The 110,780-nt window shown below is 32.3% G+C and carries 159 protein-coding genes, 1 tRNA gene, 1 other RNA gene and 8 pseudogenes (2 of these 169 only partly in view); 130 read left to right on the plus strand and 39 right to left on the minus strand.

What is annotated here, in order from left to right; all coding sequences use genetic code 11:
- The 3 genes from ACM595_RS12515 to ACM595_RS12525 form a co-directional block, all read left to right on the plus strand.
- On the plus strand, positions 1-467 hold the end of the coding sequence (locus tag ACM595_RS12515; RefSeq protein ID WP_002483893.1) for a gluconeogenesis factor YvcK family protein. Its footprint begins 532 nt before the window's first position; 467 of the gene's 999 nt are visible here — the last part of the coding sequence; its start codon lies beyond the left edge, outside the window; the stop codon is at positions 465-467.
- 38 nt (positions 468-505) lie between these two features.
- The gene (whiA, locus tag ACM595_RS12520) at positions 506-1,450 is read left to right on the plus strand and encodes a DNA-binding protein WhiA (RefSeq protein ID WP_002483892.1); all 945 of its coding nucleotides are present in this window, start codon (positions 506-508) and stop codon (positions 1,448-1,450) included.
- Positions 1,451-1,688: 238 nt separating this feature from the next.
- On the plus strand, positions 1,689-2,534 hold the full coding sequence (locus ACM595_RS12525; protein ID WP_002483891.1) for a YitT family protein: 846 nt from the start codon (positions 1,689-1,691) through the stop codon (positions 2,532-2,534).
- Between the two features lie 115 nt (positions 2,535-2,649).
- On the opposite strand, the gene ACM595_RS12530 is transcribed toward ACM595_RS12525, so the two are convergent.
- From ACM595_RS12530 to ACM595_RS12540, 3 genes are all read right to left on the minus strand, one after another.
- Positions 2,650-3,051 (minus strand): Ltp family lipoprotein, encoded by a 402-nt coding sequence (locus tag ACM595_RS12530; protein ID WP_309474016.1) that lies wholly within the window; start codon positions 3,049-3,051, stop codon positions 2,650-2,652.
- A 2-nt stretch (positions 3,052-3,053) separates the two neighbouring features.
- Positions 3,054-3,176, minus strand: a complete 123-nt coding sequence (locus ACM595_RS12535; protein ID WP_306505247.1) for a hypothetical protein — start codon at positions 3,174-3,176, stop codon at positions 3,054-3,056.
- Positions 3,177-3,626: 450 nt separating this feature from the next.
- Positions 3,627-3,698 (minus strand) — tRNA-Arg (locus ACM595_RS12540).
- Positions 3,699-3,851: 153 nt separating this feature from the next.
- On the opposite strand from ACM595_RS12540, the gene clpP reads away from it, so the two are divergent.
- Positions 3,852-4,436 (plus strand): ATP-dependent Clp endopeptidase proteolytic subunit ClpP, encoded by a 585-nt coding sequence (gene clpP, locus ACM595_RS12545; protein ID WP_002483889.1) that lies wholly within the window; start codon positions 3,852-3,854, stop codon positions 4,434-4,436.
- Positions 4,437-4,501: 65 nt separating this feature from the next.
- Here clpP and ACM595_RS12550 read toward each other — a convergent pair whose 3' ends face one another.
- Both ACM595_RS12550 and ACM595_RS12555 read right to left on the minus strand, forming a co-directional pair.
- Positions 4,502-4,705: a hypothetical protein gene (locus ACM595_RS12550; protein ID WP_041079701.1), complete on the minus strand. Its 204-nt coding sequence runs from the start codon at positions 4,703-4,705 to the stop codon at positions 4,502-4,504.
- A gap of 23 nt (positions 4,706-4,728) precedes the next feature.
- Positions 4,729-5,625: a TIGR01777 family oxidoreductase gene (locus tag ACM595_RS12555; protein ID WP_041079700.1), complete on the minus strand. Its 897-nt coding sequence runs from the start codon at positions 5,623-5,625 to the stop codon at positions 4,729-4,731.
- Positions 5,626-6,478: 853 nt separating this feature from the next.
- On the opposite strand from ACM595_RS12555, the gene ACM595_RS12560 reads away from it, so the two are divergent.
- Positions 6,479-7,126 (plus strand): DUF4887 domain-containing protein, encoded by a 648-nt coding sequence (locus ACM595_RS12560; protein WP_041079698.1) that lies wholly within the window; start codon positions 6,479-6,481, stop codon positions 7,124-7,126.
- A 114-nt stretch (positions 7,127-7,240) separates the two neighbouring features.
- Here ACM595_RS12560 and ACM595_RS12565 read toward each other — a convergent pair whose 3' ends face one another.
- Positions 7,241-7,468: a hypothetical protein gene (locus tag ACM595_RS12565; RefSeq protein WP_041079697.1), complete on the minus strand. Its 228-nt coding sequence runs from the start codon at positions 7,466-7,468 to the stop codon at positions 7,241-7,243.
- Positions 7,469-7,844: 376 nt separating this feature from the next.
- Here ACM595_RS12565 and ACM595_RS12570 point away from each other — a divergent pair, with 376 nt between their 5' ends.
- From ACM595_RS12570 to ssrA, 12 genes are all read left to right on the plus strand, one after another.
- Complete coding sequence (locus ACM595_RS12570; RefSeq protein ID WP_041079696.1) at positions 7,845-8,873, plus strand: sugar-binding transcriptional regulator; 1,029 nt, start codon at positions 7,845-7,847, stop codon at positions 8,871-8,873.
- A 40-nt stretch (positions 8,874-8,913) separates the two neighbouring features.
- Positions 8,914-9,921, plus strand: coding sequence for a type I glyceraldehyde-3-phosphate dehydrogenase (gap, locus tag ACM595_RS12575; protein WP_011303589.1), 1,008 nt, complete (start codon positions 8,914-8,916; stop codon positions 9,919-9,921).
- Between the two features lie 131 nt (positions 9,922-10,052).
- Positions 10,053-11,243: a phosphoglycerate kinase gene (locus ACM595_RS12580; RefSeq protein WP_011303588.1), complete on the plus strand. Its 1,191-nt coding sequence runs from the start codon at positions 10,053-10,055 to the stop codon at positions 11,241-11,243.
- A 79-nt stretch (positions 11,244-11,322) separates the two neighbouring features.
- Positions 11,323-12,084: a triose-phosphate isomerase gene (gene tpiA / locus ACM595_RS12585; protein WP_041079695.1), complete on the plus strand. Its 762-nt coding sequence runs from the start codon at positions 11,323-11,325 to the stop codon at positions 12,082-12,084.
- A 1-nt stretch (position 12,085) separates the two neighbouring features.
- Positions 12,086-13,603: a 2,3-bisphosphoglycerate-independent phosphoglycerate mutase gene (gene gpmI, locus ACM595_RS12590; RefSeq protein ID WP_041079694.1), complete on the plus strand. Its 1,518-nt coding sequence runs from the start codon at positions 12,086-12,088 to the stop codon at positions 13,601-13,603.
- Positions 13,604-13,794: 191 nt separating this feature from the next.
- Positions 13,795-15,099, plus strand: coding sequence for a surface-displayed alpha-enolase (gene eno, locus ACM595_RS12595; RefSeq protein WP_011303585.1), 1,305 nt, complete (start codon positions 13,795-13,797; stop codon positions 15,097-15,099).
- Positions 15,100-15,591: 492 nt separating this feature from the next.
- Positions 15,592-16,053, plus strand: a complete 462-nt coding sequence (locus tag ACM595_RS12600) for a hypothetical protein (RefSeq protein ID WP_041079693.1) — start codon at positions 15,592-15,594, stop codon at positions 16,051-16,053.
- Between the two features lie 68 nt (positions 16,054-16,121).
- The gene (gene secG / locus ACM595_RS12605) at positions 16,122-16,355 is read left to right on the plus strand and encodes a preprotein translocase subunit SecG (RefSeq protein ID WP_011303582.1); all 234 of its coding nucleotides are present in this window, start codon (positions 16,122-16,124) and stop codon (positions 16,353-16,355) included.
- A gap of 133 nt (positions 16,356-16,488) precedes the next feature.
- Entirely contained in the window at positions 16,489-17,229 is a 741-nt protein-coding gene (locus tag ACM595_RS12610) for an alpha/beta hydrolase (RefSeq protein ID WP_115347497.1), read from the plus strand.
- Between the two features lie 38 nt (positions 17,230-17,267).
- A complete protein-coding gene (rnr, locus tag ACM595_RS12615) occupies positions 17,268-19,658 on the plus strand; it encodes a ribonuclease R (RefSeq protein ID WP_041079691.1) in 2,391 nt (796 codons plus the stop codon).
- Positions 19,659-19,680: 22 nt separating this feature from the next.
- On the plus strand, positions 19,681-20,145 hold the full coding sequence (smpB, locus tag ACM595_RS12620; protein ID WP_011303579.1) for an SsrA-binding protein SmpB: 465 nt from the start codon (positions 19,681-19,683) through the stop codon (positions 20,143-20,145).
- A 106-nt stretch (positions 20,146-20,251) separates the two neighbouring features.
- Positions 20,252-20,612: a transfer-messenger RNA gene (gene ssrA / locus ACM595_RS12625) on the plus strand.
- Between the two features lie 161 nt (positions 20,613-20,773).
- Here ssrA and ACM595_RS12630 read toward each other — a convergent pair.
- The 4 genes from ACM595_RS12630 to ACM595_RS12645 form a co-directional block, all read right to left on the minus strand.
- On the minus strand, positions 20,774-21,832 hold the full coding sequence (locus ACM595_RS12630; RefSeq protein ID WP_075100165.1) for a tyrosine-type recombinase/integrase: 1,059 nt from the start codon (positions 21,830-21,832) through the stop codon (positions 20,774-20,776).
- 58 nt (positions 21,833-21,890) lie between these two features.
- Positions 21,891-22,850 carry a DUF5067 domain-containing protein gene (locus ACM595_RS12635; protein ID WP_270892731.1) on the minus strand — a complete coding sequence of 320 codons (960 nt, stop codon included), beginning with the start codon at positions 22,848-22,850 and terminating at the stop codon, positions 21,891-21,893.
- Between the two features lie 103 nt (positions 22,851-22,953).
- The gene (locus ACM595_RS12640; RefSeq protein ID WP_270892732.1) at positions 22,954-23,370 is read right to left on the minus strand and encodes an ImmA/IrrE family metallo-endopeptidase; all 417 of its coding nucleotides are present in this window, start codon (positions 23,368-23,370) and stop codon (positions 22,954-22,956) included.
- 15 nt (positions 23,371-23,385) lie between these two features.
- Positions 23,386-23,733: a helix-turn-helix domain-containing protein gene (locus ACM595_RS12645; protein WP_419744317.1), complete on the minus strand. Its 348-nt coding sequence runs from the start codon at positions 23,731-23,733 to the stop codon at positions 23,386-23,388.
- Positions 23,734-23,924: 191 nt separating this feature from the next.
- On the opposite strand from ACM595_RS12645, the gene ACM595_RS12650 reads away from it, so the two are divergent.
- The 65 genes from ACM595_RS12650 (at position 23,925) to ACM595_RS12970 (ending at position 64,159) form a co-directional block, all read left to right on the plus strand.
- Complete coding sequence (locus ACM595_RS12650; RefSeq protein ID WP_419744318.1) at positions 23,925-24,155, plus strand: helix-turn-helix domain-containing protein; 231 nt, start codon at positions 23,925-23,927, stop codon at positions 24,153-24,155.
- Positions 24,156-24,174: 19 nt separating this feature from the next.
- The gene (locus ACM595_RS12655) at positions 24,175-24,864 is read left to right on the plus strand and encodes a BRO family protein (RefSeq protein ID WP_419744319.1); all 690 of its coding nucleotides are present in this window, start codon (positions 24,175-24,177) and stop codon (positions 24,862-24,864) included.
- A 7-nt stretch (positions 24,865-24,871) separates the two neighbouring features.
- Positions 24,872-25,189 (plus strand): DUF771 domain-containing protein, encoded by a 318-nt coding sequence (locus ACM595_RS12660; RefSeq protein WP_419744320.1) that lies wholly within the window; start codon positions 24,872-24,874, stop codon positions 25,187-25,189.
- A gap of 12 nt (positions 25,190-25,201) precedes the next feature.
- Complete coding sequence (locus ACM595_RS12665) at positions 25,202-25,408, plus strand: hypothetical protein (RefSeq protein ID WP_419744321.1); 207 nt, start codon at positions 25,202-25,204, stop codon at positions 25,406-25,408.
- 1 nt (position 25,409) lies between these two features.
- Positions 25,410-25,568 (plus strand): hypothetical protein, encoded by a 159-nt coding sequence (locus ACM595_RS12670; RefSeq protein ID WP_174605023.1) that lies wholly within the window; start codon positions 25,410-25,412, stop codon positions 25,566-25,568.
- A 76-nt stretch (positions 25,569-25,644) separates the two neighbouring features.
- Entirely contained in the window at positions 25,645-26,136 is a 492-nt protein-coding gene (locus ACM595_RS12675; protein ID WP_145441197.1) for a siphovirus Gp157 family protein, read from the plus strand.
- The gene (locus ACM595_RS12680) at positions 26,137-26,781 is read left to right on the plus strand and encodes an ERF family protein (protein WP_145441195.1); all 645 of its coding nucleotides are present in this window, start codon (positions 26,137-26,139) and stop codon (positions 26,779-26,781) included.
- Positions 26,778-27,218: a single-stranded DNA-binding protein gene (gene ssb / locus ACM595_RS12685; RefSeq protein WP_419744322.1), complete on the plus strand. Its 441-nt coding sequence runs from the start codon at positions 26,778-26,780 to the stop codon at positions 27,216-27,218. The genes ACM595_RS12680 and ssb overlap by 4 nt, the downstream gene beginning before the upstream one ends.
- Positions 27,219-27,231: 13 nt before the next feature.
- Complete coding sequence (locus tag ACM595_RS12690; protein ID WP_174605022.1) at positions 27,232-27,900, plus strand: putative HNHc nuclease; 669 nt, start codon at positions 27,232-27,234, stop codon at positions 27,898-27,900.
- 35 nt (positions 27,901-27,935) lie between these two features.
- Positions 27,936-28,163, plus strand: a complete 228-nt coding sequence (locus tag ACM595_RS12695) for a helix-turn-helix transcriptional regulator (RefSeq protein ID WP_419744323.1) — start codon at positions 27,936-27,938, stop codon at positions 28,161-28,163.
- A complete protein-coding gene (locus ACM595_RS12700) occupies positions 28,135-28,923 on the plus strand; it encodes a phage replisome organizer N-terminal domain-containing protein (RefSeq protein WP_069796340.1) in 789 nt (262 codons plus the stop codon). The genes ACM595_RS12695 and ACM595_RS12700 overlap by 29 nt, the downstream gene beginning before the upstream one ends.
- 11 nt (positions 28,924-28,934) lie before the next feature.
- The gene (locus ACM595_RS12705) at positions 28,935-29,720 is read left to right on the plus strand and encodes an ATP-binding protein (RefSeq protein ID WP_069796339.1); all 786 of its coding nucleotides are present in this window, start codon (positions 28,935-28,937) and stop codon (positions 29,718-29,720) included.
- Positions 29,717-29,878 (plus strand): hypothetical protein, encoded by a 162-nt coding sequence (locus ACM595_RS12710; RefSeq protein WP_256107960.1) that lies wholly within the window; start codon positions 29,717-29,719, stop codon positions 29,876-29,878. The genes ACM595_RS12705 and ACM595_RS12710 overlap by 4 nt, the downstream gene beginning before the upstream one ends.
- Positions 29,879-30,100 (plus strand): DUF3269 family protein, encoded by a 222-nt coding sequence (locus ACM595_RS12715; RefSeq protein ID WP_069796338.1) that lies wholly within the window; start codon positions 29,879-29,881, stop codon positions 30,098-30,100.
- A 10-nt stretch (positions 30,101-30,110) separates the two neighbouring features.
- A complete protein-coding gene (locus ACM595_RS12720) occupies positions 30,111-30,554 on the plus strand; it encodes a RusA family crossover junction endodeoxyribonuclease (protein WP_069796337.1) in 444 nt (147 codons plus the stop codon).
- On the plus strand, positions 30,514-30,717 hold the full coding sequence (locus ACM595_RS12725; RefSeq protein ID WP_069796336.1) for a hypothetical protein: 204 nt from the start codon (positions 30,514-30,516) through the stop codon (positions 30,715-30,717). Before ACM595_RS12720 ends, ACM595_RS12725 begins: the two co-directional genes overlap by 41 nt.
- A 13-nt stretch (positions 30,718-30,730) precedes the next feature.
- A complete protein-coding gene (locus ACM595_RS12730) occupies positions 30,731-31,111 on the plus strand; it encodes a hypothetical protein (RefSeq protein WP_419744324.1) in 381 nt (126 codons plus the stop codon).
- On the plus strand, positions 31,112-31,834 hold the full coding sequence (locus tag ACM595_RS12735) for a DUF3310 domain-containing protein (protein WP_419744325.1): 723 nt from the start codon (positions 31,112-31,114) through the stop codon (positions 31,832-31,834).
- The gene (locus tag ACM595_RS12740; protein WP_419744326.1) at positions 31,835-32,140 is read left to right on the plus strand and encodes a DUF1140 family protein; all 306 of its coding nucleotides are present in this window, start codon (positions 31,835-31,837) and stop codon (positions 32,138-32,140) included. It begins immediately after the preceding gene.
- A 298-nt stretch (positions 32,141-32,438) separates the two neighbouring features.
- Positions 32,439-32,624 carry a Lar family restriction alleviation protein gene (locus ACM595_RS12745; protein ID WP_061050556.1) on the plus strand — a complete coding sequence of 62 codons (186 nt, stop codon included), beginning with the start codon at positions 32,439-32,441 and terminating at the stop codon, positions 32,622-32,624.
- A 5-nt stretch (positions 32,625-32,629) separates the two neighbouring features.
- Positions 32,630-32,839 carry a hypothetical protein gene (locus tag ACM595_RS12750; protein WP_419744327.1) on the plus strand — a complete coding sequence of 70 codons (210 nt, stop codon included), beginning with the start codon at positions 32,630-32,632 and terminating at the stop codon, positions 32,837-32,839.
- 58 nt (positions 32,840-32,897) lie between these two features.
- On the plus strand, positions 32,898-33,038 hold the full coding sequence (locus tag ACM595_RS12755; protein WP_419744493.1) for a hypothetical protein: 141 nt from the start codon (positions 32,898-32,900) through the stop codon (positions 33,036-33,038).
- 6 nt (positions 33,039-33,044) lie between these two features.
- Entirely contained in the window at positions 33,045-33,320 is a 276-nt protein-coding gene (locus tag ACM595_RS12760; RefSeq protein WP_419744328.1) for a hypothetical protein, read from the plus strand.
- Positions 33,321-33,334: 14 nt separating this feature from the next.
- Positions 33,335-33,673 (plus strand): hypothetical protein, encoded by a 339-nt coding sequence (locus ACM595_RS12765; RefSeq protein WP_150873668.1) that lies wholly within the window; start codon positions 33,335-33,337, stop codon positions 33,671-33,673.
- A complete protein-coding gene (locus ACM595_RS12770; protein ID WP_419744329.1) occupies positions 33,674-33,898 on the plus strand; it encodes a hypothetical protein in 225 nt (74 codons plus the stop codon).
- The gene (locus ACM595_RS12775; protein ID WP_419744330.1) at positions 33,888-34,073 is read left to right on the plus strand and encodes a hypothetical protein; all 186 of its coding nucleotides are present in this window, start codon (positions 33,888-33,890) and stop codon (positions 34,071-34,073) included. The genes ACM595_RS12770 and ACM595_RS12775 overlap by 11 nt, the downstream gene beginning before the upstream one ends.
- Before the next feature lies 1 nt (position 34,074).
- Positions 34,075-34,299: a hypothetical protein gene (locus tag ACM595_RS12780; protein ID WP_419744331.1), complete on the plus strand. Its 225-nt coding sequence runs from the start codon at positions 34,075-34,077 to the stop codon at positions 34,297-34,299.
- Positions 34,296-34,832, plus strand: coding sequence for a dUTP diphosphatase (locus ACM595_RS12785; protein WP_419744332.1), 537 nt, complete (start codon positions 34,296-34,298; stop codon positions 34,830-34,832). The genes ACM595_RS12780 and ACM595_RS12785 overlap by 4 nt, the downstream gene beginning before the upstream one ends.
- Positions 34,833-34,871: 39 nt before the next feature.
- The gene (locus tag ACM595_RS12790; protein ID WP_419744333.1) at positions 34,872-35,186 is read left to right on the plus strand and encodes a hypothetical protein; all 315 of its coding nucleotides are present in this window, start codon (positions 34,872-34,874) and stop codon (positions 35,184-35,186) included.
- A gap of 4 nt (positions 35,187-35,190) precedes the next feature.
- Positions 35,191-35,472, plus strand: coding sequence for a DUF1381 domain-containing protein (locus ACM595_RS12795; RefSeq protein ID WP_419744334.1), 282 nt, complete (start codon positions 35,191-35,193; stop codon positions 35,470-35,472).
- Between the two features lie 2 nt (positions 35,473-35,474).
- Entirely contained in the window at positions 35,475-35,606 is a 132-nt protein-coding gene (gene rinB, locus ACM595_RS12800; protein ID WP_128424744.1) for a transcriptional activator RinB, read from the plus strand.
- A 115-nt stretch (positions 35,607-35,721) separates the two neighbouring features.
- On the plus strand, positions 35,722-36,162 hold the full coding sequence (locus tag ACM595_RS12805) for a transcriptional regulator (RefSeq protein WP_129334821.1): 441 nt from the start codon (positions 35,722-35,724) through the stop codon (positions 36,160-36,162).
- Positions 36,163-36,336: 174 nt separating this feature from the next.
- Positions 36,337-36,771, plus strand: coding sequence for a helix-turn-helix domain-containing protein (locus ACM595_RS12810; RefSeq protein ID WP_129334822.1), 435 nt, complete (start codon positions 36,337-36,339; stop codon positions 36,769-36,771).
- Positions 36,752-38,032: a PBSX family phage terminase large subunit gene (locus ACM595_RS12815; RefSeq protein ID WP_419744335.1), complete on the plus strand. Its 1,281-nt coding sequence runs from the start codon at positions 36,752-36,754 to the stop codon at positions 38,030-38,032. The genes ACM595_RS12810 and ACM595_RS12815 overlap by 20 nt, the downstream gene beginning before the upstream one ends.
- Before the next feature lie 11 nt (positions 38,033-38,043).
- On the plus strand, positions 38,044-39,579 hold the full coding sequence (locus ACM595_RS12820) for a phage portal protein (protein WP_419744336.1): 1,536 nt from the start codon (positions 38,044-38,046) through the stop codon (positions 39,577-39,579).
- Positions 39,580-39,585: 6 nt separating this feature from the next.
- Entirely contained in the window at positions 39,586-40,548 is a 963-nt protein-coding gene (locus ACM595_RS12825) for a minor capsid protein (protein ID WP_419744337.1), read from the plus strand.
- Between the two features lie 12 nt (positions 40,549-40,560).
- Positions 40,561-40,701 (plus strand): hypothetical protein, encoded by a 141-nt coding sequence (locus tag ACM595_RS12830; protein WP_164972029.1) that lies wholly within the window; start codon positions 40,561-40,563, stop codon positions 40,699-40,701.
- An 11-nt stretch (positions 40,702-40,712) separates the two neighbouring features.
- Entirely contained in the window at positions 40,713-40,916 is a 204-nt protein-coding gene (locus tag ACM595_RS12835; protein WP_129334825.1) for a hypothetical protein, read from the plus strand.
- 249 nt (positions 40,917-41,165) lie between these two features.
- A complete protein-coding gene (locus tag ACM595_RS12840; protein ID WP_419744338.1) occupies positions 41,166-41,798 on the plus strand; it encodes a DUF4355 domain-containing protein in 633 nt (210 codons plus the stop codon).
- A gap of 16 nt (positions 41,799-41,814) precedes the next feature.
- Positions 41,815-42,726: a phage major capsid protein gene (locus ACM595_RS12845; RefSeq protein ID WP_419744339.1), complete on the plus strand. Its 912-nt coding sequence runs from the start codon at positions 41,815-41,817 to the stop codon at positions 42,724-42,726.
- A gap of 15 nt (positions 42,727-42,741) precedes the next feature.
- Complete coding sequence (locus tag ACM595_RS12850; protein ID WP_419744340.1) at positions 42,742-43,011, plus strand: hypothetical protein; 270 nt, start codon at positions 42,742-42,744, stop codon at positions 43,009-43,011.
- Position 43,012: 1 nt separating this feature from the next.
- Positions 43,013-43,348: a phage head-tail connector protein gene (locus ACM595_RS12855; protein ID WP_145461878.1), complete on the plus strand. Its 336-nt coding sequence runs from the start codon at positions 43,013-43,015 to the stop codon at positions 43,346-43,348.
- Positions 43,345-43,647: a hypothetical protein gene (locus tag ACM595_RS12860; RefSeq protein ID WP_186311669.1), complete on the plus strand. Its 303-nt coding sequence runs from the start codon at positions 43,345-43,347 to the stop codon at positions 43,645-43,647. Before ACM595_RS12855 ends, ACM595_RS12860 begins: the two co-directional genes overlap by 4 nt.
- Positions 43,647-43,994 (plus strand): HK97-gp10 family putative phage morphogenesis protein, encoded by a 348-nt coding sequence (locus ACM595_RS12865; protein ID WP_270912313.1) that lies wholly within the window; start codon positions 43,647-43,649, stop codon positions 43,992-43,994. Before ACM595_RS12860 ends, ACM595_RS12865 begins: the two co-directional genes overlap by 1 nt.
- A gap of 11 nt (positions 43,995-44,005) precedes the next feature.
- Complete coding sequence (locus ACM595_RS12870; protein WP_419744341.1) at positions 44,006-44,395, plus strand: hypothetical protein; 390 nt, start codon at positions 44,006-44,008, stop codon at positions 44,393-44,395.
- Positions 44,396-44,454: 59 nt separating this feature from the next.
- Complete coding sequence (locus ACM595_RS12875) at positions 44,455-45,003, plus strand: phage major tail protein, TP901-1 family (RefSeq protein ID WP_419744342.1); 549 nt, start codon at positions 44,455-44,457, stop codon at positions 45,001-45,003.
- 67 nt (positions 45,004-45,070) lie between these two features.
- A complete protein-coding gene (locus tag ACM595_RS12880; protein WP_129334833.1) occupies positions 45,071-45,436 on the plus strand; it encodes a tail assembly chaperone in 366 nt (121 codons plus the stop codon).
- 41 nt (positions 45,437-45,477) lie between these two features.
- A complete protein-coding gene (locus tag ACM595_RS12885; RefSeq protein WP_129334834.1) occupies positions 45,478-45,822 on the plus strand; it encodes a hypothetical protein in 345 nt (114 codons plus the stop codon).
- A 17-nt stretch (positions 45,823-45,839) separates the two neighbouring features.
- Positions 45,840-49,610: a phage tail protein gene (locus ACM595_RS12890; protein WP_419744343.1), complete on the plus strand. Its 3,771-nt coding sequence runs from the start codon at positions 45,840-45,842 to the stop codon at positions 49,608-49,610.
- Positions 49,611-49,621: 11 nt separating this feature from the next.
- On the plus strand, positions 49,622-50,569 hold the full coding sequence (locus tag ACM595_RS12895; RefSeq protein WP_419744344.1) for a phage tail domain-containing protein: 948 nt from the start codon (positions 49,622-49,624) through the stop codon (positions 50,567-50,569).
- A gap of 8 nt (positions 50,570-50,577) precedes the next feature.
- The gene (locus tag ACM595_RS12900) at positions 50,578-52,041 is read left to right on the plus strand and encodes a DUF7643 domain-containing protein (RefSeq protein ID WP_419744345.1); all 1,464 of its coding nucleotides are present in this window, start codon (positions 50,578-50,580) and stop codon (positions 52,039-52,041) included.
- Positions 52,041-53,909, plus strand: coding sequence for a M14 family metallopeptidase (locus tag ACM595_RS12905; RefSeq protein WP_174605011.1), 1,869 nt, complete (start codon positions 52,041-52,043; stop codon positions 53,907-53,909). Before ACM595_RS12900 ends, ACM595_RS12905 begins: the two co-directional genes overlap by 1 nt.
- Before the next feature lie 12 nt (positions 53,910-53,921).
- Entirely contained in the window at positions 53,922-55,139 is a 1,218-nt protein-coding gene (locus tag ACM595_RS12910) for a BppU family phage baseplate upper protein (RefSeq protein ID WP_419744346.1), read from the plus strand.
- A gap of 13 nt (positions 55,140-55,152) precedes the next feature.
- Positions 55,153-55,776, plus strand: coding sequence for a poly-gamma-glutamate hydrolase family protein (locus ACM595_RS12915; RefSeq protein ID WP_174605009.1), 624 nt, complete (start codon positions 55,153-55,155; stop codon positions 55,774-55,776).
- Positions 55,777-55,835: 59 nt separating this feature from the next.
- Positions 55,836-57,743, plus strand: a complete 1,908-nt coding sequence (locus ACM595_RS12920; protein ID WP_419744347.1) for a glucosaminidase domain-containing protein — start codon at positions 55,836-55,838, stop codon at positions 57,741-57,743.
- 57 nt (positions 57,744-57,800) lie between these two features.
- Complete coding sequence (locus tag ACM595_RS12925) at positions 57,801-58,235, plus strand: hypothetical protein (RefSeq protein ID WP_419744348.1); 435 nt, start codon at positions 57,801-57,803, stop codon at positions 58,233-58,235.
- Positions 58,219-58,608: a hypothetical protein gene (locus ACM595_RS12930; protein ID WP_419744349.1), complete on the plus strand. Its 390-nt coding sequence runs from the start codon at positions 58,219-58,221 to the stop codon at positions 58,606-58,608. Before ACM595_RS12925 ends, ACM595_RS12930 begins: the two co-directional genes overlap by 17 nt.
- Before the next feature lie 41 nt (positions 58,609-58,649).
- Positions 58,650-59,753 carry a BppU family phage baseplate upper protein gene (locus ACM595_RS12935; protein WP_129334844.1) on the plus strand — a complete coding sequence of 368 codons (1,104 nt, stop codon included), beginning with the start codon at positions 58,650-58,652 and terminating at the stop codon, positions 59,751-59,753.
- 10 nt (positions 59,754-59,763) lie between these two features.
- The gene (locus tag ACM595_RS12940; RefSeq protein ID WP_270892773.1) at positions 59,764-60,090 is read left to right on the plus strand and encodes a hypothetical protein; all 327 of its coding nucleotides are present in this window, start codon (positions 59,764-59,766) and stop codon (positions 60,088-60,090) included.
- 1 nt (position 60,091) lies between these two features.
- Positions 60,092-60,229 carry an XkdX family protein gene (locus ACM595_RS12945; protein WP_270892774.1) on the plus strand — a complete coding sequence of 46 codons (138 nt, stop codon included), beginning with the start codon at positions 60,092-60,094 and terminating at the stop codon, positions 60,227-60,229.
- A gap of 41 nt (positions 60,230-60,270) precedes the next feature.
- Entirely contained in the window at positions 60,271-60,786 is a 516-nt protein-coding gene (locus ACM595_RS12950; RefSeq protein WP_419744350.1) for a phage holin, read from the plus strand.
- Between the two features lie 11 nt (positions 60,787-60,797).
- A complete protein-coding gene (locus ACM595_RS12955) occupies positions 60,798-62,612 on the plus strand; it encodes a CHAP domain-containing protein (RefSeq protein WP_369087495.1) in 1,815 nt (604 codons plus the stop codon).
- Positions 62,613-62,955: 343 nt separating this feature from the next.
- Positions 62,956-63,267: a DUF3467 domain-containing protein gene (locus tag ACM595_RS12960; RefSeq protein WP_174605002.1), complete on the plus strand. Its 312-nt coding sequence runs from the start codon at positions 62,956-62,958 to the stop codon at positions 63,265-63,267.
- On the plus strand, positions 63,254-63,649 hold the full coding sequence (locus ACM595_RS12965; protein WP_239466229.1) for a hypothetical protein: 396 nt from the start codon (positions 63,254-63,256) through the stop codon (positions 63,647-63,649). The genes ACM595_RS12960 and ACM595_RS12965 overlap by 14 nt, the downstream gene beginning before the upstream one ends.
- A gap of 99 nt (positions 63,650-63,748) precedes the next feature.
- Entirely contained in the window at positions 63,749-64,159 is a 411-nt protein-coding gene (locus ACM595_RS12970; RefSeq protein WP_270892776.1) for a YolD-like family protein, read from the plus strand.
- A 204-nt stretch (positions 64,160-64,363) separates the two neighbouring features.
- On the opposite strand, the gene ACM595_RS12975 is transcribed toward ACM595_RS12970, so the two are convergent.
- The 3 genes from ACM595_RS12975 to ACM595_RS12985 are packed head-to-tail and all read right to left on the minus strand — an operon-like array spanning position 64,364 to position 66,568.
- A complete protein-coding gene (locus ACM595_RS12975; RefSeq protein WP_419744351.1) occupies positions 64,364-64,891 on the minus strand; it encodes a hypothetical protein in 528 nt (175 codons plus the stop codon).
- A 9-nt stretch (positions 64,892-64,900) separates the two neighbouring features.
- Entirely contained in the window at positions 64,901-66,007 is a 1,107-nt protein-coding gene (locus ACM595_RS12980) for a tyrosine-type recombinase/integrase (protein WP_419744352.1), read from the minus strand.
- Positions 66,008-66,016: 9 nt separating this feature from the next.
- Positions 66,017-66,568, minus strand: coding sequence for a helix-turn-helix domain-containing protein (locus ACM595_RS12985; RefSeq protein ID WP_419744353.1), 552 nt, complete (start codon positions 66,566-66,568; stop codon positions 66,017-66,019).
- A 182-nt stretch (positions 66,569-66,750) separates the two neighbouring features.
- Between ACM595_RS12985 and ACM595_RS12990 the strand changes: the two genes are divergently transcribed.
- From ACM595_RS12990 to ACM595_RS13065, 16 genes are all read left to right on the plus strand, one after another.
- On the plus strand, positions 66,751-66,969 hold the full coding sequence (locus ACM595_RS12990) for a helix-turn-helix domain-containing protein (protein WP_247919267.1): 219 nt from the start codon (positions 66,751-66,753) through the stop codon (positions 66,967-66,969).
- Positions 66,970-66,981: 12 nt separating this feature from the next.
- Positions 66,982-67,125: a hypothetical protein gene (locus tag ACM595_RS12995; protein WP_419744354.1), complete on the plus strand. Its 144-nt coding sequence runs from the start codon at positions 66,982-66,984 to the stop codon at positions 67,123-67,125.
- 1 nt (position 67,126) lies between these two features.
- Positions 67,127-67,441, plus strand: coding sequence for a hypothetical protein (locus tag ACM595_RS13000; RefSeq protein ID WP_419744355.1), 315 nt, complete (start codon positions 67,127-67,129; stop codon positions 67,439-67,441).
- Between the two features lie 87 nt (positions 67,442-67,528).
- Complete coding sequence (locus ACM595_RS13005) at positions 67,529-68,347, plus strand: primase alpha helix C-terminal domain-containing protein (protein WP_419744356.1); 819 nt, start codon at positions 67,529-67,531, stop codon at positions 68,345-68,347.
- Positions 68,348-68,362: 15 nt separating this feature from the next.
- On the plus strand, positions 68,363-69,880 hold the full coding sequence (locus ACM595_RS13010) for a VapE domain-containing protein (protein WP_419744357.1): 1,518 nt from the start codon (positions 68,363-68,365) through the stop codon (positions 69,878-69,880).
- 271 nt (positions 69,881-70,151) lie between these two features.
- Complete coding sequence (locus ACM595_RS13015) at positions 70,152-70,511, plus strand: pathogenicity island protein (RefSeq protein WP_069820718.1); 360 nt, start codon at positions 70,152-70,154, stop codon at positions 70,509-70,511.
- 55 nt (positions 70,512-70,566) lie between these two features.
- The gene (locus tag ACM595_RS13020) at positions 70,567-70,794 is read left to right on the plus strand and encodes a hypothetical protein (protein ID WP_210128838.1); all 228 of its coding nucleotides are present in this window, start codon (positions 70,567-70,569) and stop codon (positions 70,792-70,794) included.
- A 33-nt stretch (positions 70,795-70,827) separates the two neighbouring features.
- Positions 70,828-71,028, plus strand: coding sequence for a hypothetical protein (locus ACM595_RS13025; RefSeq protein WP_210128839.1), 201 nt, complete (start codon positions 70,828-70,830; stop codon positions 71,026-71,028).
- The gene (locus ACM595_RS13030) at positions 71,015-72,067 is read left to right on the plus strand and encodes a phage capsid protein (RefSeq protein ID WP_419744358.1); all 1,053 of its coding nucleotides are present in this window, start codon (positions 71,015-71,017) and stop codon (positions 72,065-72,067) included. Before ACM595_RS13025 ends, ACM595_RS13030 begins: the two co-directional genes overlap by 14 nt.
- A 233-nt stretch (positions 72,068-72,300) precedes the next feature.
- A complete protein-coding gene (locus ACM595_RS13035) occupies positions 72,301-72,837 on the plus strand; it encodes a pathogenicity island protein (RefSeq protein ID WP_142855079.1) in 537 nt (178 codons plus the stop codon).
- Positions 72,834-73,148 carry a hypothetical protein gene (locus ACM595_RS13040; protein WP_142855078.1) on the plus strand — a complete coding sequence of 105 codons (315 nt, stop codon included), beginning with the start codon at positions 72,834-72,836 and terminating at the stop codon, positions 73,146-73,148. Before ACM595_RS13035 ends, ACM595_RS13040 begins: the two co-directional genes overlap by 4 nt.
- Entirely contained in the window at positions 73,145-73,480 is a 336-nt protein-coding gene (locus ACM595_RS13045) for a sigma-70 family RNA polymerase sigma factor (protein WP_142855076.1), read from the plus strand. Before ACM595_RS13040 ends, ACM595_RS13045 begins: the two co-directional genes overlap by 4 nt.
- Positions 73,481-73,689: 209 nt before the next feature.
- Positions 73,690-73,905 (plus strand): hypothetical protein, encoded by a 216-nt coding sequence (locus tag ACM595_RS13050; protein ID WP_419744359.1) that lies wholly within the window; start codon positions 73,690-73,692, stop codon positions 73,903-73,905.
- Positions 73,895-74,359 (plus strand): DUF2335 domain-containing protein, encoded by a 465-nt coding sequence (locus tag ACM595_RS13055; protein ID WP_419744360.1) that lies wholly within the window; start codon positions 73,895-73,897, stop codon positions 74,357-74,359. Before ACM595_RS13050 ends, ACM595_RS13055 begins: the two co-directional genes overlap by 11 nt.
- A 155-nt stretch (positions 74,360-74,514) precedes the next feature.
- Positions 74,515-74,706: a hypothetical protein gene (locus ACM595_RS13060; protein ID WP_069819941.1), complete on the plus strand. Its 192-nt coding sequence runs from the start codon at positions 74,515-74,517 to the stop codon at positions 74,704-74,706.
- A gap of 9 nt (positions 74,707-74,715) precedes the next feature.
- Positions 74,716-75,126 carry a YolD-like family protein gene (locus ACM595_RS13065; protein WP_419744361.1) on the plus strand — a complete coding sequence of 137 codons (411 nt, stop codon included), beginning with the start codon at positions 74,716-74,718 and terminating at the stop codon, positions 75,124-75,126.
- 28 nt (positions 75,127-75,154) lie between these two features.
- On the opposite strand, the gene ACM595_RS13070 is transcribed toward ACM595_RS13065, so the two are convergent.
- From ACM595_RS13070 to ACM595_RS13080, 3 genes are all read right to left on the minus strand, one after another.
- Positions 75,155-75,643, minus strand: coding sequence for an AAA family ATPase (locus ACM595_RS13070; RefSeq protein ID WP_002455578.1), 489 nt, complete (start codon positions 75,641-75,643; stop codon positions 75,155-75,157).
- A gap of 182 nt (positions 75,644-75,825) precedes the next feature.
- Positions 75,826-76,329 (minus strand): hypothetical protein, encoded by a 504-nt coding sequence (locus ACM595_RS13075; protein ID WP_048787477.1) that lies wholly within the window; start codon positions 76,327-76,329, stop codon positions 75,826-75,828.
- A complete protein-coding gene (locus ACM595_RS13080) occupies positions 76,322-76,843 on the minus strand; it encodes a hypothetical protein (RefSeq protein ID WP_037554460.1) in 522 nt (173 codons plus the stop codon). Before ACM595_RS13080 ends, ACM595_RS13075 begins: the two co-directional genes overlap by 8 nt.
- A 401-nt stretch (positions 76,844-77,244) precedes the next feature.
- Between ACM595_RS13080 and ACM595_RS13085 the strand changes: the two genes are divergently transcribed.
- Both ACM595_RS13085 and ACM595_RS13090 read left to right on the plus strand, forming a co-directional pair.
- Complete coding sequence (locus ACM595_RS13085; RefSeq protein WP_069793631.1) at positions 77,245-78,072, plus strand: hypothetical protein; 828 nt, start codon at positions 77,245-77,247, stop codon at positions 78,070-78,072.
- 544 nt (positions 78,073-78,616) lie between these two features.
- Positions 78,617-79,009: a sigma-70 family RNA polymerase sigma factor gene (locus ACM595_RS13090; RefSeq protein WP_309498302.1), complete on the plus strand. Its 393-nt coding sequence runs from the start codon at positions 78,617-78,619 to the stop codon at positions 79,007-79,009.
- On the opposite strand, the gene ACM595_RS13095 is transcribed toward ACM595_RS13090, so the two are convergent.
- Positions 78,985-79,386 carry a hypothetical protein gene (locus ACM595_RS13095; protein ID WP_115338636.1) on the minus strand — a complete coding sequence of 134 codons (402 nt, stop codon included), beginning with the start codon at positions 79,384-79,386 and terminating at the stop codon, positions 78,985-78,987. The genes ACM595_RS13090 and ACM595_RS13095 overlap by 25 nt on opposite strands.
- Positions 79,387-79,879: 493 nt before the next feature.
- Between ACM595_RS13095 and ACM595_RS13100 the strand changes: the two genes are divergently transcribed.
- On the plus strand, positions 79,880-80,404 hold the full coding sequence (locus ACM595_RS13100; protein ID WP_041079671.1) for a hypothetical protein: 525 nt from the start codon (positions 79,880-79,882) through the stop codon (positions 80,402-80,404).
- A gap of 91 nt (positions 80,405-80,495) precedes the next feature.
- On the opposite strand, the gene ACM595_RS13105 is transcribed toward ACM595_RS13100, so the two are convergent.
- Positions 80,496-80,702, minus strand: a complete 207-nt coding sequence (locus tag ACM595_RS13105) for a hypothetical protein (RefSeq protein ID WP_115338635.1) — start codon at positions 80,700-80,702, stop codon at positions 80,496-80,498.
- 119 nt (positions 80,703-80,821) lie between these two features.
- Here ACM595_RS13105 and ACM595_RS13110 point away from each other — a divergent pair, with 119 nt between their 5' ends.
- The 5 genes and pseudogenes from ACM595_RS13110 (at position 80,822) to hxlB (ending at position 82,923) form a co-directional block, all read left to right on the plus strand.
- A complete protein-coding gene (locus tag ACM595_RS13110; protein ID WP_002455580.1) occupies positions 80,822-81,013 on the plus strand; it encodes a hypothetical protein in 192 nt (63 codons plus the stop codon).
- Between the two features lie 9 nt (positions 81,014-81,022).
- A pseudogene (locus ACM595_RS13115) lies at positions 81,023-81,148 on the plus strand (YolD-like family protein); the annotation flags it as partial.
- Positions 81,149-81,316: 168 nt separating this feature from the next.
- Positions 81,317-81,966 (plus strand): annotated as a pseudogene (locus ACM595_RS13120) (alcohol dehydrogenase catalytic domain-containing protein); the annotation flags it as partial.
- A 105-nt stretch (positions 81,967-82,071) separates the two neighbouring features.
- Positions 82,072-82,376 (plus strand): annotated as a pseudogene (locus tag ACM595_RS13125) (3-hexulose-6-phosphate synthase); the annotation flags it as partial.
- A 2-nt stretch (positions 82,377-82,378) separates the two neighbouring features.
- Positions 82,379-82,923 (plus strand): annotated as a pseudogene (gene hxlB, locus ACM595_RS13130) (6-phospho-3-hexuloisomerase).
- Positions 82,924-82,996: 73 nt separating this feature from the next.
- Here hxlB and ACM595_RS13135 read toward each other — a convergent pair.
- Positions 82,997-83,821, minus strand: coding sequence for a hypothetical protein (locus ACM595_RS13135; protein ID WP_115343884.1), 825 nt, complete (start codon positions 83,819-83,821; stop codon positions 82,997-82,999).
- An 83-nt stretch (positions 83,822-83,904) separates the two neighbouring features.
- On the opposite strand from ACM595_RS13135, the pseudogene ACM595_RS13140 reads away from it, so the two are divergent.
- A pseudogene (locus tag ACM595_RS13140) lies at positions 83,905-84,090 on the plus strand (histidine phosphatase family protein); the annotation flags it as partial.
- Positions 84,091-84,546: 456 nt separating this feature from the next.
- Here the strand turns inward: ACM595_RS13140 and ACM595_RS13145 are convergent.
- From ACM595_RS13145 to ACM595_RS13155, 3 genes and pseudogenes are all read right to left on the minus strand, one after another.
- Positions 84,547-84,903 carry a DoxX family protein gene (locus tag ACM595_RS13145; RefSeq protein ID WP_037538935.1) on the minus strand — a complete coding sequence of 119 codons (357 nt, stop codon included), beginning with the start codon at positions 84,901-84,903 and terminating at the stop codon, positions 84,547-84,549.
- A gap of 358 nt (positions 84,904-85,261) precedes the next feature.
- Positions 85,262-85,582 (minus strand): annotated as a pseudogene (locus ACM595_RS13150) (hypothetical protein).
- A 315-nt stretch (positions 85,583-85,897) separates the two neighbouring features.
- Entirely contained in the window at positions 85,898-87,070 is a 1,173-nt protein-coding gene (locus tag ACM595_RS13155) for an IS256-like element IS256 family transposase (protein WP_000195429.1), read from the minus strand.
- 242 nt (positions 87,071-87,312) lie between these two features.
- On the opposite strand from ACM595_RS13155, the pseudogene ACM595_RS13160 reads away from it, so the two are divergent.
- The 7 genes and pseudogenes from ACM595_RS13160 (at position 87,313) to ACM595_RS13190 (ending at position 91,729) form a co-directional block, all read left to right on the plus strand.
- Positions 87,313-87,780 (plus strand): annotated as a pseudogene (locus ACM595_RS13160) (PepSY domain-containing protein).
- Positions 87,781-88,035: 255 nt separating this feature from the next.
- Positions 88,036-88,407, plus strand: coding sequence for a VOC family protein (locus tag ACM595_RS13165; RefSeq protein ID WP_002483880.1), 372 nt, complete (start codon positions 88,036-88,038; stop codon positions 88,405-88,407).
- A gap of 433 nt (positions 88,408-88,840) precedes the next feature.
- Positions 88,841-89,236 (plus strand): annotated as a pseudogene (locus ACM595_RS13170) (CHAP domain-containing protein); the annotation flags it as partial.
- A 289-nt stretch (positions 89,237-89,525) separates the two neighbouring features.
- A complete protein-coding gene (locus ACM595_RS13175) occupies positions 89,526-89,849 on the plus strand; it encodes a DMT family transporter (RefSeq protein ID WP_069821837.1) in 324 nt (107 codons plus the stop codon).
- Positions 89,850-90,051: 202 nt separating this feature from the next.
- Complete coding sequence (locus ACM595_RS13180) at positions 90,052-90,750, plus strand: DUF4396 domain-containing protein (protein WP_228160997.1); 699 nt, start codon at positions 90,052-90,054, stop codon at positions 90,748-90,750.
- A gap of 161 nt (positions 90,751-90,911) precedes the next feature.
- Positions 90,912-91,232: an alpha/beta fold hydrolase gene (locus ACM595_RS13185; protein ID WP_228160998.1), complete on the plus strand. Its 321-nt coding sequence runs from the start codon at positions 90,912-90,914 to the stop codon at positions 91,230-91,232.
- Positions 91,233-91,264: 32 nt separating this feature from the next.
- The gene (locus ACM595_RS13190; RefSeq protein WP_228160999.1) at positions 91,265-91,729 is read left to right on the plus strand and encodes an alpha/beta fold hydrolase; all 465 of its coding nucleotides are present in this window, start codon (positions 91,265-91,267) and stop codon (positions 91,727-91,729) included.
- A 344-nt stretch (positions 91,730-92,073) separates the two neighbouring features.
- On the opposite strand, the gene ACM595_RS13195 is transcribed toward ACM595_RS13190, so the two are convergent.
- Positions 92,074-92,244: a hypothetical protein gene (locus tag ACM595_RS13195; protein ID WP_002483874.1), complete on the minus strand. Its 171-nt coding sequence runs from the start codon at positions 92,242-92,244 to the stop codon at positions 92,074-92,076.
- A 231-nt stretch (positions 92,245-92,475) separates the two neighbouring features.
- The gene (locus ACM595_RS13200) at positions 92,476-92,703 is read right to left on the minus strand and encodes a CsbD family protein (protein WP_002483873.1); all 228 of its coding nucleotides are present in this window, start codon (positions 92,701-92,703) and stop codon (positions 92,476-92,478) included.
- Between the two features lie 445 nt (positions 92,704-93,148).
- Between ACM595_RS13200 and ACM595_RS13205 the strand changes: the two genes are divergently transcribed.
- Genes ACM595_RS13205 through ACM595_RS13215 form a run of 3 tightly spaced genes read left to right on the plus strand, consistent with a single transcriptional unit; the run spans position 93,149 to position 93,754 of the window.
- Positions 93,149-93,361, plus strand: coding sequence for a DUF2975 domain-containing protein (locus ACM595_RS13205; protein ID WP_115338631.1), 213 nt, complete (start codon positions 93,149-93,151; stop codon positions 93,359-93,361).
- Positions 93,318-93,530 (plus strand): hypothetical protein, encoded by a 213-nt coding sequence (locus tag ACM595_RS13210; RefSeq protein WP_164548939.1) that lies wholly within the window; start codon positions 93,318-93,320, stop codon positions 93,528-93,530. Before ACM595_RS13205 ends, ACM595_RS13210 begins: the two co-directional genes overlap by 44 nt.
- An 11-nt stretch (positions 93,531-93,541) precedes the next feature.
- Entirely contained in the window at positions 93,542-93,754 is a 213-nt protein-coding gene (locus ACM595_RS13215; RefSeq protein ID WP_037538931.1) for a helix-turn-helix domain-containing protein, read from the plus strand.
- Between the two features lie 247 nt (positions 93,755-94,001).
- Here the strand turns inward: ACM595_RS13215 and ACM595_RS13220 are convergent, their stop codons facing one another.
- Entirely contained in the window at positions 94,002-94,274 is a 273-nt protein-coding gene (locus ACM595_RS13220; protein ID WP_419744362.1) for a hypothetical protein, read from the minus strand.
- 103 nt (positions 94,275-94,377) lie between these two features.
- Positions 94,378-94,854, minus strand: coding sequence for a MepB family protein (locus ACM595_RS13225; protein ID WP_419744363.1), 477 nt, complete (start codon positions 94,852-94,854; stop codon positions 94,378-94,380).
- A 174-nt stretch (positions 94,855-95,028) separates the two neighbouring features.
- Here ACM595_RS13225 and ACM595_RS13230 point away from each other — a divergent pair, with 174 nt between their 5' ends.
- Together ACM595_RS13230 and ACM595_RS13235 are read left to right on the plus strand one after the other, a co-directional pair.
- A complete protein-coding gene (locus tag ACM595_RS13230; protein WP_011303567.1) occupies positions 95,029-95,844 on the plus strand; it encodes an alpha/beta hydrolase in 816 nt (271 codons plus the stop codon).
- A gap of 107 nt (positions 95,845-95,951) precedes the next feature.
- Entirely contained in the window at positions 95,952-96,134 is a 183-nt protein-coding gene (locus ACM595_RS13235) for a hypothetical protein (RefSeq protein ID WP_041079644.1), read from the plus strand.
- Positions 96,135-96,204: 70 nt separating this feature from the next.
- Here the strand turns inward: ACM595_RS13235 and ACM595_RS13240 are convergent, their stop codons facing one another.
- Positions 96,205-96,405 carry a helix-turn-helix domain-containing protein gene (locus tag ACM595_RS13240; protein ID WP_011303566.1) on the minus strand — a complete coding sequence of 67 codons (201 nt, stop codon included), beginning with the start codon at positions 96,403-96,405 and terminating at the stop codon, positions 96,205-96,207.
- A gap of 213 nt (positions 96,406-96,618) precedes the next feature.
- Between ACM595_RS13240 and ACM595_RS13245 the strand changes: the two genes are divergently transcribed.
- Positions 96,619-97,005, plus strand: a complete 387-nt coding sequence (locus ACM595_RS13245) for a VOC family protein (protein WP_115343883.1) — start codon at positions 96,619-96,621, stop codon at positions 97,003-97,005.
- Positions 97,006-97,085: 80 nt separating this feature from the next.
- On the plus strand, positions 97,086-97,526 hold the full coding sequence (locus ACM595_RS13250; protein ID WP_115338627.1) for a GNAT family N-acetyltransferase: 441 nt from the start codon (positions 97,086-97,088) through the stop codon (positions 97,524-97,526).
- Positions 97,527-97,753: 227 nt separating this feature from the next.
- On the opposite strand, the gene vraX is transcribed toward ACM595_RS13250, so the two are convergent.
- The gene (vraX, locus tag ACM595_RS13255; protein ID WP_002483865.1) at positions 97,754-97,918 is read right to left on the minus strand and encodes a C1q-binding complement inhibitor VraX; all 165 of its coding nucleotides are present in this window, start codon (positions 97,916-97,918) and stop codon (positions 97,754-97,756) included.
- A gap of 408 nt (positions 97,919-98,326) precedes the next feature.
- On the opposite strand from vraX, the gene ACM595_RS13260 reads away from it, so the two are divergent.
- Entirely contained in the window at positions 98,327-98,557 is a 231-nt protein-coding gene (locus tag ACM595_RS13260; protein WP_011303563.1) for a hypothetical protein, read from the plus strand.
- A gap of 76 nt (positions 98,558-98,633) precedes the next feature.
- On the opposite strand, the gene ACM595_RS13265 is transcribed toward ACM595_RS13260, so the two are convergent.
- The 5 genes from ACM595_RS13265 to tsaT all read right to left on the minus strand — a co-directional run bounded on the left by ACM595_RS13265 (position 98,634) and on the right by tsaT (position 101,726).
- A complete protein-coding gene (locus ACM595_RS13265; protein WP_002483863.1) occupies positions 98,634-98,810 on the minus strand; it encodes a hypothetical protein in 177 nt (58 codons plus the stop codon).
- A gap of 571 nt (positions 98,811-99,381) precedes the next feature.
- Positions 99,382-100,347 carry an arsenic resistance protein gene (locus ACM595_RS13270; RefSeq protein ID WP_115338626.1) on the minus strand — a complete coding sequence of 322 codons (966 nt, stop codon included), beginning with the start codon at positions 100,345-100,347 and terminating at the stop codon, positions 99,382-99,384.
- 116 nt (positions 100,348-100,463) lie between these two features.
- A complete protein-coding gene (locus ACM595_RS13275) occupies positions 100,464-100,598 on the minus strand; it encodes a hypothetical protein (RefSeq protein ID WP_011303560.1) in 135 nt (44 codons plus the stop codon).
- A gap of 121 nt (positions 100,599-100,719) precedes the next feature.
- The gene (locus ACM595_RS13280; protein WP_037538920.1) at positions 100,720-100,968 is read right to left on the minus strand and encodes a hypothetical protein; all 249 of its coding nucleotides are present in this window, start codon (positions 100,966-100,968) and stop codon (positions 100,720-100,722) included.
- 575 nt (positions 100,969-101,543) lie between these two features.
- Positions 101,544-101,726 (minus strand): type II toxin-antitoxin system toxin TsaT, encoded by a 183-nt coding sequence (gene tsaT, locus ACM595_RS13285; RefSeq protein ID WP_011303557.1) that lies wholly within the window; start codon positions 101,724-101,726, stop codon positions 101,544-101,546.
- Between the two features lie 255 nt (positions 101,727-101,981).
- Between tsaT and ACM595_RS13290 the strand changes: the two genes are divergently transcribed.
- From ACM595_RS13290 to ACM595_RS13300, 3 genes are all read left to right on the plus strand, one after another.
- Complete coding sequence (locus ACM595_RS13290; RefSeq protein WP_069825758.1) at positions 101,982-102,479, plus strand: hypothetical protein; 498 nt, start codon at positions 101,982-101,984, stop codon at positions 102,477-102,479.
- A 68-nt stretch (positions 102,480-102,547) separates the two neighbouring features.
- Positions 102,548-102,754 (plus strand): TM2 domain-containing protein, encoded by a 207-nt coding sequence (locus tag ACM595_RS13295; protein ID WP_002483856.1) that lies wholly within the window; start codon positions 102,548-102,550, stop codon positions 102,752-102,754.
- A gap of 367 nt (positions 102,755-103,121) precedes the next feature.
- Entirely contained in the window at positions 103,122-103,337 is a 216-nt protein-coding gene (locus ACM595_RS13300) for a YozE family protein (protein WP_037538918.1), read from the plus strand.
- A 12-nt stretch (positions 103,338-103,349) separates the two neighbouring features.
- Here ACM595_RS13300 and ACM595_RS13305 read toward each other — a convergent pair whose 3' ends face one another.
- The 5 genes from ACM595_RS13305 to ACM595_RS13325 all read right to left on the minus strand — a co-directional run bounded on the left by ACM595_RS13305 (position 103,350) and on the right by ACM595_RS13325 (position 107,539).
- Positions 103,350-103,586 carry a hypothetical protein gene (locus ACM595_RS13305; RefSeq protein ID WP_011303554.1) on the minus strand — a complete coding sequence of 79 codons (237 nt, stop codon included), beginning with the start codon at positions 103,584-103,586 and terminating at the stop codon, positions 103,350-103,352.
- 538 nt (positions 103,587-104,124) lie between these two features.
- Complete coding sequence (locus ACM595_RS13310) at positions 104,125-105,420, minus strand: CitMHS family transporter (protein WP_041079632.1); 1,296 nt, start codon at positions 105,418-105,420, stop codon at positions 104,125-104,127.
- 182 nt (positions 105,421-105,602) lie between these two features.
- Complete coding sequence (locus ACM595_RS13315; RefSeq protein ID WP_069825759.1) at positions 105,603-105,869, minus strand: hypothetical protein; 267 nt, start codon at positions 105,867-105,869, stop codon at positions 105,603-105,605.
- Positions 105,870-106,100: 231 nt separating this feature from the next.
- A complete protein-coding gene (locus ACM595_RS13320; RefSeq protein WP_419744364.1) occupies positions 106,101-106,637 on the minus strand; it encodes a GNAT family N-acetyltransferase in 537 nt (178 codons plus the stop codon).
- A 476-nt stretch (positions 106,638-107,113) separates the two neighbouring features.
- Positions 107,114-107,539: an organic hydroperoxide resistance protein gene (locus tag ACM595_RS13325; protein ID WP_011303551.1), complete on the minus strand. Its 426-nt coding sequence runs from the start codon at positions 107,537-107,539 to the stop codon at positions 107,114-107,116.
- Positions 107,540-107,697: 158 nt separating this feature from the next.
- Between ACM595_RS13325 and aroD the strand changes: the two genes are divergently transcribed.
- Positions 107,698-108,417 carry a type I 3-dehydroquinate dehydratase gene (gene aroD, locus ACM595_RS13330; protein ID WP_194375895.1) on the plus strand — a complete coding sequence of 240 codons (720 nt, stop codon included), beginning with the start codon at positions 107,698-107,700 and terminating at the stop codon, positions 108,415-108,417.
- A 66-nt stretch (positions 108,418-108,483) separates the two neighbouring features.
- Positions 108,484-109,023 carry a nitroreductase family protein gene (locus ACM595_RS13335; RefSeq protein ID WP_002483850.1) on the plus strand — a complete coding sequence of 180 codons (540 nt, stop codon included), beginning with the start codon at positions 108,484-108,486 and terminating at the stop codon, positions 109,021-109,023.
- 99 nt (positions 109,024-109,122) lie between these two features.
- Here ACM595_RS13335 and ACM595_RS13340 read toward each other — a convergent pair whose 3' ends face one another.
- A complete protein-coding gene (locus ACM595_RS13340; protein WP_011303549.1) occupies positions 109,123-109,443 on the minus strand; it encodes a thioredoxin family protein in 321 nt (106 codons plus the stop codon).
- A 142-nt stretch (positions 109,444-109,585) separates the two neighbouring features.
- Here ACM595_RS13340 and ACM595_RS13345 point away from each other — a divergent pair, with 142 nt between their 5' ends.
- The 3 genes from ACM595_RS13345 to ACM595_RS13355 all read left to right on the plus strand — a co-directional run.
- Positions 109,586-109,942 (plus strand): arsenate reductase family protein, encoded by a 357-nt coding sequence (locus ACM595_RS13345; RefSeq protein ID WP_011303548.1) that lies wholly within the window; start codon positions 109,586-109,588, stop codon positions 109,940-109,942.
- A gap of 172 nt (positions 109,943-110,114) precedes the next feature.
- Positions 110,115-110,495: a glycine cleavage system protein GcvH gene (gene gcvH, locus ACM595_RS13350; protein ID WP_002483847.1), complete on the plus strand. Its 381-nt coding sequence runs from the start codon at positions 110,115-110,117 to the stop codon at positions 110,493-110,495.
- Positions 110,496-110,760: 265 nt separating this feature from the next.
- A protein-coding gene (locus tag ACM595_RS13355; protein WP_011303546.1) for a toprim domain-containing protein crosses the window boundary here: on the plus strand, positions 110,761-110,780 show its 5' portion. 373 nt of this gene lie beyond the right edge of the window; only the first 20 of its 393 coding nucleotides appear in the window; it begins with the start codon at positions 110,761-110,763; the stop codon falls past the right edge of the window.

The raw sequence follows: 110,780 nt of genomic DNA on the forward strand, positions 1-110,780 counted from the left end.
ATTTAATTGTTATGGGGCCAGGTTCTTTATATACAAGTGTCATTTCAAATTTATGCGTAAAAGGTATCGCAGATGCATTACTTAAAGTAGATGCCCCTAAATTGTATGTTTCAAATGTAATGACACAGCCAGGTGAAACGAATAATTATTCTGCTGTCGATCATGTCAATGCTATCCATGATCACATGGGTGCGAAATGTATTAACTATGTTATTTGTAGCACGCAAAATTTTCACGGTAATGTATTAGAACGCTATAGAGAAGAAAATGCAGAACCTGTAAAATGCAACACGACAGATATGGAAGCACAGAATATTAAAGTCTTTACACATCCTGATTTAGTAGAAGTGTCTTCAGAAGATTACGTGCGCCATAACACTGAAGTACTTTCAAAAATGATCTATGAAATCGCTATGAGAGAAACGGCGACAATTGAGTTTAATCGAGATAAAGATCATAACGAATAAGCCAGACAATAAACTTATAAGAAGGGACTGATTGAATCATGAGCTTTGCATCAGATATGAAAAATGAACTTACTAGAATTGAAGTAGATGAAAAAAATGCAAAAGCAGAGCTCAGTGCGCTTATTCGAATGAATGGTGCACTCAGTCTATCCAATCAACAGTTTGTTATTAACGTTCAAACCGAAAATGCAACAACAGCAAGACGGATTTATTCGTTAATAAAAAAAGTGTTTAATGTGGAAGTGGAACTACTCGTACGCAAGAAAATGAAATTGAAAAAGAATAATATCTATATTTGTCGTATTAAGGCAAGAGCCAGAGAAATATTAGATGATTTAGGTATTTTAAAAAATGGTGTCTTTACCCATGAAATCGATGAAACTATGATTCATGATGATGAAATGCGTCGCAGTTATTTGAGAGGTGCCTTTCTAGCTGGTGGTTCTGTCAATAATCCAGAAACGTCATCTTATCATTTAGAGGTTTTTTCGTTATATGAAGACCATTCTGAAGGTATCACACAATTAATGAATGCATATGAATTAAATGCAAAACATCTAGAACGTAAGAAAGGCAGCATTGCTTACTTAAAAGAAGCAGAAAAAATATCCGATTTTTTAAGTTTGATAGGTGGTTATCAAGCACTTTTGAAATTTGAAGATGTTCGTATTGTTCGAGATATGAGAAATTCTGTGAATCGATTGGTTAATTGTGAGACAGCCAATTTAAATAAAACTGTAAGCGCAGCCATGAAACATGTAGAAAGTATACATTTAATTGATAAAGAAATTGGTTTAGACAACCTTCCAGATAGATTGCGTGAGATCGCAAAATTAAGAATTGAGCATCAAGAAGTTTCATTAAAAGAATTAGGTGAAATGATGTCCACGGGAAAAATATCTAAATCTGGTGTGAATCATAGATTAAGAAAGTTAAATGAGATGGCTGATAAATTAAGAAGCGGTGAGCCTATCGAACTATAGCACATAAGGTGTATCATCAGTTTTGCATGGTTATCTCTTAATTTGAAAAAGAATTAAGTGTAAATTGAATTTCTTCTAGTCACACATAAAATAAATATGCTAATATAATGAAAAGTATGAATTTCAATTAATGACGCCTCATGGAGGTGTCTTTTTTAATATTTAGGCATTACTTGATGAATATTGAACATATTATTTATAAACCATAATAATAAAATAGTGAAAAGGGAGGGTATTTATGAAAAATTTGATAAACAAGCATTATAAAAACATTATATTCTGTTTAATTGGTACATTCATAAATGCGATTGGCGTAAACTGTTTTTTACTTGGATCAAACCTAGGTGATGGCGGCACAGTAGGGATATCATTATCTCTTATGTATGCATTCGGTTTATCGCCAGCGTGGACCTCATTTATTATCAATACCGTTGTCGTATTTGTAGGGTGGAAATTTTTAAGTAAAACGGTAGCGGTCTACACCGTTATTTCCAACACTGCGTTGTCTCTATTTTTACATTTAACTGAAAATATTAATCTAGGTGTAGATAATTTTGTTATTAATTCTTTATTTGGGGGCGCTGTGATTGGTATCGGTGCAGGGCTAGTAATTTCTACTGGTAGTACACTGGGTGGTACATCAGTCATTGCGAAAATTGTAAATAAATATTCCGAGATCAAAACGTCACAAGGAATTTTTATACTAGATGCGCTCGTTGTTCTTTCATTCTTAATGGTACTACCATTAGAAAATGTGCTGTTTACGATTATTATGTTATTTGTTACGGAACGTGCCACGTCCTTCATTATCGAAGGTTTCAATCCGAAAAAAGCAGTTACAGTGATTTCTAGCAAAAGTGATTTAATTAGTGATAAAATCAATGCGTTTACCGGTAGAGGGTCAACCATATTAACTGGTAAAGGTGGTTATGGAAAGTCAGAAACACATATGTTGTACGTCGTTGTACCGCAATCACAAGTTACAAGAGTCAAGAAACTGGTAAATGAAGTGGATGAAAATGCATTCCTAGTGATTCACGATGTACGTGATGTTTTAGGCAGTACCTTTATAAATATGAATTAAGAGGCAAAAAAAAACGATATTTCGGTTTCAATACCGAAATATCGTTTCTTTAATGTTAAGTTTAATTAAGTCCCATCAACAATAATTAAAGTTGAATTAGGGCTTTAGAAGTTCACTATTTATCTAATTGATCAATAGCGTATTGCGCTTGTTCGTCCGTGAATCGTTCAATATCTGATGTTAATTTATTGTATATTGCATCGTTTGACATATCCTGTGTATCAGCATAATCTTTAGCTTTTTCGAGAGCATTCTTTTTATAATTCGCTTTTAAATTATCTACTGCGTATTGTGCATCTGATTCTTTAAAACCATCAGCTTCAGACGTTAATTGATTATAGATGCCATCTTTTGACATGTGCATAACGTTCGAATAGGTTTTCGCTTTATTTAATGCAGATTTTTCTTCTCTAGAAGCACTACTGTTGTTTGAATTGTTTGATGAATTATCATTAGTGTCTACGTTGCCTAGGTTTGCAGTACATGCTGAGATGCCTATAATGATAATTACTAACAAAATTAAACAACCGCAACCAGATCCACAACCCCAAAACCAACCTTTACTAATTTTTTCGATTTTTGTTGATTTTGATGCGCTTGGTATTCTATCCACTGCGCATCACTAATTTGCTTGTCTGCCAATGTCTCATTTCCCCTTTGTAAAATAATCTAATCTTTACAAGTGTATCAAATGATTGTAAATTTAAAATGAATTTTGCATTACTAATTATCTTTATGTTTATATATTGCTCAATGTAAAAAGCGTGAATTTTGTGTATATATTAAGAATTGATTTTTAAGTATCTCATTTAGATAAGGATGTATTTTTAATAATTAAGACAATTTGGTACTTAATATAATAATCAGTGTGGAAAATTACATTTCTCAGTGTAATCCATTTTTTATTAATAGAATTTTAAAAAATGAAAAAATCAGATCGAGAATCATTTTTTGATGTCTCGGTCTGATTGATTGTACAAGTAGGGGATGACTTAAGTAGGAATATAAAATACATGAGATTGAACTCGTGTGCGCTTTATATTGGTTATCTTCCCTTTTTAATTTGAAAAGTATACTTTTATTACTTATTAGTCCCCTCGAAGGGAATCGAACCCCTATCTTAAGAACCGGAATCTTACGTGTTATCCATTACACTACGAGGGGGTAAAGACGCATTAATATAAGTGTACAAATCTTAACGAAAACGGTCAATAAGAATAATTCAACTTTCATAAAATTTTTGAGCGTTATTTTTTGACCATGTTTGACTTTTAGGTTAAAATAAGTTTATCAGTTAGAAATAAGGAGGCAATATTAATGAATTTAATACCTACAGTAATTGAAACAACAAACCGTGGGGAACGTGCATATGACATTTACTCACGTTTATTAAAAGACCGTATTATAATGTTAGGTTCTCAAATCGATGATAATGTAGCAAACTCTATTGTTTCTCAATTATTATTCTTACAAGCACAAGATGCAGAAAAAGATATCTATCTTTATATCAATTCACCAGGTGGTAGTGTAACTGCTGGTTTCGCTATTTACGATACAATCCAACACATCAAACCAGATGTACAAACAATTTGTATCGGTATGGCTGCATCAATGGGGTCATTCTTACTTGCAGCAGGTGCAAAAGGTAAACGTTTTGCATTACCAAACGCTGAAGTAATGATTCACCAACCATTAGGTGGCGCGCAAGGACAAGCGACTGAAATTGAAATTGCTGCTAATCATATTCTTAAAACACGTGCTAAATTAAACCAAATTTTAGCTGAACGTACTGGTCAATCAATTGAAAAAATTGAGCAAGATACAGATCGTGATAATTTCTTATCAGCTGAAGAAGCTAAAGACTATGGTCTTGTTGACCAAGTTATGGTACCAGAATCATAAGATTTAATTTCATTAAAAAAGCCAAGCTACATAATTAGTAGCTTGGCTTTTCTATTTATCTCACATTATGAATTGTTATTAACTTTAAGTCTACGATAGTTGTGCCAAATTAATTTAATGGCTACAAATGTTACACAGATACCACTTATTACCAATATTGATGATATAAATAGCATAGTTAAATTTTGTTCAAAAGCACAGATACCATTAATTAATAATAACAATCCAGCGATAAATAATAAGGCATGTGTTAATCGATCTGTCTTCATGATTCATTTCGCTTCCTATTCACTTAATGTACTAAATCTTCGAGTGCGATTTTTAAATCAGGGTATTTAAATTTGAAATGAGTTGCTTGTAATTTATTAGGTATTACTTTTTGTGTATCGAGCACAACAGTCGACATTTGACCTAAAGCTAATCTAATGGCTAACGATGGGACCCATGTATGATGAGGGCGATGAGAAACGCGTGCAAGTGTATACCCAAACATGTTTTGATGTTCTACAATCGGTGCAGTAAAGTTAAATACACCTCGTGCACTTTCCGTATTGATAGTATGGAGCAAGGCTCTCACTAAATCATCTATATGAATCCAAGAATACCATTGTCTTCCTGAACCTAATTTTCCACCAAGATAAAAGTCATAAGGCAATTTCATCATTGGTAGTGCGCCGCCATCATTAGACAAGACCATTCCAAACCGACCAATAACGACACGCGTACCAAGCGTTTCAAATTGGCGAGCCATTCTTTCCCATTGATATACGACTTCCGATAAAAAATCAAAAGGAAGTGTTTTATATAATTCAGTATACGTACGATATAAGTCTGGTTTATAGTAACCAACAGCACTCGCATTGAATAATACTTCTGGTTTATGTTTACGATTTTGAAATAATTCGAATAAAGCTTGTGTAGCTTGTATACGACTTAGCATAATGGTTTGTTTATAGGATTTAGTCCATCGTTTATTTAAACTAGCACCTGCAAGGTTAATGACGATATCGATATCAGGTATTTCATTTTCCCAATTTGATTGAGACCAATTGACGTAGGAAATCTTAGGGTGTGATGAAGTCATATCCTGTCTAGTTAAAATCGTTATATGCGCATCACTTTGTATGATAGCTTTAACTAATTGCGATCCTATCATACCTGTACCACCTGTAATTAAATAATGTTTCATTTTATCACCTCATAATTTAGTAATGCCTAATGTTGGAATGATTAGAGAGAATCAATCGAATCACATTTGAAGGTCATAATTTTTTCATTGTTTGTTCAATAATATGTCATTTACTCGTATTAAGAACTATTTAAAATAAAGAGCATTCATTTTATAATTGAGATACCTTCGATATTAATTAATCATCTCTTAATTATTTCGAGTATACCCCATAATATACTAACGAAGGTAAAATTTTGACTCCCTTTAGTAATGGCCTGTACGCATTGCGTATAGGCCTATATTTATATGTTAACGCAATTTGCTTTGTGTAACTATCTTTTTACATTTAAGTCAAAACATTTTATAAGGATATGAAGGTCGTTATGCCCTATAAAGTAAGTATAGAAATTATTCCAGTGGCTATGAATAACAAAATAATAATCATCATAAAGAAGGGGAACCGCTTTTTATCTCGGTCTTTTGATTCGTAATGATCGTTATCGATCATAATTTGACGCAGACCTCTTTTTTGAGATGATTTTTGCTCCACTAATTCATCAAATGGATCATGCTTTTTCAATTTTAGAACACATCCTGTTATATTAATGTTATAGCTTATTCATATTAATAATAAAAATTTACAAAAGTATTGAAAACGAAGATTACTATAGATCAATATTAAACTATAGTATTAAATTTTAAGTTATATATGTATTTTACTATACATATGTCGTTAAGATAACATCTAGGTTAAAAAATAGTTAATGAGTTTAATTAATAAATGAAATAGTGTAAAATATACATTTGTTATTGAAAGCATGCGCATAAATGAAAACAAATGTTATGATATAAATTGAAGTGAGGGGAGCATATGCCAAACCATAATCCGAACAACAAGAAAATGAGTGGTTTTGCGAAAATTGTAAGTGGATTAATCGTATTATTATTAGTAGGTGGATTAATTTTTGCTATTTTTGCATTTGTAGATCATTCAAACAAAGCGAATGAACGTTTAGCAGATCAGAAACAAGAAGAAAAAGATAAGAAAGAAAAACAGAAGACAAAAGAAGAAAAAGACAAAAAAGATAAAGAGAAATCTACACAAGAGTCTCAACAAACACAACAAACGCAGCAAACAGTTCAAACGCAACAACAAACACAGCAAACGCAACAGACGCAGCAAACACAACAGCCAGCAACGACTGAGCCTCGTACAACAGAAGAAAAATCACCTGAAAAAACGAAAGAAGCTACCACAGAAGAAAAAACAACTGAAGAACGTTCTACTGAAGAAAAAACACGTGAGCCTTCAACAGAAGAAAAAACAACCGAGGAGAAAACTTCTGAACCTTCAACGGAAGAAAAAACATCTGAACCATCGACTGAAGAGAAAAAACCAGAACCATCCACTCAACAAAGAAGTTCTCAAAATAATACACAAGAAAGATCAGCACAAAGCAACAATAATGGTTCAAGTACCAATGAACGCTCAAGCGAGTCATCTTCAGAAGATGACTAAATATAATTAATAGGACTGCGAAATCGATGTTAATCATATGATTTCAAGGTCCTATTTTTATATCGTTAAAAACACGTGTTATACGGTTTGTTTTATAGTATTTAAGCACACAGACTAAAATAAGAAATTTAATAAGAAAGTAATGAGTGAGGATAATAGTATGAGTGTGATACAACCGCTAAGACAACCAAAAGGTCCACAGCCACATCCTATGTTTTTAGAATAGTGAAATGTTTGATTTGAATGCGAATGATCTGGTTGTTTAGGATTTTTGAAATAATCTTCATCTTTATAACGTCGATCGTTTGGATCAATGACTTCTGGATGATCGTTCTGTGACATGTATTTTCCTCCCAATTGATAATCTATACTTTTATTTTATAGATTAAAGATAATAGAAGCAATGATTCTACAAGTGTATTTAAGCCGCTATCATAAGTGGGTGGTTACTAATTTTTAAGAATCGGAAAATATAATGATTTATGATTAGTAAATGATTAATCGGGTAATACAACAATGCAAGACATTTTAGAGGAACGATAGAATATATAAAGGTAATAAGTAAAAATTAAGAGAAGTGTATTTCTCTTGCAATTTCAAATCGATAGTAGTATTATTGCAGATATAAGAGGTTATATTTTTTTGTCCCGCTAGGGACGTAAAAAGTCAACCTATGGTTGGAACTTGACCCTTTATAATGAAACGGAGGAGGATAGTAGTGAATGATTTGATAAAAGTTCAACAAAAACTTGTGCCAGAACTTGTTGAAAAAATGTATCGACGTTTTTCAATTCTCACTACTATTGCTAAGCACCAACCCGTAGGTAGACGTAGCTTAAGTGAATATATGGATTTAACTGAACGTGTATTACGTACAGAAACAGACACATTGAAGCAACAAGAACTAATCAAGGTTAAGCCAACAGGCATGGAAATCACTGAAGAAGGTGAAGCAACTGTTCGTCAGCTAAATAGTTATTTTAATGTTTTTTCTGATGACCATCATCTTTCACAGTTGATTAAGGAACAATATGACATTAAAGACGTCTATGTGATACCAGGTGATTCTGAAACTGATAAAGCAGTAAAAATCGAACTATCACGACAGGCAGGACAGTTGGTTGAAGATGTTCTTTATGATCATGCCATTGTAGCAGTCACTGGTGGGTCTACGATGGCCTACGTGAGTGAGGCAATGCATAAACAGCCACATGATGTTTTCTTTGTTCCAGCAAGAGGCGGACTGGGTGAAAATGTTGTATATCAAGCAAATACCATTGCAGCGAGTATGGCACAACAAACGAATGGTGATTATACGACATTATATGTCCCAGATAATGTGAGTGAAACGACATACAATACACTTATGTTAGAGCCTTCAGTTATTCACACCCTAGAAAAAATTAGAGAATCCAATATTACAATCCACGGCATTGGTGATGCGCTGAAGATGGCGCGAAGACGTCAATCACCAAACGAAGTTATAGAAAAACTTCAACATCACAATGCCTCGGGAGAAGCATTTGGATATTATTTCGATGATCAAGGCGATATCGTCCATAAAGTGAAAACAATTGGACTACAATTAGAAGACCTTGAATCGAAAAAGTTTATATTTGCTGTAGCTGGGGGTAAATCTAAAGGAGAAGCAATTAAAGCTTACCTTTCTATTGCTCCAAAAAACACTGTATTAATTACAGACGAAGGTGCAGCAAGTGCAATCGTAAATAACAGTAATAAAAAGTGATTACACTTTTTAAATATCATTTTTAAAGGAGGCCATTTTAATGGCAGTAAAAGTAGCAATTAATGGTTTTGGTAGAATTGGTCGTTTAGCATTCAGAAGAATTCAAAACGTTGACGGAATCGACGTAGTAGCAGTAAACGATTTAACAGATGACGAAATGTTAGCTCATTTATTAAAATATGATACTATGCAAGGACGCTTCACAGGAGAAGTTGAAGTAGAAAAAGACGGTTTCCGCGTAAACGGACAAGAAGTAAAATCATTCTCTGAGCCTGAACCAAGTAAATTACCTTGGAAAGACTTAGACATCGATGTTGTATTAGAATGTACTGGTTTCTTCGCTGATAAAGAAAAAGCAGAAGCACACATCAATGCAGGTGCTAAAAAAGTATTAATCTCTGCACCAGCTACAGGCGATTTAAAAACAATCGTTTATAATACAAACCACCAAGAATTAGACGGTTCAGAAACTGTTGTTTCAGGTGCTTCATGTACTACTAACTCATTAGCTCCTGTTGCTAAAGTGTTAAATGATGACTTCGGTTTAGTAGAAGGTTTCATGACTACTATACACGCATACACTGGTGACCAAAGCACACAAGATGCACCACACAGAAAAGGCGACAAACGTCGTGCGCGTGCAGCTGCTGAAAACATCATCCCTAACTCAACTGGTGCTGCTAAAGCAATTGGCTTAGTAATTCCTGAAATTGATGGTAAATTAGATGGAGGAGCGCAACGTGTTCCTGTTGCAACTGGTTCATTAACTGAATTAACAGTTGTTTTAGAAAAAAATGTAAGCATTGAAGATGTAAATGCTGCAATGAAAAATGCTTCAAACGAATCATTCGGTTACACAGAAGACGAAATCGTATCTTCAGACGTAATCGGTATGACTTATGGTTCATTATTTGATGCAACACAAACTCGTGTAATGACTGTTGGCGACCGTCAATTAGTTAAAGTAGCAGCTTGGTACGATAACGAAATGTCTTACACTTCACAATTAGTACGTACATTAGAACACTTAGCAACTCAAGCTAAATAATTTGATGTAAAAATGAATTTAACAACTTTAATGTGCTGTTAAATTTAAACAATAAGCTTAGGAGTAAGCGGGGAGCACAACGCTTCTCCGCTTATTTTAATTTGTTGTTCCATTTAGAGGAGGAAGCTTACATGGCTAAAAAAATTGTAACTGACTTAGAATTAAAAGGTAAAACTGTACTTGTTCGCGCAGATTTTAACGTGCCGATGAAAGATGGAGAAATCACTGACGACAACCGTATCGTTCAAGCTTTACCAACAATTAAATACATCATTGAACAAGGTGGAAAAGTTGTATTATTTTCACATCTAGGTAAAGTGAAAGAAGAAAGTGATAAAGCAGCATTAACTTTAAAACCTGTTGCTAATGCATTAACAGAAAAATTAGGTGAAGAAGTTACTTTTGTACCTGAAACACGTGGAGAAACACTAGAACAATCTGTCAAAGATCTTAATGAAGGCGATGTTTTACTAGTTGAAAATACACGTTTTGAAGATGTAGACGGCAAAAAAGAATCTAAAAATGATCCTGAATTAGGAAAATACTGGGCTTCACTTGGCGATGTATTTGTAAATGATGCATTTGGTACTGCGCATCGTGAGCACGCTTCAAATGTGGGTATTGCATCTAATTTAGAAACAGTTGCAGGATTCTTAATGGAAAAAGAAATTAAATATATCGGTGGCGTAGTTGAAAACCCTGATAAACCTGTAGTTGCAATTCTAGGTGGTGCCAAAGTTTCTGACAAAATTGGCGTTATCACAAACTTATTGAAGATTGCTGACAAAGTACTGATCGGTGGCGGCATGTCATATACGTTCTTTAAAGCACAAGGTAAAGAAATTGGTTTATCTTTATTAGAAAAAGATAAAGTTGATTTTGCAAAAGAATTATTAGACCGTGCAGGCGATCAAATCGTCTTACCAGTTGATTGTAAAGTTGCAAAAGAATTCTCAAATGACGCTGAAATCACTGAGGTTTCTGTTGATGATATCCCAGCAGACCAAGAAGCTATGGATATTGGACCAAAATCAGTTGAATTATTTAAAGAACAATTACAAGGTGCGCATACGGTAGTATGGAATGGACCAATGGGCGTATTTGAATTAAGTAATTTTGCTAAAGGTACAATCGGCGTTTGTGAAGCAATCGCTGAATTAAAAGACGCTAATACAATTATTGGTGGTGGAGATTCAGCAGCTGCAGCTATTTCATTAGGTTATGGTGATGACTTCAGTCACATTTCTACTGGTGGCGGTGCATCATTAGAATACCTTGAAGGTAAAGAACTACCAGGTGTAGTAGCAATCGCAAACAAATAAGCGCACGACTAAAAACAGCTATCCATGATTATCAGTGGCAACACATTTAATCATAAATTACTAATAGGAGTGTAATATAATGAGAAAACCAATTATCGCAGGTAACTGGAAGATGAATAAAACAGTTAAAGAAGCAAAAGATTTTATCAATGAATTACCAACATTACCTGATACAAAAGAAGTAGAATCAGTAATTTGTGCACCAACAATTCAATTAGATGCATTAGTTACTTTAGTAAATGATGGTAAAGCACAAGGCTTACAAATCGGTGCTCAAAATGCTTACTTTGAAGATAACGGCGCATTCACTGGTGAAACATCTCCAGTTGCATTAGCAGACCTAGGCGTTAAATATGTCGTTATCGGACATTCTGAACGTCGTGAAATCTTCCATGAAACAGATGAAGAAATTAACAAAAAAGCACACGCTATTTTCAATCACGGTATGACACCAATCGTTTGTGTAGGTGAAACGGATGAAGAGCGTGAAAGTGGTAAAGCTAATGAAGTTGTTGGCAACCAAGTTAAAAAAGCTGTAGAGGGTTTATCTGAAGCACAATTACAACAACTTGTGATTGCTTACGAACCAATCTGGGCAATCGGTACTGGTAAATCATCAACTGCTAAAGATGCAAATGAAATGTGTGCATTTGTAAGACAAACAGTTGCAGAATTATCAAGTCAAACTGTAGCTGACGCAACACGTATTCAATATGGTGGTAGTGTGAAACCTAACAACATTAAAGAATACATGGCAGAATCAGACATTGATGGTGCACTTGTAGGCGGCGCATCACTTAAAGTGGATGATTTTGTACAATTGTTAGAAGGTGCAAAATAATATGGCTAAACAACCAACTGCATTAATTATTTTAGATGGTTTTGCAAACAGAGAGAGCGAACACGGTAATGCTGTGAAACTAGCTAATAAACCTAACTTTGATCGTTATTACAGTAAGTATCCAACTACTCAAATCGAAGCTAGTGGTTTAGATGTTGGACTTCCAGAAGGTCAAATGGGTAATTCAGAAGTTGGGCATATGAACATTGGCGCTGGACGTGTCGTTTATCAAAGTTTAACGCGTATCAATAAATCTATTGAAGACGGCGATTTCTTTGAAAATGATGTATTAAACAATGCAATCAATCATGTTAAGAAAAATGATTCAGTGCTACATGTTTTTGGTTTATTATCAGATGGTGGCGTACACAGCCATTACAAACACCTTTTCGCGTTATTAGATTTAGCTAAAAAACAAGGTTTAGAAAAAGTATATGTTCATGCCTTTTTAGATGGACGTGACGTTGATCAAAAATCAGCATTAAAATATATTGAAGAAACTGAAGCGAAGTTTAAAGAACTAGGTATTGGTCAATTCGCATCTGTATCAGGTCGTTATTACGCAATGGATCGTGACAAACGTTGGGACAGAGAAGAAAAAGCATACAATGCTATCCGCAATTTTGGTGGAACAACATTCGAATCTGCTAAAGCAGGTGTCAAAGCGAATTACGATAAAGATTTAACAGATGAATTTGTTGAACCATTTATCGTCCAAGACCAAAACGAAGGTGTCAATGATGGCGATGCAGTCATCTTTTATAACTTCCGTCCTGACAGAGCTGGACAACTTTCTGAAATATTTACTGATAAAGCATTCGAAGGCTTTAAAGTAGAACAAATCAACGACTTATTTTATGCAACGTTTACTAAATATAATGATAACGTGAATGCAGATATTGTTTTTGAAAAAGTTGATTTAACGAATACAATCGGTGAAGTTGCACAAGATAACGGACTTAAACAATTACGTATTGCTGAAACAGAAAAATTCCCTCACGTGACTTATTTCATGAGTGGTGGTCGTAATGAAGAATTTGAAGGTGAACGTCGTCGTTTAATCGATTCACCTAAAGTCGCAACCTATGACCTTAAACCTGAAATGAGCGCATATGAAGTTAAAGATGCTTTAATTGAAGAATTAAATAAAGGTGACTTAGATTTAATTCTTTTAAACTTTGCTAACCCAGACATGGTTGGACACAGTGGTATGTTAGAACCAACAATTAAAGCAATTGAAGCCGTGGACGAATGTCTAGGCGAAGTTGTTGATAAAATTACTGAAATGGGCGGTCATGCAATCATTACTGCCGATCACGGTAATTCAGACATGGTCCTTACAGATGATGATCAACCAATGACTACGCATACGACAAACCCAGTTCCAGTCATTGTGACAAAAGATGGCGTTACTTTACGTGAAACGGGTCGTCTTGGTGATTTAGCACCAACATTATTAGATTTATTAAATGTAGATCAACCAGAAGATATGACTGGTGAATCACTCATTAATCACTAATCAAAGTTTGATCGCTTTGAGCAAGATTGAGAAGCTAACGATTTCGAAATTGAGATATTTTCATTAAAATGGTTAGTTGCTTATAAACAACACAAGAGAATTAAATTACTTTGTATTTATAGTATTTAAAGCTATAATGAAGATGAAATTTAATATTTCTAAACTACTTATTTATAAAGGAGATTATAAACATGCCAATTATTACAGATGTTTACGCTCGCGAAGTCCTTGACTCTCGTGGTAACCCAACAGTTGAAGTGGAAGTATTAACAGAAAGTGGTGCATTCGGACGTGCATTAGTACCATCAGGTGCTTCTACTGGTGAACATGAAGCAGTAGAATTACGTGACGGAGATAAATCACGTTACTTAGGTAAAGGTGTAACGAAAGCAGTTGACAACGTTAACGAAATTATTGCACCAGAGCTTATTGAAGGTGAATTTTCAGTATTAGAACAAGTTTCAATCGATAAAATGATGATCCAATTAGACGGTACTGAAAACAAAGGTAAATTAGGTGCTAACGCTATTCTTGGTGTTTCTATTGCAGTAGCTCGTGCAGCAGCTGATTTATTAGGACAACCACTTTACAAATACCTAGGTGGATTTAATGGTAAACAATTACCAGTACCAATGATGAACATCGTTAACGGCGGTTCTCACTCTGATGCTCCTATCGCATTCCAAGAATTTATGGTGTTGCCAGTAGGCGCTGAATCATTCAAAGAATCATTACGTTGGGGAGCAGAAATCTTCCACAACTTAAAATCAATCCTTAAAAATCGTGGTTTAGAAACAGCAGTAGGTGACGAAGGTGGTTTCGCTCCTAAATTCGAAGGTACTGAAGATGCTGTTGAAACAATCTTAGAAGCTATTAAAGCCGTTGGTTTAGAGCCAGGTAAAGATGTATTCTTAGGCTTCGACTGTGCTTCTTCTGAATTCTTTGAAGATGGTGTATACAACTACGCTAAATTCGAAGGTGAAAATGGTGCGAAACGTTCAGCTGAAGAACAAGTTGATTACCTTGAAGAATTAGTTAACAAATACCCAATTATCACTATCGAAGACGGTATGGACGAAAATGACTGGGATGGTTGGAAAGTATTAACTGATCGTATCGGTGATAAAGTACAATTAGTTGGTGACGATTTATTCGTTACAAACACAGTTAAATTATCTGAAGGTATTGAAAAAGGTATCGGTAACTCAATCTTAATCAAAGTTAACCAAATCGGTACATTAACTGAAACATTTGACGCTATCGAAATGGCTCAAAAAGCTGGCTACACAGCAGTTGTATCTCACCGTTCTGGTGAAACAGAAGATACTACAATTTCTGACATTGCAGTTGCTACAAATGCAGGTCAAATTAAAACAGGTTCATTATCAAGAACTGACCGTATTGCGAAATATAACCAATTATTACGCATTGAAGATGAATTATACGAAACTGGCAAGTTCGACGGACTTAAATCTTTCTATAACTTATCTAAATAATACAGCATAAAAAATTTAAGAGTTCACGCGCTAAACGCAGATTATTGAGGATCTGTGTTAAACTGCCAACAAAGTCTCCGATTTTGTTGGCAGTTTTTTTTGTGCTCTTTTTTGTACTCGCTTTTCTTGGATACAGATACGGCCCGTAGTCTTCGGCTAGTGTTTTCATGCTCGAGTCGATCCAAATTACTGCCTAATAAGTTAATAAATAAATTAAAAAGTAATGGTTCTTATCGTTTATTCTGTGGTACTTAGACTTTTATATTTGAAGTATCATATTGCTGTTCTAATAGGCAATCCATAGAGCCACTGCCCACAGTCCGACTGGCTCATTTTAAAAAGTATGAATTTATTGAGACAAATACATAAATCATACGAAGCGAATGAACTCGGCGTGTTACTTTATAATGATGATTAACTTAAATTGTTCATCTTTTACAATTAAACTGATATAATTAAAGATGTAAAATAAAGAAGGAGTCTTAACGAATTATGGAAGTAAAACCTAAGTCTAAAGAAATTAAAACGGCTCATCTGATTGCATATAGTTCAGTCATCATTGCGATTCTTTATGTTATACATTTATTCGTAGTTTTAGATGATAGTGTTATTAAACAACTATTATCAAATAGCGGACAGACAACATCTGAAAATGCTGTGGGTACAATTAAAAACAGTTTCCAATTTACAGGAATAATGTATATTTTTGCGAATTTAGCAGGTGTCTTCGCAATCTGGAACAGACATACCTATTTATGGTGGTTTATGTTTGCGGTATTCGTATCACAAATATTGTATAATTTAATTAACATTAGTGCAGTTTATGGCGCGATATTAGATATCAAATCTAGCGTGAATATCATTCCTTTAACACTGGTACTCGTTTTATCATTTGTGTTAGCTGTTTATATGTTAATTGTTTCGATTAAACGTAAAAGCACGTTCAATAGATAGAAGTTTGCTAAAGACGACAAACGTATGATATAATGCGTTTCGTATATAATGAATGGAGGACAATTTTCATGCATACATTAATAATGGTACTTTTGATTTTAGATTGTATTGCATTAGTAACTGTTGTATTACTCCAAGAAGGTAAAAGTAATGGACTTTCAGGCGCAATTAGTGGTGGCGCCGAGCAGTTATTTGGTAAACAAAAGCAACGCGGTATTGATTTATTCTTGCATAGATTAACAATTGTATTGTCTGTCATTTTCTTCTTGTTAATGTTAGGCATAAGTTATTTTGGTTTATAAGGTCCGACAATGTTAAAGTCGGGCTTTTTTATTTATAATAGTTAATATAGCTTTTAAAAATAATTGAGATAAATAAAAGATGAATTTAAATAAACGACACGTACTAAAGCATAAGCGAAAGGATTGAAACACAATGCAGATTAAACTTCCAGAACCATTCTTCTTTGAAGAAGGTAATAGAGCTGTGTTACTGTTACATGGCTTTACAGGGAATTCCTCAGATGTGAGACAATTAGGGCGTTACTTGCAGAAGAAAGGCTACACATCGTATGCACCACAATATGAAGGACATGCAGCACCACCTGAAGAAATATTAAGTTCAAGTCCATTTGTATGGTTTAAAGATGCACTAGATGGCTATGATTTCTTAGTAGACAAAGGTTATGATGAAATCGTTGTTGCAGGATTGTCACTTGGTGGATGTTATGCGTTGAAATTAAGCTTAAACAGAGATGTAAAGGGTATTATAACAATGTGTTCACCTATGTACATTAAGACGGAAGGGTCTATGTTTAACGGTGTTCTAGAATATGCGCGTAATTTTAAAAAGTATGAAGGTAAAGATGAAGCTACCATTGAAAAAGAAATGACAAACTTTAAACCTACAGACACTTTAAAAGAGTTACAAGGACAAATACAGGATGTCAGAGATCACATAGATGAAGTAATGGATCCATTATTAGTTGTCCAAGCAGAACAAGATCAAATGATTAATACAGATTCTGCAAATGTTATATACAATGAGAGCGAATCTGATGAAAAAGATATCAAATGGTATGCGAATTCAGGACATGTCATTACAATTGATAAAGAAAAAGAATTAGTATTCGAAGACGTATACAATTTCTTAGAATCATTAGATTGGTCGACTTAAAAATTTAGAAGTATTTAAAAATAGAAAGGAGGGGCATAATGAATTTAAAGCAATCCATTGAAGAAATAATTAAACAACCAGATTATGAACCCATGTCTGTGTCTGATTTTCAAGATGCATTAGGTTTAAATAGTGCCGACTCATTTAGAGATTTAATCAAGGTGCTTGTTGAATTAGAACAAACAGGTTTGATTCAACGTACAAAAACAGATAGATATCAACGTAAAGCATCTAATAATGCCAAACAATCCAAATTAATCAAAGGTAAGTTAAGTCAAAATAAAAAAGGTTTTGCTTTCTTACGTCCTGAAGAAGAGGATATGGATGACATTTTCATCCCACCAACGAAAATCAATAGAGCCATGGATGGTGATACTGTCCTCGTGGAAGTACATCAATCTAAAGGTGAACACAAAGGGAAATTAGAAGGCGAAGTTAAGACGATTGAAACACATTCAGTCACACAAGTCGTTGGTACTTATAGTGAAGCACGTCACTTCGGCTTTGTGTTACCAGATGATAAACGTATTATGCAAGACATCTTTATTCCTAAAGGTCAAAATTTAGGTGCAGTAGATGGACATAAAGTACTCGTACAAATTACGAAATACGCAGATGGTACAGATAATCCTGAAGGTATCGTATCGGCAATTTTAGGCCATAAGAATGACCCAGGTGTAGATATTCTATCTATCATCTATCAACATGGTATCGAAATTGAATTCCCTGACAATGTGCTCGCAGAAGCTGAAGCAGTACCAGATCATATCGAGCCATCACAAATTGAAGGTCGTCGCGATTTGCGCGATGAACTAACGATTACCATTGATGGTGCAGATGCTAAAGACTTAGATGACGCGATTAGTGTTAAAAAGTTAAGCAATGGTCATACACAATTAACAGTCAGCATAGCTGATGTAAGTTACTATGTAACTGAAGATTCAGCGCTTGATAAAGAAGCATACAGTCGTGCAACAAGTGTCTACTTAGTAGACCGAGTGATACCAATGATTCCACACCGTCTAAGTAATGGTATATGTTCATTAAACCCGCAAGTGGACCGACTTACATTAAGTTGCCAAATGGAAATAGATGAACGTGGCGATGTTGTTGGCCATGAAATCTTTGATAGTGTGATTCATTCTAATTATCGTATGACATACGATGAAGTAAATGAAATTATTACTGATCAAAATACGGAAACACGTAATCAATATAGTGAAATCACACCGATGTTAGATTTAGCGCAAGATTTATCTCAGCGCTTAATCCATATGAGAAGACGTCGTGGTGAAATCGATTTTGATATTAATGAGGCTAAAGTACTTGTTAATGAAGAAGGTATCCCAACGGATGTAGAAATGAGACAACGTGGTGAAGGCGAACGCTTAATTGAATCATTTATGTTAGCGGCTAATGAAACTATCGCGGAACATTTTGATCGTTTAGAAGTACCATTTATCTATCGTGTCCATGAACAACCTAAATCAGAGCGCTTACGTCAATTCTTTGATTTCGTGACTAATTTTGGATTAATGATTAAAGGTACAGGTGAAGATATTCACCCGTCTACTTTACAAAAAATTCAACAAGAAGTTGAAGGTCAACCAGAACAAATGGTGATTTCAACGATGATGTTACGTTCAATGCAACAAGCACGTTATGATGATGTGAACTTAGGACACTTTGGCTTATCAGCTGAATACTATACACATTTCACGTCACCTATACGTAGATATCCCGATTTAATTGTTCATAGATTAATTCGCAAATATATTATTGAACAATCCATGGACAGAAAAGAAAGAAATAAATGGGAAGCATTGTTACCTGAAATTGCTGAACATACGTCTCAAAGAGAACGTAGAGCAATCGAAGCAGAACGTGATACAGATGAATTGAAAAAAGCAGAATACATGGTGCAACATATTGGCGAAGAATTCGAAGGGATTATTAGTTCAGTTGCGAATTTCGGTATGTTTATTGAATTACCAAACACAATTGAAGGTATGGTGCATGTATCTAACATGACGGACGATTATTACCATTTTGATGAACGTCAAATGGCAATGATAGGTGAACGCCAAGCGAAAGTATTCCGCATCGGTGATCCTGTTCAAATTAAAGTCATTAACGTAGATGTTGATGAACGTATGATTGATTTCCAAATCGTCGGTATGCCAATACCAAATAGAGATCGCGGTCAAAGACCATCACGTGGTAAGACAATCCAAGCCAAACCACGTGGCAATTCATCAGATAAATCTAAAGATGATAAAAATGGTAAAGGCGGACGTGGACGTACTAAACAGAAACAACGTAAAGGTAAAAACAAACGTCAAAGCGACCAAAGTAAAGGCAACACAAAACATAAACCATTTTATAAAGATAAAAATGTAAAAAATAAAGCACGTAAGAAGAAAAAATAACTCAACGAAGAGGTGAAACTCAATGCCAAAGAAAAAATCACCAGGAACACTAGCAGAAAATCGTAAAGCCAGACATGATTATAATATAGAAGATACGATTGAAGCGGGCATTGTGTTACAAGGAACAGAAATCAAGTCAATTCGTCGTGGTAGTGCAAACCTTAAAGATAGTTATGCGCAAGTGAATCGTGGCGAGATGTTTCTAAACAATATGCACATTGCGCCGTATGAAGAAGGTAACAGATTCAACCATGATCCACGACGTTCACGTAAGCTCTTACTACACAAACGTGAAATAGCGAAGTTAGGTGAGCGTACACGTGAAGTTGGCTACTCTATCGTACCTTTGAAACTCTATCTCAAACATGGGCACTGTAAGGTCTTACTTGGCGTTGCACGTGGTAAGAAAAAATACGATAAACGTCAAGCATTAAAAGAAAAAGCAGTACAACGTGATGTAGCTAGAGAGATGAAAGCCCGTTATTAAGCGGATATATTGCCAAAGATATGAATCTTTGGTAATATAATATGTGCTTTCTGAAAAAGCGCTGTAACAGATACAGCCTACCAGAAAGTACATTTAATATTATTCAGGGGGCGTTTTTGGATTCGACAGGGGTTCCATGAGCTAGTTAAGCGTGTCGGAGGGCTGTCTCCGTCACTAACACACACAGTTATAATAACTGGCAAAGAAAACAATAATTTCGCAGTAGCTGCGTAATAGCACTCTGCATCGCCTAACAGCATCTCCTATGTGCTGTTAACGCGATTCAACCTTTAGTAGGATACGCTAGGCACTGCCGTTTGAAGTCTGCCTAGAAGAGATGAATCAAACTAGCATAATGACGGATGTCTATCACCTCCCATTATGCGAAACTCATTGATAGACTACGCACGTAGAAGTGCTAGTATCAGAACCTCTGGACGCGGGTTCGAATCCCGCCGTCTCCATACATACATGAAAATCATTAAAAATTTGATTTCTTTAATTATCAAGAAACGTTGTTAAATCAGCGTTTCTTTTATTTTTGTTAAAAATCCTTAAAAGTTTGTTTTAAATATTTTGGTCAACGTTTGGACAACTTTTTGAGTGTTGTCCGTTTTGATTGTCCGTTTTAAATTGACGCCATAATATCACTAAGTTGACGGTCTTGTTCAAGTTTTTGTTCTTCTAATAAATGACTGTAGGTCGATAATGTAACAGTTATATTAGAGTGTCCTAATCGTTTGCTTATATAATGAATTGATAAGCCTTCTTTTAACAATACAGAGCAATGTGTGTGGCGTAATGAATGCAGACTATAACGCCCAATACTTTCCTCTAAACATATTCTATGCAGTACCTTTGTAACTGCGTTATTACTAATCAATTTAGCACCAGTATTAAATACATAGCCATTGAAAGATGTTGGTCTATTAGCTAGAACTGTTTTAATGTGTTTTTTATCTTGTTTAGCTAATGCGATAGTTCTATCGGCGTTTTCAGTTTTTGTACCTGGTATGTGAATTAAATCTGCATTAATATTTATATCCTCGTATCTCAAATTTTGTATTTCGCTAAATCTCGCACCAGTGCAAATCAATAGATATATAAAAAGATGTGATAGCTCATTTGATTTTGATACTCTACTTTTAATTGTTTTAAATGCTGATAATGACATGAACTTTACATTTTCACTTTGTTTATCTTTAACACCATAAGGCTTTGTGTTATATGTCGGATCACGTAAAATATACCCATCATTATAAGCATCTTGCAAAGCAGACTTTAAGCAATAATGTAATTTTTGGACACTATTTGTTGTTCTGCCTTCCTCAGGTTCATCTAAAAATTTCCCTTCGCCATATTCTTTTATAAATTCTCTGTATTGTAACTGTGTTATATTTTTTATAGGTATGTCTCCAAATTTTTCTTCAAAGGCTTTTATTGAAGTTTTATATCTATTGTAAGTAGTTAAAGCAACAGTATTTTCTTTATTTACTTTTAACCATTCGTTGAAATAGGTTTTAAATGATAATGAATCCACTGTTTTAAAGCCTTTAGTTAGTTCATTATATTTGTTATTCATTTCTTGAGTTGCTTCTTTTTTCGTTTTAAATCCACGTTTTCTATAACGTTTCTTATCAAATCTAAAATCATATTCCCATGTTTTCCCGACTTTTTTAACGTTCATTATTTATTCCTCCTAAAAAAAGTAAAAAATAATAAGGGTAGGCTTGCTACCCTAAAATTTATTGTTGTGATTCTTGTACTTCTTGTTGTCTATCTTTCCAACTATCATAACTTTCACCTTCACTAACCCAACCAGGACCACCTACATGAGCATTAGGGTCTTTCATAGCCTTTTCACTATCAGCTTTCGCTGCTTCATAATCTCCTTTGCCATAACCCATTTGAGACTCGTCGTGTGTAGTTGTAGGAATTTCTTCGTTACTTGATTGATCATTTGATTTATTTGATGATTGCGTATTTACTTTTTGAGTTGCATTTGTATTTGATGACGCTATAGCAGTTTCATTATCATCTGATTTATTTTCGTTGTTTTCGTTATTTGCTTGTTTACTTTTATTATCATTAGAAGCGGTTTGTTCATCATTATTTGGGTTATCTGTTTCTGAATCAGAAGTGCTATCGCTAGTTAAATCTTCCGCAGCGTCATAATCTACAGTTTTTAAATCATCTAATTTAATTTTTTTAGTTCCCAATTCCTTGCCATCTACACCTTTAGTCGCTTTTAGTGTTACATCTTCATCATTTTCTAAAGTGTAAGTAGTAATTCCCTTTGCTGTTTTATCTTTTTTAATCTTGTCTTGTGAATGTTTATCCCATTCTTCGAATTTGCCCGTATTAGGCGTAGGACCTACTTCTAAATCATTAACAGTGTTTTCACTGTCTTGTGTAGCTGTCATTGAAGATATCCATACATTCATTGGTGTTATTTCATCTTTATCGGTTTTATTTTTAACTTCATATTTGAAAGCTAGTAGCTTACTATCTGAATTCTTATCATTTACTATAAATGTATCTTTAATGCTGACTACTGCATCATCGATTACTAAAGTATCATTTTTAAATTGTGCTTTGTTTTCATTTACAGATTCAGTTTTACTTTCATTTTTATCATTTCCACTGTTTCCACATGCTCCTAATACCAATGTGCTTGCCAACAATAAACCTAAAACCTTTTTCATAAATCAATCTCCTTTATTTTTCATGTATTCTCCATCATTTATTACAACACAAATATTGTTAAATAATAACGTGTTAAACATTAAATTTTTGTAAAAAAAATGACTACATACTCAAAATAGCTCCTGGTATTATATCTTTTTTTACATAATAGGATAATGCACTTTTCACAAATTGTTCTGTAACTTCAAAATGTGTTGCTATATCGTGTAGGGTAGTAATATTGTTTCTATGCAATTCTTTAATTTCGTTAATAGGCATCAACATTTTGTAAGCTTGACGCCGTGCATAACCTTCAAATTTTCTATTATTGAAATTTGTTTGATCTAATATATTCCCGTAAGTTATTTTATAATGTGCAATTTCTTCGGCAAGAATTTCATGCTTTTGTTGTGGAGTTAAGCTATCTTTAATATAAATTTTATTGCCACAAATATAGCCATCTTGTGAACTAGGAAAATTTGATAATTCTTCAAATTCTAAAAAGTCATATTCACTCATTAATTTTTCATATTTCCACATTTACAAATCCCCTAATTATTTATCTCTGTTTTTTATCCATTCTATAAATTTATTTACTTCTTCGATTTCTTCCTCTGTTAAATCTTCTTTATTGAAATGTGCTGCTTGAGTTGTTTGTTCATCTTTTTCTGAATCTGGCATTCTGTCTGGTCTTTCCTCAAATCCAAGTAAATATTCAGTGGTAATATGAAGTGCATTAGCAAAATCATTAGCACGATTTAATGGGAATTCTCTACTTCCATTCAAGTAACGAGATACAGCTGATTTTGCCATACCAACTCGACGAGCCAATTCACTAAGTGACATATCTTTTTTACTTAAAGTAGTTTTTATTATATCTATTATTTCCTCATTTGTTCTCATATTACTTATCTCCTTGAATTATATTGTTCTCTTTAGTGAACAATATAATAATAACATCGTTCCCGAACGAATACAATATGTTTTCGATAAATAAATCTAGAAACTTTTTTTAGTATTCTTTGTTGACAAACGAGAACGTTAAGTGTTAAGGTTTGTTTAGTTCTCAAACGAGAACGATTGGAGGTGCAAACATGAAATTAAATCTCAACAGACTTCGAGCCGAAAGAATAGCAAATGGAATAACTCAAGATGAGATGGCTCATAAAATGGGATGGAAAACACGAACGCCTTATGCTAAACGAGAAAATGGAATCGTTGATATTGGAGCGAACGAGTTTATTAAAATGGCGAAAATATTAGGTTATGAAACAAACAACTTAGATATTTTTTTTACGCAAAACGTTCCCGTAAAAGAACGATAAATTTAAAGGAGGAATTAAAATGCAAGATTTACAAGTATTTCAAAACTCTCAATTTGGAAATTTAGGGGTTTTAGTTATCGAAGGGAAAGAATGGTTTCCAGCAATTAAAATTGCCGAAATTTTAGGATATACAAATCCAAGAAAAGCAATTATTGATCATACAAAAGAACGTGGGGTAACGAATCGTTACGTCATCGATTCATTAGGAAGAAAACAAAGTAAGAAATTCATCGACGAAGGTAATTTATACAGATTAATTGCTAAATCAAAATTGCCACAAGCAGAAAAATTTGAGGAATGGGTTTTTGATGAAGTCTTACCAACATTACGAAAGACAGGAACATATCAAACAAAACCAATGACAACATCAGAACAAATTCAGTTAATTGCACAAGGTAACACTGAATTAGATGAACGATTAACAGCAATTGAAGAATCTTATCCGATTATGCATGGAGAAGCTAAACACATCCAACAATTAGTGGCTCGTAAAGTAGCTGAAATTGTAAGAAACAAATTTAATGGTCATTACAACACAGTTGCTAGAAAGCTATTTGCTGAATTGTATAAGAGCATAAAAAATATTTTTCAAGTACCAACTTATACAAGTATTCCAAGAGGACGCTATCAAGAGGCAGTGCAATTCATTGAGAAATGGCAACCGTCGTTTGATACAACTTACCAATTAGAAAAGAGCTTAAAGGAGTGATTAATAAATGACACAAACTATACAAGTAACAGCAACGTTACCAGATGATCAAGTCATTGTGTCTAAAGTTTGGTTGCAAGATCTTATTGATAACCAACCCATTAATATGACTTTAGCCGAAGTAGCAGCGACATATCCAACTACTAAGCAATGGATTGTAGAAAACATCATAAATGATGATTATTTCAGAAGAAAAATAGCACCGTTTAGCCAATTTGTTAATCCAGATGGAAAAGGAAAATATTTATTTAATCGTAAAAAAATGCGCAAGTTTTTACAAGATTACGATGAAGAAATAAAAGCAAGAGTTAAAAAGAAAAATTAAAGGAGGGATAACATGGATAAAGCAATAGAAAAACGCATTCAAGAATTATCACTGATGACTAAAGGAAGTTATAAGGATATTAAAAAAGTTACTTCAATAGAATTTGTGAGAACACCTTTTGTTAAAACTAAGCATAATTACTTTGTTTTCATTGATAACTTAAAAAGTAGTGAAATAAATCGCATGCTTAATCAATTTTTTCTATGTAAGGAGGGATAACATGAAACACATTTTAGCATGGTTAACAGCAGTTTTATCTACAGCACTATTTGCAATGGTTACGTCAGATTTTCATTACAGCATAGTATTTAGCGTTTTAAGTTTTATCGGAAGTTACGCATTCTGGAATAGTTATTACGCACAAAAAAAAGACCGCTAAGCGCGCCAACGCTTAACAGTCGAGTATTTATAAAAATTAACAACTTAAATATACACAATCTTAGGGGGATTAGTCAATGAGCAATATATATCAACTATCAAGCGATTATTTAACTGTGCTGAATATGATTACCCAAGAACACGAAGAATTAGATCAATCATATATAGATACGTTAGAAAGTATCGATGAAGCACTAGAAGTTAAAGCAGACAATTATATCAAAGTGATTAAATCACTAGAAAGTGATAATGAAGCAATAGACGAAGAAATTAAGCGTTTAAGACAACGTAAAACAACATATGATGCGCATATAAAACGTATGAAAGAATCATTACAAAACATGATGGAAGATACAGGTAAAACTAGATTCAAAACAGCATTGAATAGTTACAACATTCAAAACAACCCGCCAAGTTTAAATGTAATAGATGAAAAATTAATACCAAAAGATTTTTGGTTATCACAAGCACCTAAATTAAACAAAAAAGTTGCACTAGCTGAATTAAAAGAAGGTAAAGAGATTCCTGGTGTAGAAGTGAAACAAACTAGAAGTTTGAGGGTGAGATAAATGAATAAATCGGAATCAATAACAAAAATCAATAAGGCGTTAGTAGAATTTCACAAACAAGTAAAGCAGCCAATGAAAGATGCCAAAAATCCATTTTTCAAAAGTAAATATGTGCCACTTGAAAATGTTGTAGAAGCTATAGACGAAGTTGCACCAAGTCTAGGATTATCTTTCACACAATGGGCTTCTAATGATGCTAATGGTCGTGTAGGTGTTTCTACAATGCTATTGCATGAAAGTGGCGAATATATTGAATATGACCCTGTTTATATGAAAGCAGATAAAGAAACGGCACAAGGTGCTGGGGCATTAATTAGTTATTTAAAGCGTTATTCATTATCGGCAGTCTTTGGAATTACAAGTGATCAAGATGACGATGGTAATCATGCTAGTGGTGTGAACAACAAACCACAACAAGTTAAACAAAAAAGCTCACCAGTACAAAGACCTACAGATAAGCAAAAAGAAGAATTAACTAAGGCAATAGAACTATTCATTGGAGTTGCAGTTGAAAACGGAAAATCCGAAGAATATAAAACTCAAATAACTAAATTGCAAAATGTTAATGTAGCTGAATTAAGTTCAGAACAAATAGCACGTACACACAAATCAATAACTAATTGGATAAAGGAGATTGAACAATGATAAACAGAGTCGTATTAGTAGGTAGATTAACAAAAGATCCAGAATTTAGAACAACACCATCTGGTGTTAATGTTGCGAATTTCACATTAGCAGTTAACAGAACATTTACAAATGCACAAGGCGAGCGTGAAGCAGACTTCATCAATGTAGTTGTTTTTCGTAAACAAGCAGAAAATGTAAACAACTATTTATTCAAAGGTCATTTAGCTGGTGTTGATGGTCGTATACAATCACGTAGTTATGAAAACAATGAAGGTAAACGAATATTCGTTACCGAAGTAGTAGCGGACAGTGTTCAATTCATGGAACCTAAATCACAATCTAAAGGGCAATCTCAACAACAAGGTGGACAAGCTAAGTCACAACAATTACCTGATAAGGATAACCCTTTTGCTAACGGTAACGCAGATATAGATACGGACGATCTCCCGTTCTGATTGGACTGATTAAATGCCAATAATCAAATCATACATCCAACAAGATGATGGCACAATAACTGCTGTCATCGAGGGTGTGACATTAGATAATAAAGACTTTCTACTACTAGATAACGGATTAGAAGTTGAATGTGACGTAGCGATTCACGACCCTTACAAAATCACAGGTAAACAACGTCGGAAAATATTCGCGATGGTACGTGACATATACGATTATTACGGACAACCAATGGACTATTTAAGATATATGTTTCAAAAGCAGCTTGAGTTTTTGAATGGTTATGAACCCATATCTTTAAGTAACTGCAAAAGACGTCAGGCAAGCGAATTAATCGAGTTGATACTTGATTTTGTATTCGATAACAATATACCCATGAGAATAGCCACAAGTAACCTCATGACGAACGATAGGTATTTCCTATATAAATCTACCATAAATAGAACTTGCGTCATATGTGGCGCGCCAAATAGCGATTTAGCACATTATCAAGCAGTAGGTAGAGGACGAAACAGAAATAAGATAAATCACTACGGAAACAAAGTGTTAGCACTATGTAGAAAACATCATAACCAACAGCACGACATGGGAATGAGTAGTTTTAATAAACTACACCATTTAGAAAATGCTTGGGTGGAAGTAGATGACAAATTAAATAGCATGTTACGAGGTGAGAAACAATGATAGCAAGACCACTGAATCACAAGGATAAGTGCTTAATGGGTCATAGAATAGCATTTCTTAGAATAGACTCAAATCAAACACAATCCGTATTCGGTAAGAAATACGACGTTAACAGATTAGCAGTTATCAGATGGGAAAACGGTGTACACATACCGAGAATGAATGTATTAAAACAAATGGCAAAAGATTATAACACAACAGTTGAATGGATCTTGTACGGAGAAGGTGAGAAAGATGGGCGAAGTCCAATGGATAAAACTTAAAGTTGGCATGTTCGATGATAGCAAGATTAAGTATATAGAGGCATTACCCGAGAGAGATACGATAATTACAATTTGGGTTAAGTTGCTAACACTAGCTGGCAAGTATAACGAACAAGGTTATATTATGTTGTCGGAAAACTTACCTTATAACGCAGAAATGTTATCGAATGAATTCAATAGACCACTTAATTCAGTGAGATTAGCGATACAAACCTTCCAGAAATTAGGAATGGTTGAAGATGTAGGTGCATTAAGAATTACTAATTGGGAGAAACACCAAAATGTCGAAGGTCTTGAAAAAATAAGACAACAAACACGCGAAAGAGTACGTAAACATAGAGAACAAAACAAGTTAAACAATAGTAACGTTACAGTAACGCAAGGTAACGCAACAGAAGAAGAACTAGAACTAGATAAAGAATTAGAACTAGAAGAAGAAGTAAAAACATTGTCGGGCAACCCGACTACACATCAACCACACTATCAACCAATCATTAACTATCTTAACGAAAAAACAGGCAAGCACTATAAACACACTACTAATAAAACACAAACTGTTATTAAGGCAAGATGGAATGAAGGTTTTACAGAAGATGATTTCAGAAAAGTCATAGATAACAAGGCAGCTGAATGGAAAGGAACAGATATGGAAAAGTTCCTAAGACCAGAAACATTATTTGGTAATAAGTTTGAAGGTTATCTTAATCAACAAGTAAGTAATAAGGAATCAGATGATAATCCTTATGCCAATCTATTTTAGGGAGTGAGTAAATGAATCCCTTTGAGAATATAGCAAGTAAAGTTGGATTTAAAAATAATATTACTAAAGAAGAATATGGATTGAAATGTGATAAGTGTGGACGTACTTATGACTATTACGAATTTGATAACGGTCAAGTAGTTAAAGATGGTTGTGACTGCGAAATGATTGAGTTAGCTAAACAACGTAAGGCAGATTTTGAGAAACGTAATAAATCTGCAAAAGCTAACAGTATATTTAAGAAATCAATTATTAATGATGATCTATCGCAATGTACTTTTGATAATTACAAAGCTACTAATGAAGAATTAGCAAGAGCTAAAGCATTATGCGAGAGATACGCTGACAACTTCAATTTAGATAACAAGCAATCATTGCTATTGCAAGGTTCATTTGGTACTGGTAAATCACACTTATCAATGTCTGTAGTAAAAACAGTTAGGGATAAAGGTTATTCAGTATTGTACATGAATGTACCACAACTTATTTCAACTATAAAAGGTACCTATAACAAGAACACCAATCTTACTGAACAAGAATTGAATCACATTATAAGCGAAGTAGACTTAATGGTGTTTGATGATTTCGGTATAAACATGAATGAGTTTGCGACAGGTAAGATGTTCGAGCTTATTGAATCAAGAGTAGGTAAGCACAACATTTATACTACTAACCTAAATGCACAAGAATTAAGTAAAAATAAAGACGCGCAGCGTATCTTCAGCCGAATGATGTCTAACACAACATTAATTAAAATGGATGGCGAAGATTACAGAATGAGAGGTATCAAATTTTGATTACCAAACAATTTATTAAACAAAACCTTGAGTGTTCAGATGTATACGCTCAGAAACTCATAGACTATGCTCAGGGCGACGATAAAGTGTTGTATGACCTATTTATCCAAAAGTTAAATCAACGCCGAAATACACCGGCTATACGTGAGGTTAAGTAAATGATAAATAAAAAATATTTCTTATATAGAGATAACGATGAAAAAGTTATATCAGTTGTTCCACTAGAAAACGGATTGAACGAAGTAGGCAATATCACTGGTGCTTACTTCGGTGGTCCAACTAAAGAAATGACAGACCATGAATTGATGTATTTTAAATCAGTACACAATTTATATTACGAGCAAGAGCTAGGCAGTCAGTTGAATATATTTGATCTATAGGAGTGAGGACATGGAAACAATCGAGTTAAAAGTAGATGTACCTATGTCATCACCTAGACCACGATTCAGGAACGCGGGTAAGTTTGTACAAACCTATATGCCTAAAAAATATACAGACCATAAGCAAAGCCTTAGATGGCAAATGCCAATGTCAATGATAGATGAGCCAATTAAATTAACAATTGAATTTTATTTCCCATTACTAAAGTCGTGGAGTAAGAAAAAACACATTGCAATGGTAGGGCAATATAAACGAACTAAACCAGATATAGATAATTTAATAAAAACAGTATTAGATGCAGCAAACGGTCACTTGTGGAATGACGATAATCAAATTGTAGAAATCAGAAGTTTCAAAAAATATGCAAAAGAACCAAAAATCATAATGCACATAGAAATAGAAGGTGATTCCAATGGAACAAACAATCACACTACAAATCAAAGTGGAAGTTGAACAAGAAGTAACAGTACCTGTGGCAGACAATTACGATTTGGAAGAAATAAGTAACAGTGAAGCAAATAAAGTAGCTGAGAAATATAAAAATAACCCAGAGTTACTAGGATTTGAAGATATTAAGTTCAGACAAGTATCAGACGTACAAGTTAAGGATTATTAGGAGGACAAATAATATGCCAACAAGAATGGAAAAGGTTAAAGATGATAAAGGTAATTTGAGTTACGTAATGCTTGATGGAACAGATGAAATACTAATAGATGTGGACGATTACAAAGAGGCCAAAAGTATGAAGTTAACTGATACTGTAATCAGATATCAAGCTAGAAAAGGTAAACGTCAATTTAGAAATTACATTAGAAAATATGACCAACGTCAAGGTGTGGAGAGACTCACTGCAGAGGACAGAGAACGTGAGGAACGTAGACGAGATAAGTTAGATGCTAAACAACGTAAAGAGCAAGAACGTTTACAGATGATTGAGAAACATAGAGTGAGTAGCAAGTGGTTTGAGCATTTATGTGAAAATGACATATTTCCGAAAGTGGTGAAGTAGATGAAAATTAGAGATTTAAAAATAGGTAACTACGTTGTTGTGAATGACTTAGGTGCAGGTAAATATAGCAGTGGTATGCGTGTGATAGGTAAAGTGGTTAAGATTGATCCTTGTGGTAATTCTGCGATTATCGAATCACTACCTAAACACAGATATGAAATCACAGACTTCAACGACTTTGATTTGTGGACTAAGAGTATTGAAGATAAGACGGAACATATTGGATTTGATAAAGAGAATACTGAGAAATCTCGAAAATTATTATCCAACGACTTACAACAACGTAAGCGTAAGGATGAAAATGTAGCGTTATTTAAAATTAAAGATTTAAAAGTCGGTTACAAAATTAAAATATTAGGCGACAACATGTCAGGCGAGGTATCTAAAATAGCCAATAACGGTAAATCTGCCGAAATAAAAGTAGATGATGGTGTGTATAGAGATATAACTGATAATAATGATTTTACAATAATAGAGTGGAACGCAGTGACAGAGTACGCAGACGACACAGTAAACAGTCCTTCACATTATATGTTAGGTAATCACGAGGTTAAGGATATTGTTTCACTTGTAGCAGATAAATATCACAAAGGTTCTGTAGCACATAACATTGCTAGTGCATTGGAGTATCAAATGAGAGCGCCAGAGAAGAATGGGCTTGAAGATATAAAGAAAGCTAGAAAATGTTTAGATTTCGCTATTGAGAATTGGGATGTGAAGTAAATGACACCTAACGACATACTACTAAAAAATTCTGACTTGATTGTTAAATCATTATTTCAAAGAGCTGATAGAACATATAAACAATTCTTGAAATATAGTAACACAAGTTATGAGGCAGAAGTTGGTACAAGTAGATACTGGAAAGCAGTGGCTGCCACTGAACAGACGCAGAGAGAAATAAAAGGATTAATTGGACAACTTAAAGCAATGGACGAATATACACAGTGGAGTGAGAAGTTACACCAAGACAGATATAAGTTTGTTGAGAAGTACGACATAGTAATGGAGAAATATAAATTATCATGATGCTATCAGAAACTATCAAAGTTAAATACAAAATTGATACTAAAGGCAGAAATACTGTCGAAATGGCAAAGCTACTAAGAGATTGTGGAGTTAAAGGATTCTTATACTCTCTTAATCCGCGTAGCATTGTCATGGCAGTGTTGCCAGAGGACAAGGAACATAACAGGAAAGTTTTAAATGAATTGAAAGGACTGGTGGAGTAGATGAGTAAAGAAATTTCATGGCTCATTGCTTTCTGGCTAGTAGTTAATTTGATTACGTATATAGTTTTTACAATCGTATAAAGGAGTGATGGCGAGTGGAATTATTAAAACCCTGCCCCTTTTGTGGAGGTCGTGCAGATTTAAGTTATAGTTTCGACAAAGCTTTAGTTGAATGTACTAACACTAAATGTAAATTACAACCTTCTACATGGTTACACGTTAAAACAGATAGCGTAGATAAGTTAGTTAAGATATGGAACACACGAAATTACGAGGAGTGATTAAAATGGCTACAGATAAACAAGTAAAGTATGTTCAATCATTACAAGCACAGTATTATGACAGCGATATATCTGAAGAAGGTATGTTATCAAAAACTGAAATAAAGATGATGAGTAATGAAGAAGTGAGTAATAAAATACACGAACTCAAAAAAGAGATAGCACAAGATGAACTGTTTAATGAGTGCATGAGTTATGGATTACCTAATCAATAAGGAGTGATGGCGAGTGGATTTAATCAAACCTTGTCCGTTTTGTGGAGGACAAGCGGATATGAGATATAGTTTTGATAAAGCATTGATTGAGTGTTCAAATACCAAATGTAAAATACAACCTTCTACATGGTTGCGAGTTGAAACTGATAGTGTAGATAAATTAGTTAAGATATGGAATACACGAAATTATAAGGGGTGATGGCGAGTGATACCGAAACACTTTTTCAATGACGTTAGGTTAACTGAAAGCAGCATTAAAAAAGCTAGAAAATACTTTTATGATGGCTCTTTAAAAAGAATTGATGAGGTGTTGAAAGGCGAGACATTTCTAAATGATGAAAACGATGTAAAAGATTTTATCGTGTTTGAATTAAACAATGCTAAAAGCACTTTATTAGGCGATAACGACTACAAACCTTATTTTTTACAACATGCGTACTACATTCAGACGGGTGAGAGTTTATCTCTTATGTACAATTAAAGGAGTGATGGCGAGTGAGAAAAGCGACTAAACAAGAACTAGAAGATTTTATCAGAGTGAACGATTTTGGTGTCGATGGTATATACGATAAAGATAGTGCTATCAAACATTTTAGAAATGCTAGTAAACAATTCAAATCAGAACTCAACCAATACAAACAAGCGTATCAGCACTGTGTAGATGATTTAATCGTCTTGCGTGCGAATAATAAACGATTGGAACGAGAAAACGCAGAACAACTCGCATTACTGAAACAGTTTAGAAAGCTCATAGATTATAAATTAACACTGCATCAAGGCAGTTCAATGTATAGAGAATATCGAAGTAAATTAGATCAGTTGGGGGTTAAGTAGATGGTGTATAAAGATATGGTATTAGGAACGTTAACACAAACAGCTATTGATGAGCGTGATAATGTTTATTTCAAAATGGCACAGGAAGTTGAAGAAGTCTATCGCAAAGCAAAGGCGTATGACAAATTAGTTGAATTCTATCCACAAAAAGATGAAATACCAAGCGATGAATTTTTTATGATGATGGGATATATCATTAAGGAGCGTGCAGACGATGAAAGATAATTGGCAGAAACTAAAAGATGAACTACGTGAGATGTTCATTTACGGTTACCACTTAGAAGAAGGAACACCTAGTAAATATATGAATGAAGCATATGAAATTGTATTTAAAAAGATATGTGAATTAGACGGCACAAACGATTTTAGCAACTTACTTTCGGATTTGGAGGAGAAGTAGGATGGCACATGTTTATGAGCATCATATGGGTGGAGTATATTTCTCGGAAGATTATGACGAGAGTTATTTGAAAACATGCGAACAGTGTTTTGATAGCGACCAGTATTTAGGGTTTGCATATAGCTTACCTCAATTAAAAGCTATGTTAAGAGAAGGATCGTATGCAGAGGATTACATTAAAGAAGTGTGTAACAAATATATTAAATTCACGGAGGACGAAAAATGACTAACACAATTACAGTAGATCAATTAAAAGAATTATTGCAAATACAAAAGGACTTTGACAGTAGAATACCGACACTTAATTTACAGGATAGCAAGGTAGCGTATGTGGTTGAGTTCTTTGAATGGTTTAACACATTAGAAACGTTTAAGAATTGGAAGAAAAATCCAGGTAAACCATTAGATGTACAGTTAGATGAATTAGCAGATATGTTGGCATTTGGATTGAGTATTGCAAATCAAGTAGGAGTTTCATCAGAAGAGATAAAAGAAGTGGTTGAATCAAGTTTTAAAAACAAAGAATTTCACAACATGTTTAATTTTAAAGATAAAGAATTTGCTCAAGATGCAGTTGTTAGCACACCGCAGATAATATTCAAAGAAATTTATCCCGACCAATTGGCAATTGTTATAGCGATAGACATAGCTTACAACTTATATACTATCAACCAACTTATTGACGCATACAAAAAGAAAATGGAGCGTAATCATGCAAGACAAGACGGAACAGCAGACACAGACAAAGGCTACGTGTAATAAAGACATACTTCAAAAAGTTAAGGAAGTGTTGAGGAAATGAACACAATCGAAATATACAGTAAAGACGATGTTTTATGCGGTTATTCGTATCACATAGATAAAATCGATATTCTTCCGTTAAATGGTGGTTATATTAAATATATTGAACATTTTCCAGGTGGAACATTAGGTAACAAGATAGAGCCATTAAACCAATGCAAGTTATTTTCAAAAGAAGAAATGAGTATCGTAAATGGCGCACCAGCATTTAAAGATGATGGGAAATATTACCATTTACCCAAACAGTGTTATGAAATTTATGAAGGTAAAGAACAAACGCCAATGACTTTAAAGAAATTATCGGAGGAGTGACACAATGCAATTCCTAGTACGCAAAACACACCACACTACAGGCGAAACATTCCTTGATGTAACTAAAGCACGTGAGAATGAAAAGTTTACTGTGGTTGAAGCAGAGAGTAAGGAAGAGGCGGAGAAAATGGCAAAGAAACCTAAAGGATTATTAAGTGTAGTACCTTCTAGTTTTAATAACGGTCCAATTAGCAGAGCGTTAAAATCTTATCATAAAATAGAGAGTGGTAGATATTCACCTAAACCAGAACTAGCACCGATACCACCAAGAAAGGACAGTGAGTGAATATGAAAATACTTAAAACACTACTAATCATTACCCTATACGAACTAAGCAAATACGTTACGAATGAAATTATTATTAAATTACAAGCAAACGATGATATAGATCAGCCGAAAGATTATGAGGAGGAGAAGTAATGATTAATATACTTATTGTATCTATACCGTTGTTGGGATTAGCTTATATAAGCTATAAAGGAAAACGACAAGAAGATGATAAAAGAAATTGCTTTGAAGATGAGGGGGTATAAGCGTGAGTAAAACAGGCTACGATATTAAACCAGGAACATTTAAGTATGTTGAATCTGAAATATATAACCTAAATAAAACCAAGCAAGATATTAAAAAATTACGCATGGAGATACTCAATCCAATGAGTACACAAGATGATAATATTGTATACGGTCCGCTACAAAAAGGTGAGCCTACACGTACTACAGAAGTAATGGCAACTAAGTTAATGACTAACAAAGTGTTAAGAAATTCAGAAGAAATGGTGCAAGCCATTGAATATGTATATAGTAATATGGAACCGACATACAAAGAAGTGATACGAAAGAAGTATTGGGATAATAGCACAAAGCATATGAAGTTAGAAATATTAGGTGATGAATGTAATATGCACCGTAATACAGTATCTAACATTCGTAAAAAATTTGTAAGAGCAGTAGCACTACATGTGGGATTAAAGTGAAGGTTGTGCGTTGATTGTGCAAACGACCTACAAAACGGTGTTAATATAGTAATGTAAACAAATGTAGTTTACGCATGAAATTTCTCCTTTGGCCTATCCGGTAGCACACTGGGTAGGTTTTTTATGTAGGAAAATAAATTAAACGAGCATATCGTGAAAGTGGTGATATATGAGATGGCTAGAAAAGGTTTATATGAAAAATTAGATATTAAAAGTAAGTTGACGTTAGTTGAAGGTTGGAAACGTGATGGATTAACTGATGAACAAATTGCCAAAAATTTAGGTGTATCTAAAGACACTTTGATTAAGTGGAAAAATGAAAAGCCCGAATTTTTCGAGTCCATAAAAAAGGGTAAAGAAGTTTCTGATTATGAATTGGAAAATGCGTTGCATAAACGAGCAACTGGCTATTACTATACAGAAGAAACTGCATTACCTAATGGCAAGGTTGTAACTACTACGAAATATGAACATGCGAATCCAACATCATTAATTTTTGCACTTAAAAACAGATTGCCTAAAAAATATCGTGATAAGGTCGAACAAGAAATCACTCAACGTAATTACGATATCGTGATTGGGGATTATGATGATGAGTCCGAAAATTAGGTTTGATAAACCACAAAAGGTATTCAACAAAAATATATACAACGTACTATTGAATTACGATAATTTCACTGAAGTTCATTATGGTGGTGGTTCAAGTGGTAAATCACATGGTGTTATTCAAAAGGTAGTATTAAAAGCTATGCAAACATGGAAACATCCCAGACGTATATTATGGTTAAGGAAAGTACAATCTACAATTAAAGATAGTTTGTTTGAAGATGTGAAAAGTTGTTTGATTGATTTTAAATTGTGGGATGACTGCCAATGGAACAGGACTGATAACAAAGTAGTGTTACCGAATGGATCTACATTCTTGTTTAAAGGGTTAGATAACCCAGAAAAGATAAAGTCTATAAAAGGTATATCAGACGTTGTTATGGAAGAAGCGTCTGAATTCACAATGAATGACTACACACAATTAACACTGCGTTTGCGTGAACGTAAACATGATAAAAAGCAAATATATTTAATGTTTAACCCAGTGAGCAAACTCAATTGGGTTTATAAGTATTTCTTTGAACATGGGGAAGAAATGGAAAATGTGTTGATACGTCAGTCAAACTATAGGGATAATAAGTTTTTAGATGACATTACTCGTGAGAACTTAGAACTACTAGCAAAACGTAATCCAGCATATTATAAGATATATGCGTTAGGTCAATTTGCTACGTTAGATAAATTGGTATTTCCTAAGTACGAAAAAAGGTTACTTAACGTAAGTGAGTTAAGACATTTGCCTTCATACTTTGCTTTGGACTTTGGTTACATCAATGATCCAAGTGCTTTTATTCATGTGAAGATAGATAAAGACAAAAAGAAACTATATATCGTCGAAGAATATGTTAAAACTGGGATGTTAAATGATGAGATAGCGAAAGTTATTAAACAACTCGGTTATAGCAAAGAAGAAGTGACTGCCGATAGTGCTGAACAAAAGAGTATAGCCGAAATTAGAAAGTTGGGTATTGAAAGAATTGTACCTACTAAAAAAGGTAAAGGCTCAATTGTTCAAGGTTTACAGTTTTTACAACAGTTTGAAATCACTATTGACGAGCGTTGTTTTAAGACGATTGAAGAATTCGATAACTATACATGGAAAAAAGATAAAGACACCGAAGAATACACCAATGAACCAGTAGACACATATAATCACTGTATTGACGCCCTACGTTATTCTGTAGAGCGTTTTTATAATAGACAAAATACACAGAAGAAACGTACAGGTAATAGCATTAAAAATATTAAAGCAATGGGATTATAAGGAGGGTGCAAATGGCACAGGTTAATAACTTTGAAAAAGATATAGAATATCGTGCGCATCGGAATGCAATATATCGTAGGGATGCAACAGAATTATATAGTTATGAAGGAACAAGTGAAGATTTAATTGATGATAAGGCACAAATAAGTAAATTCATTCGTCATCATATAGAAGCACAAGCACCTAGACTGAATATGTTGAATGACTATTATGAAGGTTTGAACTTTAACATTATGCGTAATCAACGACGTTTAGAAAAGCATTTAGCTGATAATAGAGCATCCCATGACTTCGCGTCATATATTGCTGATTTCATTAATGGTTACTTTTTAGGTCATGCGATACAAGTACAAGCAGATAAAGATAATGCGCAAAAGACATTGGATCAATTGCATGATATAAACGATATAGATACACATAATAGATCTATTGGATTGGATTTATCAATATATGGGCGTGCGTTTGAATATGTACTTCGTAGTGAAGATGATGAAGTAAGAATATATAAGAGTGATGCTCGTAATACATTCGTTGTGTATGATAATACAATTGAACAAAACAGTTTGATTGCAGTTAGATATTGGGAAGCTGCTCGAAACAAAGATGATGTACAAGGTGAAAACATTATATATAACATAGATGTTATTACGCCAAACGCGACACATTTCTATAAAGGTTCTGTTGTTACCAATTTTGAATTATCAGAACGTAAACCAAGCGAACCACATTCATTTAATCGTGTAACAATTACTGAATTTATGAATAATGAAAAACGTCGTGGTGACTTTGAAAAAGTTATTCCACTAATCGATTTATATGATAATGTTCAATCTGATACAGCTAACTATATGAATGATTTAAACGACGCAATGCTTTTAATTAAAGGTAATGTGGATTTAGGTGATGAAAATTTAGTTAAGTTACAAAAAGAAGCCAACATCTTCCACTTAATCCCACCAGAATATCAAAAAGATGATATGAGCGTAAATGAAGGTAATGTAGATGCAGAATATATTTATAAACAATATGATGTATCGGGTGTTGAATCATATAAAAATAGAATTAATGACAATATACACATGTTCACAAACACACCAGACATGACTGATGAAAATTTCAGTGGTACAACTTCGGGTGAAGCAATGAAATATAAATTATTCGGATTAGAACAAAGGGCAGCAATTAAAGAAGGGTTGTTCAGAAAAGGTTTAAGACGTCGTTATAAGCTGGTAAGTGAAATCATGGGTATTAACAGGGAAATTAATGCAGACGACCTTAAAGACCTTGTATTTACGTTCACACGAAATCTTCCTAAATCAATCAAAGAAGATATGGAAATGTATTTAAGTGCGGGTGGCAAGTTAAGCCAATCAACACTTATGACATTAGTTTCGTTTATCGATAATCCACAACAAGAGTTAGACAAGATTCAAGATGAAGAAGATAAGGAAATAGAGCAATCCGATAAGCGTATGTACAACGAACAATTTACACAAGATCAACAGTCAGAAGGTATAGATGGCAACCAAGAACAGAAAGAAGGTTGATAATCTATGGCTACTGTTAATTCGCGAGAATATTGGCGAGAACGTGCAAATGAAATCATTGATGAAGAAACTAAAAGTGATTATGAAATCATTACAGAAATTCAACGTATTGTGAATGAAATGAATGATGATATCGAAAAAGAAATATTAAAGTTTTATGCTAAGTATGCTAATGCAGAAGGTATTACATTAAAAGAAGCTAAAAAGAAAATTGACGCGTTTGATGTTCAAGAATTCAAAGCTAAAGCAAAACGATATGTGAATGAAAGAGATTTTAGCGATCAAGCAAATAAAGAATTAAAGCAATACAATACAGCAATGTATGTATCAAGAGAAAAGTTGCTGCAAATGCAATTAGGATTAATCGTTACATATGCTTATGCAAGGCTAGAAAGCCAAATGTATAACTATATGGAATCATCATACTATCGTAGTTTGCAACAACAAGCTGGAATATTAGGTGGAATATTACAAGTTAGTTTAACTGATGTTAAGGCCATCGTGTTAGCACCGTTTCACAACTCAAAGTGGAGTACAAGGCATTGGAAAGATATGAGAGTGGTACGCAAGCATGTACAACGTACTGCAAGTCATGTATTACTGCGCGGACGACATCCTAATGAGTTTGTAAAAGATATGCGTAAAGACACAGGTAATACAACGTATGAAATCAAAAGGTTATTGCTTACTGAAACTGCTCGTGTACAAACATTGGCTACTAAGCAGCATATGTTAGAAAATAACGGCGAAGATGCAGAATATGAATATGTTGCAAAGATGGATAGCAAAACAACACCTACTTGTCGTAGTTTAAATGGTAAAACATTTAAAGTTAAAGATATGACGCCAGGTGTTAATGCACCACCTATGCACCCATTTTGTCGTAGCGCCGTCGTTCCACATACGGGCGATTGGCGCAATAAATTCTATTCAGAACGCAAAGGCAAATACAATTTAGATAACCTTTAAGGAGGCGATTGATTGGAAGATAAATATTTAAAAGACATAGCACAGTCACTTAAAGGAATACATCAAGAGTTGAAGAAACAGAATGAATCAAGTCCAGTCACTAAAGCAAAAGAGAAGAAAGTAGATAAATTCGACCCTAAAAACTTTATTTAGAAGGTGTTTCTATGAGTGATTACAATGTAAAAATTAATGTTGATACAGATGAGGTAATTGAGAAATTAGAAAAGGTTAAAGCACTGGTAACCGAAATAAATGAATTAACTTCTAGTAAAAGCGTAGTAAGAATTGAAATGGATACTAATTTAGAATCTGTTAGAAAATATGTAAACGAAAAAAACATAGAAGAAAATAAATCATATACATTTTAACGGGGTGTTTCTATGAAAAGTCTAAGCGTGAACGAAGTGATCCATCTATCTCGTTGGTAACACACGTTAGTTACTTGTCCTAAGCAAGACACTAAAAGGCTAACCAAATAACAAAACTGAACGGGGTTACTTGTTAGCATATACCAAACATAACTAAACGCACTGTACGGGGCTTAATTGCACTGTATGGGGCGTTTTTATTATGTGCGAATATCTAAAGGTGTAGCACTGTACGGGAGGATATAAACAATGGATAAAAATGAATTTCTTAAATTAAACTTACAACATTTTGCAGACGGTGAAGGTAGCGAAGGCGATCCGAATAATAATAACAATGATAAGTCGGTAAACGATGTCGACCCTAGCGAAAACGAAAATGAAAGTAATAAAGGCTATTCTCAATCTGAACTTGATAGTGCGATTGGTAAAGCAGTAGACAAGGCGCTATCTAAAAAAGAAAAGCAACATCAACAACAATTAGAAGATGCTAAAGAAGAAGCACGTAAAGAAGCAGAAAGCTATGCTAAATTAACTGAAAAAGAAAAGCGAGATAAAGAACTCGAAAAACGTGAAAATCAGTTAAAAGAGCGTGAACGTGAATTAAATTTACGCCATCTTAAATCAGATGTTGAAGCAGATCTAAAAGATAACAACTTACCTACTTCTTTCGCAGACACTTTAATTCTTATTGAGGACAACGACAAGATTAAAGAATCTATTCAATCCATTAAAAAAGATTTTGACGCAGCAGTAAAAGAACAAGTTAAAGAAGCTACAAGACAAACGACACCAAGTAATAAAAGCTCAAACTTTGCCACACATAAAAATAGTGATGGCAAGTCATTAATTGACATAGCAAACGAAAAACGTATCACACAATAAACGGAGGTTACAAATTATGGCAAACACTAAACCGCAAGAATTTAATCCAGATAATGTTTTAATGCACGAACACAAAGAAGGCGAATTATTAAACGATTTTAACGAACCAATTTTATTAGATATTTTAGAGAATTCTAAAATCATGCAATTAGGACAAATTCAAGATATGGGTGGTAAATCAGAGAAAAAATTCACTTACTGGGCTGATAGACCTGGTGCTTACTGGGTAGGAGAAGGTCAAAAAATCCAAACATCTAAACCTAGTATCGTTGAGGCTTCAATGCGTTCACACAAATTAGGTGTAATCGTAGTTGCTTCTCGTGAGTATTTGAATTACACATATGCTAGATTCTTCGAAGCTATGAAACCACAAATCGCTGAACAGTTTTATAAAAAATTCGATGAAGCTGGTATTTTAGGTATTGATAATCCATTTGCACAATCTATATCTGATTCTGCTACTAAAAGCGATAATGTAGTCACTGGTCCAATTAATTTAGAAAATGTATTGGCTTTAGAAGATACTTTATTAGAACATGATGTAGAAGCTAACGGCTTTATTTCTAAAACACAAAATAGAACTGCTTTACGTGGTGTTGTCGATGAAGATACTAAAGAACGTTACTACGATAGAGCAAACAACACTTTAGATTCTATCCCAGTTGTTGATCTAAAAAGTGATGAAATTAAAAAAGGTGATTTGTATGCGGGTGACTTTAACAAGTTATTCTATGGCATCCCTTATAACCTTTCTTATAAAATTTCAGAAGAAGGTCAATTATCAACTGTAACTAATGCTGATGGTTCACCAGTAAATCTATTCGAACAAGAATTAATTGCATTACGTGTAACTATGGATGTTGCATTCCATGTGGCACAAGATGAAGCGTTCGCTAAATTAGAAGCTGATTCAGGTGAAACTGTTTAATAAGGAGGGTGTTCAATGGATTATTCATACAAAGTAATTCGTGAATTCACTGATAAAGATAGTGGTAAGAAATATGTGGTTAACGAAGATCATCCTACTGATATTTCAAACAAACGAATTAAAACACTTTTGTTCAAAGATAATGAGTACAATCAACAATACATTGCTATTGTACCAAGTAGCGACGCAACAAAAGCAGATTTAATTGAAATAGCTAAGAAACACAATATCGAAGTATCAGAAAAGGACACTAAAGCGGATATTCTTAAAGTATTGGAGGGATAATATGGTTGAAGCGTTAGAAAACGTAAAAGAATCATTATCAATCCAAGATACTAAGCAAGATAAGATATTAAATAGAATAATTGAAAGAACTGAAAGTAGATTGAGCGTTTTATTGCCAATAGGTGTTAATTCAGTGCCTTCTGAATTAAATTATATTGTTGAAGAAGTTTCAATCAAACGATATAACCGTATAGGTGCAGAAGGTATGACATCCGAAAGTGTTGATGGACGTTCTAATACTTTTCAAGCAAATGACTTTGATGAATATATGGAAGATATAGCGCGATTCTACCCTACCGATTCAAGTAATCGCAAAGGTAGGGGTGTTTTTTATTGAGATATGATAACCGAGTGATATTTGCTATTGAAAAAGAAAAGGTCTACAACCCTAAAACGAGTAAAACAGAACAATCTATGGAGGTTCTCGAACCGATTCCATGTAACTTTAGTCCTTTGTCATCACAACGAACTGCATTAGAGTATGGCGATGTTAAAAAGCGTATGAATGTTATTCGATTGAATGGTAATTATAATTACCCAGTAACTCATGCGTATATTGATAATAAGAAATACCTTATTGTTAAACCAATATATTATCGTCACGATACAGTTTTCTATGTTGAGGAAGTGAAGTAATGGCAGGATCAATAAATGATTTAATTAGAGCATTCGAGCGTATGGAAGATGATATTGATGATGACGTTGATGAAGTGTTACACAATAACGCGATGGAATTCAATGCTGAAACAGTGAAAAGTGCTAAGTCAGTGATGAACAAAGGTTATTGGACTGGTAACTTAGCCCGTATGATAGAAGATGCTAAAACAGGTCATTTAGAATATGAAATTAAATCAAAAGCGCATTATTCTGGTTTTCTTGAATATGGCACTAGATACATGGAACCAGAAACATTTATGTTTCCAGTTTATCAGGAATTTACTAAAAAAGTACGTGCTGATTTACAAATGCTGATGGATAGTTAGGGAGGCATGTGATGAAACAATCCGCAAAATTAGAATTGTTTAACTATCTATTTGAAAAGTTACAAAGTTTAGATGTACCCGTTATAACTACTAAAGAGTTAGAGCTAGATTTGAATTATCCTTTTATCGCTATACAGAATGTGAGTGATAGTGTTGATCGTTTAACTTTTGATAGTTTTGGAGGACATCCAACGGTAACGGTTCATGTATGGGGATTAGATGAAGATAAAGGCAAACACGATGCGCTATATATGAATGTTCAAGACATTCTAATGGACGACATCCAATTGCCTAACTATTTCTTATACTATCCTCAATTCAATGTGAATGAATTAACTGAAATAGATAGCAACCAAGCATTACTACACACAATTATAAATGTTGAATATGAATCACATTAAGCAGGTCGTATATAGCGGCTTGCTTTTTAATACTAAAAAATTAATGGAGGGTTTAACCTATGCCAATCAAACAAGGTACTGATGAGTTAGTCTTAGTTCGTAAATTAGGACTAGCAAAAGCAGCAGACAAAGTAATGTATGCTACTGAAATTGAAAGAGAAACAGAACGCGACACAGACACAGAAGCAACTATGGACGGTTCAGTTCAATCAAAAGGTACAACTGAATCAACAGTTACTTTATCTACTTACATGTTACAAAATGATACGTTAACAGACGATATAGAAGATGCTACAGAAGATGGCACTGCATATGAAATGTGGATCATTAACAAACATGTAAAAAATAGTGAAGGCAAATACAAAGCAGAATATCGTCAAGGTTACTTCAACTCAATCACTCGTACTAACGAAGCTGATAGTGTTGCAGAATTTGAAGTTGAATATGGTGTTTACCTAAGAAAAGTTAGAGGATTTGCTACGTTACCAGCAGAAATTGAGAAAAACAAAGCTCAATACGGTTTCACAGATACATTGGAATCTACACCAGCTACAGATGGCTTAGCAGAACAAGATATTCCACAACCAACAGAAGGCGAAACAGTATAAGAAATGACGAGGGTGAAATACCCTCGTTTTTATTTTGACTAAATATAAATAAGCGAGGTTTTTATAAATGGAAATTAAATTTAACGGTAAAGATTTAGAATTATCATTCGGATTAGGTTTTTTAAATGATATTGATAGAGATTTAGGTTTTGAAGCTGAACAAATGAGTATTGGTGAAGGTTTAAACATGTTAGTTCCTAAGTTATCTAATGGTAATGTAGTAGCTTTAGCAAAAATTATTAAAGCAGCAACTGCACATCATAAGAAACACCCTAAAACTAACGAAGAATTAGAGCCAATTCTTGAAGGTATTGCAGAAAATGAAGGCATTCAAGCATTTTGTGAAGATGTCATCAAGGAGTTGGGAAAGAAACCTTTAACCCAAAACCTAGTACCGGACGAGTACAAGGAAGCGAAGAAAAAAGAGAAATAGATGAAGAACCTATGACATTCGATAGGATTGTAGTTATCTGTATGAGTGAGTTAAATATTTATGATTTAAATTACATTGAGATGATGACATTAAGAGAATTCAACTATCGGATGTATGCGTTAGAATACGAAAGACTTAAAGAAGATATGAACATGTATAAGTTAGCGTTTGCCATACGTGATGCACAAGCCGAAGAAAAGAAACCTGGCGGCAAAAAAGGTGAAGCACAGTATAAATTCAGAGGTGCTAATGACATTATTGATTATGAAACTAATATTAAGCGTCTTAATCGTGGTGAACAAGTTAAATATGGTAGTGAATCACAAAAAGAAGAAAGCAAACCGTCATATGACTTACTACAACAAATTGCTAACTTAAATAAATAAGAATTGGAGGTGGATGAATGGCAGAGTATACTATAAGTTCAAAAATAGAGGCTGATACTTCCAAGTTCAAAAGGCAAATAGAAGCTGCTAAAAGAGCTGCACAGAAATTTAAACCGGCAATAGATGCAATCAAGAACAATAAAATTGATGCAGATTCAAGTGGCGTTACTAAAGCAGTAGAAAATGCTAAGAAATCAGTTGAATCATTTGAAAAAATGGATAAAGAAGCTGATTTAGATGTTGACACTTCCGGATTAAAAGCACATGTGGATCAAGCTAAAGCATATATTCAATCTTTTGATAATTATCGAGGAAATGCTGAATTAGATGCTAATGTAACTAATGCGATGATTAATGTTAAAAAGTTAAAAGCATATATAGATAAAATCGATAGTTCAGATAGTGATATTGAAATAGACGCTAATATTAGTAAAGCGATGACTAATATCAGATCATTAGAATCTAGTTTAGATGGTATTGATGGTAGTGTTTACAGTGCTTCATTGGATGCAGATGCTACTCGTGCTAGATCAAGTATTGCAGCAGCTAAAGCATCTTTAAATGATTTCGCTAAGCAACGTGCTAAGGCTAAAGTGGAAGTTGAAAGTTCTTCAGCTATTGGACGAATTGCAGCTTTTAAAGCGATGCTTAAATCCATACCTAACAGACACCGAACACGACTTGATGTGGATGGTAATGGGGCTATAGCAGCTTTACGAACAGTACAAGCAGGATTTGATAAGTTCGATAGTAATATTGATGCTTTAGCAACTAAAATACGTTCTTTCGGAACTGTATTTAGCAATGTAATAAAAGGTTCGATGTTATCTAACATTACCTTATTAGTACCCGCTATCACTTCACTTGTACCAGCTTTAATGGCAGTGCTTAATGCTGTAGGTGTAGTTGGTGGTGGCGCTTTAGGATTAGCGAATGCTTTTGCTGTTGCAGGCGCTGGTGTTGTTGGATTTGGTTTAATGGCAAAAAGTGCGTTATCAATGGTTCAAAATGGCACATTACAAGTGACAAAAGAAGTACAGAATTATCAAAGTGCAGTTGAAGGTCTTAAATCTGCATGGGAAGGCGTTGTAAGAAGCAACCAAGCACAAATATTTAATACTTTAGCCAATGGTGCGAAGATTGCACAAGCTGCTTTAAAAGGCTTAACACCGTTCTTATCTGGTGTAGCTCAAGGAATGGAACAAGCAAGTGCTAAGGTGCTTGATTGGGCTAAAAATTCACAAGTAGCAACGAAATTCTTCCAAATGATGGGTACTACTGGCGTTAGAATATTTAATAATATGCTAAAAGCTGCTGGTGGATTTGGTAGTGGATTAATAAGTGTTTTAACTCAACTAGCGCCATTAACTGAATGGGTATCTAAAGGCTTCGCTAAAATGGGGCAATCATTTAACAAATGGGCGCAAAGTGTAGCTGGACAAAATGCTATTAAAGCATTCACTGAATACGTTAAAACTAATCTACCGGTTATAGGCCAAATCTTTTCAAGTACATTTAAAGGTATTTTCAATTTAATGAAGGCTTTTGCACCAAATTCACAACTCGTTTTCAAATCGTTAGCTACTATGGCAGCACAATTTGAACAATGGAGTGCAAAAATTGCAGAATCAGATGGATTTAAAAAATTCATTCAATATGTACAAGAAAATGGTCCGAAATTAATAGGTTTAATTGGTAATATCATTAGAGTAATTATTGCGATGGCTGTAGGTATGGCACCACTAGCATCTGTAGTGTTAAGTGTAGCGAAGGCAATCACAGGCTTTATAGCTAGCTTAGCAGAAGCAAACCCAGTTATAGGTGCAATATTAGGTGTAATCGTTACTTTAGCAGGCGCATTCATGGCACTTACACCCGCGATATTGTTTGTTTTAGACGTCATAGTACCATTAATTAGTGCTTTAGGCGGTTTGAGTGGAATCGCTGGAATTGTTGGTGGCGCTATAGAAGGAATTGGTGTTGCATTCAGCGCACTACTAGGTCCTATAGGAATAGTGATCGGGGTTATCCTAGCAGTAATCGGCGTTTTAGTATATCTATACAAGACAAACGAACAAGTTAGAAATTTCCTTACTAATGCCTGGAACGGTTTGGTATCAACTATTAGTGGTGCTGTTCAAAGTGTGATTGGTTGGTTCCAACAACTAGCATCACAAACACAATCTACATTACAACCAATTGTGCCAGTATTAAAACAAATCGGCGACTTTATGAATAAAGTTTTCGGTCAAGTTGTTATGCAAGTAATCGCACAAGTAATAGTTGCATGGCAGACATTGTGGGCTGCAATTCAAATAGCAGCATCGATTATTGGCGGTGCAGTATCTTTAATTGTAAACACAATCGTTAGCTTATTCACCGCAGTAATTCAATTTTTATCTGGTGATTTCAGTGGTGCGTGGGAAACATTGAAAAATATGATTTCTACAAACTTACAGATAATCTGGCAAACAATACTTAATATTTGGAACATAATTCTTCAATATTTAAGTAATGTGCTAAACACAATACTCGGCGTATTCGGCACAAGTTGGCAGCAAATTTGGAACACAGTTAGCACATACGCCCAGCAAATATGGACTGTAATTACTACTATTTTCGGTATGATTGGCTCATTTTTATCTACAATTTGGGCTGGAATCGTTTCAGTTGCGACTACTTATTGGACTATGCTTGTTACCGTTGCATCAACAATTTGGCAGATGCTCGTTACTGTGATAACGACAATTGTAACAACTTTAGGTACGATTTTATCGGCAATTTGGACGGGAATCGTTACTGTAGCAACAACAATTTGGACGACATTGGTTACTGTGGCTAGTACAATTTGGCAACTTTTAGTTACTGTAATCACTACAATTGTTCAAACGATTGTTACATTAGTAAGTGCCGGTTGGAATTTATTGTTGAGTGTAACATCTACAATCATGGGTGCGATCAGTAGTATTATATCGTCAATTTGGAACGTAATTTCTTCAATTATTTCAACTGTTACAAGTCTAGTCGTAGCCATAGTTACCGGAAATTGGTCGGCTGTTCAAAGTATTACACAATCTGTTATGTCCGCTATTCTAGGATTAATTACAGGCGTTTGGAATTCAATCGTTAGCACGATTTCTGGTGCAGTATCAAACGCGGTTAGTATGGTCGTGAATGGTTGGAATAATATGCTTAGTGCAGTCGGTTCTGCTATGAGTGGAATTGTAAGTTCTGTAGTTTCGGGAATGAGTAATGTGGTTAGCAATGTGACTTCTGGGGTTTCTAATGCAGTCAACGCTGCTAGAAGTTTCATAGGTAGCTTTACACAAGCTGGTGTTGACATGATACAAGGTATTATTAATGGTATCGGTCAAATGGCAGGCAACTTAATGGAGGCAGCAAGAGGCGTAGCAATGAAAGCCTTAAATGCTGCAAAAAGTGCATTAGGTATACATTCGCCATCCAGAGAGTTTAAAGACGTTGGTTACTACACTATGGCTGGTATGCGTATAGGTTTAGAAAAAGAAGGTCGTAACGTAATTACTGATGTAGCTGGCATTGCTAAATCAATGACTAATAACTTTAATCCAAATCTAAATGCGCCAGACATACAAGGTAGTTTAAATAAAGCTAGCAAATCATTAAATCATCAAATTCAACATAACCACACAGTAGAAACGAAACCTTCTCAACGTGTTGTACGCATTGAAATGGACGTAAACAATGAAGTGTTAGCTGCAACAGTGAATAGTGTTAATGCTGATAATAGTGGCGCATATTCATTCTAAGGAGGTTGTAAATGGATATTGAAATAACTAAAAAAGATGGTACCGTATTTCAGTTGTCTGATTACGGTATTGTCGTTAAAGATGTAATTATTGAAAGTATAGAAATAGACGACGAGTATCAAAATAAAGATAATGCACATGGACGTTTACTATTATCAAGCCAGTACCGTAAAAGAAAAATTACGGTTCCGGCTTTTTTTACTGTTACTAAATTGAATGATGTAGCAGCTTATAGGGATGCGTTGTATAACTTAGTAACAGATACGGATAGTGTTTATCTAAGAGAGCGACGCAGAAAGAATTTTCAAAATTACCCATTTATACAACCTACAAAAGATGATTACCAAGAATTTAATTATTATAACGAACCTATATATCCTAATAATGCAAGTAATTATGAAGTGTATGTTTCAGGTAAAAGATATGAAGTGAAATGTACAGGGGTTATAACGCCGCAACAAGAAGGCAATAAGGTTACGTTTGATATTGAGTTTGAAACAGATGAATTACCTTTTGCAGAAAGTATTGGCTCAAGTTTAGATTTAGAAACTGATAAAAATAAAAGTTTGTGGAGTTACGACATGGGCGTTCCGTTTGACATCAATGATCCTAGACGGAAATATATATTTGAAAATACAAATGGTAATAGTGTTAATTATTTCGGAACCGTACCTAATAATCAATTCAACTTATACAAAAAAGTGACGATTATATTAGGGGAAGATTCAAAACTTTTCCAATGGAACTTAACACATTCAGAAGTAATGATAATCGAAGGTGTTAATCTTAAAAAAGGCGATAAAATCGTTTATGACGGTATTCAAACTTTTAGAAACGGTGTTCCTATTAATGATGAAACAAATTTAGCGCAGCCCGAATTTAAAAATGGTTGGAATGATTTTGAGTTTAATCAAGTTGTTAAGTCAGTACAATTTGATATGAAATTTTATTATAAGTAGGTGGATTAATGCCAATATTAGTTAAACCTATCAGAGGTAGGGGTATTCCAGTTCACGTAGGCACGATATTAACTGAACGTTTGAATTCAGATAGTGTTTTGAAATTTGAAATGCTAGAAGATGAAAACAATAACGATGTTGTTAGATCGATTAAAAAACGTTGGACTGTTAGAAATATAGAAGGACCCAATGACAAAAAAGAATATGTGATTGTTAGAATCGATAGAGAAAGTAAAGGTAAAAAGCAATTTATTACTGTTACTGCTCGTGTTAAGCCTATGGAAGTAATGAGGGGCAAAAGAGTTCATAGTAATATTTCTGGTAGTTTTACAGCAGAAAGATTCTTTCATGATATCTTGAGAGATACAAATATTGATTATGAACTTACTCACAAAGTATCTTCATCAAGATTTGAAAATGCTGGAGAAGGTCAAAGTGTAGAAGAATTGTTTAATAAAGGACTAGAGCATTATGGCCTCGAATATGATATCGAATATGACAAGAAAAAAAGACGTTATAAATTTATATTAACGCCATTTTTAGAGAAGAAAGCAAAATATTATATATCGAATGATATTAATGCAAATAGCATTAAATTAGAAGAAGATTCTGCTGATTATTGTAACTATATTGTAGGTTATGGTGACTTTACTGATGAACAAGGCTTTGAAAAAGCTGGTTTAATCATGAAAGTTAAAAGTCCAGATTATGATGATGAAGGTAGAATTGAAGCAGAACCTTATATGAATGGGAAAATCAAAGATGAAGATTTAATGAAGCGTGAATTAGAATCTAGGTTAAGCCAATCCTTAAAACAATCACTTACATTAGATTTTATAACTTTAAAAAAACATTTTCCTAGTGCAATAGCAAAAGTAGCCGATATCGTACCGGTAAGACATACAATCATTGGTATCACCGGTGAGCAACGTATTGTAGAAGTTGTAACTAAACGCGATCATAAGAACAGAATATACAAGCAAGATGTTGTGTTAGGTGAATTTAACCGAATGCAACGCTATATGAAGCGTATGAATGATGCTATGAGTGTTGTGGGTGGCTTAGGTGGCAGAAACTTTATTTCTAACTACAAAAACACTGAAATAAAAGCGAAAGCTGTAGTGGAATCAACACAAAAAATGATGGATGCAGCAGAAGCCTTAAATGCAGATGGCAATGGTTTCACTGCACAAGATGGCGATGATATAGTTGCTTTAGATAGAAGTGCCTTAATTAAAGTTAGTAGTGATGGCGGCCAAACGTACCAAAATGTCATCACATCAAAAGGGTTAGATAAAAGCACATTACCTATTGCAACATCAACATCATCTGGCCTTTTAGCATCAACAGACAAAAGTAAAATAGATAATTTAGAAACTAACAGTAAAGGTTTAGTTATCGAAGGTAAGGACAACCAAAAATATAATCTTGTTGTTGAAGATGGCAAGTTAGGAATTGAGGTGGCAAATTAATGAGAAAAACCATTTTAACAGATTTAAGTAACTTATTTGATTCAAGATATGTTACTGAAAACGAATTGAATTACAAAACAATACGAGATATGTTGTTTGCTTTAGAAGAAGAACAATATAATCATGCTACCAAAAATGGACTTACTCACACTGCTGAACAAGTCTTATTTAAATTGCAGACAGGTCCTAAAACATCTGTACAAAAAGAATTAACATATCAAAGCCAAAGGGTTAAGAATCTAGTATTAGGTAATTTGGGGAACGGTCAACAAGAAGTGCGCGATAGTCGTACAAGTTTAAATGGATTCAGACATCCATTATTATCTGAAAGATTACGTCACGACTTTTTAAACATAGATAATAAAATAGAAAACGAATTGAATGTTGCGGATTCAAACGATTATCTATGGACGCCACCATTTATACCTAGTACAGAATCTGGTGTGAATGAAACGCCTTCAAATAATAATCCTACGGAAAACTTAAAAGTGTTTTATGATAAATTTGTAGACGATGATTATTGTACTAAGTCATATATTGGTAAAGATCAATCAGGCGAATACAATGTATATAGTTACAAATTCGAGCCTAAACATTACACTAAAACGGTTGTAGTAACTTCATGTATTCATGGGAACGAATACAGTGCTTTCTATGCGATGGCACGTTTTATGGATTTAATCGTTAATAAATGGCAAGAACATTCACAGTTAGCTTATTTAAGAAAAAATGTACGTTTAATATTAGTTCCAATTGTTAATCCCTGGGGCTTTGCTAACAACGAACGTGAAAATGTGAATAACGTCGATTTAAACAGAAACTTTGATTATATGTGGTCGTCTGGTACAAGTAGCGCCGGTGGAGGATCTAAAGGAACAGCAGCATTTTCAGAAGCAGAAAGTAAGAATATGCGTAAGTTCTTTCAAGGTTTAAGTAATGTGACTGGACATGTTGATTGTCACAATATCACAAGCCAAGTAAGTGATTATTGTTTATTCTACCCACGTTTTTCAAATCAACAAAATAATATCATGACTGAAATGATGCACGAAATGCAAGACTATGGGGATTATGTCACATGGGGTTCAAGTACATTAAGTTCGTTTAGTAACTGGGTAGGCATTAACCAAGAAATTAGTTCATTCCTACCAGAAATCTATGAAGGACGCGCTGGGAAACCACGTTCTTCTGGCGAAATGTGGCGTTCAGTTTATTTCATAGGAAATATTGTTATGAAACTAGCATCTGCTACAACTAGCAAGCATGGTAGAACGGCACTAGAGCCAATTGCGAAGTCGTTTGTTTATAGTAGTAGATTTAATAGTAAAGGCATCAAACCTTTCTCATTGATAGCTAAAACAGGCTATCAACGTATGCTGATGACACAACAACGTTTCAAAGTTACAGGAAACGGATTTGTAGAGTTGAATGGTTCGATTACTATTGATGTTGATAGAGATACAACGATAGGTATTAATCCTGGTGTTGTACAAAACTACAATCCATTCTTTGGTAATGGTAAAACTCGTAGACGACAACTTTATAAAATTGAGCATAAGGTAACTAAAGGAACGCACACAATTCCGATTAATGCTATTGCGGGTGTTCAGTATTCAACGACTGCACCACCTACAGTTAAAAGAACAAATGAAGTAATGGCAGTGGTAGATGTAATGCGTACAGAAGGTGTGGCACATGTAACAAATATGATTTTAAATATTAAATTTACACCAAGCCACAGCCATAACGCAGTTCAAATATTCAATTCAACATCATTAGGAAACCAAAAAGAAGAAACATTCACACAAATTTATCCGAACAAACCGGCACCTTATGATATTAGAAATGACATTAAAATTAAAAAATAAGGAGGTTCTATGATGGACGGTATGCAAAAAGTAGCAAAACTTATCGTAAAAGATGAACCTTATTTAAAACCAATATCCGATCAAGGTATTGGTTTTTATAATATGGATGAAAATACAGGTGTTTTGCAATTCCAAGTAAAGCGTGAGGATTATCCATTATCAATAAGTTCAACAAACACAAATATTTATGGTTACTTCATTGCTGATAACGGTAGCACTACAGGAAAAGTAGACGTTGAATATGTAGATCCAATTAACGGTATCATTAGAATTATTTTAGATAACAATTTTCTTAAAGCGTCTACTGATAATTGGGTAACAGGGCAACTATATATTAAAGCAATTGGTAAGGCAGACACAGTGGTTTTAAACGAATTTAGATTTAGAGTTAAAGATGCACTGATTAATCAAATTGATGGGGATATTAAGATTTCATATATTCGTGAAGTAGATGATTTGATTGATAATTTCAAAGAAAAAATGAAAAGTGCAATGGAAACTTTAACGACTATCGAAGATGTTAAAGAAGAATTTCGTGATTATGCAGAAGCTCAAATGACAACATTAAAGCAACAGATTGATGATATGACTGTTGATTTAAAAGATTTAACATCACGTACGCAAGTTGAAATTACTGATAAAGTGAATGACATCGATCAAAAAGTACAAGATACGTTAAAAGAGCTTGAAGAAGGCACTGCTAATGTAGTTACCGAAGATGAATTAATTGCTAAGTTAGCAGATTATACGACAAATGAACAATTTGTGGATATTACTAATAACAAAGCCGATAAATCAGAAATTCCTACAGATATAACTACACAAGATGAATTCAATGTATTGTTAGAACAAAAAGTTACAGAAAAAGTTAACGAAGTATTAGAAAGTAAGTACAGCTTAACTGATGACAGCGGATATGTTTCACGTATAGATAATTTAGATATGGAATCTATGACTGGAATTACTACAAGTGGTTGGTTCTATATTTATCAGCCGATTAATTCGCCAGATGAAGATAGTCAAAATGGTTATATGCAAGTTATCGCAAGAAGTTCAACGTATATCAAAGTGTTGTTTATGCCTTTTAACCGACACGTTATTTACTCACGCAACAAAATGGGTAGCACAACTGGTTGGGGTCAATGGCGCGAAATCACAAATGGTTTAACAATACCTAGTGAGAGTGATGAATTAGAAAATTCTCAACCAGACGATAGCGAAACATTATAAAGGGGCGTAAATAATGGCAGACACTTATAAATCAATGACGGAACTTATTCGCAAACATGATAAAACAAGTGATTATATGTTTGAAGTGGGTTATAGAAATTCAGACACACTAATAACTGCAATTCATGGTGGAGGTATTGAGGCGGGTACGACAGAACTTGCTTTACTAACATCTGAACTATCTAATTCAAATTACTTTAGCTTTAAAGGTTTAAAAGCATCTGGTAACACCGAACTACATGTAACATCCACAAATTACGACAACCCGTTGTTACTAACGCTCAATCAAAACGCTGATAAAACTATTGCGATACATGGTTATTCAGGTACAGAAAAAAACACGTTTATTGGAGGCAATGATAAACAGTTAGTTACATTAATTACTCAATATTTAAAAGAAAAAGGGTTTTATGTTGAAATAGCACCTACTCGAATTGGTGGATCTAAAGAAAGTAATATTACAAATAAAAATAAACGTGGTGTAGGTGTTCAACTAGAATTATCTACTTCACTACGAAAAGCCTTATTCGAAGGCAGTGATTTTAGTAAAAAGAATAGAGAAAGTAGAAGCAATTGGAGTGAAGCAATGTACGATTACGCAAATGCGATTTGTAAAGCAATCCAAGATGTTCAATAAAGTGAATGCCGGCTCATTTATGGGTTGGCTTTTTAATTTGCAAGGAATGAGGTGCATATATGGGATTACCTTCAAGTGGGAAACCAAGAGCTAGTGACGTTGTAGATTGGGCTAAATGGCTTGCAGCAGGCCATAGGAGGGTTGATGTAGATGGTAGATTTGGGAATCAGTGTTGGGATCTTCCGAACTATTTGTTTAATAGATATTGGGGATTCAGAACATGGGGTAATGCCAATGCAATGGCAAGACGTGATAATTACCCTAGTAGGTCATTTAAAATATATAAAAATACTGCTAGTTTTGTTCCGCGTCCAGGCGATATAGCTGTATGGACTGGAGGACAATTTGGACATACTGCTATAGTCATTGGTCCAAGTACCAAATCTTATTTTTATAGTGTGGATCAAAACTGGATTAATTCTAGCGCTTATAGTGGGTCGCCTTCTGCAAAAATTAAACATGGCTACAATGAATTAGGCCAAATGTATTTTGTACGTCCACCCTATAAAGCAGAGAAGAAAACTAAAACAAACCCTAGCGGATCTAGTAAATCACCCAAACCAACTGAAAAAGAAGAAAAAGAACCAACTACAAAAAAAGTATGGAAAACCGTTAAAGAAATCACAGTTTCAAGTAGTGATTTTGAACCAACCTACCCTTCATATATTTATCATTTTATAGTTACAGGCGATCGGATGGCAGGGCAACCTAAGGGTATAACTGTTAAGAACGCTAATACAATGAGTTCGGTCGAAGATTTATATAACGACAGAAAAAAATATATGAGTGATAGAGAATATCCGCATTTCTTTATTGATAGAAACCATATTTGGATGCCTAGACGTATTATATTTGATGTTCCTAGTGATCCTGGCAATATTGTAATTGAAGTGTGTGAAGATTTCAGTGCAAGTAAAAATGATTTTATATTAAATGAGATTCACGCCATAATTTTAGGTGTTAGAAGAATGAAAGAATATAACATACCTATAAAACGTTCGAGAATCAAAATAGACCCGCAAATATGGCGTTCTTTATACGAACACGCTAGTTGGGATATGGTTGTTAATGGTATGCCTAAATCTTCTGCATATAACACCCTACAAAAGGCTTTGATCGGATTATATAACAAGCGTAACGAACTTCTTAGTTCAATATCTAAAAGTTCTGTTAAAACATCTAAAATTAAAGTTGAGGTTAAGAATAAAAACAACGGTAACATTAATTCTTCAACTGCTAAATCAAGTAGTTCTTCAAGTTCAAGTTCAAGCAAAGCAACAAGAACACCTAAAACAACGGTTGTTCATAGTAAATATTCGTTTAATTCGGCAGTTAATATTCAGATGAGAACGAATCCACAAATCAACTACGGCAACGGTTGGTATAGCGCATCAAGAGGTGCTACATTAAAAGCTATGAATTCACTGGAGATATGGAACAGTTCAAGACAGAAATATCAAATGTTAAATTTAGGCAAGTATCAAGGTATTTCAGTTTCTAAATTGAATGATATATTAAGAGGGAAAGGTACATTATCCGGTCAAGGTAAAGCAGTAGCCTATGCGTGTAAGAAATACAATTTAAACGAAATTTATTTGATTGCGCACGCTTTCTTAGAAAGTGGATATGGAACTTCAAATTATGCGAGTGGACGTTATGGTATGTATAACTACTTTGGTATTGGCGCATTTGATGCTAATCCTAATAACGCTATAGCATTTGCCAAAAACAGAGGTTGGACTACACCATCTAAAGGTATCATTGGTGGGGCTAAGTTTGTAAGACAAGATTATATATCTAAAGGACAGCAGACGCTTTACCGTATGCGTTGGAATCCTACACATCCAGGTACACATCAATATGCAACTGATGTACGTTGGGCGCAACATCAAGCTAGTACAATGTATGATTTATATAGAAAAATAGGGTTAAAAGGTCTGTACTTCTTGAGAGATAGGTACAGATAAAACTAGGACTAATCACTGTGAGTGATTGGTCCTTTTATATTAGAAAGTGGGTGACGAATGAAGAATAATATGAAACAACTTAATTTAACCGAAACGTTGGCTGTTGTCCTTTTATTCAGTCATGGTTTTCGTATTACATGGCGTGGGATATTTTGGGTGAAAGAACAAGAAAGCGTGCTTAGTGATTCACCTTTTTACGTTGCTTTAGATAATTTGATGCACATATGGGTATGGGGTACGATACTCATTTTGTGTGGACTCATCACTATATCAAGCAGTATATTTGTCACAAGTTATCGCTACAATAACATTTGCGCGACATTACTTTTTATTAGCGGTTTAGGTTCATTTGTTGCTTACATGTTTTTAACGAGTGGTAGTATTTACAATTCTATAAACTGGTTAACAACAGTACAAATGGCGATTATGGCTGGAACAAGTTTTGTATTGTGCATTGTAGGCGGGGTGAGTCTTTTTGGTAAACGAAAATAATAGCATCTATGTTTTAAAGGAGGACTGGGAAAAGAAAAACGAGCAGATAGATGAAGATATTAAAAACAACACCTTAGCCATTAATGATTTGAAATCCGAAATTGAAAAAAGCACGATATACGCTAAGCAATCTTATGAAGTTCAAAAAGAAATGGGTAAAGATGTGAAAGAATTGGCAAAGGAAATGCGAAATCAAAGTACAGATGTCCTTAACTTATCAAATGCAGTAAAAAACCACGACGATAAAATTAAAGGTATTCAAGGTACTATAGATGAAAAACAAAAAGGCAGTGTACAAATTATCGTCGCTATTATTGGCGTTTCAGGTGTTATTTTTACAGCAGCAGCAGCTTTTTTGCAAAATATATTCTAAAGGCGACTTCGGTCGGCTTTTAATTTTAATGGGGTGTATAAATGATATATAAAAGTAAAGATGTAAATACTAATATAAATGTTTCAAATATAGATATAGGAAATATAGGTGTTAAGTTTTATACAGAAGATGTAGGTACAGCTTCAATAAGAATTTTCTTAAATTGGAACAATAGCCCAATTAATTTAAAAACAGTTAACTTAATTCCTAAATTAGATTTGTTTTTAGCAGATGGTTCCATATTTATAGATGAACCTTTAGAAATAATTACAAGTGAAAAAGGGTTAGTACAATATAACGTGAGTGATGAAGTTATAAAGCACAGCGGTTTAGTTAATGCTAAATTATTTCTTGTATCAGACAATGAAAAAATACATGCAGCTAACTTTAGTTTTAATATTGTAGATAGTGGTGTTGAAGGCAAAGTACAAAAAGAAATAAGTGTGAATTTAGTTGAAGATACAGTGCGAAGAATTATGAGTGATGATTTAACTGTATTATTAGATAGTGGTTTCAAAACTGAACTAACAACTGATTTACAAAATTATATATCGGAAAATTCAGAACAATTCAAAGGACCACAGGGAGAGCGTGGTATGCCTGGTAAAGATGGAGTAAATGGTGTAGAAGGCAAGCAAGGTATACGCGGAGAACCTGGAGAAAAGGGTGAACCTTTTAAATACACTGATTTTACAACAGAGCAATTAAATAATTTAAAAGGACCTAAAGGCGACCCATTCAAATACACAGACTTCACTCAATCACAATTAGACGCTTTAAAAGGTCCAAAAGGTGATAATGGTGTTCTTGTTAGTGATAGTGGATGGATTGAACTACCGTTATTAAACGGAGTTACTGCCGATACTTATAACAATTCCATTAAACCTTCATATAAAGTTATAAAAATCGGAGGTATAACGATAGTAAGACTTGTCGGTATGATTACAAACCTATCTAATAACGTTACATTTAGCCAAATTCCAAAAGAATATGCTATACAATTAAAAACATTTTATTCTGTAGCATTTGATAGGAATACTAATGAAAAACTTACTTTTACAATTTCTTTTAATGGAGATTTAAAAGGTCAAGGGTCAATAACAACCACCAAAACATTTATATTAGATACTATGTGGGTTGCATAAGGAGGATAATATGTATAAACAAATATTTAAAAAAGAAGATGGAAGACCTAGTTTAATAGAAGGCGATGAATTTAATTCTGATATTTACACAGATATTCAACCACCTAATGGGTTATATCAACCTATTCATTTTGACGGTAACCAATGGGTTGGTACGTCATACCAAGAATGGTTATCTAATCAAGAAACGCCTACGCCTAAAGATCCAGACCCATTAGAAAAAGTTGCGGCAAATCTTCAAATGCAGTTAATGAAGTCAAATATCGCACAATTACAGTTACAAAAACAAAATGCACAAATGATGTTAGAAATTACAAAATTAAAAGGTGGTAATTAATATGTGGCCAAGTTACGAAGATATTAAATACTTTTACGATGTAAATGCTTATTCAAATGATGATATTAAAACTTATGTTCAATACGGCGTACTAACAGAAGAACAATACAAACAAATGACTGGCGAAGAATATAAATAAGTCACTCCTAACGGGGTGGCTTTTTATTATGGAGGTAAACTATGAATTTTATATTAAGACTTAAAAATAAAGCAACACTCACAGCTATTGTGGGTGCTATTTTACTATTTATTAAGCAAATAACGGAAGCATTTGGTGTTGACTTGTCTGAACAGATTGAACAAGTAAGTGGGTTGATAGGTGCAATTATTACGTTTTTAGTTGGTATAGGCGTTGTTACTGACCCTACTACAAAAGGTGTAAAAGACAGTGGCATAACTAAAACTTACACTAAACCACGTGATGAAAATATTGATCCAGTTGAGTATCAGAAAGTGGTTAGTGATGAAAATAATTCAGAAATAGTTGATGGAATAAACGGAACTGAAATTTCACAAGGAGATGTTCGAGATGAAATAGAATTGAACAATCAAACGGCAGAAGATACTTTTTCAGATGCAGACAATGAAATATTTGGAGATAGCGCGCAACCTCAAGACATCGGAAATGATGACGAGGAAAGTTTCAGAGAGAAACAAGCAGACGCAGACATTAAAGGCGAAGAAATTAAAGGTTAGGAGGTTAAATTATGGCACAATTACCTATAAGCAAAAAGCAAGCATTATCTTGGATTACTGCATTTTATAAAAAAGGCGGTCAAGATTTCGATGGCTGGTATGGAAAACAATGTATGGACGAGGCAGTTGCCTATTTTTACTGGCTAACAGGTGGCACGTTCAGACCAACAGGTAATGCGATTGCATTAACATGGCAATGGTTACCCGATACATTTACACGTATCAAAAACGTTGCTAGCACACGTCCACAAGCTGGAGATATTGTTGTTTGGGGCTATGGTAGTTATTCAACATACGGTCATGTTGGTATCGTTACAAATGGCGATCCAGACGGAAACCTAATGACATTCATTAGTTTAGATCAGAATTGGTTTAACGCGTCACTCACACACGGTAGTCCACCAGCTTATGTTAAACATAATTATAGTGGTGTATGGGGCTTTATTCGTCCTAAATTCGCAACAGCGAGCAAGGCTAAACAAGCAACATCTAAAGCGAAAGAAAAAGTGTCACAAACAATAAATAAGGTTGGCAGTTTAGAAGTTGGCAAAGTTCCACCTAAAAAATATACGTGGAGTAGTAAACGCTTATTCAAAGCTAAAGCTGATAGTGCAGGTGTAACTATCAATGCTAGAACAGGTAATGCAGGCAATTATAAGTGGAACAATACAAGCATGACTTATGGTGCAGGTACAATCTTTTGGGTATATGAAATCATGGACGGTTGGTGTCGTATTTACAACAGTTCATATAATGGTTGGGTATGGCACGAAAGATTACGCATTACAAGTATCGATGTAAAACCAACGACAAAAGGTGGAGCTAAGAAAAAAACGCCTACCAAATCGACAGCTAAAAAAGATGTAACTAAACCTAAAGCGAAAGCAACTAAAGGACAAAACCCACTTGATACAGTTAAATGGATCAATAGTAAACACATCACAGGTAAGAAAATAACTTACAATGGGAAAACGATTGATAAAAAAGACAGTGTCAAAGGTGTAGTTATACACAACGATTACGGTACAATGAAACCTAGTGACTATGAAAATTGGTTATACTTACGCGAAAGCAACGGAGAATATGTGAACGGTTGGGCTGCATATTACGTCAATCGTAATGAAGTGTTATATTATCACAATATAGACTATGTAGAATGGCACACAGGCAATTCAAGAGGTAACTACAATTACGTGGGTATTGAAGCGACTGAAAGCCACCCAGCAGCGAAATTGACAAAAAAAGAATTTGAGGATAACGAAGAAATTGCGTTTGCCGTCGCAGCGAAAGTTCTCAAAATGAAAGATTTACCGGTCAATCGTTCAACAGTGAGATTGCATAGAGAATTTATTGGTACATCATGCCCGCATAAAAGTTGGGACTTGCATACGGGAAGTGCTAACACCGATGACAATATCAATAAGTTGAAAGATTATTTCATCGAAAAAATCAAACATTATTATAACGGTGGAACACTTACAAAAGAACTGAGCGCACCGAAAGAAAGTTCAAGCAAAGGTGTGCCAGCGTCAATACCAAATGGATATGTTAAAAACAGCAAAGGCGTATTGACGAAACGTGAAAGAGGCCGTTTCATTGTTGGTAATTCTCCCGTTAGAGTTAGAACAGGTGCAAGTACAAAACACAAAGTGACAGGCATATTGCCAGCAGGCTATAACGGTATTATTTACGATACAGCAATCATACAAAACGGCTTTAGATGGATCAGTTACATTAGTAATAATGGTCGTAGATATATTGCTACAGGTCGTGCTGATAAAAATGGTAAACGCTTAGATTACTTTGGCAAATTTACAACAGTTTAATACACATCTATGCTATAATATAATTATATTTATGTTATAAAACACTAAAATTTCTTTTCACCACGTAATCATACTAGGGTAGGCACATAGTGGTGCTTGCCCTATTTTTTATGTTATAGTTTACAATTAATATTCAATGTCGTACTATTATCTAGTGCACCTTAGGGTGTTGCTAGATAGAGTAGGTCTAATACATGCCCTAGGGTGTGCATCCAGACAAACTCTCTAAGACCACCCTAAACAAGGGTGGTTATTTTTTTTGTTCGCTTTTATGTTCTGTCTATACCTTTTTTAATAATTTATGTATTATATATTTAATTATGTTAAAAAGGGGAATAAAGAAATGGAAAATAATGAAAATTACGAAGTAGAATTTGACCAGAGCGATAATTATATTTATGGAGAAAATCATGAAATGTTTTATGCTAATTCGTTAGATGTTCAGACAAGTATTACAGATTTTATGGTAAACTTTAAACAAAGTACTCCAAATGGTTTTTTAGAAAATAAAAAAGTTATAATGAATCCAAGTTTAGCAAAACAATTAAAAAAGGCTTTGGGACAAGCAATTGATCAACACGAAAAAATGCATGGAGAAATAAAAGATATAGATTCTCTTCAAATTGAAATGAGCAATTATTATGACGAAGCCTAAAAATATATATGAGATTAACTCTCATCCTAAATATAAGAAGTATGGTGGTGATTCCACTAGAACTTATACGAGTACTAGTGGCACTGGAACATTAGGTTTTCAAGAAGTGGAGGTTGGTGAAATGAGTATGGATTATATTACTAGACCAGAATTTGAACAACATGAAAAGTATATGGAAAAAAGATTTGATAATGTTGATGATAAGATAGATAACGTAAAAGAAGTATTATCCGGAGAGATTCAGAAAGCCGTTTTAATTTTAGAAAAAAATATAAACGAGAAAAAAGTTACAACTGGAAGATTTTGGTTAGGTATTACAATACCATCCGTAATTAGTATTATCTCAATAATAGTTTCTATAGTTTTAGCGCTATATAACTAACACTCACCAACTGGTGGGTGTTTTTTTATGCTTATTTACATGTAATATACATCTTTACACATACGAACAAGTGTTCTATTATATTCATGAGGTGATAATATGAAAGTAGTAAATCCAGACGCACCAGATGAATATAAATATGAAACTGATTACCGTAATATACCTAGAGAATATCTTAATCCATGTATACCCAAAGGGCGTGGAATTGTTAAGTGGCAAGCCTTCAAGACACTTCCCGAACAATACGAACAACTAGAACAATACATACAAGACCAAAATAAGATTGATAGACCATCATTAAGTGATGACCAATTGAATGATTTAAACGATAAGTTAATATTTAAAATGTACAATGATCCTAAAATTGAATTGCGTTACTTCGAAAATGGATATATTAAAACGAAAGTAGGTTACATTCATAAAGTAGATGTGTATACTAAAACACTGCACATGTATGAAAATACTGGAATTAGTATATTGAAGTTAAAAGACATATTGGAGATAAAATAATCCCACCTAAATGAATAGGTGGGTTGTTTTTAAAGCGGACAACTAACGGACAATAAAAACGCGTGAATACTATTCTTGTAGCATTTTCATAATCCCGCCGTCTCCACTATATAGTCTGCAACCCATGTGGTTGTAGGCTTTTTATTTTTATTGCCACAGTATTGCCACAGATGTGCCACAAGCAAATAAAAAACACCCTTTATTTTAGGGTGTCAATTTATTAATTAATTCATTTGTTTTTTCATCTAACTCTTGTTCTTTTTTATACCATTTCCCCATTTGCAATTTATAAAATTGTCTTTTTATAAAAGTTAATTGCAAAATTTCCCATTGGTTGGCTAATAAATATCTACAATATATTCTTGTCATTTCTTGTTCTAAAAAAGGGAGTGGATCTTTGATATTAACATGCGAAGATGTTACACAATCACAGAATTTGATAATTTCATTAGTTTTCTTCTCAAAAATAGTTTCTGGTAAATCTTTGCAATCGAATCTAACTGATGTCCTCAATGTGTATACTTCTTGTATACCAATTGAACTAGAGCTTGCAACTTCAAATAATTTTTTTCGCCATTCTGATTTAGAATCTAATTGATCTAATAAAGTTTTTTTATGATTGTTACTAGTATATCTATAAACAAAGTAAGCTATTAATATAGGAAAACTGATTTTTAATAACTCCAACCACATAGGGGGTTTTGAAATTTCTTCTAATAAAAATTCTTGCATTTATTCACCTCATAAATATTTTATTATTTCTTTTTGTGTACTAGGGTATAAATGACCATAGCGTGAGCTTACTTCTTCTATAGAAGAATGGCCTAGCCTTTGTGCAATTATCATTAAACTAGCACCAGCGTTCACTAGCATAGAAGCATGGCTGTGCCTTAAGCTGTGGATTACAATGCGTGGGAAAGTTTCGCCATCTGGTAATTCATCATCTAATATTTTTAATGCATTAGTAAACCATCTATCAATAGTTGATTCACTGAACGCTTTAAAGAATGTTCCGAACAATACATAATTACCCTTATATATGTTATTCTCTTTGTACCAAGTTAAATAATTTTGTAAGTCGTCCATCATGTGAGTGGGTAAGTATATATCACGTGTGGCTGCTTTCGTTTTAGGGGCTGTCACTTCACCGTGATAGTCCGTTTTGTTTATATGGATATAATCATCGTCAAAGTTGATATCTTCCCATGTGAGCGCTCTAACTTCTCCCTTGCGTGCGCCACTGTAGAACAATAGTTTGAAGAATAACTTTTGCTGTATAGTGGATAACGCATCATAAAATTGATTAAATTGCTCTAACGTCCAATAGTTTAATCGTTTTTGTGTTTCAATTTCAAAATTGCCAACTAATGAAGCCACATTTTGTTTTAAATCATGGTACTTCATAGCGTGGTTAAGTATTGATACCAAGAATACATGCATCTTTTTCAAATATTCTCCCGAACGTCCTTCTTTCATTTTTTTATTCTGAAATTTCATCACATCTTGTGTGGTCATGTTGAAAACATCCATTGATTTAAAATAGGGTACTAAATGGTTGTTTGCATGTGTCTTTAATGCTTTTACACTTGAAGATTTACGTCTTGCCGTGTACCAATCAATATATTCTTCTACGAGCTTATCAAACGGTAATTTATTTATTTTGCCGATTCCCTCTAATTCATCCATATAATCGTTACAAGACTTCACAGCTTCTTTACGTTGCTTAAATCCAGTACGCTTAATCTCTTTTCTAGTATTCGTTTTATCATAATACGTGATTCGGAAGTAGTATGTACCACGTTTAGTGTCTTTATAGATGTTGTGGGATATTTTAATGTCGTGTTGCATGGGATTCACCTACTCATTTATCCCTAAATATTTTTTTAGGAAATTATCAAAACTATTTATCACATCATTATAAACATTTTCTATTTCGTTTTTATCATAATTATCATGATATTTAGCATCGTAATATTTATTTAATTTTAATAGTAAAACTTGCATGAAATTTATTTCATCACTTGTTGCATTTTGAAAAAATTTAATCGAATTAGTTAAAAATTGTACTTCTATTACTGATAAATCATTATTTTGTAAATTGTTAAATATCGATTTTAAGGAAATTAATTTTTCATTTTTATCATTGGTCATTTTTTTAGACCAATCAATAAATTCTGTACCTATTTCATCTTCTGTTAAATCTCGTAACATTTTTTCACCAGTAGTTAGGTAATTCATACTAACATCAAGTTTTTCAGAAAGAAGTTCTAATGTTTTGGTACTTATATTTTTTCTATCATTTTCTAAATCACTTAAATATGATTGAGAAATATTTATTTCTTTTGCAAATTGTTGTTGAGTATACCCTTTTTCTTTACGTATTTTTTTTATATTATCACCGATAGCCATATTTTCACCTCGTAAATTATATTAACAGATGTAAATAAAAAAGACATCAAAATCAATAAAAAGGTTGCAATTTACAAAAGAAGTGCTAAAATAACATTATATAGCCGATAGCGATATTTAATCGTTTATTTTTTTACTTTTTAATATCGCTATCGGCGTTAATAAGAATTGGAGGAATTGAAATGACAAATTTAGCATACCCAATGTTATACATTGCAAGACGTGAGAAAGGACATTCACAAAAGTTTGTTGCGAAAAAATTGAATATTAGTCCACAAAGATTTTCATTAAAAGAATTAGGAAAAGCAAATTTCACATTACCAGAAGCTAAAATTTTATCCGAATTGTATGGAATGAGTATCGATGAATTATTCAGTAATTCTATCAAAGTAGGCTCATAGGAGGTTATCAAATTGAAAAACTATGTGATTTACATGTTGCTACTAATTATAGCCACATTATTTATTGGAGTATTAACCGATATATTTATCGCATTTACATTTTACGGAATTATGACGTTATCAGGATTTACATTTAAAAATTTGGAGGAAAAATAATATGAATTATTCACAAAAAGTAGAAGAAACAGTGGAATGTACAGATTTAGGAAATAAGATTCAATCGTGTATGGATTATCTTGCAACAGAGATTGAAGCAGTAGAACAAACTAGAGAATGGGCAATCAAAAATAATGAATTTAGGTTACAACAAGAAATTAATAATGCTTGGAAGTCACATTATGTTGCGTTATCTATTTTAAAAAGCATTAGAGAAGATAACGAACGTATGAATGATGAAATAGTAATGATTGTTAAAAGAGAGCAAGAAAAAGCGTCATCTGAGAACTTTGGCGAGAGATCAGATAACGCGTAACAGAAATAAAATATACAAAGCACTAGTGCTTATTTCTTTAATTATAACATTTTGTGCTCTGTATTTACAGTATGGAGATGAAAAATAATGAATTTAGAACATGATATCAAAATGGATATAACTTATGTACCAAATTATAAACATAAAAAAGTAGAGAATAAAAATTTGAAATATAGCACACTGTTAAAAAAATTGAATCAACGACCACCCGTTAGAAGTAAGGGAGGCAACGGATCAATTATCGGTGGAAAAACAAACGGATTGAAAGTTAAAGGGTCAGTGATTAATAGAACATTACTAACGCTTGATTATGACGACTTAGAGCCGCATTTTGATTTTTACACTGAAGTATCAAATAAGCTGAATTGCAGTTTTTGTGTATATACAACAGCAAGCCATAAAGCTGAAGCACCTAGATATAGATTATTTATACCTTTAGATAGGTCTTACACACTTTCAGAAAGTGAATACGCTGGTGTTATAGATTATATCGCAAATAGCGTGTTAGGAATTTCGGGCTTTGACGAAAGAAGTAAAGAAATCGTTAGAGTTATGCACTTACCAACTATTTTAACTAAAGATAGTGAATATATTTTTAAGTATCAAGATGAAACACTATTAAATATTTCATCAATCGTTGAACAATTAGAGCAAGTTAACGTTGTGAAAATTCATAAAAAGCGTGAATCATCTTATTGGCGTGATATCGCATTTGGAGTTGGAGAGGGCGAACGTAATTCAACGTTAGCATCATTAATTGGCTACTTGTTACGTAGGTATGTAGATCCTAATCTAGTATATGGTTTAGTGAGCGCTTGGGCGATGACGTGTTCTCCTCCAATTGAACAAGGTGAAGTGAATAAAACTTTTAAAAGCATTTTGAATAAGGATAGAAGAAACAACTAGAAGGGAGGCTTTTATTTGGAAGTATCAAATGAAGAAGTTTTTCAAACAATAGATAATACTAAACATAATAATTTTAGTGAATTTGATGTGATTTCAAGTAATGAAAGAAGTTATTTAACAAATAGTGATCATTGGAAAAGTAAATTGAGAACTTCTCCAACTACTGGTGCTTTAAAAAAGACGACTACAAATGGTGAGTTAATTTTACAAAATGATGATTACTTAAAGGATATGCTTCAATACGATACTTTTGAAAAAGTGACGAAATTAAAACGTCTACCGAAATGGCGTTCAAAAGGTGATACAAACTATTATTGGGGAGATTTAGATACTATTCATGTTAAGTCTTATATCGATAAATGCTATAACATTCAATTTAGTACAGATATTCTTAACGAAGTTATAGATAAAGAAGCATATCAACATAAATTTCATCCTATTAAATCATTCATCGAAACAAAAGAGTGGGACGGTATTAAAAGAATAGAAACACTATTTATTGATTATTTAGGTGCATCAGATACTCATTATAATAGAGAAGTTGCTAAAAAATGGGTCATGGGAGCAGTTGCGCGTATATATCAACCTGGTATTAAATTTGACACTATGGCTATTCTATATGGGTCACAAGGTGGGGGCAAATCAACAGTCGCAAGTAAAATGGGCAGAGATTGGTATAACCAATCGGTTAAAACATTCAAAGGCGACGAGGCTTTAAAGAAAGTACAAGGATCATGGATTGTAGAAATAGAAGAATTGTCAGCGTTTCAAAGTTCTACTATTGAAGATATAAAAAGTTTTATAAGTGCTATTTTAGACATATATAGAGCTTCATATGGAAAACGTGTAGAGCGACACCCTAGACAATGTATTTTTATTGGCACGACAAATAATTATGAATTTTTAAAAGATAAAACAGGTAATAGACGGTTTTGGCCAGTGACTACAGATAAATCTAAAGCGACTAAAAGCCCATTCGAAGAACTAACAAAAGAAGTTGTACAACAAATGTATGCAGAAGCTAAATTTTATTTTGAAGAAAATCCAGTTAAAGAAACATTGTTACTTGATAAAGAAGCAGATGAAGTTGCTCTACAAATGCAAGAAGAACATTCTGAAAAAGATGCTCTTGTTGGAGAATTAGAAGATTTTCTTGAACGACCAATACCATCTGATTACTGGTATACAGATTTAGCAGAAAAAAGAATACGTACACATGATGTAATTGATACTGATTTAATTAATTTATATGGCGATGGGAAACTAATTGAATTACCGAATAGTAAACCAGGAGCTTACGAATGGCGCGATAAAATTTGTGCTTTAGAAATATGGCGAATCATGATGCAAAGGGATGACCAACCACAGCCACATAACTTAAGGAAAATTGATGAGGCATTAAGAAATACACGATATTGTGGAGATAGCAAAAAACGTAAAAGATTTGGTGAAAGTATTGGATTGCAGTGGGGATTTGAAGTAGATATGTCACCATACTTTAAAGAATTAAAAGATTTAAATAGCAAAAATTAGTAATGGGTTGGAACATTGGAACATTAATGGAACACCCTTGGAACACCTTTTAACCATTGGGAGAGTAATTGCCATGCCGTAAGTGTTCCGGTGTTCCAATAACTTTGTTCTAAATAACCCAAAAAATTAAAAATATTCTATAAAGGTAGACCAAAAATGTTGGAACATTGGAACATTTAAGCTCTATCGATTGGGAGAGTAAGGATTTAAGGTGTTCCATGTAGTTATAACATGGTAGAACATTGGAACAACTAATACAGGAGGTCAAAATATGAATAAAGACAAAATTAAGCAAAAGGTATTGGAATATATAAAGCAAAACGCTGGAACATCATTTGTGGAAATTGAACAAGTGTTTGAAGATAACCATTTCAACTATAAAGGCAATGGGGCATATAGTAGTGGTCAACATCAAAACGTTATATTTTGGATGGGATGGAATCAAAAAGCTTTCAATATATTAGCAGAATTAAAACACGATGGATTAATAAGTATGGAAATATGTGAGCCTTTAGTTTATTTGGTAGATGGTAAATCACTAACATTACCAGTTATGACAAAACCTACAGACGCCAGAAATGATTGTTGGTTACCAGTGACTTTCAATGCAAAAGCACAAGTTACAACATAGTTTAAATATTATATAGATATTAACGACTTATTATATCTATCAAAGGAGTGGACTTATGGATTTCCAAAGACTAGCTAAACAAGTAATCATTAGATTACCAACGAATATAGAAAAGTTAGAGGAAGATGAATTAAATAAAATTGTAGGGACATACGTTACTACTCACGAAGATTTTATTGAATTAAAGAAATGGATTAGACATTTGATTAATGATAAAGCAGTGTCTTTTAGTAATAGAACAATCACTTACGCAGAATTTTTAAATGGCAGACAAAGACATTAAAGATTATAACTATTAGAAGGAGAACTAAAAGTAATGAATAACAGATCTATTCATCATCTATTCAAATATGACACTAGGGAAGAATTGATGGATAAATACGAGGTATTAAAATCAAAATTTTTTATGCATAACATTAAATTCTTTGTTGAGGTAGATGGTAATGGAAGGAAAAAATATGTGTTATCGGTTAACACTAAAGCAAAAATAGGAGATGAAACAGATGAAACGTTTTAAAGAACAATTTGCTTATCGCTTGTCAGAGTTTGATGATGAACACATTGAAGGTTATGCACAAAGGTATCAGACAGATATAGGACATGATAGTAATAAGATAGAACGAGCATTAAAGAAGTTGAGTATCAGTGAGACGGAACTATTAACATCAGAACAAATTAATCAAAAAATATTAGGAGTGTTAGATATGAACAGAATGAATCAATCAGGTACAACTTATGTAGGTACATTAACAAAGCAATTAGTAAGTAGTGATAATAACTTTAACATTCAAGAGTTACCGACTGCACGTAAGGAAGTATTCAAAGAACTATTAACTTATGCGCTACCAAATACATTACGTGATGTAATAACTATTACAGATGATGAACATGTGGAGACGATACCTTCACTAACATACATTAAAGATAAGCTATCAACTAATGGCATTGAGTTGAGTCTGAACGGAAGTAGTAAGTACTTTGATAAACGTGAGGGACATATCTATACAGAAGTATCTGATACAGTCATACATGGTTCAGATAGAACATTGGATGAGTTACTTAAAGAGATCTTTATCAATGAGTGTGTGGCATATGAAACTACATTACTGTTAGATAAGGACAATGCAAGTGGATTAATAGATGAACAGAATAAAGACTTATCTTTATACAATCAAGATATCAAAGAAGTAAAAGGTAAGACAGTATATGAAAGTATTAAGCAAGCAATCAAAGACATACCTCAACCATTCAGACGTAATGTGTCAGTAGTAATGAACACAGAGCATCATGATAAGTTAATACAAGAGTTAGCTCAGATGGGATTAGGTGCACTTGCTGGGGATTTAAATAAGTTATTTAATATCACAAATATTGTTGTTACAGATGATGCACATGATGTATTTGTAGGAGATTTTAAACATGCGATATATGCGAAGTATGAAGCAATTATGTATAACAAGAAAAAGCAAGCAATGAGAGGCGTTTATCAATTTGCTTTGAACTATGTATTTGATATAAAAATTGTCCCAGAGTTATTACGAATCGCTAAAATTTAGATAAAAAAATATACAATATTTTTTATGCCCCCTACCCACCGACCAAAAAGTTTTTTCGCCGGGAACCGGCGGGGGGCAATCGCTCGCAACACGAATAAAAATTTCATGAAAGGGGGGTAAATTATTTTGCCCCTTTTTTAGTCATTATGAGCGTTAAATTCAATGAATAAAGGTGTGGATGATGACGACTAATAAATAAATTTGTTTCATTAAAAATGTCTAGGAGGGCTACTATGATATTAAAACGTTGTAAATCAGTTTTGTGGTATAAAGAAGAAATGAAAATTACTGAATATGAGTTGCTAACTAATTACAATCCACAATTCATTAATAGTAAGATTCGAGCAATACAGGAACAAATCAATGCAATGTATCATCTTAATACATCCCATACAGTGTGTGATGAAATCGCTGGTGTTATTACAGTTTCATATCCATTAGATAAATTAGTTATATGGATAACTGACCAAAAAGATGAATTGAATCGTTTTAAAATTAATAGTACCAAGAAACTCAATTTATTGAAGAAACTTATCAGTAACTACACACCTAAGGAACAAAAAGAAGTGATGAGATATTTCAAATCTAATGGCAGTAACAAGCCTTATAAGACAATTGATAAGTTACAGGAAGATTTATATAAGATACATCACAATAAGCGTATAGAACGCAATGAACAACGTGAAAAAGAGAATGAGGTTATATATCAAAAATTTGTAGTAGAAGTGAAAGAAAGCTTAAATAATGAGCGTGAGGAGTTGGTTGTATGACAGATGTAGATTATCCAATTTTAGAAAGATACATGCGCAATTATCATAGAATGGTTGATGATTATAAGCATAAGGATAATGATATGGACGAATTAAAGTATATGAATCTAGAATCAATTGTGAAGGGTATTACAGAAGTATTTAACAATAGTGAAGCTAAAGTGCAACAGATTATTAAATTATCATGGTGGGAAGGTAAGAAGTATACAGATGAAGTAATAGCTGATGTAATAGGTATAAGTGAATTAACGTTAAGACATGCTAAAGAGGTCATATTAAAACGTGTTGCAAAGGCAGTTGACTATGTATGAGGTACGATAAAGCAACTGTAAAAGAGTTTATATTAAACTATCACAAAATACAAGATAATAGTGTTTCATGTGATGACGAGGTCGGGATTGATGACTTCTTTAATGTGAACGATCAAGCAGAAACTCATGAGATAGATAATAGTAATGTTGAAGATGTGATATTCTTTAATGAACTAGAAGCTGTTATAGAAAGCGTAGCAACTGAAAAAGAACACAATTTATTTTTATTACTATGTAACGGTGTGAGTTTTGAAAAAGCTGGGAGTATATTTGGTGTCAAAGAAGCTAGAGCTAAGCAAATGTTGAATCGATTGTTGGATAAGTTGGAGTAATAACTAGAGGTAGGCACTTATGTGCTTGCCCTATTTTTTTATGGTATAATTTATTTACATGTATAAGCCCTTTCCCGAATAGTTTTATATCCGCCACCCACACATGTCACTGGGTGGTTATTTTTTTGTGAAATTTACAAATAATATAAAACAGTTGTTTTTTAGTATGAACGATATTAAAATGGATGTAAGGATAGGAGGAGGTCGTTATGCAAAAAATAATTAAAACATTAATGCAAGCATATATGATTTCTGGAGATTTAAACGCGTCAATAGGAAAAAGAAAGATAAATCATCACCGTAAGTTAATTGAATCTAAAAGAGATTCCGAAGAACTTAGTACTGATTGGTACACAATCGGTAATGATATAAACCAATCTATTAAAGCTTATAACAAACGAGAGCTAATGTATAATGGAAAATAACAAATTAGATAATAATCACATTGATCATATAGAAAACGAAAATGAAGAAGAAGTATTAAAAAGAATAATGGATGATGCCGACCCAGAAGAACGTAAATTCATTATGCGTAAACTTTCTGTAACTAAAAGTGGTCCATTACCAGAAGCTCAAGAATTTAATGATTACGAAAAAGCGTTGCCTGGTGCAGGAGATAGAATTTTAAAAATGGCTGAAAAAGAGCAAGAAAATCGTATTGAACTAACTAAAAGAGAGCAAACAAAGTACTATGAAAGTAACGATAAGTTAACACTCATCGGAGTTATAAGTAGTACAATAGTATCGGTTTGTGGGATAGCTGGTTCAGTAGTTTTAGGTGTAATGGGTCAACCATGGGCTTCAGGTTTAATAGGGGTTTTATCTCTAGGTAGTATAGTTGCAAATATATTAAAAGCTACTTCGCGTAATTCAGAGTAGCAATTATTTTTAACACTCACCAACTGGTGGGTGCTTTTTTGTTATAATAATGTAGTCATCTTGGTGTATGAGATTAAACCGTGTCTTAATTGATGCGGTTATTTTTTTATTTACATATGCGAACAAGTGTTCTATTATATTCATGAGGTGATTATATGATTCCAAATTTAGATTGGAGTAAAAATTTTCAAGAATTTCAAGAAATATTAAATTCTGGTATTAATCCAGAGTGGTTGTACAATGCCAAAGCGAATATGATTTTAAATCCTGCATACACAGGAGAAGGTAAACAATTTTTCTTCACAAAAGATATTATAAAAGCTAGTAAAACGATTCCATTTTTTTGAGGTGATTATATGAAACCAATCAATCCAGACGCGCCAGATGAATATAAATACACAAGTGATTACCGAGAAATACCTAGAGAATATCTTAATCCTAAAATTCCACAAGGTAGAGGCATCGTTAAGTGGCAAGCCTTCAAGACACTTCCCGAACAATACGAGCAACTAGAACAATACATACAAGACCAAAATAAGATAGATAAACCTATATTAGACGACGATCAATTGAATGAGCTTAATAACACATTAATTTTCAAAATGTATAACGACCCATCTATTGAATTGCGTTACTTCGAAAATGGATATATTAAAACTAAAGTAGGTTATATTCATAAAGTAGATGTGTATACTAAAACACTGCACATGTATGAAGATACTGGAATGAGCGTATTGAATTTAAAAGATATTGTGGAGATAAAATAAGCCCACCTAAATGAAAAGATGGGGTTAACTATTTGATTTCTATAATATTTAAACCTTCTGAAAATTCAGGGGGTTCGAAGAAACTAGAAACATATTCGAAAGTTTCTTTAGTATCGAATTGTTCTCTTTCTGGTTCTTCACTACGTCTTATATTAATTTGTTTCAAACATTTATCATCACTTATATTGAGAAAAATTAATTGATGATTTGCATTAATTTCTGAAGCTACACTTAATAGCCATTTTCTTTGAGTTTTAGTGTTACCTGGAAAATCTAATACTACATTACTACCGACTTTTAAAATTCGCTGGATGTGCTCTTTCAATAATGGTTTTATTAACTTTGAGTAACTTAAGTAATCATCAAAATCATTTATTTGATTTGGATATAATTTTTCTAACCATTCATCTTCAGACAATAAAACTGCATTTTCAGTTTGTGCTATCTCTTTAGATCTAGTTGATTTTCCTGCTCCCATTTTTCCTGAGAAAAAATATAAAGTTCCTAAATTATTCAAATTTATGCACCTCCGATTTTTTTGAAAAGTGTGTAAACGAATTCTTCTTGTGTTGATATTAATTATATGAAAAATTATATTAACAAACAACCCCCCACTCATTTATATGAATAGGTGGGTTGTTTTGTATGTCAATTAAGATGAAAAATAATAAGGGTAGGTGGACTACCCTTATTATTAATTTATAGCCATCCGAGACTTTTAGCAATTGTGAAACCTAAACCAACTATACCAATAGTCCAACCTATAATTGTGTTTCTATTTTGCTTTGCTTCTTTGTCTAATTCTTTATTGTTTTTTAGTAAAATATTTTCAACTTCAGAATTAGTAGGTAACTTACTAATAGAATTTTGCATTTCACTGCGTAAATAATTAGAATTAGTATTCATTTCTGTACGTAAACTATTCATATTATTGTTCATATCAGTTCTGATGCTATTCATGTTGTTATTCATATCAGTTCTCATAGCACGCATTTCATCTTTGAATTCTTTTATTCCATTATTAAATTCATCTCTAGTTACATAGTTGTTCATATCGCCACCTCCGGATTCATCGTTTTTATTTAATTCCATTATATCATCTTTTTGATTTTTAGTATCATTCATAAAATTGACTGGAATATCACCATTTGGATATATTCTGTTTAATAAAGTTTTGTGAGGTACAGGCTCTAAATTACTCATTATTAATCTCCTTGTGATGATAAATAGGTATTTTAGTACTTAAAATTTCGTTCTGTTGTGGCCAAGTCATCCAATTCATAAAAGTATCTTTGTCAATTTCTTCTTTACCAATTTCTTCAGGCAAGACTAATACTTTTAATTGTTGATAAATATTAGTGAAATCGTAACTTCTATTATTAGGTTCAAATTTATATAACGTGAATTGGATTGTTTCATAAGGTTTTTTCATGGTTTCGGCATTTAAATTTAATGTCCAAAAATTACGTAAATCAAAACCGATACCTCCAACCTTATCGTATAATAGAATTATTAAATATAATTCATTATCTGTATTATAAGGATTATCAATTTTGTCTAAACCACTCAAAGTGAATTTAATACCTAATTCTGCGTGTTCATATAACAATGAAAAGTCTAGCAATGGATCATGTTCAGGTTTGCCTGTTTGACCTATGTAAAACTGTAAATTACTTAGTGTAGGTTTTATTTCTAAATTACTATTTCCAACACCCATTCTACATACCCCCTTATTTAATTTTTTTATATTCAAACACACGCAATGCCTCAAACTGAAATTATTAAAATTCGTGCAACTTATTAATGGATATTGTAAAAAAGATAATGATTTAATTGTACTATATCTAAAAAATAATGGTGATAACAAAAAGTTATGATTAATATAAAAATTTATGAATTTGTTTATATTTAATGATAATATGGACATAATTATAGAACGCCAAGCAAACAACTATACGTTTATTCATTTCTCGATGCAGCAGAGAGTGAATGTCAGAGGGATTATATGATAAAAACTTAATATATCACTATATTGAACCGGTTGATAAAAAGTTTTCATTGCTTTTACATGTCTTTGTATAGATAATTATATTAATACAAATAAAGAAGGTGTTTTTAATGTGGAAAGCGTTTTGGAAACTTAATGAAAAGATAAAGATTCTAGTAATAATATTTTTAATATTAATATTAGCATATATACTTGGAATTTTAGTACAAAAAACAGGACTGGAAAATCCAGTTGAGATATCATTATTATTTATTGGCTTATTCGCTACATTTGGTGGTGCTTATTTAGGTGCTAAGATATCGGGTGAAAATGCCAGTAAATTGGCTAAAAGGGAAAGTATGATAAATGATTTGAATCGAACAATGGAAAGTAATAATAAAGTTTTAGAGAGTTTTAATACTAAAGGTCTAAAAAGAAATTTAGATTTTTACTCAAATAAAAATGATTTGAAAAATACATTCGATGTAAATAATTTTATGATTAATTTTTTTGACTTTAAAGAAATATTTAGACATTTTAAAATGAATAATGATTTTGAGAGTACATTTCCTTTACTCTCATACGATTTTAAAGAACTAGAAACAAGAATAGAATATCTTGGCAATGAATTGTGGAAATGTATTAGTGAAATAAATAGTTATTTAAACATTTTAATTAAAGAATATGAATATAATGATCATACTATATATGATTATAGCTCAGGAATAGCGATATATAAAATTGGTGATGGAAACGCAATAATAGAGACAGTTCATGAGGGTAAACAAGTTGATATAATTTTAAAAGTTAGCGAAGTAAATAAAGCCATTAATAATGATGAACTTAGGAATATAAATAAGGAATTAGAGAATTTCAAAGAATATTGGTCAGGTTTCAAATTTAAAACTAAAGATGATATTAGAGATTTTATTGCAGAATATTATGGAGATTATCAGTGAAAAAGTTATCTCACGCATACGGGTAATGAATACGTGTATGTTGCCCCAAAAATATGTTGTTTTTTCAATTTTAACATTTTACACTAACATAGAAAGGCAATGTAAACATTGATATGACAATACTTATAGCGATATTTAAATGTATATATAAATGGTATAATGAACTCCCGCCGTCTCCACTATATAGTCTGCAACCCATGTGGTTGTAGGCTTTTTTATTTTTGGGTACACAAATAACAACTATTTTAAGATCATTGAAAATTTATGATATATATGTATAATTTGGACGTAAGAGGGCAATTAAGACGATTGATAAGTTATAGGTAGATTTATATAAAGTGCATCATCATTAGTGTGTAGAACGCAATAAACAGCGTCAAAAAGAGAGTGAAGTTAAAATACAACAGATTATAAAGCTCACGTGGTGGGATGATAAGAAGTATACAGATGAAGTGATTGCTGATGTAATAGGTGTGAGTGAGTTAACATTAAGACATGCTAGAGAGGTTATATTAAAACGTGTTGCAAAGGCAGTAGAATATGTATGAAGTATGATAAAGCTACTGTTAAAGAATTTATATTAAACTACCACAAGACAATAGAGAATAACGATACACGTGATGAAGAAGTTGGTATTGATGAATTCTTTAATGTAAGTGATCAACCAGTAAATAACGTGTTAGATAATAACAATTTTGAAGATGCGATATTTTTCAATGAATTAGAAACTATAGTAGAAAGAGTAGGGACGGATAAAGAGTTTTGTTTGTTCCTACTACTTTGTAAAGGCGTTAGTTATGAAAAGATAGGAAGTATATTTGATGTGAGGCACAACGAGTTAGGCAGATGTTTAATGCGTTGTTGGATAAGTTGGAATGAAAAAAGGGCTATTTTAAAGCCCTTTTTAAGTTACTATCTTTCATTAATTATGAAGTAAATGAATATAGTGATTATTATTAGCATAATCAAAGTACCAATAAATGGTACAGAGCTTAAAGATAATGTTGCAATGATAAAACCAATAGAAATTAATATTTGAAAAATCGCCGTAAGTGAAAAATCGCCCTTTAATATCAAATATGAGAAAAAAATAGTGGCACATAGTAATACTAAAGTAATAAAAATAAGACCTAAGATGCTTAAAGTTCCACTAAGATAACCGTCAACAAATAAATTTTTAACTTTTACTTTTGCACCATATTGAGAAACAAATGAATCAGCAGTAGATTTCAAAGTAAAAAATAAAAAGACTGAAATAATCAGTGTAATAAAGTTCCAAGCACTTTTTTTAATATCTTCTAAAATTTCATCCAAGTAAATCCCTCCAAATATTTTTATAAATAATTTATCATAATACTCTAAAAATAAAATGTTATAATTCCTAAATGTTGTATTTTTTATTCTTAAATGTAATGTTTATTTATTAAAAAAACGATTGGGATATTAAAATGCACAAATATATGTTTGTTTAAAATCCAATCAAAAAAAGAATTTTTGCAGCAATTCCTAGATCTATTATTTTATGGAGTATTATAGAGGGGAAGTAAAAATTAATATAAAATCATTAGAGCACAGGCACTTATGTGCTCGCCCTATTTTTTTATGGTATAATGTATTTACATATGAATCGCTAGCCTTTTCTCAAATATCTTTTTATATCCACCACCCACACATGTCACTGGGTGGTTATTTGATGATTTTATACGTAGGTAGTACGAAATGTTAAAAAATCTACAAAAATATCAAATTAAATGTTATGATTAAACCCCTACTACTGTCTCCTAAAAATTAAAAAAGGAGATTTAATATGATAAATATTATTTCAGCAATTGGATCACTAGGAACTTTTATTATGGCGTTATTTTATTTTGTATCGGTATCAGTTCAACTTTATCAAATGAAAATTAGTTTTATACCAGCTCTAGGGTTTAATCAAATCCTTTTAGAAAAAGATGAAAATAAAAATTTGAATTTAAGAAATACGACTTCAAATTCTGAAGAACACGAAGATTATTTAAAGTTATATAACCTTGGTGGAGGAGCTGCTAAAAACATAACTGTTGAAGTTATGTTAGGTAAAGATAACGTAATTCAAAAGAAATATATAAATATGTTACCTAGCAAAGAAAGCTATATGTTACCTATTAATAAAACTGTATTTGATGAATTGGATGATACTATTCAAAATAACGGTTACGAATCAGATATGAATATTAGGCTTACATATTATCACAATGTGAGTAGAAAGAAACAAGAAATATTATTAAAAGGTCATATTGATAGTTTTAATACTTATGAATATAAAGAGATATATGAACTACAATTTATATAACTTTTATAGCTATGATTTGTTTCCAATAAGAAAATTGGGGTATTTAACTATCAAGCGACGTGGAACGCTTAACAAACTGTAATAAATTAGCCTATCTGATTAGATAGGCTGTTTTTTTATATTTATTTAAAAACTCGTTGAGTATTGGATTATTATTTTCTTTTTCAACAACCACTGATAGATCCTCGGTTACTTCTTCTTTTATATCTATTACTTTTTCTTCTATTAAACTTTCGACTCGATTAGTTACTTCTTTTGTATTCCAACCCATTTTTTCAATTTCTTTTTTATAATCCATATGTATTCTCCTAGATTGTCTGATTTTATCTAACGATTAATTATAATTGGTTATAAGAAAAATAGATATTAAGTTGATTTATACGAACAAATGTTCTAAAATATTTATGAGGTGATTATATGATTCCAAATTTAGATTGGAATAAAAACTTTCAAGAATTTCAAGAAATATTAAATTCTGGTATTAATCCAGAGTGGTTGTACAATGCCAAAGCGAATATGATTTTAAATCCTGCATACACAGGAGAAGGTAAACAATTTTTCTTCACAAAAGATATTATAAAAGCTAGTAAAACGATTCCATTTTTTTGAGGTGATTATATGAAAGTAATAAATCCAAATGGACCAGATGAATATAAATACACAAGTGACTATCGAGAAATACCTAGAGAATACCTTAATCCATGTATACCCAAAGGACGTGGAATTGTTAAGTGGCAACCCTTTGTTATATATACTATCTTTTTAAAAAAGCTATTATATCCAATAAATTCACATAATTTATATGTACATTATGTATATTTATATTTAATACATAAACTTATATTTTCTCTCAAAAGAATAATAAATCAATTTACTCTTTTGAGTTTACATTGTAATACTAAGGTGATTTAAATGAAAGCAGTTACTTATCAAGGTCATAAAAATATGGAAGTGCGTGAAGTACATGATCCAATAATAGAAGAATCAACGGATGCAATTATAAAAATAACAGCTTCAGGTATATGTGGTTCTGATTTACATCTTTACCATCAAGGTGATTTATTTATGGATCCTGATTTTGTTATTGGACATGAGCCAATGGGAATTGTAGAAGAAGTAGGAAAAGAGGTTAAAACCTTAAAAAAGGGAGATAGAGTAGTTATACCTTTTAACATAGGTTGTGGCGATTGTTTCTATTGTAATAATGAAATGGAGTCTCAGTGTGATAATTCTAATCCATCACCGGCAAGTTGGAAAATGAATAATGGTGGACTTTTTGGTTTTGGCAATGCTATGCATGGAAACCACTGGGCAGCCAAGCAGAGTATTTAAGAGTTCCATTTGCTGACTTTTCATCCTTCAAGGTTCCAGATAGTGAATTGAAAGATGAACAAGTATTATTTTTATCTGATGTAGTTCCAACTGCTTATTGGAGTGTCGAACACGCAGATGTTAAATTTGGCGATACTGTAATTGTACTTGGTTGCGGTCCAATCGGACTAATGGCACAAAAATTTGCCAAATTACAAGGAGCTGAACGTGTAATTGCCATTGAATCTCTTTTGTCTAATCGTCATTGCTACAGGAAGATTCTTAATTTCTTTTACTTTTGGTTTGGGTAATTGTAATAACTGTTCGCAACTTTCTTGCTGGTTAACATCTTGTTTGTGATTGCTGTTCAAGATATAGAAAAACGTGCAAAAGAATTAGACGAAATGGGTGCTGATTATATTGCAGTACACACCGATTATAATTTACAAGCACAAGGACAATCACCATTAGAGAACTTACGCAATGTTAAATCTGTAATTAAAAATTCTAAGGTAGCGGTGGCTGGTGGTATCAAACTCGATACTATCGAAAGTATAGTTTCTTAAAATCCAGATTTAGTTATTGTGATCGGAGGTATTGCTAATACTGATGATCCAAAAGCACCAGAAAACAATGTAGAGATGCTATTGAAGGTAGATAATTATGACAGAATTTAATAATTTTGATCTTACTGTTAAGGAGTTAGAAAGCACATTTTCACACCTTGAAGACAATGATTACCAATCTTTTGAAGAATCAGTAACACAAGCGCCTCGTGTTTTTGTTGCTGATAAAGGCCGTTCTGGATTTATTGCTAATAGTTTTGCTATGCGATTAAACCCATTAGGTAAACTGTCCTACGTTGTAGGAGAAACTACAACACCATCTATTAGCAGTAATGATTTATTATTCTTTCGAGATCAGGTTCAACTGAGCATCTGCGTTTACTTGCAGAAAAAGCAAATTCAATCGGCGCGCAAGTAGCGCTTATTACTACGAAATCAGATTCAAAAATTGGTCAACTATCCGACTTATCGGTAATTCTACCTGCAGGAACAAAACATGACGTAGAAGGTTCAATGCAGCCACTTGGAAGCTTGTTTGAATAATCTTCTCTAATGTTTTTAGATAGTGTGGTTTTATGATTAATGTCTGAAGATGACATTGATGAAACTACGATACAACAAAATCATGCCAACTTAGAATAAAATTTTTTTGGATAGTGAAATAATATATTGAACTTTTTGTTATAGTATATCACACGCTATGTAACTCTAAAGTTTATATTAATTTATCTAAAACCATCATTTCATCATAATTTATAGATTTACTAACTTGAAGAGCTATATTTTCACTTACTTCTCCTGACTCAATAAGTTGATTAAGAACATTTCTTTGTTCGTTCAATGCAGTTAATTTAATGCGATATACAATTACATGGTTATGATCTTTATAATTAATTAAATTGGAATTTGCTAATGTTAAACTATCATTTCGCATTAAATAACTATCACAAACTTGCATGACTTCCAATTCATTATCATTTGTCATCTCATTAGACAAACGTTTAGCGATATTATAATAAATTATTCTCATTATATTTGCTGTTTTTTCCGAGATTTCTCCTTTATTTAAATTTCGTTTATTTTTTGACTGGTCTGTAAACTGCTTACGCACTGTCGCTAATTTAAACCGCATCAACATTCTTTTAAATAATGGAGCATGATGATACCTTTGTCTATGATCTGTATAAGTACAGTAATCATCAAATTCATTTTGTGATAATTTGTTATCCTTAATCAATTGATTAAGTGTATCCATTTCTGTTTCAAAAGCAATATGACGAAGACGATTTAATTCTTCTGGATTTTCTGTGTTTTGTTTCGAATATTTCATGAACTTTATACGATCATGATAACTTTTTATAACACTACCATATTTATATGATGTTCTTGGTGTCGATTGATTTCTTAGATAATCAATAGTACGTTCTAATATAAGAATTCGAGTTTCTATAAAATTCAATCCTATAACTTTATTTTCTTTTATGTTTGTAGTAAAAACAGGTAAAAGTACTTGAGCTATAATTAAACTAATAATAATCATTACTGATGCAATAGAATGACTTTGATTTTAAATTATCTGATGGAGAATCTTTAAATGATGTTCGTTTTAGAGTTCTCGCAGCATATAATAAGATTATTGTTGAAACTAATGGAAATATTATCATTTCTGGACATGGTACATCTATCTCGGTCCTGCTTAATGAATTAACAAAGCATCAATTTGGTTATAAAGCATTTAAAAGTCTTAATATGCCAGATGTATTGATTTACAACGTGAGTAATAAATCAGTTAAAAAGATAAAATTATAATAAGATATGAATTTCATTTGCATTTTATTGCTATTGAGTTTGAGTTGAAAAATTAGAAATTTCGATTCATTTATAAATAATTTGGAAACATATTGATATTTGTTTAATTGCTAATGTAATCTCTATCTCACAAAATCGTTTTTAGGTTTACATCAACTAAGTTATATTGTACTATTGTCTGGTACACCCTAGGGTGTAGTCGGATAGAGTAGGTCTAATATACGCCCTAGGGTGTATATTCAGACTATTCTCAGACATAGCCACCCAACCATGGGTGGTTATTTTTTGTAGAACAATAAATTTTTTTTCATTTTGAACCAAACTTTTGGTTGCGAATTAAATAGGTGAATTTATTTTAAATAAACATTACATTTGAAAAAATACGAGTACGCAAAAGCCCACCTAGATGAATAGGCGGGCTTTTAAAGTAAAATCAGTTACATATACTAATTATAATTAATAGAACTGAACGAATTTTTTCCAATTATATGAAACTATCATACTGATACTCATAACTAATAAAGTTAATACAAATTCAGATGCCATATAACCTTCTTTTAAATGAACGGTAAATAAAGCACCTAGCATAATAATTATAAAACCACTAGCAATATAATTAGTCAGAATACCAAAGAATAATAAGATACCTCCAATAAGTTCAAACAGTCCTAAGACAATGCCAAAGAACGCAGGGAAACCAAGACCTTCCATCATAGCCATAGGTTCACTGAAGCCACCTAAGACTTTTTGGCCGCCGTGTACCATAAAAACAATCCCTAACATTAATCTTATGAGTAAGATTCCAAACTTCATTATTTCACCACCTTTCAATAAATATTTAGGTAATTCATTTCCCTTTAGTTTGTTATATATAACATGTATCAAATATCTAGCGCTATCATTTTTGTTTGGTTTAAAGTGAAAATACGATAAAAATATAAAAGATAGTGTTTCCAATATAGAAGAAAATAACTTATTTTATAGAACCAAATAAGATATAAAATTTTTAATGCAACCAGTCATATTAAAATAGTGGATAAACTATTTATAAACAAGAAATAGATCATATAAAAAATATAAAAGTAGGTAAAGAATGCAAGTATTACAGTTCTAAAAGAAACAAAAAGTTATGTCTAAAAATAAAAAGGACATCGTTAAATGTCCTTGAAGTTTAATTGATGATTATAAATAAAATTAATAATAACAAATTTATTATTGAGGTTAACAATGGACCATAGAATTTAAGTTTATCATTATTAATCAAGCCAATGATACTATCTAAAAATTGAATAGTTATCATTAATATGGATATTGTTAATAAGAATGTATGGTTATAGATAATTAATGTCAAAATAGACAGTAACTATATCGGAAAGCTTCTTGTAAACGCATAATAAGCATTTATATTCCTAGATGAGATTGAAGATTGCAATGCGTAGCCTAAACTCACGCTAGCACTAATAAAAGTAAATATAGCTAAAACTAGATACATCATTTTCACTTCCTTTTCTGTTAATTCAGAAGCATCACTTGTTTCTTTATTCACCACACTTGGATCAATTAGCTCTGATCTGTACTTACAACAATACTTTATCTATCAAATTTGTCAAAACCTAAACTAATTGTAGTATACATAAAATGAAAAATTGATAACAAAAGCTATGTATAGATATAATGAATTGAGTAAATGTTTAAGTTGTCTAGTAATTAAAACTGTATTCATATACATGTAATATACTTTTATTTTTAATATTTTAAGTCAAGTCCAGACTCCTGTGTAAAATGCTATACAATGTTTTTACCATTTCTACTTATCAAAATTGATGTATTTTCTTGAAGAATAAATCCATTCATCATGTAGGTCCATAAGAACGGCTCCAATTAAGCGATTGGCTGATGTTTGATTGGGGAAGATGCGAATAATCTTTTCTCTTCTGCGTACTTCTTGATTCAGTCGTTCAATTAGATTGGTACTCTTTAGTCGATTGTGGGAATTTCCTTGTACGGTATATTGAAAGGCGTCTTCGAATCCATCATCCAATGATGCGCAAGCTTTTGAATATTTTGGTTGATCGATATAATCATGAATCAATCGATTTTTAGCCTCACGCGCTAAGTTAATATCTGTGAACTTAAAAATTCCTTTAACAGCTTCTCTGAAAGATTTTGAATTTTTTTTAGGAATGGTGGTAAAGATATTTCTTAGGAAGTGAACTTGGCATCTTTGCCAACTTACGTTGGTGAAGGATTTTCTAATGGCAGAGACTAATCCTTTGTGCGCATCAGAAATAACGAGTTCCGTACCTTGTAAACCGCGTTCTTTTAGGTATTCAAAAAATGTTGTCCAGGTCTCTTCGCTTTCGCCACTTTGAATCATGAAGCCGATAATTTCACGGTCGCCATCTTTGGTTATTCCAATCGCTATATGACAGCTTTTTGAGAGTACTCGATTTTCTTCTCGTACTTTTATATAGAGTACATCGGTCATTAAGTAAGGATAATTTTTTTCTGATAATAAACGATTCTGCCACTCGTTAACCATAGGTTCTAGCTGTTCTGTTAAGCTAGAAACGAAGGACTTAGAGACGGATTTACCACAAAGTTCTTCCACAATTTTTGATACTTTACGAGTTGAAACGCCTGATACATACATTTCCAACATTGAAGCCATGAGGGCTTTTTCGTTTCGTTGATAACGTTCAAACACTGTGGGTGAAAAATGGCCATCACGTGTTCTGGGTACTTTTAATTCTAGCGTGCCTACACGTGTCGTAAAGCTGCGCTCATAATAGCCATTTCGTTGACTTTGTCGGTTTTCTGTTCGTTCATATTCTTTTGCTTGAATATATTCTGTTCGTTGATTTTCCATTAGTTGATTAAATACCGTTGTTAAAATATTTTTAGAAACGTCATCCTTTACAGAATATTCAATAATGCTTTGAATCTCTTCGCTTTTCAGTGTAAAATGTACTTGGGTCATGTAAAAGTCCTCCTGGGTATGTTTTTGTCGTTAAAAACATTGTACCGTAAAAGGACTGTTATATGGCCTTTTTACTTTTACACAATTATACGGACTTTATCATATTTTAACTATGCAAAGTTATATAGCAATGATATAAGTACGTTGGATACTAAAGTTACATATAAAATATAATGAAAATTGTTTTGTTTATAGTCTTTGAGGAAAATATTAATTTTAATTAAACAAGGAAGTAATATTTTATGAAGTTTAAAACGATAGCAAATGTAACGGAATCTGCATTCTTATTAACCGCTTGTGGTAATGGATCTTCTGATAACAGTAAAGAATCTGAAAGCTCAAACGGTAAAGGTGATAACAAACAAGTCATTGCTTTGGATAAAATTAAAACGAGTCCTAAAGAAGTTGTGACAAAAGCACAAGAGGTATATAGTGAACAAAATTTAAAAGGTATTTCATATGAAAAAAGTAATGGTGAATGGGTTTATAAAATAGAATAACAAAAGACAGGTACAGAATCAGAGGTTATTATTTCGGATAAGAATAAAAAGGCAATCAAAAACGGTCAAAAAGAATTTGATGGAGATATCAGAGAATGGTCATTATCTGAGGATGATGGTAAATTAGTTTGTGATATGGATTTAGAAAAAGGAAATACTAAACATAAAATAACGATTGATGCTAAAAGTGGAAAAGTATTGAAAAAATGAGCAGGATTAATAAGTTACTAAGCCCACCTGTATAAACAGGTGGGTGTTTTTATGTACTTAATCTAAGTTGTATCTTATTGATTTGAATATTTGTTGTTTAGGTTACATAAATGTGTCTGCTAAAATATAGAAAATTAAACATGTTAATATTTATAAGTTCAATTTTATGAAAGGGTCTACGCTAAAAAACTAATGTTTCTATGTCACAACATTATGGGTATAAGGTTAATAGAAAATTAAAGGAGAATTACATAAATGGAAAAATTAACCCAAGTAATGCTATATGTCGATGATCAAACAAAAGCGGTAGAATTTTGGGTAGATACAATGGGATTTGTAGTAATTTCAGAAGAAGAGTTGGCAGAGGGATTTAAAGCTATTGAAGTTGCACCTAATACATCTGTCGAAACGTCTCTTTCAATTATTGAAAAAGAATTTATGAATCAATATAGTCCAGAAGTGAACCTTGGTACACCATCATTAATGTTCAAGGAGAAAGATTTCGATGCGTTGTACGAGAAATTAAAGGAAAAAGGCTTAACTGGTCATGAAATTATTGAAATGTCAGGCGTACGTGTCTTTAACTTCCAAGATGGGCAGGAAAATTATTTTGCGGTTAGTGATTAATTGCGAAAAATAAGTAGAAGTCGAACTGTATCAAATTAAGATGTTTTTAAAAAGGGGTTATTTAGTAAATAACCATTGTTATTTTCAATAATCTAAAGGGCATAAAATGTTGTAGACTGAGACGTATATTGACGTTTCGGTCTGTTTTTATGTGCATGGTAAACTACTTTTACATATATTAAGTGATTGTTTGTGATTTGAATTTAAGATAAGTTTTAATTTGATGGTTTATCATATTCATTTTAGTGAAAAATAAAATGAATGTCTTATAAAGTTGATGAAAGGAATTTATATGTTTCGTTATATAGTTAAAAGTTTTATATTTATATTGTTAATGACGTTAGGCGTCATTTTTAATAGTCATGTCAATAGTGTTTCAGCAGCAACGCAGTATACACAGGATGAAGCAATACAACATGTTGAATCTCTTAATGGTCAAGGCTGGGATTATGATGATGCTTATGGTTGGCAGTGTTTTGATTTAGTCAATGAGCAGTGGGACTATTTATACGGTCATGGCCTAAAAGGTGATTATGCTAAAGATATTCCTGAAGAAAATAATTTTATCGGTGAAGCGCAAGTTTATGAAAACACTGAAGATTTTAAAGCAACTGCGGGTGATATCGTTGTATTTAATGACGCATATGGTAATGGTGCAGGGCACACTGCAATTGTGACTAATGGGAATTACGACGGTAATTACACTCAATTTCAATCCTTAGATCAAAATTGGGAAGGCGGCGGCATGGATAAAACGGAAGTAGCCCATAAAGTCACTCATGATTATGAACCAGAAATGATATTTATTAGACCTGAATATAGTCAATAAATTATTGAAATGACACATCTAATGATAGATGTGTTTTTTTGTGTGAAAAAAGATATTTAAAAGCGTCTGCATTGGCATTAATCATCTCAACTATAAGTTTAAATTGAGGTCGAAGGAAATTTAAAATAAAGATCGCATTGTGTCGTTAAATTTCACTATTTTTAAATGTGCTAACGATATAATAACTTACTTATGAGTTGGCGATTTTAATTAATAAGGTATTTTCGATATAATAGAATAATGGCTAAAGAAAATATGATGACAAATTGGTCTTTTTGAAAGGAGTCTTATGCCTTACTTATACTTATTAATCGCAATTATCACTGAAATTACGGGTACAGTTTCACTTAAATCATCAGTTGGGTTTAGTAAGCTGTTTCCAAGTATTACCGCAATCATTTCTTTTATTATATGTTTTTACTTCTTTAGTTTAGCTATGAAGTATTTGCCTTTGAGTATTAGCTATGCGACTTGGGCAGGTTTAGGCTTGGTATTGAGTACGATTTTATCAGTAGTTATTTTTAAAGAAACACTCAATATGATAGGTTTAATTTCAATGATTTTTATTACGTTAGGTATTGTGCTACTTAATACTGTTGGCACTACAAAGTAAGTTTTATTACATAAAACATAGACATTAATTTTTATTAAAACAGTAATCATAACGAGGATCGCTGTTTTTTATTTGAAATACATAAAATATAGGATAATGAATTTAATAAAAGCTTTAGGGTAGTATGAATAGTATTATTCCTGACCGTGAATATGAGTTCGAAATTTTAACCTTTGAATATAAAATCTTAGGAGGTCTTAATATGTTTGTGACGATATCTTTAATATTTATTATAGTAGGAATATTACAATTTTTAATTATACTATTAGATATATTTAAAAATCCACAACGTCAAATGATGATTATGAATATTGTGTGGCCATTAACTGGCTTGTACTTTCCGATTTTAGGATTAATCGCTTATTATCGTTTAGGCAAAGAAAAAGAAGTTGATCATATGTCACACCAGCATGATCATCACCATGACACGATGCATCATCATGAACATCATAGTAATAAGCCATTTTGGAAAAGTGTCGTTGTTTCTACAACACACTGTAGTGCTGGTTGCTCATTGGGGGACTTAATTGGTGCGCCTGTTGTTTTCTTTACGGGGTTATTGTTTTTTAATAATCAAATGGTGACAGAGTTTATTATCGAATTTATATTAGCCTATATCTTCGGTTTAATGTTCCAATACTTCCACATGGAAATTAAACATGACCATCCAGGTAGAGATTTAGTAGACGCAATCAAAGCCGATACGCTATCGTTAATTGCTTTTGAAATTGGTATGTTTGGTTTTATGATTATTATGCATCTCTTTGTTAGTCCAACTTACATGCAGCCTAATCATGTTGAATATTGGTTCTTAATGCAAATTGCGATGTTAATCGGATTTATGACAAGTTATCCAATCAATTGGTATTTAGTTAAAAAGGGTATAAAACATGCAATGTAAATTTTATCTTATTAAAAATTTAAGTGTAGTTGCAAAAAAGAAATGAGAAGTTAACGCAAAGAAATGAAGCTGTTAAATATGAAAGGTAGAAAATATTTTATCTTATTCATGTTTTAAGTATGACTCATTATTTATCGATATCAACAGGGGGTTCGTATACTATGAGTACACATGAAGGTAAAGGGTTTTTTAAAGTTGCGGGAGCTAATATTTATTTTGAATCGAAAGGTCATGGTGAAAATATATTATTACTGCATGCTGGAATTGCAGATTCGCGCATGTGGGATAAAGAATTCCATTTACTATCAGAAAAATATCGAGTAGTTAGATTTGATCTTCCTGGCTTTGGCTTTAGTGATTTTACTGAAGGGAATTATGCTCATAGTAATATTATTAATGAACTACTGACACATTTGGACATCAAAACAACTCATATTTTAGCTGCTTCATTTGGTGGAAAATTAGCTATTGATTTTATTTAGAAAATCCGGAAAAGTGTCTGAGCTTAGCATTATTGTCACCAGCTTTAGGTGGATGGAAAGGTTCATCTTTTCTCCAAAAATATGAGGAAGATGAAGAACGATTATTACAAGAAGGAAAAATTGAAGAAACAGCAAAGTTAAACTATAAAACTTGGATACTAAGAAATAGGGATGCAGATCTTATCAACGCAGATGTAAAACAATTAGTGGTTGATATGCAGTTGAAATTTTTAATTAAACCTGAAGCAAAAAATTCCTGTGAGGAAATAAAAAACGAAGATCATATTTTACAGTTAAAAAATATACGAATTCCTGTATTAATTATTAATGGTGAGTATGATGTTGAAGATTTTCATGATATTTCGGAGGTAATGATTAAAGAAATACCATATGTAAAAAAGATTACAATGCCTAATATAGCACATTTAGCTAACTTAGAATCGCCAAAGGAATTTTTAAATTTAATTCCAGACTTCTTTTTAGATAATGCTAATTAATTTTGAAAATAGCATTTAATATGATTTTGTTTATATACTTATTCAAAATCACCTAAGTATTTACTTTAATATTGAATGACAAGCGAAAAAGGATATATTGATAACATTTTGAACCACTATATTATTAAGGCGACAATAGATAAATAAAGATATTCAATCTACAACAGTTTAAAAAAGAGAGAGTTCCTCCAATTATAATGGACGAACTCTCTTTTTATATTTTGAACTTATTGAAATTTGATTTGGTTTTGTGTCCCTTTTGCTTATGGTCATTAGTATGGTTTTATAACACAACTATCCCTAGTATAAATATATATTTTAATCCGAATAGAGCTTTCCGCTATCTAGATCTCTGCTTTTCGTTCATCAACATTGGTAGATAGTAGCTTTAAATAACGTTCTACATTGTTAGATGGCGTGTCTTTCGGAAATGAATGTGTAAATATATGACCTTTAATTGTTTCAACTGTATATCTTATGTCGATAGCGCCAATTTCATAGTTAATAATTTTCATAAAAATCCCCTTAAAATTGCATTTTGTAAAATTGAAGCTAGTGCTATGAAACTACAATGATACAATATTTGTGTTAGTCATCATTAACTATATGACATATAGAAATGATAAGATTTGTTCAATTGTACTATACATAAACTTATTTGCAACTAAAAAGTGCGCAATATTTAGTTTTATCTATTTTAGCGTGTCCTTTGTAGTATATTGATCCAAAAATATCGACAAAGATGATCACTTTGCCGATATACGATAGCTACAAATAGCTGTAGACACAATATTATTTTTTAATTTGTCTATAAAATCATTAACTTTATCTTTTGCATTTTCAGTTACTTCTTTTGCTTTGCCAGAAGCTTTATCTTCTTTACCTTCTTGTTCTAAATCTTTGTTATCCATAACATTGCCTGCTGTCTCTTTTACGTTACCTTTAACTTGTTCAAATTTACTTTCATCTGCCATGTTATTCACCTCAAAAATATATTTTTAAAAATTCTTATACTAATAATATACAAAATAATAAAATTTAACGCAATTAAAATCTATTTTGATGGCATGTTGTATATTTATTTATCGTTTTTCGATAAAAAAGTATTGATAATTGATAAATAGTTGTTATAATGAGTTTAATCTTAAATAAAGGGGTTTTAAGCATGAATACGTTTAATAGTAAATCTTTCAACTTGTTGCTAAAGCTTTTGATAATTATTGTGACTATTGCATTAGTTGTAACATCATTAAGTATATTACCTTTGTTAATTAGTATAATAGTTATAATTATTATTCCAACGTCATTTATAAATGATATAATAAATGAAAATCAAGATAGTTTATATGATGCTTTTAATGTTTCAAGCAATGTAATTTCTAAGCATGATTTAAAGATGTCACTTTTTATAAACCTTCAGTGATTATCTTATTAGCGTTATTAATTGGTTTAATTTGTATTTATATAATTGGAATTTACTTTTTGAGGAAATGGTTGAAAAATATTAGTCAAAAAAGAATATTTACTTTAAAGAATGCAAATTTAATTGAAAAAATAGCTTACTGCTTTATTGTTATCGGTATTTATAATGCTATTTTGGGATTGGCTCGTTATTACGTATCGTATTGTTAGCGGTAATAGTAAACTACTATCTTTAATGGATAATGAAGTTGAATCATTGTCAGATTTTATATTTAGTTTTAATTTTGCATTTATATTTGCAGGAATCATTATTTGGATAATAGGTAGAGTTTTCAAATATGGAATGTTTTTACAAGATGAATACGATAGTACGATTTAGGAGATCATTTTATGATAATTATTAGGTTAGATAGGATATTAGCAGATAGAAAAGTTAAACTTAGTGAACTTGCAAATGAAATAGATATAACTATTGCAAATTTATCCAATCTAAAAACTGGAAAGGTTAAGGCAATTAGATTTTCAACGCTAGATGCTATTTGTAAAGCGCTTGATTGTCAGCCAGCAGACATTATTGAATATGTAGATGATAATGACATATAGAATATTTATCTTCGTCAAGTTTATATGATTTATGCAACATAATAAACACCACTATGTGTTTAATTTATATATTATATTTTTTTGTAATATTGGCAGTGATTTATGCCGACTCCTGCGGGAATAGCACTAGCCGAAGACTACAGGCTAAGGCAGTGCCCGCGGAAAGCGTGCATAAAAAAACTGACAACAAAGTCGGAGACTTTATCGACAGTCTGAAAGATTCCATTAATATGGAATCTTTTTTATTTTACTCATCAAGTAGTTGCAGAATTTCGTTATACTTTTGTTCACTTAACGTACCTAATGGACTTTGTTCAATTTCAAATATTAGAAAATCATCGGTAGAAGTAAAGTAAGTTTTGATGCTTTCACAAATTGTAGTTTTGTCTAAATTACTTTTTAAAAGCCATAAGGCTCTGTATATAAATAAAGCACTTCCTAAATTATTTAATTGAGACGGTAATTTTTCGTAACCGTATGAAATGGAATTTAAATTATAAGACAATATATATTTTGACATCTATATCACGCTCCTATTTAAGCATATCATTAACCGATATTAAAAAGTTGGGAGAACTATGATATTTTAACGATTTCTATTGCAAGAGTGATTCATTAAAGAATTAATCTTCAACAGTCATTAACTTTTTCAGTAAATGTAAGTCAGTGGTGTGTGTAAGATCAATGAAATATTGCGTTTGCCATTTTTGAGATTTTTGAGCTGATGGGTTTAAATTGACCTCCCAAGGTGGGTAAACGCGCATTGCCATTTTCCCTTTATTATTTTCCGAATATAGTAAGCGTTGTGCAAGTAATTCAGATTTGGGGATAATAAAGAGACCTTTGTGTGTATGATCAAGCACCGTAATGATTAAGATATCTTTAGCTTCTTGATATGTAAATGGCCTATTGTTGTTATCGTAGTCTTTAGTCCAGAAAACAACAAAGTAACCAGATTTTGTTGGTGTTTTTTTAGCTAATCTGTGTCTATAGCTACAATGATTAATTTGAAAACAATAGCTTTCGTATTCTGCATTATAGGTTTCGTATGTTAAGTGATCTAAAGCACTTATATTTAATGAATTAAATAATGTACGCATTAATGTGATTGATTTATACATGGTTATCCTTTGGAATATGTATTTTGTATAAATAAGTATAGCATTCAAATAGATGATATATAAGTAAATGCTATATATGTTTAACGTATGAATTATTTGAAAAAAGGGTAATAAGTAACGTATGAATGATTTCAATAAAATGGAGTGATTAATATGAATTATATTAAATATGTGAAGTCTAAAGATAATACGAAACTTTATATGAAAGTGAATGATGTTCAAGAAGCAAAAGCAAATATTATTATCGTGCATGGGGTAGCAGAACATTTAGATCGCTATGATGAGATTACAGGCTATTTAAATGACAATGGTTTTAATGTCATAAGATATGATCAAAGAGGACACGGGCGTTCAGAAGGAAAACAAACATTTTACAGCAATAGTGATGAAATTGTTGAAGATTTAGAAGCGGTCACAAATGATGTTAAGACACATATGGACGGTAAAGTATATCTAATTGGACATAGTATGGGCGGTTATACCGTTGCGTTATATGGAACACAACACCCAAATAAAGTAGATGGCGTGATAACTTCAGGTGCGTTAACACGTTATAATAATGAACTTTTTGGTAATCCTGATAAAAACATCTCACCGGACACATATTTAGAAAATAGTTTAGGTGAAGGGGTATGTTCAGAAAAAGAAGTAATGGAAAAATATGAACTTGATGACTTAAATGCGAAGCAAATTTCAATGGGGCTTATCTTTTCATTAATGGATGGTATTGAATACCTAAAAGCGCATGCTCAAAATTTTACAGATAATGTATTAATTTTACATGGAAAAGAAGATGGTTTAGTAAGTTATCAAGATTCTATACAATTTTTTCAAGAAATAGGTTCAGTACATAAGTCATTACATATCTACGATCGCTTACAACATGAAATATTTAATGAAAAATCTCAAAATAAATTTATTTTTGAAGAAATCGTTGAGTGGCTTGAAAATGAATTAAATAAAAATTAAAAAAGTAAGGTTACAACAATAGAATTAAATAAAACTGATGTGATTTGGTTTGATTTGTTTTAGAAAAATGAAGAATTTATAATAAATAAAATAGAGGAGTGATTAATATGGAAATAAAAACATTGCATATGGAATATGAAGAAAGTTTTAGTGATTTTGATAAACGTGTCAATGAATTTTTACAATACGTCAATGATAAGCAACACTGGGAATTAGTAAGTGTGACACCATCTGTCACGAACAGTGTTGAAGGTATAGACTATATCATAACAGTTATCTTTAAAAATTAAGCATAATAAAAAGTGGGGAACGGACATGCGTTTCCCACTTAAATATATAAATAATTAAGTTCCCTTAAAATTAATGCATGAATTCTTTTTCAGAAACATTAAAGTAATCAGCTAAAATTGATGCGTTTTTATTTGAAACATTGCGATAGCCATTTTCCCAGTCCCAAATTTGGCAAATTCTAATATCTGTATTGTAGTTCGCGTTTAAATTAATTGCTAGTTTTGAAATACTTAAATTAGATTTTTCGCGCAATTCCATAAGGTTTTTCATAACGAGTCACTCCTAAAAGAAATAGATAATCAACATCCATGTGCCATTGTAGTATATATATTTCTGTAATACAAACTTATATTTTATTGAAAAATCCCACCGTATCATATAATGTTTTTTTGATTTTATTGTGTATACAAACAAAAAGTTGTTATTTTAGATGTAAACCATATATTTGATGTAAAAATGATTTCTTAGATAAGGAGAAAATAAATGAGAATTATAGCGACAAGCATTTTTGTAGATGATCAAGACAAGGCGCAACAATTTTATACTGAAAAACTAGGGTTTAAGACAAAACATAATATTGAAATTGGCGGTGGTTTTAGATGGGTAACAGTTACAGAAAAAGATTCGACTAACCCCGTTGAAATCGTATTAGAGCCTAATGTCAGTCCTATAGCTAAAGACTATCAAGAAGGACTATATGCGGCAGGGATTCCAGTCACAATGTTCGATGTGGATAACTTGGATGATGAACATCAAGCATTGATGGATAACGGCATTACATTTCACACTGAACCAAAAGAAGTTGAAGGTATAAGGTATGCTATTTTTGATGATACATGTGGTAATTTGATTCAAATCGTTGAGCAATAAATATAAATAAGTGATACATTACTGCTATAAATAATTACTAAGGTTATGGTTTGTGTACGTGTGCTTTTGGGAGGTAAATAATGGAATTAAATATAAAACATACGAGAGATGTAACTAGTCAAGAACTTATACAAATTTATCAAGCTCGGATTCGCGTGTTTGTCGTAGAACAAAAATGTATATATCAAGAGGTTGATGATTATGATCTAGATGCAATTCATGTCATATTGAGCAACGAGAATGACATTGTGGCTTATACAAGAATTATAACGTTTGAACAGTATGTAAGTTTTGGAAGAGTTTTGGTTTCCGAAAATTATAGAAATCAAGGCTATGGACGCAAAATAATCAATGAGACAATCAATAAAATAAATGAAATGTATCAAAACACGACAATAAAAATTTCAGGGCAAGCACATTTAAAGCCATTTTATGAATCATTTGGTTTTCACAGTGTTTCGGATACATATATGGAAGATGGTATACCACATATTGCGTTTGAAATGCATACACAAATTTAAATATAATATGGGTAGTGATGTAATAATCGTTATATTTAAAAATCTACTTTGAATTTTTATTATAATCGTATAATCTACAAAACAAAACGCCAACTAAGAAAAATCATTTTCTAGTTGGCGCTAATAATTAATTGGATTAAATAGACGCAGTGTTCTATATTGAATTAAAATTGAAACCCCTTGATTTTGAGGTTGGTGACAACATTAAAATGTTAATTGTTTTGCGATTATTTTTTCATTTTGTCAACATCTTGCGAAACGAGTAATAGTAGTTCCTCGGTTTCTGAATCTGTTAAATCATCAGATCCTTTGATTCTAATAACTAAGCCTTTATCTGTTTTGACATGATAAACAGGTTCGCCATCCTTATAAACTTTACGTAATACTTCCATTCCATCACCCTTTTTTATAAAAACATTTCAATGCAAATATCCATAATTTATCGAAATGTATGATATCTAATACTAAATTCAACTAGATAATTAATCTGTTTTTTTATTAATGCTTTATCTATAGGATAACTTTTTATTAAATTGTTTTCCAACAGTATGATTGATTTTATTAAAATTAATTTATTATCAACTGCCATTATTAAGTATTGAAAGTTAAATGTTTTCAAAGTAGCAAAAAATAAATTGTAGTTATTTTGATATTATTAGTTATTTGTGTTTTTATTTAATAAAAGTGGGTATATATAACTAAGCACAAGAAGTCCTCCAAACTCTAGTGCCGATTATATTTTCGAGGTTGACGCCACTTTTCGAAGTGGCGTGTTTTAATTTTAAAAAGGGATGTAACATATGAAATTATTAAATATATTTTCGCTTATTTGCAGTATATTCATCGGTATGATTATTATTTATGGTGTCGTTATGATGGTCGGAGATGCTTTAGGTATCACAACATTTAATAATCAATTATTAATAGTAGGTTTGTCTCTGGTCTTACTTAGTGGATTGTTAGGGAAAAGTAAGCCAAGATTATCAACGTTTGTATTATTTATAGGATTTATTATTGTCATAATAAATTAATAAAAAACTAAGCAGCAACACTAAAATAACTTTAAAAAGTATATTTTAGCATTGCTGCTTTATATCATTATCGAAGTCATTCAACATTTTGTCTAAGTTTATCGTCCATTTCTTTAGATACGCTTTGTAATAGGTTATTTGTTTGATATTCGGATAAGCTAGCATCTGTTTTTACTTTAATGATAAGTCCTAAATCTGTCTGTATATGATAAATAATGAAGTTATTTTCGTTTATTTTTCTTAAAGTTTTCATATCATCACCTCAGGGTAAAATTTGCGAGGTCACATAAGTGTAAAAAGTAAATATATGATTATTTTAAATCATTAGCGTATAAAAAGAAATAAATTGAATTATCAAATGAGAACAGTGACGTGGATCACTACTTCGATATTGTTATGGCGATGATATAAACAAGTTCTCATTAAAAAGACAAGGCTTCAACGGATGTCTTGTCTTTGGTATGTATATACTAAGTGAAAATGTATTAAAACTGACTCGTTGTTCTATCTTCATCAACGACATCTTCTTCTAATTCGTCATCAATGACAATGTTTAATAATGGCTTAATCAAAAAACTCAGACTAACAATCCCCAATAATACTAAAATAATTTTTTTCATCATGCTCATCTCCTAAGTTAATTTAAGTATTTGAAAATGAAAAACATAGCGCTTATATGTCATTTTATATTATAAAGTAACATTTTACGATTCATATCAATTATACCAAATAATTTAGTTGTATCATGTTAAATTATATAATAATAAAAAAATATACGCTTTATTTTAATTTTGGTGCTAAGAGAATAAGCAGGAATCAATGTATTACGATTTAATCAGCGAAGGTATCATTTTTATATAAAAAAGTTCACCTATCAATTCAATTAAAGTCTGTGTGATGATCACTGTTGTGGTTATTGTAACCCACTGATCTGGTAATGATAATGCTAGGGGAAGTACGACTAAGGCATTTCTAGTGCTTGTACTAAAGGCTAATGTCCGTAAAATGGATGGTTTTAAATGGAAAAGTTTACCCGTGAAATATCCGATAAAAGGAGCGATTAGCATAAAGATAATATATATAGGCGCTACTTTGACAACAACCGATAAGTCATTAGCGATTTTATTAATTTGTGAACCTACCACGGTAAATAATACCAGTGACATAAAGAGTTCAGGTAGCCAAGAAGTGGCCTTTAAAGTCTGTGACATCACATAATATTTTTTACTCAATAATTGTAAAGTCAATACGAGTAGTAATGGAATAATTATAAATGTGAAAAAAGAATGTATAAACGGCTCTATATCAATTATTGTAAGTATAGATTTATCTAAAAACATTGTTAAATACAGTGGTAATAATAAAATTTGTAAAACAAACAAAATGGGTGTTGAGATAAGCATATATTGAGCGTTGCCTTTACCTAAAGCAGTGAAAACAATGACGTAATCAATACATGGTGTTAATAGTACTAGAAATAGCCCAATTAATATTGCAGATGAGCTTATATTGAAAATAGAAATTAAAAAGTAAACGAGAATAGGTAGAATGACAAAATTAGCAATGATAAGTGCTGTCACAAATTTTAAGTTTAGGACACGCTTTTGTAATTCGAAAAAGGGGATCTGTGAAAACATACTAAACATAAGTATTGCGATACATATAGCTACTAAAGTTTCTAAAATGCTAGATATACCTGGGAAATTGGTCCCTATCAGTATGCCAAGTATTATTGCAGAAAAATAAATATAGATTTGAAAGTGTTCAATTTTTGTTTTGAAATGTTGCATAGTAACCTCACTTTACTGTATATATGACTGAAAATATGAATGGACATAGATTAAAATAAACCTCACAATTCTAAAGTTGATTGAACGAAAGAATGAGGTTTATTTAGTGTTACAGGCTATGATTTTTGTTCCGCTTGCACATTTACTTTATTTTCAATTTTATCTTCATTTGAATTGTCGACACTCAATAATAAAGCGCGAACGACAAGTACACCAGTTAGCAATAGTAATAGATTTTTGAATAATTTCATTCCCATCACACACCTATCTTATTAAACTGAGTTACGCACTGTTTCATGACATGAGGTACCACAACTATAAAGTTATAACGATTATTAAATATATACCCGTTTTTAGTAATTATAAAGGCGTTTAAATATCCTTAATAACAATTTGTTTATTGGCTTTTTTGACTTCGGCAACAAGGGATTGACTATTGTTTTCAACTGACGTATCAGTAACTTCGTCATTTTCAATAGTAAAAAATACTTGGCTTAAAATGCCCATAGCATAGTCGTTAATTGGACTGACTAAGGAAATTGAATTTTCATCTTCTTGAATAGCAAATGCTTGTTTACTTTGATTGATTAGCTGCCATTGAGGTAAATAAGTTAATTTCATAAATAACACTACCTAAGGTGAATCTAAATGGTTAAATTGTATTGATTATATTATAAACTAAATGTATCAATGAATATACAATTTCAAGAGATTTACAATAGCGCAGTTAAATTGAATTTTTAAGGGAATAACATAGTGATAATAAAAATCATTAGAGGTGATGTTATGAATTTTCTTATTATTGTAATACTTAGCCTCATTTTTGCATTTTTAGCAACGATGCCATTCTTATTTATTAATACCAGGTTGCATGAAAATACTAATCACTCAAAAGATGAGGTTCAACATGAGAGGGTGCGAGCAGTTAAACGCTTTGTTTACTTTTTTATTTTAGCAATAGTGATTTTGTTAATTTACACTTTTTTAACTGATTAAAGATTAAAATATAGGATGAACGTATGAATTATAGCTGGATGCTTAAGTTAAGCTAGCAAAAGTCATGCTATAGAAAGTATATTTTTAAATAATTTAACTATGCTAGATTATAAAAAAGCCCTGCAAAGTCGTTTTCATTTAGTAAATGTCTACTTTGAAGGGCGCATCCGTATTAAATTAGAGATTCTTTGGTACAATATTTAACTAAATATGAGTGCAAATAGGATACCTACAACACCAAAAATAAGCAACATTACTGTAACGCCTAGTAATGATTCTTTTGCTTGTTCAGAACCTCTTAATTTGTATGTGATAAGTGAAACGATACCACAAATTAAAAAGACAAGAGATAGCCAAAAAACAATCATGAAATGTAGATTCAAATCACTACACCTCCTTTAATATGTTTAAATGTTTATAGTGAGTTCAATAAAATTAAATCATTGAACAAGTTTTGTTATATCTCATAGCCTTATCATTTTATCACTAATTAACAAACAGCAATAGGGAAATATTGAAATTACTGTTTTATATTTAAAGTGTAAGCAGCAATAATACAAATTATAGTGAAGTTTGAAAAAAGGGAAAATAGGTAATTTAAAACTGTGACAAGCTTTTATAGGGGGATATCGAATTCAATGGAAGATAATAATTTAAAACAATTGAAACAAAGCATCGAATCACTACAATCCAAAAATATTGATGAATATCAAGAATCATTCGAAAAAGTTGAATCTGAAATTGTACAACAAAAAGTTGAGGTAAGAAATTCATTAATGCCTGATAATAATCAAGAAGATGAACGAATTAAGGATATTGCAAATAAGCTAAACGAACATATTAAGACTGGCTTTAGTGAGTTTGAAAAGGTAGATGAAATTCTGAATTATTTAGAACCTGCTTTTCAAAGAGGAAAGGTAGATAAAGCATATGGACGTGCACTTTTACTTTTAGTAGAAAATACAATGATTGAACAAGTGAAAATACATTTTGAACATTCAAAAGATAATGCCAGATTAATGGATTTTATCTTAGATAAGTTAATAGAATTAAGTGCAGAAATCATGCCAGATAATTATACAGAAATTTTGAGATTAGAAAAAAGATTCTTTGAGTTACGATATAGTGAAAAGTAATATACTTTAAATTAAGTAGCTGATTAATGTATAATATGAGTAATATAATGAAGATAGGAGATAGAACGATGAATGAAGTAAATAAAGTAATTTACATTGTTTTAGCCGTTTTCTTGGGTAGTTTTGGTATTCACAAATTTTACGCAAGAAAAACAGGTATGGGTATTCTTTTCCTAGTATTTTGTTGGACAGGGATTCCACAAATTTTAGCGATTATTGGCGCAATTTTAACATTATTCAAACCAGCAGATCAAAACGGTAATGTCTTAGTCTAAAACCAATACAATTTAGGCTGAGTAAAACGAAATGAAATTTAGTTTTTGGATACAAGTAAACCCTACGCATATGAATGCGTAGGGTTTGTTTTGTTAATATATTAATATATGACAATAAAAAGTGGGCTGATACGCATATTTCACTCAGCTTTAAAATATATTGTTAGAGATTAACATATAATTAAAAAAACTTTATAAAATTTACAATTCTTAATTAAATCTTGTGGCGACAGTAAACAATTAAAAAACTTTTAAATTTTAAAATGTATCGTAATAGACAAATAGTTATTATTTGTTATGATTAAATAAAGATTTGAAAAAGATTAACAGTGTAACGAATAAAATAAAGATGGTCGAGGTAACGCTTATGACATTTTATGATTTTGTAATTGGTTTTATTGAAGACGATACACCGTTAGGGCAACTTGCACATAATATCATGAGAGATAAAAATTTCCCTAGATATGAAACAAGTTCTATTAAGTTAAACTCGTATTTTTATAGTCATTATTTTGATCACGAAGTATTAGCATCCGCAAAAAGAGCATTGAGTTTATACCTTAATAATATTGAACTTAGATAATTAAAAAGAAGTTTACTTATCGTAATACCAATTTTGTTTTCTCAAAGCGTCTCTAATGTCTTGAGTTTTAAAATTTATTTCGTTATTTCTGATCGAGAAAGGTTCAATTATATTTTGAGCCATCCATGAGTTAATGAGTTCCTTAGGTAAACCATCTAGTTCCATATCACTTTTACTTACAACAAAGCATTCCCAATCAAGTGAAACTTTAGATGGATTAACGTAATTACATTCATTAAGTTGATTCATAAAAACACTCCTTAATATTGTAAATCCGACGTTAACTTTTACCCATGTATGTTGAAAATGAAACGATATTCAAAAAATAAATTATTATTATGTCATTTTTTGAATCATTCATAAAGCATATATAAATTTGAAAGTATTTTATAGAATAGTGCTGTTGCGGTTTAAAGAAATATAAGCTTAAATATAACTCATTTTGTGAACTTATTATAAAAAAATGACCCGAAAAATTTCGACATCTTAATAGTTGTAATTCAAACTGTCGGCAAAGTCTTGGCTTTGTTGGCAGTTTTTACGCACTCTTTACGCAATCACTGTCTTAGTTTGTAGATTTCGGCTAGCGCTGTTTCCATGGAAATTGGGTCAAATGACTGCCAATGCAATAGGAAAAATATGTCCTGCACGATCTACATATATGAATAAATATAAAAAATAGACAAATCTTCCACAAATTAATGTGGTAGATTTGTCTATATCCTAACCTACGCTATCATAATAGTCGTAGGTATTTAAAATCTATTTTTTTGCTACTGTGTATGCTTTACCAAGGTATAATACCGAGGATACAGGCTACAATAATCATAAATAAACTGGAACCAATAGCCCATTTTATGACGATTCTTTGGTTTTGTCCGTATTCAATATCTAACATACCGACAAGTAAGTAACCTGCAGCATATAGTGGACTTAATACATGAAGCGGTTGTCCTAATACCGAAGCTCTTGCCATGTCAACTTTAGAGATACCAAATTGTTGAGCTGATTCAGCAAGTATTGGTAATACACCATAATAAAATGGATCATTTGCCATAAAGTAGGTGAATGGGCCACTAAGTATCGCAGTGATTAAAGCAAAATGGTTGCCCATTGCATCAGGAATAATGTGTACCAAGGCGTTAGCCATTTCATTGACCATCTTAGTACCATTCATTACACCAGTAAAGATACCAGAGGCAAATACTAAACTAATAACGGATAGTACATCGCCAGCGTGTTTTTTTACAACTGAATTTTGAATACTGAGATTTGGATAATTGAGTAAAATTGCAACGCCAAACCAAAGCATAAACATAACTGGAATAGGCATGATACTAATGACCAAACATATGATCAACGAAATGGTAAGCAAGGCATTTGGTATAAGCATTTTAGGTCTTTTAAGTAATGATTCTTCTTTTGTATCTGTAGGTTTAATATCATCTAAGTCAATATCTGTATAAGATGTGATATGTTTTTTGGCACGTTTACCTAATATGTATGCAACGCCAAAAGCAAAAACAATTCCGGCAATCATAGCAGGAATAATTGGTACGAATACTTCTTCAGTAGTGACTTGCAGTGAAGAAATTGCTCGTGCCGTCGGGCCACCCCAAGGTAACATATTCATAACACCTATGGATAGTAGTGCCAGCGTCGATAGTGTATATAAACTCATGCCGATTTTTTTATAAAGTGGCATCATTGCAGTAACAGTGATAATGAAAGTCGTTGTCCCATCGCCATCTAATGCTACCATTGATGCTAAGATAACAGTACCAAAAGTGATTTTAACTGGGTCCCCTTTAACGACTTTTATAATTTGATTAATGACAGGTTCGAATAATCCCGCGTCAATCATCACACCAAAATAGAGTATTGCGAAAGTAAGCATAATTCCTGTTGGTGCAACGGTTTCAATACCATCTAGCATAAATTTACCGAGACCTGCATAAAAACCACCAATCAATGCAAAAATTGTTGGTATAACAATTAACGCAGTTAAGGCTGACATTTTACGTGTCATAATTAATACCATGAATATAATAATCATGATAAAACCTAATATAGCTAAATTCATTTGTAATCCCCCCTATTTTTTATATTATAGCGCTTTCAGAAGATTTGTAAAATTAAAATATGAAAAAACTTTATATTAATTAATAGGGCATATAATTTGAAAATAAAAAAGCCTCTATAATTAACTAAATAACTTTAGAATTATAGAGGTTTAAATATTATATTGAATTGATATGTAAGAGATTAAGCTATAAATCCAGAAATATAAGCTGTCCATATTGGATAACTTAATAAAATAAATGAAAAAATAGATACGCACATTGCAAAAATGTTCGCAATACGATCGCCATGTAGACAAGCGTAAATGTTAATTAATAAGACACCTAAGATAAATAAGCCACCTGTTAAAATAGGTAGGTTACCTTCTAAAACTTTTCCAATTGCAAGTAAAGGTGTTGCTAACGTAATTAACGACAAGAATAGTGACAATATGGTTGTAGCATATTTCAAATTATTCAGTCCTCTCTTGTATTTTAAAATGATATCAATTTAAAAAAATTAAAACTGTTTTGTACTTACTTAAAAATAATATTTGCTTATGCGTAGGATTGCAAGTTATTTTAAAATATTAAGAGGTAGAATGATATATTCATGTTAAATGAAACACAGTCAATCATTAATACAAACGCTTTATTCACCAATATATGGCGTATTTTAATTAATAGGTATCAACGGTATGATTTATTCGAATAACTCGATATCTTGCTTGTTAAAGTAGTAAATGAGCCAATGTTCATCTACGTAATAGTCTTCATATTTTCTAGCGTGTTGTTCCAAAACCAGTGTCTCAAAATTGAGATTGCTGAAAAATACTTTGCCACTAATATTATTTGAAACAAGGGAAGTCATTAAAATCTCAATTTGTTTTTCATCACATATTTCGAAGACTTTACGCATTAACAAGTTTGATATAGATGCTCGTGCGTTGTGATTTTCACCTTTTACACATATGTTTTCCAATGTAGCTTTATGCGCTATACTATATCGATTTGTATGAATTAATGTGACAGCACCAATTAATTCCTCACCATCAAATGCACCGATAATATTGTAGTCCGTAGTCTCCGGTGATAGGATTCTAGAAATATTTGCCTCTTCAAGACATTTTTTATTTTGCAGTTTCCATGCCATAACCTCAAGTTTCTTATCAATACCTTGTAGTAAAAGCGCGTGATATATAGGAAGATCTTCAATTGTTAAATAACGAATATGAGTCATTTATTCCCTCCTTATCCAGAAAACTAAATTATTAAGTATAAGTACTGTAGTTAAGCGATTTATATATAATACTAAAGGAAAAAATTTATTTGAGCAATACTATATTTAATTTTTTGTAAAGATATGTATAAATTTAGAATTCAAGTTATAAAAAAATATATTTTTATAAAGTTTAAACCATTCCTTAATATAATTTTTAAGTAACGAAATTAAATAGGATAATTATGCTATAATATGGTGAGTTATATAAATGAAAGCGGAGGCATAAATTATGGGGGCTTTAGTAACAATCATAGTTTCTTTAATCGTGCTTATTCTTACTTCTTTTTCAATATTAATTGTATGTCTGTATAACCAATATAAAGACAATTAAAAGTATTTAAAACATGAGACTTCAAGAACAAGCAACAAGAACTGAATAGCAAAGAAAACCCCCGAAATTCAATTTAGAATTTCGGGGGAATTACATATTAATATTAATCTACAACTGCTACATTTAAGTCAACTTCTATATTACCACGTGTCGCTTTTGAATAAGGACAAAACTCATGCGCATCTTGTAAATATTTCTCTGCTTCTTCTTGAGATAATACGTTTTTAACTTTTGCATCAATAGAAACACTTAATTTAGGGCTCTCTGCTTCTGGATCATCTTCTAAACGAACAGTCAAAGTAACTTCTGGCTCAGCGCCTCTTACTTTATTTTGTTTTAAGATTAAATCGAAAGCACCATTAAAGCATGAAGCGTAACCTGCTGCGAACAATTGCTCTGGGTTCGTACCTTTTTCAGCATCGGCTTGAGCTGGTGGTACAATCGCTACATCAATTGCTTTATCATCAGTTTGAACGTGTCCATTACGTCCACCTGTATTTGTCGCTTTTGTTTCATAATTTACTGCCATACTTATTACCTCCTAAAATTTTCATATTTATTCTTTACCCAACAAATAAAATTTAAATCATTCTAAGATATCAAGAAAATATAATTTAAGGATTATTTGTAATTTTTTTCGAAGTTGTTATACAATTATAAATATTATTAAAAAGAGGGCGTTTTTAAATGACTGAAGTAAAAGTTGCTGTAACCATTGCACCAGAACAAGAACTCTCACAATCAACGATAGATGATTTAATACAGTTTCAAGATTCAATTGATATTATTGAATTACGAATCGATCAATGGACAAATCTAAACGAAATTGCTATCGAAAAAGTTGTTGAAGATCTTCAAAGTTTAAAACTAAATAAAAAGCTATTAGTGACGTATCGAACTTCAAATCAAGGTGGTTTAGGTGATTTTGGGGAGGATGACTATATACAAATTCTAAGGAAAATTGCTAATTGCCAAAATATAGATATGTTAGATATAGAATTTGATCAAACTAGATCATTCAATATTTTACAAGAACTGATTGAACTAGCTCATAAAAATCAAGTTCAAGTCGTACTGTCTCACCATAATTTTAAGGAAACACCAAAGCTTGAAGCGTTAAAGCATTTATTTTATAAAATGCAGCAGCTTGATTCGGATTATATAAAAGTTGCTGTGATGCCTCATGGTAAACAGGATGTACTAAACCTATTGAATGCAATGTCTGATACTGCAGATGTTGTTTCGCAACATGTAGTGGGCATTGCCATGTCTAAGATTGGTTTAATATCAAGAACAGCACAGGGTGTATTTGGAGGGTCGATTTCATATGGCTGTTTAGACACACCCAAAGCGCCGGGACAAATACATGTTTCCACGTTAAAAAAGCAACTTAGTATGTACGAGTAATTTGAAAATATATTGTACCTGTCTTATAATTGAAAATAGTTATCATTGACGAAAGGGCGATATATAATGGAACTACAAGAAGCAATTGCGAATCGTAGAAGTGTTAAAATTTTTAAAAGAGATATGACTATAGATGACGACGCTTTATACAAAGCAATCAAACAGGCTACAGATGCGCCTAACCATGGTCTAAGAGAACCTTGGAGAGTAGTTCATATTGCAAAAGATAGATTAGGAGATATGAGTAAACAATTATCAGAAATAGCATTTCCTAATTTACAGAAAAAACAGCAAAACCATTATGAAGTAGCCACACATTTAGGTGGTATGCTTGCTTTAATTGTCAAAGAAGATCCTAGACAAAAAGAAAACTTGGAAAATCATATGGCTTTTGGTGCATTTGCTCAAAATTTAATGCTCTTATTACACGAAGCAGGTATAGGTACATGTTGGAAATCACCTGCATATATTTTTACACCAGAAATTAGAGAACTCTTTGGGGTTAAAGATGATGAAAAATTAGTGGGGTTGTTATATTTAACAGATTTAGAAGACGAGTTACCTCATAGAGAGCGTCACTTTAATGAAATAATAGAAAAATTTTAATTGCTATAAGTACTGTGATGCATTGCATCATATTAAAAAGGAAGCTGAAACATAACTAAAGATGTTTCAGCTTCCTTTTATTGTTTAAAAATTAAGTGATTATTTAAACGTTTCTTCTAAAAATGATTCAACTTGATCTGGTGATTTCGCATTAGCAGAATGTAGGTGTGCTAATTTTTCACCATTTTTGAATACGAGTAAACTAGGGATGCCCATAACGTCATTTTCTGCTGCAACATCTTCTAATTCATCACGGTTAACAGTGAACCAACCATAATCATTGTATTTTTCTTGAATTGGATCAATCCACATATCCATTGCTTTACAATCAGGGCACCAACCAGCTTCGAATTTTACAATCACTGGATTATCGCTTTGAATTGTTTCTTTAAATGCATCATTTGTGTTAATAGGTTTCATTGATTTTGCTCCTTTTTTTGATATTAGTAATACCATTATAACGGACGATTGTATGTTATAAAAAAAATCAGCTTATTAATTAGAGCGTTTTTGTAACAAATTTGATATATTAGTGATAACTAGTTATAGGAGGTACAGAATCATGATAAAATTTTACCAGTATCCTAATTGTACAACTTGTAAAAAAGCAGCTAAATTTTTACAAGATTACGGTGTGAGTTTTGAACCCATAGATATCGTACAGCATACACCAACTAAAAATGAGTTTAAAGAAATACTAGAAGTAACTGATATCGATATTAATAAATTGTTCAATACGCATGGCGCTAAATATCGTGAATTAGGTTTAAAAGATAAACTTAAAGATTTAACAGATGATGAAAAGTTAGATTTATTATCTGCCAATGGCATGTTGGTTAAAAGACCGCTAGCGATTTCAGGTGACAAAGTAACTGTTGGATTTAAAGAAGACGAATATAAAGCAACTTGGTTGTCATAAAATAATAAAGGCGATTAAATTACGTTGGACTATTATTTTGACAAAATAATGAAAACGCTTTACCGGTGTTTTTCGAAAACATTATAATAATTTAAAGATGCCATTAAATAGTTGATTGTATGCTATTCATATGGCATCATTAATATGTAAAAACATTTAGGAGGGGATTCTCGTGGCAGTACCGAGTGAATTAAAATATTCTAAAGAACATGAGTGGGTAAAAGTTGAAGGTAATACAGTAACAATTGGTATCACTGAATATGCACAAGGTGAACTTGGCGATATCGTATTCGTTGAATTACCAGAAGTTGATGATGAAATTAATGAAGGCGACACGTTTGGTAGTGTTGAGTCCGTAAAAACAGTTTCAGAACTTTATGCGCCAGTATCAGGTAAAGTTTTAGAATCTAATGAAGAACTAGAAGACAGTCCAGAATTCGTAAATGAATCACCTTACGAAAAAGCTTGGATGGTAAAAGTTGAATTAAGTGACGAAAGTCAATTAGATGAATTAATGTCAGCAGAACAATATTCTGAAATGATTGGTGAATAATATTACATAGAACTCCATGATATAACTATCTTGGAGTTTTTATTTTACCTTTTTTTATCTATATTCAAATGAGACTAATCAAAAAATTGTTAAGACTTTGTAAATGCAGACGTAGTCATTTGTTGTAGGTAAGTGTATTTAGCTGACAAAAATGGATTGCCATAATAAGATGAAATTAGAAAACTGTAAAGGATGTTTATGGTCACTCAGTATTGTGAAGAACTAAATAGAGAAATTTACTATCAACATTTAGAGGGTGGATGTCATGGCGATACTAAACCAAGT

Source organism: Staphylococcus sp. LKG3-1 (assembly GCF_048568385.1).
GTDB lineage: Bacteria > Bacillota > Bacilli > Staphylococcales > Staphylococcaceae > Staphylococcus > Staphylococcus saprophyticus.

Coding starts and splice junctions, on each gene's coding strand:
- whiA (WP_002483892.1), top strand. CDS start 506: ATGAGCTTTGCATCAGATATGAAAAATGAACTTACTAGAATTGAAGTA.
- ACM595_RS12525 (WP_002483891.1), top strand. CDS start 1,689: ATGAAAAATTTGATAAACAAGCATTATAAAAACATTATATTCTGTTTA.
- clpP (WP_002483889.1), top strand. CDS start 3,852: ATGAATTTAATACCTACAGTAATTGAAACAACAAACCGTGGGGAACGT.
- ACM595_RS12550 (WP_041079701.1), bottom strand. CDS start 4,705: ATGAAGACAGATCGATTAACACATGCCTTATTATTTATCGCTGGATTG.
- ACM595_RS12555 (WP_041079700.1), bottom strand. CDS start 5,625: ATGAAACATTATTTAATTACAGGTGGTACAGGTATGATAGGATCGCAA.
- ACM595_RS12560 (WP_041079698.1), top strand. CDS start 6,479: ATGCCAAACCATAATCCGAACAACAAGAAAATGAGTGGTTTTGCGAAA.
- ACM595_RS12565 (WP_041079697.1), bottom strand. CDS start 7,468: ATGTCACAGAACGATCATCCAGAAGTCATTGATCCAAACGATCGACGT.
- gap (WP_011303589.1), top strand. CDS start 8,914: ATGGCAGTAAAAGTAGCAATTAATGGTTTTGGTAGAATTGGTCGTTTA.
- ACM595_RS12580 (WP_011303588.1), top strand. CDS start 10,053: ATGGCTAAAAAAATTGTAACTGACTTAGAATTAAAAGGTAAAACTGTA.
- tpiA (WP_041079695.1), top strand. CDS start 11,323: ATGAGAAAACCAATTATCGCAGGTAACTGGAAGATGAATAAAACAGTT.
- gpmI (WP_041079694.1), top strand. CDS start 12,086: ATGGCTAAACAACCAACTGCATTAATTATTTTAGATGGTTTTGCAAAC.
- eno (WP_011303585.1), top strand. CDS start 13,795: ATGCCAATTATTACAGATGTTTACGCTCGCGAAGTCCTTGACTCTCGT.
- ACM595_RS12600 (WP_041079693.1), top strand. CDS start 15,592: ATGGAAGTAAAACCTAAGTCTAAAGAAATTAAAACGGCTCATCTGATT.
- secG (WP_011303582.1), top strand. CDS start 16,122: ATGCATACATTAATAATGGTACTTTTGATTTTAGATTGTATTGCATTA.
- ACM595_RS12610 (WP_115347497.1), top strand. CDS start 16,489: ATGCAGATTAAACTTCCAGAACCATTCTTCTTTGAAGAAGGTAATAGA.
- rnr (WP_041079691.1), top strand. CDS start 17,268: ATGAATTTAAAGCAATCCATTGAAGAAATAATTAAACAACCAGATTAT.
- smpB (WP_011303579.1), top strand. CDS start 19,681: ATGCCAAAGAAAAAATCACCAGGAACACTAGCAGAAAATCGTAAAGCC.
- ACM595_RS12630 (WP_075100165.1), bottom strand. CDS start 21,832: ATGAACGTTAAAAAAGTCGGGAAAACATGGGAATATGATTTTAGATTT.
- ACM595_RS12635 (WP_270892731.1), bottom strand. CDS start 22,850: ATGAAAAAGGTTTTAGGTTTATTGTTGGCAAGCACATTGGTATTAGGA.
- ACM595_RS12640 (WP_270892732.1), bottom strand. CDS start 23,370: ATGTGGAAATATGAAAAATTAATGAGTGAATATGACTTTTTAGAATTT.
- ACM595_RS12645 (WP_419744317.1), bottom strand. CDS start 23,733: ATGAGAACAAATGAGGAAATAATAGATATAATAAAAACTACTTTAAGT.
- ACM595_RS12650 (WP_419744318.1), top strand. CDS start 23,925: ATGAAATTAAATCTCAACAGACTTCGAGCCGAAAGAATAGCAAATGGA.
- ACM595_RS12655 (WP_419744319.1), top strand. CDS start 24,175: ATGCAAGATTTACAAGTATTTCAAAACTCTCAATTTGGAAATTTAGGG.
- ACM595_RS12660 (WP_419744320.1), top strand. CDS start 24,872: ATGACACAAACTATACAAGTAACAGCAACGTTACCAGATGATCAAGTC.
- ACM595_RS12665 (WP_419744321.1), top strand. CDS start 25,202: ATGGATAAAGCAATAGAAAAACGCATTCAAGAATTATCACTGATGACT.
- ACM595_RS12670 (WP_174605023.1), top strand. CDS start 25,410: ATGAAACACATTTTAGCATGGTTAACAGCAGTTTTATCTACAGCACTA.
- ACM595_RS12675 (WP_145441197.1), top strand. CDS start 25,645: ATGAGCAATATATATCAACTATCAAGCGATTATTTAACTGTGCTGAAT.
- ACM595_RS12680 (WP_145441195.1), top strand. CDS start 26,137: ATGAATAAATCGGAATCAATAACAAAAATCAATAAGGCGTTAGTAGAA.
- ssb (WP_419744322.1), top strand. CDS start 26,778: ATGATAAACAGAGTCGTATTAGTAGGTAGATTAACAAAAGATCCAGAA.
- ACM595_RS12690 (WP_174605022.1), top strand. CDS start 27,232: ATGCCAATAATCAAATCATACATCCAACAAGATGATGGCACAATAACT.
- ACM595_RS12695 (WP_419744323.1), top strand. CDS start 27,936: ATGGGTCATAGAATAGCATTTCTTAGAATAGACTCAAATCAAACACAA.
- ACM595_RS12700 (WP_069796340.1), top strand. CDS start 28,135: ATGGGCGAAGTCCAATGGATAAAACTTAAAGTTGGCATGTTCGATGAT.
- ACM595_RS12705 (WP_069796339.1), top strand. CDS start 28,935: ATGAATCCCTTTGAGAATATAGCAAGTAAAGTTGGATTTAAAAATAAT.
- ACM595_RS12715 (WP_069796338.1), top strand. CDS start 29,879: ATGATAAATAAAAAATATTTCTTATATAGAGATAACGATGAAAAAGTT.
- ACM595_RS12720 (WP_069796337.1), top strand. CDS start 30,111: ATGGAAACAATCGAGTTAAAAGTAGATGTACCTATGTCATCACCTAGA.
- ACM595_RS12725 (WP_069796336.1), top strand. CDS start 30,514: ATGGAACAAACAATCACACTACAAATCAAAGTGGAAGTTGAACAAGAA.
- ACM595_RS12730 (WP_419744324.1), top strand. CDS start 30,731: ATGCCAACAAGAATGGAAAAGGTTAAAGATGATAAAGGTAATTTGAGT.
- ACM595_RS12735 (WP_419744325.1), top strand. CDS start 31,112: ATGAAAATTAGAGATTTAAAAATAGGTAACTACGTTGTTGTGAATGAC.
- ACM595_RS12740 (WP_419744326.1), top strand. CDS start 31,835: ATGACACCTAACGACATACTACTAAAAAATTCTGACTTGATTGTTAAA.
- ACM595_RS12750 (WP_419744327.1), top strand. CDS start 32,630: ATGGCTACAGATAAACAAGTAAAGTATGTTCAATCATTACAAGCACAG.
- ACM595_RS12755 (WP_419744493.1), top strand. CDS start 32,898: ATGAGATATAGTTTTGATAAAGCATTGATTGAGTGTTCAAATACCAAA.
- ACM595_RS12770 (WP_419744329.1), top strand. CDS start 33,674: ATGGTGTATAAAGATATGGTATTAGGAACGTTAACACAAACAGCTATT.
- ACM595_RS12775 (WP_419744330.1), top strand. CDS start 33,888: ATGAAAGATAATTGGCAGAAACTAAAAGATGAACTACGTGAGATGTTC.
- ACM595_RS12780 (WP_419744331.1), top strand. CDS start 34,075: ATGGCACATGTTTATGAGCATCATATGGGTGGAGTATATTTCTCGGAA.
- ACM595_RS12785 (WP_419744332.1), top strand. CDS start 34,296: ATGACTAACACAATTACAGTAGATCAATTAAAAGAATTATTGCAAATA.
- ACM595_RS12790 (WP_419744333.1), top strand. CDS start 34,872: ATGAACACAATCGAAATATACAGTAAAGACGATGTTTTATGCGGTTAT.
- ACM595_RS12795 (WP_419744334.1), top strand. CDS start 35,191: ATGCAATTCCTAGTACGCAAAACACACCACACTACAGGCGAAACATTC.
- rinB (WP_128424744.1), top strand. CDS start 35,475: ATGAAAATACTTAAAACACTACTAATCATTACCCTATACGAACTAAGC.
- ACM595_RS12810 (WP_129334822.1), top strand. CDS start 36,337: ATGGCTAGAAAAGGTTTATATGAAAAATTAGATATTAAAAGTAAGTTG.
- ACM595_RS12815 (WP_419744335.1), top strand. CDS start 36,752: ATGATGAGTCCGAAAATTAGGTTTGATAAACCACAAAAGGTATTCAAC.
- ACM595_RS12820 (WP_419744336.1), top strand. CDS start 38,044: ATGGCACAGGTTAATAACTTTGAAAAAGATATAGAATATCGTGCGCAT.
- ACM595_RS12825 (WP_419744337.1), top strand. CDS start 39,586: ATGGCTACTGTTAATTCGCGAGAATATTGGCGAGAACGTGCAAATGAA.
- ACM595_RS12835 (WP_129334825.1), top strand. CDS start 40,713: ATGAGTGATTACAATGTAAAAATTAATGTTGATACAGATGAGGTAATT.
- ACM595_RS12840 (WP_419744338.1), top strand. CDS start 41,166: ATGGATAAAAATGAATTTCTTAAATTAAACTTACAACATTTTGCAGAC.
- ACM595_RS12845 (WP_419744339.1), top strand. CDS start 41,815: ATGGCAAACACTAAACCGCAAGAATTTAATCCAGATAATGTTTTAATG.
- ACM595_RS12850 (WP_419744340.1), top strand. CDS start 42,742: ATGGATTATTCATACAAAGTAATTCGTGAATTCACTGATAAAGATAGT.
- ACM595_RS12855 (WP_145461878.1), top strand. CDS start 43,013: ATGGTTGAAGCGTTAGAAAACGTAAAAGAATCATTATCAATCCAAGAT.
- ACM595_RS12865 (WP_270912313.1), top strand. CDS start 43,647: ATGGCAGGATCAATAAATGATTTAATTAGAGCATTCGAGCGTATGGAA.
- ACM595_RS12870 (WP_419744341.1), top strand. CDS start 44,006: ATGAAACAATCCGCAAAATTAGAATTGTTTAACTATCTATTTGAAAAG.
- ACM595_RS12875 (WP_419744342.1), top strand. CDS start 44,455: ATGCCAATCAAACAAGGTACTGATGAGTTAGTCTTAGTTCGTAAATTA.
- ACM595_RS12880 (WP_129334833.1), top strand. CDS start 45,071: ATGGAAATTAAATTTAACGGTAAAGATTTAGAATTATCATTCGGATTA.
- ACM595_RS12885 (WP_129334834.1), top strand. CDS start 45,478: ATGAGTGAGTTAAATATTTATGATTTAAATTACATTGAGATGATGACA.
- ACM595_RS12890 (WP_419744343.1), top strand. CDS start 45,840: ATGGCAGAGTATACTATAAGTTCAAAAATAGAGGCTGATACTTCCAAG.
- ACM595_RS12895 (WP_419744344.1), top strand. CDS start 49,622: ATGGATATTGAAATAACTAAAAAAGATGGTACCGTATTTCAGTTGTCT.
- ACM595_RS12900 (WP_419744345.1), top strand. CDS start 50,578: ATGCCAATATTAGTTAAACCTATCAGAGGTAGGGGTATTCCAGTTCAC.
- ACM595_RS12905 (WP_174605011.1), top strand. CDS start 52,041: ATGAGAAAAACCATTTTAACAGATTTAAGTAACTTATTTGATTCAAGA.
- ACM595_RS12910 (WP_419744346.1), top strand. CDS start 53,922: ATGGACGGTATGCAAAAAGTAGCAAAACTTATCGTAAAAGATGAACCT.
- ACM595_RS12915 (WP_174605009.1), top strand. CDS start 55,153: ATGGCAGACACTTATAAATCAATGACGGAACTTATTCGCAAACATGAT.
- ACM595_RS12920 (WP_419744347.1), top strand. CDS start 55,836: ATGGGATTACCTTCAAGTGGGAAACCAAGAGCTAGTGACGTTGTAGAT.
- ACM595_RS12925 (WP_419744348.1), top strand. CDS start 57,801: ATGAAGAATAATATGAAACAACTTAATTTAACCGAAACGTTGGCTGTT.
- ACM595_RS12935 (WP_129334844.1), top strand. CDS start 58,650: ATGATATATAAAAGTAAAGATGTAAATACTAATATAAATGTTTCAAAT.
- ACM595_RS12940 (WP_270892773.1), top strand. CDS start 59,764: ATGTATAAACAAATATTTAAAAAAGAAGATGGAAGACCTAGTTTAATA.
- ACM595_RS12945 (WP_270892774.1), top strand. CDS start 60,092: ATGTGGCCAAGTTACGAAGATATTAAATACTTTTACGATGTAAATGCT.
- ACM595_RS12950 (WP_419744350.1), top strand. CDS start 60,271: ATGAATTTTATATTAAGACTTAAAAATAAAGCAACACTCACAGCTATT.
- ACM595_RS12955 (WP_369087495.1), top strand. CDS start 60,798: ATGGCACAATTACCTATAAGCAAAAAGCAAGCATTATCTTGGATTACT.
- ACM595_RS12960 (WP_174605002.1), top strand. CDS start 62,956: ATGGAAAATAATGAAAATTACGAAGTAGAATTTGACCAGAGCGATAAT.
- ACM595_RS12965 (WP_239466229.1), top strand. CDS start 63,254: ATGACGAAGCCTAAAAATATATATGAGATTAACTCTCATCCTAAATAT.
- ACM595_RS12970 (WP_270892776.1), top strand. CDS start 63,749: ATGAAAGTAGTAAATCCAGACGCACCAGATGAATATAAATATGAAACT.
- ACM595_RS12975 (WP_419744351.1), bottom strand. CDS start 64,891: ATGCAAGAATTTTTATTAGAAGAAATTTCAAAACCCCCTATGTGGTTG.
- ACM595_RS12980 (WP_419744352.1), bottom strand. CDS start 66,007: ATGCAACACGACATTAAAATATCCCACAACATCTATAAAGACACTAAA.
- ACM595_RS12985 (WP_419744353.1), bottom strand. CDS start 66,568: ATGGCTATCGGTGATAATATAAAAAAAATACGTAAAGAAAAAGGGTAT.
- ACM595_RS12990 (WP_247919267.1), top strand. CDS start 66,751: ATGACAAATTTAGCATACCCAATGTTATACATTGCAAGACGTGAGAAA.
- ACM595_RS13000 (WP_419744355.1), top strand. CDS start 67,127: ATGAATTATTCACAAAAAGTAGAAGAAACAGTGGAATGTACAGATTTA.
- ACM595_RS13005 (WP_419744356.1), top strand. CDS start 67,529: ATGAATTTAGAACATGATATCAAAATGGATATAACTTATGTACCAAAT.
- ACM595_RS13015 (WP_069820718.1), top strand. CDS start 70,152: ATGAATAAAGACAAAATTAAGCAAAAGGTATTGGAATATATAAAGCAA.
- ACM595_RS13020 (WP_210128838.1), top strand. CDS start 70,567: ATGGATTTCCAAAGACTAGCTAAACAAGTAATCATTAGATTACCAACG.
- ACM595_RS13025 (WP_210128839.1), top strand. CDS start 70,828: ATGAATAACAGATCTATTCATCATCTATTCAAATATGACACTAGGGAA.
- ACM595_RS13030 (WP_419744358.1), top strand. CDS start 71,015: ATGAAACGTTTTAAAGAACAATTTGCTTATCGCTTGTCAGAGTTTGAT.
- ACM595_RS13035 (WP_142855079.1), top strand. CDS start 72,301: ATGATATTAAAACGTTGTAAATCAGTTTTGTGGTATAAAGAAGAAATG.
- ACM595_RS13040 (WP_142855078.1), top strand. CDS start 72,834: ATGACAGATGTAGATTATCCAATTTTAGAAAGATACATGCGCAATTAT.
- ACM595_RS13045 (WP_142855076.1), top strand. CDS start 73,145: ATGAGGTACGATAAAGCAACTGTAAAAGAGTTTATATTAAACTATCAC.
- ACM595_RS13050 (WP_419744359.1), top strand. CDS start 73,690: ATGCAAAAAATAATTAAAACATTAATGCAAGCATATATGATTTCTGGA.
- ACM595_RS13055 (WP_419744360.1), top strand. CDS start 73,895: ATGGAAAATAACAAATTAGATAATAATCACATTGATCATATAGAAAAC.
- ACM595_RS13060 (WP_069819941.1), top strand. CDS start 74,515: ATGATTCCAAATTTAGATTGGAGTAAAAATTTTCAAGAATTTCAAGAA.
- ACM595_RS13065 (WP_419744361.1), top strand. CDS start 74,716: ATGAAACCAATCAATCCAGACGCGCCAGATGAATATAAATACACAAGT.
- ACM595_RS13075 (WP_048787477.1), bottom strand. CDS start 76,329: ATGAGTAATTTAGAGCCTGTACCTCACAAAACTTTATTAAACAGAATA.
- ACM595_RS13080 (WP_037554460.1), bottom strand. CDS start 76,843: ATGGGTGTTGGAAATAGTAATTTAGAAATAAAACCTACACTAAGTAAT.
- ACM595_RS13085 (WP_069793631.1), top strand. CDS start 77,245: ATGTGGAAAGCGTTTTGGAAACTTAATGAAAAGATAAAGATTCTAGTA.
- ACM595_RS13090 (WP_309498302.1), top strand. CDS start 78,617: ATGAAGTATGATAAAGCTACTGTTAAAGAATTTATATTAAACTACCAC.
- ACM595_RS13100 (WP_041079671.1), top strand. CDS start 79,880: ATGATAAATATTATTTCAGCAATTGGATCACTAGGAACTTTTATTATG.
- ACM595_RS13105 (WP_115338635.1), bottom strand. CDS start 80,702: ATGGATTATAAAAAAGAAATTGAAAAAATGGGTTGGAATACAAAAGAA.
- ACM595_RS13110 (WP_002455580.1), top strand. CDS start 80,822: ATGATTCCAAATTTAGATTGGAATAAAAACTTTCAAGAATTTCAAGAA.
- ACM595_RS13135 (WP_115343884.1), bottom strand. CDS start 83,821: ATGATTATTATTAGTTTAATTATAGCTCAAGTACTTTTACCTGTTTTT.
- ACM595_RS13145 (WP_037538935.1), bottom strand. CDS start 84,903: ATGAAGTTTGGAATCTTACTCATAAGATTAATGTTAGGGATTGTTTTT.
- ACM595_RS13155 (WP_000195429.1), bottom strand. CDS start 87,070: ATGACCCAAGTACATTTTACACTGAAAAGCGAAGAGATTCAAAGCATT.
- ACM595_RS13165 (WP_002483880.1), top strand. CDS start 88,036: ATGGAAAAATTAACCCAAGTAATGCTATATGTCGATGATCAAACAAAA.
- ACM595_RS13175 (WP_069821837.1), top strand. CDS start 89,526: ATGCCTTACTTATACTTATTAATCGCAATTATCACTGAAATTACGGGT.
- ACM595_RS13180 (WP_228160997.1), top strand. CDS start 90,052: ATGTTTGTGACGATATCTTTAATATTTATTATAGTAGGAATATTACAA.
- ACM595_RS13185 (WP_228160998.1), top strand. CDS start 90,912: ATGAGTACACATGAAGGTAAAGGGTTTTTTAAAGTTGCGGGAGCTAAT.
- ACM595_RS13195 (WP_002483874.1), bottom strand. CDS start 92,244: ATGAAAATTATTAACTATGAAATTGGCGCTATCGACATAAGATATACA.
- ACM595_RS13200 (WP_002483873.1), bottom strand. CDS start 92,703: ATGGCAGATGAAAGTAAATTTGAACAAGTTAAAGGTAACGTAAAAGAG.
- ACM595_RS13210 (WP_164548939.1), top strand. CDS start 93,318: ATGCTATTTTGGGATTGGCTCGTTATTACGTATCGTATTGTTAGCGGT.
- ACM595_RS13215 (WP_037538931.1), top strand. CDS start 93,542: ATGATAATTATTAGGTTAGATAGGATATTAGCAGATAGAAAAGTTAAA.
- ACM595_RS13220 (WP_419744362.1), bottom strand. CDS start 94,274: ATGTCAAAATATATATTGTCTTATAATTTAAATTCCATTTCATACGGT.
- ACM595_RS13225 (WP_419744363.1), bottom strand. CDS start 94,854: ATGCGTACATTATTTAATTCATTAAATATAAGTGCTTTAGATCACTTA.
- ACM595_RS13230 (WP_011303567.1), top strand. CDS start 95,029: ATGAATTATATTAAATATGTGAAGTCTAAAGATAATACGAAACTTTAT.
- ACM595_RS13235 (WP_041079644.1), top strand. CDS start 95,952: ATGGAAATAAAAACATTGCATATGGAATATGAAGAAAGTTTTAGTGAT.
- ACM595_RS13240 (WP_011303566.1), bottom strand. CDS start 96,405: ATGAAAAACCTTATGGAATTGCGCGAAAAATCTAATTTAAGTATTTCA.
- ACM595_RS13245 (WP_115343883.1), top strand. CDS start 96,619: ATGAGAATTATAGCGACAAGCATTTTTGTAGATGATCAAGACAAGGCG.
- ACM595_RS13250 (WP_115338627.1), top strand. CDS start 97,086: ATGGAATTAAATATAAAACATACGAGAGATGTAACTAGTCAAGAACTT.
- vraX (WP_002483865.1), bottom strand. CDS start 97,918: ATGGAAGTATTACGTAAAGTTTATAAGGATGGCGAACCTGTTTATCAT.
- ACM595_RS13260 (WP_011303563.1), top strand. CDS start 98,327: ATGAAATTATTAAATATATTTTCGCTTATTTGCAGTATATTCATCGGT.
- ACM595_RS13265 (WP_002483863.1), bottom strand. CDS start 98,810: ATGAAAACTTTAAGAAAAATAAACGAAAATAACTTCATTATTTATCAT.
- ACM595_RS13270 (WP_115338626.1), bottom strand. CDS start 100,347: ATGCAACATTTCAAAACAAAAATTGAACACTTTCAAATCTATATTTAT.
- ACM595_RS13275 (WP_011303560.1), bottom strand. CDS start 100,598: ATGAAATTATTCAAAAATCTATTACTATTGCTAACTGGTGTACTTGTC.
- ACM595_RS13280 (WP_037538920.1), bottom strand. CDS start 100,968: ATGAAATTAACTTATTTACCTCAATGGCAGCTAATCAATCAAAGTAAA.
- ACM595_RS13290 (WP_069825758.1), top strand. CDS start 101,982: ATGGAAGATAATAATTTAAAACAATTGAAACAAAGCATCGAATCACTA.
- ACM595_RS13295 (WP_002483856.1), top strand. CDS start 102,548: ATGAATGAAGTAAATAAAGTAATTTACATTGTTTTAGCCGTTTTCTTG.
- ACM595_RS13300 (WP_037538918.1), top strand. CDS start 103,122: ATGACATTTTATGATTTTGTAATTGGTTTTATTGAAGACGATACACCG.
- ACM595_RS13305 (WP_011303554.1), bottom strand. CDS start 103,586: ATGAATCAACTTAATGAATGTAATTACGTTAATCCATCTAAAGTTTCA.
- ACM595_RS13310 (WP_041079632.1), bottom strand. CDS start 105,420: ATGAATTTAGCTATATTAGGTTTTATCATGATTATTATATTCATGGTA.
- ACM595_RS13320 (WP_419744364.1), bottom strand. CDS start 106,637: ATGACTCATATTCGTTATTTAACAATTGAAGATCTTCCTATATATCAC.
- ACM595_RS13325 (WP_011303551.1), bottom strand. CDS start 107,539: ATGGCAGTAAATTATGAAACAAAAGCGACAAATACAGGTGGACGTAAT.
- aroD (WP_194375895.1), top strand. CDS start 107,698: ATGACTGAAGTAAAAGTTGCTGTAACCATTGCACCAGAACAAGAACTC.
- ACM595_RS13335 (WP_002483850.1), top strand. CDS start 108,484: ATGGAACTACAAGAAGCAATTGCGAATCGTAGAAGTGTTAAAATTTTT.
- ACM595_RS13340 (WP_011303549.1), bottom strand. CDS start 109,443: ATGAAACCTATTAACACAAATGATGCATTTAAAGAAACAATTCAAAGC.
- ACM595_RS13345 (WP_011303548.1), top strand. CDS start 109,586: ATGATAAAATTTTACCAGTATCCTAATTGTACAACTTGTAAAAAAGCA.